This is a genomic window from Methylobacterium sp. BE186 (assembly GCF_031457035.1).
GTDB classification, from domain to species: domain Bacteria; phylum Pseudomonadota; class Alphaproteobacteria; order Rhizobiales; family Beijerinckiaceae; genus Methylobacterium; species Methylobacterium segetis.
Window position 1 is genome coordinate 112006 of the sequence record NZ_JAVDVV010000002.1, and the last position, 112590, is coordinate 224595.

The following is a 112590-nucleotide window of genomic DNA, read 5'->3' on the forward strand; positions in this document are numbered from 1 at the left end:
GCGCGGCCGGCAGATGTCGGGACGAGCGACCCCGGAGGTCCGGTGGGATCAGAAGAACGCGACCTGCCCGTGCGGGTTGTCGCCCGTGACGTGGATGTCGTGCACGCCGCCGTCGCCGCTGTTGTAGCTCACGTGCCAGTCGGTGCCGCTGCCCGAGATGCCGTACTCGCCGACCTTGAGGTGATCGGCGTCGGCCCCGTACTTGTAGTTCCCCTCCAGGTAAATCTTGTCGGTCGCCCCGAAATCGTGGATCTGGTCGACGCCGGCGGTCTTGGCGTAGCCGGTGTCGCCCTTGCCGCCGTAGATCATGTCGCTGCCGGATCCGCCGTCGAGCCAGTCGTTGCCGGCCCCGCCCTCGATCCGGTCGTCGCCCGCCTCGCCGTAGATCCTGTCGTTGCCGGCGTCGCCGTAGAGCTTGTCGTTGCCGGCGTCGCCGCCCATGGCGTGAACGGTGTCGTTCCCGCCCTTGGCGTCGATCGTGTCCGCGTAGTCGGTGCCGTGGAGGTTCTCGCCGTTGTTGGTTCCGGTGATCGTAGCCATGGTCACCCCTTTCCGAGATCGCGTGTCGCGTCGTGCCGCCGACGAGAGCTGCCGCCGTCCGCGACAGCTCCGTTCTCCGCGGCTGAAGAGAGGGGCAACCGTTTCAGGGGCCGCCAACTCTGAAGCAGGTCACGGACGCGCTTCCGCCCGGTCCGGGCCTTCGCGGAGGCCCCCGGCGGCCTCCGCCCGCTTCAGGCGCGCGGCCCGGCCGCGATGCGCGCGGTGAGCGGCAGGTCGATCCGGCAGCGCACGCCCGGGGGCTCGAATTCGAGGGCGCATTCCGCCCTGAGCTCGTAGGGCAGCACGCGCTCGAACAGGGTCCGCCCGAAGCCCAGGCGCGCCGGGGCCGAGACCGGCGGCCCGCCGCGCTCCGTCCAGTCGATGACGAGACGGGGCTCGGGACCCTCGATCCGGTGCCAGGAGACGGTGATACGGCCTTCCGGGCTCATCAACGCCCCGAACTTCACCGTATTGGTCGCGAGTTCGTTGAAGGCGAGGCCGAGGGTGCCCGCCGCCCGCGCCTGCAACAGGATCTGCGGACCGGAGATCTGCACCTGCTCCCCCTCCTTGGCGTGGAAGGAGAGCAGCTCGTCCGAGACCAGGGAGTGCAGATCGAGGCGCAAGTGCGGATCGACGGCCATGGCGCCGTGGACCCGGCCGAGGGCGCTCAGACGCCCGTCGAGGTGCATCGCGTAATCCTCGACGCTCTCGCTCGTCTCGGCCGAGCGGCGCGCCACCGAGCGCACCACCGCGAGCATGTTGTGCAACTGGTGCTGAAGTTCGGCGCAGCGCCACTCGGCCTCGGCCAGCCGGGTCTCGGCCGCCTCGGCTCTGGCATTCGCCCGGTCCAGGCTCAGGCGCAGATGCGCGTCCTCGGAGTCCAGCGCTGCCTCCCTGACCTGACCCATCCCACGCCTGCGCGGCCGGCTGCGCCTCGTTCCCTTGCCGACGGTCGTCGCGGACATAGCTACGACCTTCCCGAGGCTAATGCACGCTCTCATTGTGAGGTTCGCGTACCGAGGAGTGCCCGATGCCCGTGTCCCCCGGCTCCGGAGATCTGGCGCGCTGCCGCGTGCTCGTGGTCGAGGACGAGTACTTCCTGGCCGACGACGTGGCGCGGGCGCTCTCTGCCCACGGCGCGGAGGTGATCGGTCCCGTGGGGACCCTGTCCGAGGCGGAGAACCTCGCCCGCTCGCGGCCCCTCGACGCGGCGCTTCTCGACATCAACCTGCGGGGTGAGATGAGCTATCCCGTCGCCGACATCCTGCGGGAGCGCAACGTGTCGGTGGTGTTCACGACGGGCTACGGCGAGGCGCTGATCCCGCCCTTCTACGCCGACGCTCCCGTCTGGCAGAAGCCGGCCGCGATCGACCGCTGCCTGCCCGACCTCGTCACGCTCCTGCGCGGGGCGCGGCAGGCCGGGGAGGCCTGATCCCTACCGGACTCGCGGCAGGCTCACGCGGACCGACGTCCGCCCGGCCTCCGCGGATGCGCTCCGCGCAGTCTTGTCCCGCCCCCAGGCCGTCGCGTCGATTCGCACCTCTCCCCAGCCCGTGGCGACGCTGATCGACAGAGGCAGGAGGAGGCCGCCGCCCGGGATCGGCGCGAGGCGCACGCGCATCTCGTCGTTCTCGGCCATGCGGCGGACGGTCGGGCCGTTCGCCCGGTGACCGGCGATCGGCACCCAGCGGATCCGGCACTCGAGCGCGGGTCCGCGATAGGGCCCCTCCGTCACCTCGGCCAGCGCACCCCGCGACAGGACGAGGTCGGCCCGCGTGGCCCCGTCGAAGACCGGGATCCGCCGCTCGCAGAGGGCGGGATCGAGCGGCGCGGAGCCGGCGGGCACGGCGAGCGCGCTCAGCGGATCGACGATCCCCGTCCGGTCCTTCGGCGCGAGCGGGACCCGGTCCGGCCGCGGTGTCGGCTCCGGCTCGAGCGACAGGCTCGTCACCGCGCCGCGCGAGAGGCGCATCGCGACCCGGATCGGCTTGCCGGCATACCGGCTCTCGACCGAGAAATCGGCCGGCACGGCGCCTCCCGGCCCGAGCCGTCCGGAGGCGCGCGCCCGGCCCGTGCCGTCGACGAAGAAGCCGACAAGACCCTGGAGGGAGGCCGTCAGGTCGAGGCCATAGCCTCCGGCTTCGGGACCCTTGTCGAGGGTGAGCGTCGCCTGCCCGACCGGCAGGCCGAGGAAGCGCAGGCCGTAGGTGGCGCTGAAGCGCTCGGGCGCGGGTTCGGACCGGGCTGGGCCCGGCAGCGCCGCGAGCGACAGCGCGGCCACGATCAGGGCGGCCGGGCCGAGGGCTGGCGTCATCGGGGAGCGGCGCTCCCGGTTGCGTACGGCATGGCCTCGTTCGTCCTGCGGTCGGCGCCCCGATGCCGATCCTAGAGCACTTTGCGCCGAAGTGGTGGCGGGTCCCGCCCATCCTGTCAGGCGTTGGCGAGGCGGCTCAGGACGTCGGCAAGGGTGAGCGTGAACAGGATCATGAGCCAGAACAGGCCCGCGGCCGCGGTCAGGCGCACCAGCGGCCCCGCTTCGTCGAGGCGCATGAACAGCACGGCGACGAGCGCGGCCTGCATCGCCGCGAGCCCGAGATTGACCGCAACCGTCCACGTGCCGAGCGGTTCGTAGGCGGCGATCAGGCTGAGCGCGAGGAGCGCGATCAGGCCGGCCCAGACCGGCAGCGCGCTGCGCCAGAGCCGGGCGGTGGAGGGGGGCCGGCCCGCGCTCATCCCGAGCGTCCGGGCAGGTAGAGCAGAGGGAAGAGAACGATCCACACGATGTCGACGAGGCCCCAGTAGAGCAGGCCCACCTCGACCTGCGGGTTTCCCGGCAGGAATTCGGGATCGCGCCACCCCTTCCAGAGCAGCCGCGCCAGAAGCCCGATCCCGATCGAGAGATGGATGCCGTGGAGTCCGGTGGCGAACCAGTAGAGGGCGAAGAAGAGTTGCGCGCCCGGCTCATGCAGCGGGAAGGAGTCGCCGGGGACCAGATGCTTGCCGAGATCCTCCCCGTATTCGAGGCCCTTGACCGCCAGGAAGGCGAGGCCGAGCGCCGCGGTGGCAGCCAGGCACCCGAGCGTCGTGCGCCTCAGATCCCGATGATCGGCGCTCTTCGAGGCGACCGCCGCGCAGAGGGCGCTCGTCAGCAGGATCGCGCTGTTGAGCGTGCCGTAGACGATGTTGGTTTCCCGTCCGGCGGCGGCGAAGGCGGCCGCGTGCTCCAGGCGCATCACGGCGTAGGCGAGGAAGATCGCCCCGAAGAACAGCACCTCGCTCGCGAGGAAGATCCAGATCCCGAAGGTCGCCCCCGCGCGCTGGCGGGCGAGCGCGCGCTCATCGGAGAGGCCCAGCCCGTCCCAGGGCTCGCGCAGGAGCTTCTCGGCGCCGCTCACGTCAGCGAACCCTGCGCCGGGATGCGGGGCTGGTCCTTGATCGGCGGGGCGCCCTCCGGGTGGTAATTGTAGGGCATGGCGAGCACCTCGGGCTTTCCGAGGAAGTTCTCGCGCGGTGGCGGCGAGGTCGTGCGCCACTCGAGGCCCGAGGCGTTCCACGGGTCGTTGCGGGCCCGCTCCCCGAAGAAGACCGACCAGGTCAGGTAGCCGAGCGGCATCAGGTAGGCGGCTGCGAGCACCGCGGCGCCCGAGGAGGAGAGCACGTTCCAGACCTGAAATTCGGGCGGGTAGACGTGGTAGCGCCGCGGCATGCCGAGGTAGCCCGCGATGAATTGCGGGAAGAAGGTCAGGTTGAAGCCGAAGAACATCAGGATCGCGGCGAACTTCGCCCAGGTCTCCGGGTACATCCGCCCCGTCACCTTCGGCCACCAGAAATGCAGGCCGGCGAAATAGGCCGACACCGAGGCGCCGACCATGATGTAGTGGAAATGCGCGACGACGAAGTAGGTGTCCTGCACATGGACGTCGATCGGGATCGAGGCGAGGAACAGGCCCGTCAGCCCGCCGACCGTGAACAGGCCGACGAAGCCGAGGGCGTAGAGCATCGGTGATTCGAAGCCGATCTGGCCGCGGTAGAGCGTGGCGGTCCAGTTGAAGACCTTGATGGCGGACGGCACCGCCACGATGAAGGACAGGAACGAGAAGACGAGCGCCGCGAAGGGCGACATGCCCGAGGTGAACATGTGGTGGCCCCAGGTGAAGAAGCCGATCACCGCGATCGCCACCAGCGCGTAGACCATGAAGGTGTAGCCGAAGATCCGCCGCCGCGCGAAGCAGGTGATCACCTCCGAGATCACGCCCATCGCGGGCAGGATCATGATGTAGACCGCCGGGTGCGAGTAGAACCAGAACAGGTGCTGGAACAGGATCGGGTCGCCGCCGCGCGCCGGATCGAAGATCGGCAGGCCGAACAGGCGCTCGGCGAGGACGAGAAGCAGCGTCACCGCCAGGACCGGGGTCGCGAGCACGAAGATCAGGCTCGTCGTGTACATCGCCCACACGAAGAGCGGCAGCTTGAACCAGGTCATGCCGGGCGCCCGCAGGGTGTGGGTCGTGGCGATGAAGTTGACGCCCGTGGCGATCGTCGAGAAGCCCGAGACGAACACGCCGAGCACGCCCAGCGAGACGGCCGTGTTCGAGAACACGGTCGAGTAGGGCACGTAGAAGGTCCAGCCCGTGTCGATGCCGCCCGCCAGCATGGCCGATGCGGTGAGGATCCCGCCGGCGATGTTGAGGTACCAGCTCGCGAGGTTGAGCTTGGGGAAGGCCATGTCCCGCGCGCCGATCATCAGCGGCAGCAGGAAGTTGCCGAGCGTGGTCGGGATCGACGGGATCAGGAAGAACCACACCATGACCACGCCGTGCAGCGTGAAGAGCTTGTTGTAGGTGTCAGCCCCGACGACGTCGGCCTTCGGCGTGAACAGCTCCAGGCGCACGATCGTCGCGGCCGCACCCCCGATGAAGAAGAACAGCGTGATCGAGATCGCGTAGAGGATCGCGATCCGCTTGTGGTCGGTGGAGGTGAGCCAGGATCTGAGCGTGTAGCCGGCCGCGAGGTAGCTCTCCGGCAGGCCGAGGGCGAGCTCTCCCCGGTCGGCCAGGGCGGTGGGACTCTCGGCGACGTCCGCTGTCATGGGGTCACGTCCTGGCTCTCGTCCTGTCTCGGGTGGCTCAACGCCGGGTCGGGGGGCCGGCCGGCGTCGGCGTGTCGGCGACGGGCGCGCCCGGCACCATGGCCGGGCTGCGCTCCTTGGGGCCTCCGGGGACCCGGGAGGAGAGGGGCGGTTCGCCCAGCCTGCGGCTCGCTCGCGGCCCCGACCCGAGGGCGCGGATATAGGCCGTCAGCTCCTGGATCTCTCCGTCGGAGAGGAGGCCGGCGTAGCTCGGCATGATCGGCTCGTAGCCGGCCACCACGTCCCGCTTCGGCTGCAGGATCGAGTCGCGGATGTAGGCGCCGTCGGCGGTCACGGTGCGCCCGCCGGCGAGCTGCACTTCGCGGCCCCAGATGCCCGCGAGGTCGGGCGCGTGCACGGCCGAGCCCGGCGCGTGGCAGCCGGCGCAGCCGCGCGCCGTGAAGAGCCGCTCGCCCTGGTGCGCGAGGTCGTCCCCCTCGGGCTGCGCCGAGAGCCAGCGGGCGTAATCCTCCGGTTCCAGGACGATGATGCGGCCGAGCATGCGGGCGTGGTCGGTGCCGCAATATTCGGTGCAGAGCAGGTGGAAGGTGCCGGTCTTGGTGGCCTTGAACCACGTCTCCGTCTGCTGGTCGGGCAGGGCGTCGCGCTTCAGCCGGAAGGCGGGCACGTAGAAGGAGTGGATCACGTCCTGCGAGGTCAGGATGAGGCGCACCGGCGCGCCGACCGGCACGTGCAGCTCGTTGATCTCGCGGGCGCCGTTCGAACTCTGGGTCTTCCACATCCACTGCTTGGCGACGACGTGGACCTCGATCGCGTCCTTCGGCGCGACGAAGGCTCCGATCTCGGCCGAGGCCGCCCACCAGAAGATGAAGACGAACACGAACAGCGTCGCGACCGTCCAGCCGATCTCGAACTCGCGCGAGACGAGGCTCGGCAATTCGTCCCGGTTCGCCTTCGAGCCGCGGCGGAAGCGGATCGAGAAGGTGACGAGGAGGCCCACGACGAGGAGCACGATGAAGGCCGAGATCGCGGTCAGCCCGAGGAAGATCGCGTCGACGCGCGGCGCCTGGACCGAGGCCTGCTCCGGCATGAGCCAGGAGAACATCAGCGGTCCCCTCCGCCAGCAGGCGGTTCGGACGCGGCCCGCGCGCCGCCGCGGCTGCCGGGCACGGGCGTCACCTCGGGCTGCACGGGCGCGGCGTAGGCGGCCTCGCCCTTCTCCGCCAGGATCCGCATCGCCTCGCTGACCGGGATGCGGGCGATGCCCCGCCCCCGATCGACCCAGCCGTAGCCTTCGAGGCGCGCTCGCTCCTCCGCCAGCATCCGCGCGAGATCGCGCGCCGGGCTCGACTGGAGGCGCGGCTCGGGGAAGTCGCGCGGGGCCTGCTGGAGCGGACCCTTGATCTCGGTCCGGTAGTAGAGATGGAGGCCGCCGAGCGTCGCCGCCGTGAAGGCCACGATGCAGGCGCCGGTGATCAGGATCGGGCGGATGGCGATGGTGCCCGGCGCCGCGGTGCCGGGCGGGGCGTGCCCGACCACGTCGTCGTGGACCCCGGTGTGGAGCTGTCCCCGCGCCGCCTCAGGCATGGCGCGCCCTCCCCGCTTCGCGGCGCCGGAGCATCCGCAGGAAGGCGGCGGAGGCGATGGCCAGGAGGGCGAGGCACGCCAGGCCCATGGCCGCCGCGAGGCCCGCGCCGGCGCCGTAGGCCGGCAGGACGTACCAGGCGAGGTGCAGCGCGAGCCCCACGAGGACGAGGAGGCCGACGACGCGCAACGTCGCCGCGCTCCGCCGCACGGCCGAGAACAGCAGCATCCCGAAGGGGATCAGCCCGCCGATGAGGAGCGCCGCGGCGAGCACCGCGCCCCAGGCGCCCTCCCCCCGCTTCAGGTACCACGCGGCCTTCGGCGGCAGGTCGCCGTACCACGCCACGATGTAGGACATCAGGGCCATGTAGAGGACGCCGAGGAGGCTCGCGAGGATGAGGCCGGCGAGATCCGAGGCGCCCCGCTCGCCGAGGCCCGGCGGGCTGAGGATCGCCGCCCAGGCGAGCGCCGCGAGAATCTGGTGCAGCGCGATCTCCGACGCGAAGGCGGAGGAATTGAAGCCCGGCTCGACGGAGAGGATCCAGTCGACGGCCACCAGGCTGATCGTCAGCCCGTAGAAGGCGAGGCCGAGGCCGGCCGCGAGCTTGCCGCAGCGGCCGGTCAGCCAGAGGAGGGCCAGCAGCGACCATCCCGCGAGGGCCACGCCCGCCCGCAGGAGGAACAGGGCCGGGTCGAGGTAGAGCCGCATCACGTCGGCCTTCGCCGCCCCCTCCCCCGTCGCCCAGGGGTAGTCCGCGGGCAGGCCCGAGGCCACGCCGAGGAAGGCGAGGGCCGCGAGCGGCACCACAGCGGTCGCGGGCCGCAGGGCGGGGGCCAGGATCTCGCCCCAGCGCCCGCCCGTCACGACGTGGATCAGGACGAGCACGAGGCTGCCGACGGGAATCGCGCTCCAGGCGATCCAGGCGACGAGCCAGCCGCGGGCGAGGGCCTCCGTCACGGCAGCGTCTCCGCGAGGCCCGGGATCTCGGCGACGCGGGCGCCCTGTGCGAGCTGGAGCGCACGGATATAGGCGGCGATGGCCCAGCGGTCGCGCGGCGCGACGCGGGCGGCGTAGGGATACATCGCGCCGTAGCCCCTGGTGATGACGTCGACGACGTAGCGGGCAGGCGCGGCGCGCAGGCGCTCCTCGTGGAAGGAGGGGGGCGCCGGGAAGCCCCGCCGCACGATCATGCCGTCGCCGTGGCCCGTCAGCCCGTGGCAGGGCGTGCAGATCGCCTCGTAGCGCTGCCGGCCCCGCTGCAGCAGGGCGGCATCGACGGCGGGTGGATCGCGAAGCGCCGCCTCCCGGTCGAGCGCGCCGATCGCGACCGCGCCGTCGGGGGGTGTGCGAGCCTCGGCGCCGTCGGGGAAGAGCGCGGCCCGGCCGTAGACCTCGTAGCGCTTCTGCTGGCGCATCGAGAGGTCGTCGCAGGCGGCGAGGCCGAGGGCGAGGCCGGCCGCGAGGGCGAGGCGTATCGGGGGAGCGGGCGCCCTCATGCGTGCACCTCCGACACGAGGCGCGCGCCCGCCTCCTCCAGGGTCCGGCGCAGCGGGTCCGGTTCGCCGTGCGGGGCGACGAGGAGGAAGAAGCGGTCCTGGCTGGCGCGCTCGAAGCGGGGCATGGCGAAGAGCGGGTGATGGAGGCGCGGCAGGCCGCAGGCCCGGAGCATCGCGGCCAATCCCGCGATCGCGGCGCAGAGCACGCCCACCTCGAAGGGCACAAGCAGGAAGACCGGCCAGGAATGGAGCGGGCGCCCGCCCGAGTTCAGCGGGTAGGCGTGGACCGCGCTGTACCATTGCAGGGCGTACATCGCGGCCGCCGACCCGAAACCGGCGAGGGCCATGATCGGCCGCACCGGCAGGCGGGGCGGGTCGAAGGCGGCCGAGAGTTCCTCGATCGCGAAGGGCGTGAAGGCGTCGAGGGCCCGGTGCCCGTCGGCGCGGGCAAGCCGCAGGGCGCGGACCAGCGCCTCCGGCGTCTCGAATTCGGCGAGCAGGGGCCGGCTCATGCGGCGCCCTCCGCATGGCTGACCTGACGGACCTCGTGCATCGAGACGATGGGCAGGAGGCGCACCAGCACCAGGAAGCCGAGCCCGAACAGGCCGAGCGGCCCGAACAGGATGACGAGGTCGTAGAGGCTGACGTGGTAGGTCCGCCACAGGCTGATCGCGTAGCCGTGCGAGAGCGTGTTCCAGACGATCAGGATGCGCTCCAGCCACATCCCGACATTGATCAGGATCGCGATGGCCGCGAGCAGCCACAGGTTACCCCGCACCGACCGGAACCAGAGCGCCTGCGGCACGAGGCAGTTGCAGGCCAGAAGAGCCGCGTAGAGCCAGCGGTAATCGCCCGTGAAGAAATAGCCGACGACCGTACGATCGGCGTGCTCGCCGCCGTACCAAGCCATGAACCACTCGGTGGCGTAGGAGAAGGTCATCACGGTGCTGGCAAAGAGCATCACCTTCGCCATCGCGTCGAAATGCGCGGGCGTGATCATCGCCCGAAGGTCGAGGCCCCAGCGGATGATGATCGCGAGCACCACCACCATGGCGAAGCCCGAATACATGGCGCCCACGACGAAATAGGGCGGGAACAGGCTCTCCTGCCAGCCGGGCATCAGGCTCGCTGCGAAGTCGAGGCCGACGATCGAGTGGACCGAGCAGACGAGCGGCACGGCGAGCGCCGCCATGGTCTTGTGGAAGGTCTCGAAGACCTGCCAGTGCCGGGCGGAGTTGCGCCAGCCGAGCGCCAGCGCCCCGTAGACCATCCGGCCGGCCTGCGTCTCGGCCCGGTCGCGCAGGGTGGCGAGGTCGGGCAGGAGGCCGGTGAACCAGAAGATCCCCGAGAACAGGAGGTAGCTGAGGATCGCCCAGAAATCCCAGACGAGGGCCGAGCGCCATTGCGGCCAGAGGTCCATCGTGTTCGGGTAGGGGGCGAGCCAGTAGGCGTAGAGCGGCCGGCCGAGATGGATGATCGGGAACAGGCCGGCGATCGCGGCCGCGAGCAGGGTCATCGCCTCGGCGAAGCGGTTGATCGAGGCGCGCCAGCGCTGGCGGGTCAGGAGCAGCATCGAGGAGATCAGCGTGCCGGCGTTGCCGATGCCGATCCACCAGACGTAGTTGGCGATCGAGACGCCCCAGACGACGGTGGTGTTGACCCCCGACAGGCCGATCCCGACCGTGAGCACCGCGCCGATCGCGATCAAGGTGATCACCGCCAGAGGCAGGGCGACGATGATCGCGATCATCCAGGCCCGGCCGAGACCGCGCTTCTGGATCGGGTCGGCGACCGCCGCCGTGATCGCGCCGTAGCCGAGGCTGTCGGCGTCGATCCAGGCATGGGCCTGCGCGTGCGGCCGGGCGCTCACGAGCGGTCCTCCGCGAGGTCCGGGTTCGGCGCGCGCAGGTCGGCGAGGTAGGTGGTGCGGGGCCGCGTGTTGAGGTCCTCCAGGAGCGCGTAGTGGCGCGGATCCCGGCGGAGCGCGGCGACCCCGTCGTCGGCCCGGTTGAGGTCGCCGAAGCGGATCGCCCGCGTCGGGCAGGCGGATTGGCAGGCGGTCGAGACCGCGCCCATCGGCCGGCCGTCGCGCTCGGCCGCCTGCCGCTCCGTCGCGATCCGCTGCACGCAGTAGGTGCATTTCTCCATGACGCCGCGGGCGCGCACCGTGACGTTGGGGTTGCGCTGCGCCCGCACCGGCTCAGCGCCGAGATGGGCGTATTCCTGGCCGTCGGCGTAGCCGAAGAAGTTGAAGCGGCGGACCTTGTAGGGACAATTCGCCTGGCAGAAGCGGGTCCCGACGCACCGGTTGTAGACTTGGAGATTCAGACCCTCGCCGTCATGCACCGAGGCGGCGACGGGGCAGACGGGCTCGCAGGGGGCGTGCTCGCAATGCATGCAGGGCACGGGCTGGAAGCCCGCCCTCGGCGCCTCCGGGGTGCCGGAATCGTAGAGGTCGACCCGCAGCCAGTGCATCATGCGGCCGCGGGCGATCTCCTCGGGACCCACCACCGGCACGTTGTTCTCGGACTGGCAGGCCACCACGCAGGCATTGCAGCCGATGCAGGCCGCCGTGTCGATCACCATGCCCCAGGCATGCCCGTCCGCGTCCCCCTGCCAGGGGGCGAGCAGGCTCGGCTGGTCGGCGCCGATCCCCTTCGGCTCGGCCCGCGCCAGCTCGGCGAGGTCGATCTGCCGGAAGAGCTTGCGCGTCTCGCCCTCGATCCGGACGTCGTTCTGGGTGCGCAGCACCTCCGCCCGCCGCCCGGCCGGGACCATCTCGACGCCTGTCGCGAGCCAGGGCGAGGCCGCCGTGACGAGGGGGTAGGCGTTCGCGCCGATCCCGTCGCCGATGGCGCCCGCGCGCTCCCGTCCGTAGCCGAGGGTGAGGGCGCCGACACCCTCCGCGACGCCGGACTCGATCGCGACCGTCACCTCGACCGCGCGGCCGCCCGCGGAGAGGCGGACCACGTCGCCGGCGCTCACGCCGCGCCGGGCCGCCTCCCCCCGCGAGAGCGCCAGCGCGTTGCCCCAGACCTGCTTCGAGACCGGCTTCGGGCATTCCTGAAGCCACGCATTGTTGGCGGGGCGCCCGTCCCAGAGACACGGGTCCGGACGGATCTCGACCGCGAAGCCCGCGGCCGGTGCCGCCGGCAGGTCGGGAAGGCGCGGCTCGGGCGCCGCAGCCGGGATAGCCGCGGTGCCGGCCACGATCCCGTCGTGCAGGCAGCGGCGCCAGCGGGTCTCGAAATCCCCGCCCTCCCCCGAGGCCGCCTGCCAGGCCGCTCGCCAGGTTTGTCGCACGAGGTCGTGGCCCGAGGCGGCCTCCTCGCCGCCGAGGAGCGCCAGCACCTCGTGCACGGAGCGCCCGCCGTAGAGCGGCCGGACCAGCGGCTGGACGAGGCTCGCCGTGCCGTCGGTGGCGCGCAGATCCGACCAGCTCTCGAGGGCGTGGGTGAGAGGCAGGTGCCAGTGCGTGGCCCCCGCCGTCTCGTCGCCGTGCAGGCCCGCATGGACGCTGAAGCGCGCCCGTTCGAGCCGCCGCCCGATCTCCAGATCGGCCGGCGCGGTGAGCACCGGGTTGGCGTCGAGGATGACGAGGGCCTCGACCGTGCCGGCATCCAGGGCCGCACAGAGGCCCGCGAGGTCCGAGGGCGGCGCGTCGGCCCCGTCCGGCGGGGCGATGAGATCGACCGGCGCCCTCAGGCGCCCGTTGATCCAGTGCGCGAGGGCGTGAAGCTCGGGCGGCAGGGCGGGACCCGCCAGCACCAGGGCGCGGCCCGGATGGGCCTTGAGGTCCGCGGCGGCCGCCTCGGCGAAGCGGAGCGCCTCCGCGCCGAGACCCGGCGCGGGCAGGCCAGCGCCGAGGCCGTTCGCCGCCTGGACGAGGAGGCCCGCCCAGTCGCGCGGGTGGAGGGCCCGGCGATGGTCGGCCTTGATGCCGGTGAGCGTCGGGGCGGCCTCCGCGACGTAGAGCCGGCCGAACCGGGCGGGGTCGCGGCGGCGCTCGGCAAAGGCCGCGGCGAACCGGATCTGGTCGGGTCCCGGCCCGAGCGGGTCGGCGCCGACGCAGAGGATGGCCTCGGCGCGGTCGAGATGCGGCAGCGCCCGGAGCGGGCGCCCGAAGGCGAGGTCCGCGCCGCGGGCGGCGGACGCCTCGTCGACCGGCTCGTGGACGTGCCAGACCGCCTCCGGCAGCGCGGCGCGCAGGCCAGCGATCTGGCGCGCCAGGGTCGGCGAGGTGACGCGGCCGGTCAGCAGATGGAGGCCGCGCCCGCCCTGCCCCCGGACCTTCGCGAGCGGGGCGCGCCAGGCCCGCACGAACATCTCCCAGGAGGCGATGCCGTTCACCCGCTCGGTGACGGTTCGGGAGCGGTCCGGATCGTAGAGGTCCAGGATCGCGGCCTCGGCGAACACGTCCGTCGCGCCGCGGCTTGCCGGATGGAGCGGGTTGCCCTCGATCTTGATCGGCCGCCCGTCGACGGCGATGGCCTGCACGCCCCGGCCCCAGCCGCTCAGGGGCAGCGTCGTCGCGTAGCGCAGGGGCACGCCCGGCAGGAGCTCCTCCGGCGCGCGGACGTAGGGAACGATCTCCTCGGAGGGCTTGGCGCAGGCGCCGAGGGCCAGCGTCAGGCCGGAGCCGAGAAGGCGGAGCGCCTCGCGGCGGGAGGGGGAGCTCAGCGGTGGCATATCGAGCACTCGCTGAGCCGCTCGGGCGAGCGGATGTGGCGTTCCTCCGCGAGGCGCCGGCCCACCCTCTCTTGGTCTGCGGGCGCCTGCCAGCCGACGTCGAACACCGCCTCGTGCGGGCGCAGGTGCGGAGCCGGGTCGCGGTGGCAATCGAGGCACCAGCCCATGGTGAGCGGCGCGGCCTGATAGACGAGCTTCATCGTCTGGATCGGCCCGTGGCAGGTGGTGCAGCCGACGCCCTTGGCCACGTGGACGGAGTGGTTGAAGTAGACATAGGCCGGCAGGGTGTGCACCCGGCGCCAGACGAGGGGCCGTTCCTCCGCGAGGCTGGTGCGGACCGGGGCGAGCATCGGCGCGTTGGTCCAGATCTGCGAGTGGCAGCTCATGCAGGTCTCGGTCGGGGGAATTCCGGCGAAGGCCGCGGTCTCGACCGAGGTGTGGCAGTAGCGGCAATCGATCCCGAGGCCGCCGACATGGTGCTCGTGGCTGAAGGGCACGGGCTGCTCGCGGGTGACGTTCTGGGCGGTCGCGTAGGGTGAGCGCCACAGGGTATAGGCGAGCCCGACGGCCAAGACCGGCACGACCGCCATCGAGGCGAGCACGACGCGGGCGACCGAGTCGGCGCCCGGACGAAAAATCTGCACCATGCCCCGCGGGCACCCTCTACGCCGGCCCTGACTATCTCAGCTTAAGCGTGCAGAGCCGGCAGCAGTTCAATCACAGATCAGAAATCCTCGGCCCGAACGGGCCCGCCTCGCCTCACAGGAAGGGCCGCCCGCCGGTCACCGGGATCGTCGCGCCGGTGACGTAGCTCGACTCGTCGGAGGCGAGCATCACGTAGGCAGGAGCCAGTTCCCGCGGCTGGGCGGCGCGGCCGAGCGGGGTGTTGCCGCCGAAGCTCTTCACCTTCTCGGGGGGCATGGTCGAGGGGATCAGCGGCGTCCAGACCGGCCCCGGCGCGACGCAATTCACCCGGATGCCCTGCCCGGCCACCATCTGGGCGAGCCCCGCCGTGTAATTGTGGATCGCGCCTTTGGTGGTGGCGTAGGCGAGGAGCTGCGGGCTCGGGGAATCGGCGTTGATGGAGGTCGTGTTGATGATCGCCGCGCCCGGCTTGAGGTGCGGCAGCGCCGCCTTGGTGAGGTAGAACATCGCGTGGATGTTGGTGGCGAAGGTCACCTCCCATTCCTCGTCGCTGATCTCCTCCGGATCGCTGAAGGTCGCTTGGTGGGCGGCGTTGTTCACGAGGATGTCGAGACGCCCGAACGCCTCAACCGCCTTCGCGACGATCGCCCGGCAATGGGCGGCGGCCTTGATGTCGCCCGGCACCAGCACCGCCTTGCGGCCCGCCTCCTCGATCAGGCGGCGCGTCTCCTGCGCGTCCTCCTCCTCGTCGAGGTAGGAGATCAGGACGTCGGCGCCTTCCCGCGCGAAGGCGAGCGCGACCGCGCGACCGATCCCGCTGTCGCCGCCGGTGATGATCGCCGCCTTGCCCTCGAGCCGTCCCGAGCCGCGGTAGCTCGTCTCGCCGTGGTCCGGCCGCGGGTTCATGGCGGCGGTCGAGCCCGGCATCGCCTGCTGCTGTTCCGGATAGGGGGGCTTCGGGAACTGATCCACGGGCATCTCCTGATCGGTGGGGGTCACCGTCCGGGAAACCGCGCAGGCGGGCGAAAGATCAGCGCCGACCGGGACGGGATCGCCCGCCGCCCCTTTCGCCGGGCTTCGCGCTCTCACGCGCCCGCGCACGGCTCCGCGCAGAGGGTCACGGATCCGCGCAGAGGGTGGCGACGCGCTCGGCCAGCGCATCGACGCCGAGGCAGGCGTCCGGATGGTCGGCGGCGATGGCGGAGAGGGGCATTCCGGGGACCTTGGCCTCGTCGGGATGCTCCACGAAGGTTGTGCCGCCATGCGCCTTGATGGCGCGCAATCCCTCGGACCCGTCGCTGTCCCATCCGCTCAAGACGATTCCGACGACCCGCTCGCCGTAGGCTTCGGCCGCCGAGGTGAACAGGGGGTCGGCCGCCGGGCGGCAATGCTTCACCTTCGGCCCCTGGTCGAGCCGGACGCGGCCGCGCTCCAGGCGCATGTGATGGTCCGGGGGGCGACGTAGACGCGCCCGGGCTCCGGTTCCTCCCCGTCCCGCCCGAAGGCGGCGGCCAGCCGGCCCGAACGGCTCAGGATCTCGGGGAGGATGCTGGGGTGGGCGCCGATGTGCTGGACGACGAAGATGGAGGCGCGGCAGCCGGCAGGCAGGGCCCCGATGATGCGCAGGAGCGGGGCGAGCCCGCCGGCGGAGGCGGCGATCGTGACGATCGGGGTCACGGCGCGGCCGCGCGAACGGCCGGGCTCTGGGCGCGCGCAGGAGAGGTCCGGCCATCGCCGGTCGCGCCCGCCGCGATCCTCCCGCGGGCGACAGCGTCGAAGGCGGCGCGATGCATGGGGCTCTCCGCTGGATCCAGGCGGGAGCGCGCAGGTCTCTCAGTCGCCGGCGCCTCGGATCGCGGCCAGCGATCCCACGATCGTGCACCGGAGCGCGGCGTCCCGCCATAACCTGCGTGAACGGGCCGGGCGCGAGGGATCCTCGCGCGGGAGGGAGGCTCGCGCGGGAGGGAGGCTCGCGCGGGAGGGAGGCTCGCGCAGGGCGTCCCTCAGGGCCGCGAGGTTCTCGCCAGCGCGTCCAGAATGATCTGCCGGTGCCGGCGGCCCTCCGCCAGCGTGCGCTGCATCGTCTCCAGGAGGGCCTCGGCGAGCCCGGTATCGTAGCCCCTCGCCCGCATGTCCTCGACGACGATCCGCTGGTCGGCGACCCGCCGGGTCCAGTCGGCCAGATGGCGCGTAGCCTGGACGAGGTGCTCGTGCTCTCGCTGCAGCCAGGCGAGGCGGCGGCGCTCGCGGTTCGGATCGGGCTGCGGCTCGGGCATGGCTCGCCCTCCCTCGGGTCGTCAGGTCGGCGGCTGCACGGACCCGTTGGCGTCGAGGTGGCGGCCCTCGTGGTCGAGATGCAGGTAGTTCGCGCTGAACAGGGACACGCGCTGCAGCGCCTCGAGATCGGGAATCGTCAGCTGCCGGCCCTTGAGGACGATGAGCCCGTTGCCGCGCAATTCCTGCAGCACGCGGTTGACGTGCACGTTCGTCAGGCCCGTCGCCTCGCCGAGATCGACCTGGGTGATCGGCAGGAGGCAACTGTCCCCCTCGGTCAGCCCGACCGAGCGCAGGCGGATGAACAGCTCGCACAAGAGGTGCCCGACCCGCTCAAGCCCGGCGCGCTGGCCGATGTTGACCGTCCATTCCCGCTGCACGGCAGCCGTGACCAGCATCTCCCACCAGAGCGCCCGGGTGATCCGGGGATGCCGCTCGGTGAGGTTGAGGATGGAGTCCCGGGAGATCTCTGCGAGGCGGACCTGGGTGATGGTCCCGATCGAGTGGTCCATCTCGCGCAGGACGAAGATGTGCGGGTCGCAGAGATCGCCGGGCAGGAAGAACGAGATGATCTGCCGGCGCCCGTCCTCCAGCGTCTTGTAGCGGCAGGCCCAGCCGTCAAGGATCAGGTTGACGTGCTCTGGCCGGTCGCCTTCGCGGACGATGTCCTGGTGGGCCGCGAAGTGCCGAACCTTGCGGCTCGCGGCCTCGTTGAGCGCCCCCTTGTCCTCGTAGGACAGGCGCGTGAACCGCTCCAGCTTGCGGATGAGGTGCTGCGGCATGCCTGCCTCCCTGACGCGCCGAGGCCAGACTAGGCGGCCCGAAGCTCCGGGAACTTCACTTGTGTGAATGCGGGCCGGCGGAGCCGTGGCGGATGTTCGTGCCGCCGGGCGCGGGGTGTCGCCGCCGGTCCGAACGCGATCGACCGCCTCGTCGGCGGTGGCAAGCCGAGGTCGCCGCATGCCCTGCTACCACTTCCATCTGCGGACGCCCGAGGGTCTGGAATGGGACGCGGAGGGCGTGCCGTTCGACACTCTGGAGGAGGCCTATCTCGACGTCTGGCGGGGGATCGAGACGATCGCCGCCGACCTGCTGCGGGGCGGGACGAGCCGGGCCGCCCTCCTGCGCCACGCCTTCGAGATCGCGGATACGCGCGGGCGCTTCCTGATGGAGGTCCCGTTCGCGGAGGTCCTCGGCCTCGGCGGCCCCGCGCGCCGGCCCCCGCCCCTCTCGGTCCGGAAGGCCAACACCGAAGTGGCTCGGACGCGGCGCCTCATCGTCTCGGTGTGCCAGGAACGGGACGCCCTGTACGCCACCCTGTCCGAGACCCACGCCCTCCTGGCCCGCCTGCGCGCCCTCGACATCGGCAGCCACGGCCCGCGGCGGGCGTGAGGGAGAGGGCGCCGCCGGACGCGATCACGGGCGATCCGCCGCCCGCATCGCGCTCGGCGCCCTCAGATCGCGCCCTCCTTCAGCGCGTCCCGGCGCAGGGGCAGTTCGCGCAGGCGCACGCCGACCGCATCCGCGACCGCATCCGCGATCGCTGCACGCAGGGGCTGCGCCCCGAATCCCGTGAACGCGCAGCCGACATCGTCTCGGTCTGCGCGACCGACGATTTTCCGCCGATGGCCGATCCGCGGGGCCGCGAGCGCAAGGTCGCCGCGGGGTGGAGACCTGCACGTGCAAACCGATCCTCAACGTGCGGCCCTGTACCAATGGCCCGGTCATACCGATCTGAGAGCAAACCGGATGTCGTTCACTGGCCAAGAGAGACGTCGTTCCGTCCGCACGACAGCCAACGTGGCCGGGACGGTCACGTTCGCGAACGGCCGGCAGGTTGCCTGCACTGTCGTCGACCAGTCGGAGACCGGAGCGAAATTGGCCTTCGGCGCGATCGGGTTGCTGCCGGATCGCTTCCAACTCGCGTTCGGAGTACGCAAGGCGCGGGTCGTGACCGTCGTCTGGCGGCGCGGATCAGAGGTCGGTGTCGCGTTCGTTTAGCGGCTCGATGCGAGCATGGCGGGAGCGCAGAGCGGCGATGACGCATGAGGAGTACCGCGAGCGCGGCATTGCCGACGGCCATGCCTGCGTGGCCGACATCGAGGCGCGAGGCATGACCGAGATGCTGCTCGCCGGACGAAGCGACGTGGCATTCTCCGAGACCCTCGTGCAGACCTTGGCCCGATCGGTGGAGGCGCTCGGCCAGCGCGCAACGAGCGAGGCTGCCGAACGCTATGCCGAGGGCTTCCTGCAGGGCGCCGACGAGGCCGTGACGGCGCTGCGCGCGAGCATCGGCGGGTTGAGCGAGGCGCAGCCGTGAAGGCAGAGCCGATTCCGGGATGGCACAGCCCACGTCCGGAGAGGGGAGCCGACTGGATCTCGCCGAGCCGGTGCGAGCGCACGAGCGGGCGCACGTCGCCCGTCCGCATCCGACGGTCACCGATCCGTTGAAGCGGCAGAGGATGCGCCGGGCGATCCTGCCGGCGCGGGCGGAGACGCGATGAAGGACCTTCGCTCGGACCGGCACGTCCGCGGAATGCTGATCGGCGGGCTCGTGCTCGCGTCGCTCATCATCGTCGCCATGATGATCATCTGGCTCTCCGCCTGACCGAACGCCGGCACGTTCCGCTCCCGGCGCACCGATCTGTGGACCCGAGCCGGGCTCGGCGTGCCGCGGCACGCAGGGTCGCGAACGCCAGACGGATCTAGGCCGCCCCGCTCGAGCGCGTTGCGACGGCCCGCAAGTCCTCGATGGCGTCGCAAGCGGTGCGCACCCCGTTCTCGGCCCGCATGCGCGCCCGCGCCATCGCGCAAGCGCGCGTCACGTCGGGATTGCCCAACAGCCGTTCGATCTTCTCGACGGCGCGCGACGGGGTGAAGCGGTGCCTGCTCAGGACCGAGCCGACGCCGAGGCGCCGGAGGCGCTGACCTTCGTCGAAATGGTCGAAGGCCACCGGGACCACCAATTGCGGAATCCCGGCCGCGAGCGCCTGCGCCACCGTGCCGATCCCGCCGTGATGGACGAGGGCGACACAGTGCGGCAGCAACTGGCTGAGTGGAGCGTAGGCGGCGTGCAGGATCTGGGGCGGCAGGTCCGCCGGGACCTGCCCGTCCTGTGGGGTCAGCAGGATGCCGCGTCGGCCCATCCGTCGGCAGATCCGGACGGCCGCGTCAAAGAAGGACTGTCCCTGCCGCATGGCCGAGCCGTAGGTGAACGCGACCGGTGGATCGCCCGCCTTCAGGAACGCGGCGAGCGTCGGGGTGAGCTCATCCACGTCGCCGCAGCGATCGGCGAGCGGAAAGCCGACCTGCACGGCCTGCCGAGGCCAATCGGGCTGCGGCTCGGCATACCATTCCGGGAAGCCGAGGAGCACCCGAAGGGGGCTGTTCCACCAATGGCGCAGACGGCGCACCGGCGGCAGCTCCAGTTTCGCGCGGAAGGCGTTGAGACCCGGCAGGGCGGCAGGACCGATCACGTAGGTGTCGGCGCCGCGGCCGATCCAGTGCCGCAACCGGGCGGACAGAAAGGAAGGCAAGGGAAGGCCGGGCAGGATGGGTGGGGCATGGCGGCTTTCCACCAGCACCGGCATGACGTGGACGGTGACGAGGGGAAGCCCGAGCTTGTCCTGAGCGACTCGCGCACCCAGGCTCAGCGTCGACGCGGCCACGATCCCTTCGCCGGGCCGCCACTTCGCGGCAATCCAGCGGTAGACGGGCTCCGTCAGTGCGGAGACGAAGCCGAACGTGACCCTGACGCCGCGGCGGGGATGCCAGAGGTTCGGTTCAGCGACGAAGCCATCGTACTCGGCCTGCGTTCCGAGACCGTGGAAGGCGAGCTGCGCCCGATCCGCCATGTCCGCGAACGGTGCCGGTGCAGCCAGCAAGACGGCGTGGCCCCGGCGCTTCAGTTCGGTTCCCAGCGCGATGAACGGCAGGACGTCGCCATGACTGCCAATTGCGACAAGGAGAACCTGCATGGCGAGGCTCTAGCATCCGATAAATTCGTCTGGTGCATAGCGCATCGACGAGTTGATTGTGCAAGCTTGAGCGGCGAAAGCCTCGCAAAATGCCTTGGCACGAGCGCTTTCGTGCATCTCGCACTTCACTTTTGCTAAGGTTGTTGGCTGTCGCGAGGTCGAGACTCTCTGAGTCCGGTCTCAGGCCCGACACGGCATCGTCGGCTCTCGGTCACCCCGATCGGCGCCGGCGGGGGCCATCGCACCATGGAACGTCCGCTTGGCCCCGCAGCTCACGGCGCGCGGGGCTTCTTGCTTCTGGTGCTTGGTATGCCATCATACCAATGAGGGACCTTCGCAGGTTGCCCTCATCTGAGCCCGCCCGGCGATCCCCTCACGTCGTGGCGGGCTCAGGCGTGTCTCGGGCCGCGACCGCCGGCCGTCGCATTGCCCGGCAGCGGCATTGACTCGGCCGCTCTGGCGACATCGGTCTTGCTGCGAGAGCCTGCGCGGCCCTTCGGGCTGCCGGATGCAACGGGTGTCGGCGCTGGATCGGGCAAGTGAGCATGCCGGCCGAGGCCCGTCGCCTTGGCCAGGACGGAGCGCTTCTCCGAATAGGAGGCCGCCACCATCGGGTAGTCCGCGGGCAAGCCGTAGCGCTCACGGTAGCCCTCCGGATCGAGCCCGTGCTTCGTGAGGTGCCGTTTCAGCGACTTGTAGGGCTTTTGGTCGATGAAGCTGATCAGCGCGTCCCGTGTGATCGACTTGCGGATCTGAGCGGGGGTCGACCGTCCGGCCTGCTCCTCGGCCGCGCCCGGGGATCGGCCCAGGCTGCTGAGCGTCCGGTGTAGCGTGACAATCAACTCGGGCAGGTCCGCGGCTCGAATCGAGTTGTTCGACACGTAAGCGGATACGAGAGCGCCGAGGAGCTGAATGTGGTTCGTCTCCGCTGTCGAGGTACTCTCTTCCACGGCTTCCTCCCCCGCTGGAAACTTGGACACTCAAATCAGCCAGAGGAAAATACAAGTGCATTTGTAGACAGTTCGTGGAGTTTTTCTTGTCGCTCGTCCTTGTCGATGAATCGGCTGCTCCAGATCGTGCCCGAGCCTTGAGGCCGTTCTGACACTTGCGACCCTCCTGCTTGCTCGCCGCTGTGAGGTGCCGGTGCGAATCCGGGACATCCCGTGAGGAAAAGGGGAATCCGGCGGCGATGCCTCTTCCCGCACGCCCCCACTGAGGAACGCCCGCTTCCGGCGCCCTCCCTCAGCCTTGGAGAAGCGCGTCACGGCCGGAATCCGTGATCTCGTACTCGAACGATCGCCCGTCATGGTGAAGGCGACCGGTCCGGCGGATCAGCCCCCGCTTCTCGAGATAGCGGTTCGTATTCTGCGGTGCATAGAAGCGTGCCCCCGCTTCCAGCAACCGAAGTCTGTAGAGATACGTCGGCTTGATCTTGTCCATCGGACGGCGATCTAGCGCCGCCTTTACCGAAGACAAGCACAGTACCGAGGTTGGGCGCAGATATTTAAACTATAGACTGGAACGATAATAACTACAATGATTCCGATGCCGACGACGTTCACTCTGGCGCTGAGCATTGCGCCCTCGAGCGGTCAATGCTTCCTCGCGGCAGGTCACTGTGTGCGGAGGTGCAGGCGCCCCGAACCTCGCCCCGGCCAGGGGGCCTTCTCGTGCTCCGATTTACCCTCTGCCGCCAAGGCGACAGGTGTCGACTGCCGAGGCGACAGCGGGGTCGCAGCCGGACCGGAACGAGGACTCGGCCCGCCTCTCACCATGCCCGCCCACCCATGGCGCACGTCCTCGATGTCGATGTCGATGGGATGGCGGGGCCATCCGCGCATCCGGTGCTCTGCAGGCGGCCGCGCAGCCTCACGGCTCGCCCAATTGCGCCTTCGCTATATCCGTCAGGGGCTCGATGAACCCTTCCCGGCTGATATTCGGGCGTAGGTGCAGGTAATCCGGCGCGAAACCCGCAAAATCCTTGAGAGCGCGGATATCGGGGATGTGAAGTTTTCGCCATTTCTGGTCGATCAGGCCTGCATGTCGCAGATTCTGCAGCACCCGGTTGACATGGACATGCGAAATCCCGGCCGTATCGGCCAGTTCCGATTGCGTGATGGGCAGATTGTAGCTGTTGCCCTGGATGATGCCGACAACTTCGAGGCGCACCATCATCTCACAGAGGAAGTGCGCCACCTGCTTGTCCGCGGAACGCCTTCCGACGCCGACAAGCCATTCCTGCAGGATCGCTTCGTCCACGAGCACCGACCACCAGAGCGCTTGGTAGATATTCGGATGATAGGCGGCCAACGCCTTGATGGTCCGATACGGGATTGCTGCCACGCGGCACGGAGTCAGGGTGCCGATCGAGTGGACCATCTGGTTCAGGATGGAGGCATGCAGATCGCAGCCGTCGCCGGGGATCAGATAGGCGACGATCGAGCGTCCACCGTCCGGCAACAGCTTGTAGCGGCAGGCGAAACCATCGAGAACGATGAATGCGTGCTCGGGTGCGTCCCCTTGAGAGATCAGGTCGCGATGGGCATCGACCTGCACGACCTTCGCCGTCGCTTGCTCAAGGGCTCGGCGATCGCGGTCGGAAAGCTGGGCGCGCAACTCGAGCTTCTTGATGAAAAGGTTGGTCATTTTCGGGGCAAGGGCGCCAGTCAAGCGGCCTCTGAAACTAACTATGTTAAGCTCGGAGTGGCCGATACGGGACGTATCAGAGACAAACGCTTGTGCGGCCGGTCTAATTCCGTAGGTGCGATCGCAACTCAGGCGCGATGAGCCGTCTCTTTCCGCATAAAATCAGGAAATGATGTTTTTGCACGGTTTCGCACGATCGTAGTCTGGCGGCGACGAGACTTGACGCGCTGATGCGCATCGGAGGTACGCAATGTCGCTGGCGGACATCGGACCACAGCAGATTTTGCTGCACGATGCCGAGCCCCTCCTGAGCGCTAGGTCTCCATCCGAGGGGGACCGGAGCGCGGCCATCCGCGCGCATGTGCGTCGGATCCTGCGGAAGCTCTCGCCTCGCGTCACGAAATCCGGGTGAGGTCGATTAGCCGAACGGGGGCCCGCGCTCGTCCGCAATCCGAGACGCCCTTCACGGGAGCTATCCGGTGGGGCGCTTTCGAGGCTGTTGTGAACCTGTGGCGCGTTGGGCGGCCTGTCCGATCATGACGGCGACGAGGTGCAGGTCCGGCACGGTGCTCGGCATGGGGCCCGCCGTGCCCGACCAGTCGGCGGAACCGGGGGCGCGAGGGAGCGCTCACCCACCCACCGGCGCGGCCGCAGCATGAAATCGCGCCTGGCTCAGAGCGGCTGGCCACCGCGTTCGATGTCGCCCGCACCGAGAGGAGGCGGAACGCTCACAAAATCGGACGGTCCTAGCGAAACGAAGTGTGGCAGGGCCTCAGGATCGGCGCCTCACACCACGGTTCGGATGGTATTCCAATCCAGGAACGTCGTGCCGGCATCGTTGCGCGCCTTCGCGTGCGAGACGATCGCGAGCGCTGCCGCCAATGAGATGGCCACGGCAGCGAGGATGACGGTCGCGCGCTGCGGTCGGGATTGCGTTGGACGTCGCATGAGTGTCTCCGTCGTTAGGAGGCTCATGCGGCGAATGCGGGGCAGCTTCCGTGACGAACGTCACAGGCGCAGTGAGGGGACCCAGGTCGCCCGCAACCGATCGCGGGCCAAGTGCCAGAGACTGACGCGGCCGTCATCGGCCGATCAGTGGGACGATCCCGTGTACATCGACCAAGCGTTCGGCGCGTAGGGGCCGGGAACCTCTTCCCGAGACAGGCCGGACGGCGCTGGCTTTTCGCGCTCGACGTCCTCGATGATGTGGTCGACGAGCGTCCAAGGATCGGCCCCCTCGGAGATGATGGTCCGGAGCGCTTCGACGAGTTGCTGGTGAGCGTCCGACATGATGGTCACCCTCCACGGTGAATGACGATGATGAAAGCGCAATGCGGTGCTCGAGGCTGTGCGCGGATTCACATCACGGCTTTCGGGGCGGGCAGCGGGTCTGCAGGCTCCGGCACCGGAGGCCAGATCGGACGATCAGGGCCAATGTCCTTCGGCATTTCACGCTCTCCGTTGACGCTCACTCTATTCCGCTGAAACTAAACGCGCGCTGAATGGTGAGATATAAGTCGAATGGTGTAATTATGCGCGAATAAGACTGAATAAACGTTCAGGCGCCCGTCATGAGGCATGGCCGCTTCGCCTCGCCCGACGCGGCCTGCCGCTGCACCGAGCCTCGGTGGCCGACCTCGCGCTGCGTCGGGGTGTGGTCCCGAAACGGCGTGGGTCCTCGTGGACCGGCGTCTGCGAACGACACACTTGCGAGCGCCCCGCGCGCCGGAGAAACCCAGATCATCCACGCGCCGCCTTTCCCGGGTGCGGAGCCGGCCGCAAATGGCGGTCGATCATCGCGGCGCAGCCGCCCGACTTATTGGCGTCCTATATCCGCATCGGCCGAGCCAGCAGGATGGCAGTGCCAACCGTCGACCTCTTTACTTCGGGCGAGACGAGTGAACTTGCCAATATGGCTGCAGCCAGCGGGTAGGCTTGGACGGCCGCCGCGACATCCAGCACAAGACCCAGCTGGAGAGTATGCGTCCGGAGTCCGGGAGCGGCCAGATAGTTGTGGGCCAAGTTTGCCACAGCCTCAGGCTGAAGAATGCCTCGGTCCAGCAACTCAAGAACAGTCGGGTTCGAGGCGGGGGCTGGGGGCATTACGGGTTCTGGTGGAGGCCCTGCAGAGCTACGGCATCAGACGAGCGCCTCCAACATCAATGCGTGAGCCGATCGCCCTCGCCGGCGCTCTGTACCCTGAATACAACAGAGTGATGGCTCTCGGTCGGTGAAGCGACGGGTTCGCACAGGTGTTCCATTGCGTAAGACAGCCCAGGTCCCATTTCCCGCAGACTGCCACGCTTTCGATTGTGTCAGGCGCGCAACACCTCAGCCGCCGCATATCGTAGCGCGCGGCATCTTCAGATTTACGATTTGACGCAATCCAACCCTTAGTTGAAACACTATTAACGGCTGAAAAACATGCGTGGGAAACTCGTTCCCGCCAGAGCCGTGAGGGAAGTTGCGCTCGTGGATCAGCTCAAGGCGTTCTCCTGGGACGGCATTGTCGATCGAAGAGTGGAGCCGAAACCAATTGAGAAGCCTGCGCCCGGAGAAGAGCGGCTCACCAGCGTCCTGCGGCTGATGAATTCCTCTGGAGATCCGTCGAACTCCGCGCCGCCGACCCGCCGGTCATCACCTGAAGACTGGACCCAACTCATCGAGCGGGTCCGTACGGCAGCCTCCCGTGTGCGGGAGGTGGAAACGCAGGCGCAGGAGCAGGAACTGCGCGTGCAGGACCTGCTGGAGCGGGTGCGCGAGGACATGGCGAGCGCGAACGAGCGGGTGAAGGCAGCAGAGGCGCACGCACGGGATATCCAAATGCGGGCCGATGCGCTGCTGAAGGCGGCTGACGAGCGTGTCAAGGCCGCCGAGGAGCGGGCTCGCCTTGCGGAGGAGTGGCTGGCGCGCATCTACGACACGATCGCCAGCGAGTTCGCGTTCGCTCAGCCCGAGAAGCGCTCCGCATGATTGCGCAGACCGTCGATCCCCTGCTCTTCGACAATCCCGCTCCGGGAGAGGCGGGCAGATCCGCGGCCGGCCCGTCATTGGCCGAGACTTCTGCGGCAACGCAGCAGCAGAAGGTGGTTCCCCTCTTTGCGGAGCAAGACGCTCCGGGAAGCGGCTCGCGCAACTCGGATGAGGCCGACTGGCCGGGGGCGATCCAGCTCGTCCGCGATGTGGGTGCGCGGGTTCGGCGCGCGCGCGACCTCGCGCACGATCTCACCAAGCAGTCGCAGGTTCTGATCCAGCGCAGCATCACGGATGCCGAAGCTGCGGAAGAACGTGCCCGCGTTGCGGAGGCGGCAGCGCAGAGCGCCATGCGGCGTGCGGCCAGGGCGGAGAAGGCCGCGCGTCTGGCGCACGAGCGTGCTCGCAGCGCCGAGGAGCAGATGGAAGCGGCCAGAGCCAAGGAAGCGGAAGCGAGGCTCTGGTTGGGGCGGCTGTATAGCTGCCTCAGAAGCGAGTTCGACAGCCTCACGTTCGAGTGACGGGAGAGGCTCCGAGACGCGGTGCTCGCGAGCGCCGCATCGGGGTGGCGGCTCAGACCAGATGCCCGTCGCTGTTCGGCTCAAATCTGTTGAACGCGTCCACAATGACGCCGCCGACCTGCTCGCCCATGAACAGGCCACGCTCGGTCGAAACGCGGTAATGGACGCCCGCGTAGATGCGGCTCGCCGCCTCATCCACGGCCGCCGCCTCGAAGTCCGGGAAGGTCAGGTACACGCCCGGCAGCGTCTCGGTGGTGCCGGTAAACGGTATCGCCCCGAAGAAATCGGTCAGCACCTGGTTCGCCGTGGAGCCCAGGATCGAATGACCGGATGTGTATTCGGGATGGTCCGGCGTGGTGACCAGCAGCGGCAGCCAGTCCGGATCCGGTCGGGTGGCCCAGTTGCCGTCCCGCCCGGCCTCGCGGATCGCCGTGACCGGCCTCCAGAAATCGTAGGTGAACTTCGCGTCCCAGCAGGCGATGATCGAATCGGCGAGGCCGACATTCAACTCGGTCAGCAGGTAGGCGCTCTCCAGGGGCGAGCGATCCTGCGCGTCGAGGATGCGATCCGCGATGTCGCTCCACTGGCCGACCCGCGTGTAGGTGTCTTCGTCATTCGACCACCAGAGCGCACTCAGGGTTTGCGCGGGTGATCGCACGTCCGAGTACAAGTCTCCGAACGCCTTCACCTCCTTGAGATCGTCCGTGTATTGCCGACTGGTCAGGGCCGGGGGCGGCGGCGGCCGGAACTGGTCTCCGCTCTCCAGAACGAACGGCCGCACCTGCCCCCAATGGGGCTGGATGGCCTCGGTGAAATCCGGGGGGGTCGGGCGATACGCGCCCGGATCGTCTCCCGCCACCCGTTCGAGATAGCCATAAGGGTCCGAGCCGTCATCCGAGCGGGACTCGATCACCGCCTCCGCGATTCGGTTGCCGAACGCGACGCCCTGATCCTCCGCCCGTCCATCCTTGATCTGGTCGAGATGCGCTTCGTAGGCCCGGTCGAGCGCCTTCTCGTATCGCGGAAATAGCTCGACCAGGATCCTGTGCGCGGCCGCGGTCACGGCGGCGTCGGCGTCGATGCCGTTCGGCGCCTCCCGGGTGACGAGAAAGCCGGGCTGATCCTCGATCGCCCGGAGCGTATCGAACATGGCGATGCTCTGCATCGCCAGGGCGCGGGAGACGTAGCCCGCATCTTCCGGCGGGTCGGTGATCGAGTAATATCGGATCGCATCGAGAGCGACCTGATTCCAGTCGAGAACGACGTTATCGAAATGAGGATTGGGATCGACACTATTCACCGGAGGCGTATGCGGTTGTTCCTCATACCACTCGATCACATTATCGATGATGGGTTGAAGAACGGGCGGCGGGAAAGACCCGCTGTCACGAGTCCAATGAACCTGATCCATCCCTCCCTCCTTTTCGCGGTGAGAGCACGCAACGGCAGCGCAGAGCGGCCTCGAAGACTATTGGCAAAACAAAGTTGGAAAGATCAGTTTATTAGTTTTTAGGCTAACATGAGTTATTGTCAGCCGAACTAACAAACGTTGACGTGAGCGAGGGATGGTCTGGAAACAGCCCCTGCTGTACGGAACCTGCGGGTTTCGTACAGCATCCGCCCTTCCGCAGCCCGGGTCGCCGAGCAGGAGGGGCGCCTGCACCCGAGCGTAACAGACGAAGGCGCGGAGCGAGGCCGAGGGGAGGCTGTTTGGACTCGGCGCTGAGCCCCTGCCGATCTCCGGTGCCGCCCCGTCGGCGGGTGGCGGAAGACGGCAGAGCGCTGGCAGCCTCCGCATTCCTCAAAGGCGCGGCCGGCACTCCTACCAACGCGCGCGTCTAGCGACCGAGCCGGTCCCCCGGCGCAATGTCAGGAGTGAACGCGGGATTGCCCTCTCGGCATCGTTCGCGAGGATGAATCACCCGGCTCGCCGCTGATGCGGCCGGATTTATCCGTGTCTGTCCTGGGTCAGCGCGCGTGGCGCGCGTCTGGTTTCCGGATCCGGCGGCAAGGGGCGTTGGTCGGGCTCATGAGGTGCCCGCCGGCGGGCGCTCGGGCGTCATCCCCGGGAAGGCTCGTTCACGTCAGATGGCCTCGGTCTCCGGCCGGACGAAACAGGCCGCGAAGTCGCTGGGTCCATAGTCACGACCCGTGATGTCAGTGATCACGACCTGTGCCAATCCATCATTCTGGAGCTGGAGCGCCTTCTCCAGGGCGCCGCCGGGAGAACATCGCTGAAAGGACACGGTCCGTCCATCTCTCTGGGCGGTCACGATCAACTGCATGTTACGCTCCTGGAATGGCCTGGTTCACCGTCAAATCATCTGCTGGCGATCCCGATACTTTGCCCAGCATGAGATCTGATCCCAATTCACGCGGAGAACGAGATCACGCAACCGCTGGATCTCGTCTCGGCTCGGCGGCCGGGGCTGGACCTTCAGACGAGCGATAAAGGCAGCATCCGTCTGCATCATGAGAGCACCGTTGGCGGAAGGGCAGCCCCGTGCAGTGTTCAACGAAGATGGGGAGGCTTGGTTGCGGCTTGGCTTCGGGGTCGGCTGAAGAACGGCCTTCCCGAAGACAGCTCAAGGTCAGGGGTTTCGCATCGCCGGAATCACGGGGCGAGCTGCCGCCCGAGCCTTCCGGAGCCTAGAACCGGCCAGCCAGGGTCAGCCGGACGGCCGTCGGCTCGACCGGATGGAAATGCCGGTCGGCGACGCCATCCGCCGCCTCGCCCGGCAGGCGGGACGTGTAGAAATAGGTGATCTGGTCGGCCTTGGCGTTCGTCAGGTTCAGCACGTCGAGCGAGAGGCTCACGCCGTTCTCGAACGCGTAGCCGATCCGGCCATTCAGGAGTGCGGTCGGACGGGAGCGGACCGAGTTGTCCTCGATCAAGGGGCGCGGGCCGAAATAGCGCATGCGCAGGCTGCCGAACCAGCCCGGGCCCTCCCCGAAGGTGAGGCCCGCCGAGGCGATGGTGGTCGGCGCCTCGGGCACGCGACTGCCGGCCGGATCCCGGTCCGAGAAGCGGGCGTTCGTGACCGTCAGGTCGCCTTCCAGCCTCAGCCAGGGTGTCAGCGCGTAGCGGTTCGTCCACTCGATGCCGAAGCGCCGCGTCGGGCGGCTCGGCTCGGTGGTGCCGGTGTCGCCCTGGAACAGGTTCTCGGAGGCGAAGTCGAGCTGGAATAGGGCGAGCGACGTCTCCAGCCCCGCGACGCTGCGATTGCGGATGCCGATCTCCGATCCCGTCGATGGCACCAGGAACGGCGAACGCGCGATGTTGAAGAGCGGGCTCGCCGGATCGACGGTCGCGACCACGCCGCGCACGTCGTTCGAGTGGAAGCCCCCGCCGGAATTCACGTAGATCTCGGTGTCGAACCAGGGGCCGAGCACGAGGCCGAGCTTCGGGTTGACGATGCCGTCCCGCGCCCGGCCCGAATTCGCGGGCGTGTCGGAGACCACGTCGGCGTAGTATCCGTCCGCGCGGAAGCCGACGCTGGTGCGCAGCCAGTCCGTCCAGCGCACCCGGTTCTCGACGTAGAAGGCCGCGCTCGCCTCCAGCACCCGGTCATCGAGCACCGTCGAGCGCGTGAGCCGGTTCGTCGTGTTGAAGAGACCGACCCGGATCGAATCCGTGCGGGTCTGGAGGCCGATCTCGTTCTCCATGGGCAGGCCGAAGAGCGCACCCTGGAAGATGTGCGAGACCTCGCCGCCCCCGAGGACGCGGCTGTCGCGCTGGCGGAACTGGTCGCCGTTGACCGGATCGTTGAGGACATAGGTGAAGTTGTTCCAGAGATTCATCCCGTAGCGGATCACATAGGCGTTCGCCCGGGAGAATCCGGTCTCGTCCGTCCGGCTCCAGCGACCGGAGAGCGAGAACCGGCCCGTGTCGCCGCCATCCGACGGGTCGAGCGTGCCGAAGCGGCCGATCAGCCCCTCGCTGACGGCGCGCTCGGGGATCTGGTTGGTCGCGTTCCACTTGGCCCAGTAGGCCATGCCGGTGACCGCGAAGCCGTCCGTGGCCGTGCCTTGGCTGTAGCGAAGCACGCCGTTGAGCTTGCGCAGCCGGTCCGGCTCGACCCAGGGGCCATCGTAGACCTGCGCCTCGCCGGCCACGAGGAGGTGGCCCTCGCCGATCGGGGCGGAGCCGATCGTGAGGGCCCGCTTGTAGCCGAAGCTGCCGATCGAGGTGAGCGCGAGGTTCTTCTCGACCGTGTCGAGATAGTCGATGCGCACGGATCCGGCGGAGGCGAAGTCGCCGTCCCGCACGAAGTACGGCCCCTTGTGGAACTCGACCGCGCCGACGAGTTCGGGGATCAGGAAGTTGATGTCGGCATAGCCCTGGGCATGGGCGTTCGTGCGCATGTTCACCGGCATCCCGTCAACGTGGATCGCGATGTCGCTGCCGTGGTCGAGGTTGAAGCCGCGCAGGAAGAACTGGTTGGCTTTGCCCTCGCCGGAATGCTGCGTGACGATCAGGCCCGGCACGGCTTCCAGCACCTCGCCGGGGCGGGTCGCGGGGCGGTTGTTGACTTGCGCGCCCGTGATCACGCCGGCGCTGGCGGCATCGACGGCTCGGAGGCTGCCGCCGATGCCGGTCACGCCGCCGACGTAGCCGGCGCTGGCGACGGGTCCGGAGGTGGCAGGTGTCGGAGCGTCGGCCGCGACGGAGATCTCGCTGAGCGTCGCTTCAGAAGCGACGGTCTGCGCGTGGAGAAGGGCGGGCGCGAGGAGCGAGGCGGGGCCGGCCAGGGCGGCCAGGCAACCCGACGTGAATGACGATCGGACGGGGGACACGAAAGGACGGACCTCGGGCGACGGCAGTGGCACGTCACCGCGAACGAGGCCTCGGCGGCCATCTCCGCACGGGATGGACGGCGCTTCGACACCCGTCAGGACACCCCGCCCGACGCGTTTCGCGTGTGACCACGGCTGACGGCAGGTCTCCTGGCTCACGGGTCGCCGCCCTCGCACCGTCTTCCCGGGCACGACCCAGTGACATGGTGGTGAAGGGCTCGCCGCTGACAGTTGCGGGGGCAGCCGCGGCCTCGGAGCAGGCTCCTCACCGCGTTCCCTTTTGATCCCCGAGGGGAACCGTCAGCACCCACGCTAGGCGCTGGCAAGCCCGCCCGTCAACGCCGGCCTCGATGGAATTCCGAAGGCATCGACGGGCGGCTCGGCGATCACCTCGTGCCTGGGGCGATCCTGCGTTCTTTCGCACAATTCAGGGTCTGCGGATCACGATTCGTGAAGCTTCCCTTGGGACTTCAGGTCCATCCGCTCCGGCGCGTAAGGTGAACGGTCAAGCTCATCCCGACGGGTGCAATGGTTCGGCGTTCGCAACGCAGGACGGGCTCGCTCTGTACGGCCTGATCGTTGGCGTACGCTCGCGAACAGCAGAGCGGCAGGACATGCAGGCACGCCCGTGCTTGCAATCGGCTCGGGCGTTCGGCGATCATTACTCAAAGCACCGGGAAAGCTTCTGCCCTTTCGCCGAGTCCGATTTCATTGCGATGAATTCGTCGAATTGAATGTAGATGGACGAATTTTCGATCGAAAATTCTTAGTATCTACTGAATATGGTTCGTGTATCTCTTCGCTTTAATACGAATACTTACATGGATCCGTAAATCAGCTCCCCTGATTTAACATATGCTGAGGAGCCTTCGGCGAATCATCTCGTACTCTGCTGCTCGACGCCGCCACGCCGCTCATCGCTGCGTGGTCAACCTTCCGGGTCCGTTCGCATCCGGGCGGCTCCTGCCCATCGGGCATGCGAGAAGGGCCTTCCATGACCGTACAGCAGAGGCGCCGCGGCAGCGCGCGGATGCGCCGTGACGGGCATCGCCGCTGGCGACGATGACGCCGCCCTGAACCTCCCTGTTTCGTGACGCGCATCGGGCTCCCGCCATTCCGGCTTGATTGCCGGAACCCGGCCGGCTGCGCGGCTCCTTGCGGAAACGCCTTGAAAGGATGCTCCGATATGGAAGCTTATTCCGTCGACGGTTCGGGCAACAACCTGTCTCAACCCGGTCTCAACGCGGCCGGCACGACGTTCGCGCGGCTCGGCGCGGCGCATTTCGCGGACGGAATCTCGACTCTCGTCGATGGGCCCAACCCGCGCACGATCAGCAACCTCGTCGTCGGTGAGGGCGACCCGACGATCCCGAACCCCCAGGGGCTGTCGGGCATGCTCTACGCCTGGGGCCAGTTCATCGACCACGATCTCGACCTCAGCCTGACGGATCACGTCACGCCGATCGCCGTCGTCATCCCGGCGGGCGACGCGTACTTCGCGGCCGGCAGCTTCCTCCCGATGACGCGTGCCGTGATCGATCCGGCGACGGGGCCGGGCACGGGCAAGCCGGCGGCTGCCGTCAACGCGATCAGCGGCTGGCTCGACGCATCCATGGTCTACGGTTCGGACGCGGCGAATGCCGCGAGCCTGCGGCAGCCCGACGGGCATCTGGCGACCTCCGCCGGCGGCAATCTGCCGATCGTGGACGGCGCCTTCGTCGCGGGCGATGTCCGCGCCACCGAGAACCCGTCCCTGACCGCCCTCCAGACGCTGTTCCTGCGCGAGCACAATTTTCAGGTCGACCGGCTCCATGCGGCCGATCCGGGGCTCGACGGGGACGCCCTCTACCTGCAGGCGCGGGCCATCGTGACCGCGGAGATCCAGCGGATCACCTACGACGAGTTTCTGCCCCATCTCCTCGGACACGGCGCAATCGGCCCCTATGCGGGCTACGATCCGGGGATCGATCCGCGGATCAGCGTCGAATTCGCGGGCGCGGCCTACCGGTTCGGCCATTCGATCGTCTCGGCCGAGACCGAGCGCATCGACGAGGACGGCAACCTCGTCGGGCCGGGGCTCGAACTTCGGGACACTTTCGGGATGACGCCGGCGGCCTTCGCGGCTGCGTCGGGGGCGGACGGCTTCCTGCGTCACCTCGCCGACGATGCCTCGCAGACGATGGATGTGCGCATCGTCGAGGATCTGCGCAACTTCCTCATCGACCCACCGGTCGGTCAGGATCTGGCGAGCATCAACATCCAACGCGGCCGGGATCTCGGGCTCGGCACGCTCAACGAGACCCGCGAGGATCTGGGCCTCGCGCCGTACCGCGATTTCTCCGAGATCACGCACGATCAGGCCACGGTCGCGGCGATGCGCGAGGCGTTCGGCCGGGTGGATGCCGTCGATCTCTGGACCGGCGGCCTGGCGGAAGGTCACGCGCCGGGCTCGATGATCGGGCCGACCTTCTCGGCCATCATCGGCTCTCAGTTCGAGCGGCTGCGCGACGGCGATCGCCTCTGGTACCAGAACGGTCAATTCGATCAGCGGACGCTGAACGAGATCCAGCACACGACGCTGTCGGACATCATCGCGCGCAACACCGACACCCGCTCCATCCAGGACGACGTCTTCACCTTCTACGACCGTCACGGCAGCAACGTCGTTTCCGAGCATCCGGATGCGCCGCAACTCGTGATCGGCACCCCTGGCGAAGCGGAGCTGTTGGGAGGGCCGGAGGGCGACATGCTGGTCGCCGGCACCGGCCATCAGACATTGACCGGCGGGGGTGGGAGCGACCGGTTCGTCTTCGCGGCGGATACGCGTGCCCTGATCACCGATTTTCGCCCTGGGCGAGACCATCTGGTCTTCGAGGAGGCGGCCGGGGTTCGGGCCGAGGCCTTTGGCGGGCCGGGCGCGTCGCGTTCCGATCACGGGCACCACGGGCGCCACGCTCTCACAGGGGAGCCCGTGGTCGTCGACGAGAACGGACTTGCCGTCGTGATCTACGGGAGCGTTCAGGTTGCCCTGGCGGGGATCTCGGCCGCCCAACTCAGCCCGGACGATTACAGCTTCGCTTGAATCTGGAGGGTGGGCTGCGTCCGCGTGAGACGCGCACCGGTCCAGCCTCGCAAGACCGATCAGGCAGTCGTGGAGCCGTGAGCGGCGGAACCGGCGCGCGACCTGCCGATGGGCATGAAGCCGATGTTCCAACAGGGCCCGGTCCAATGCACCGGTCCAAACGGGCCGGGCCGGCTCTGTACGGTCTCACCGCTTGCATGCATCGGCAACGCAATTCGATGACCCGGTCGGACCGCAGCCGGAATCAGTCAGGGCTGATCGAAGCGCCCCGTCACCCGCCTCGCCTCAGTCCCAATCGATGTCCAAGGTCCGCTCGAAGGCGGCGGCCCCGTACACCCGGCCGGACGGGTTGACGACCATGACGTCCCGGAAGCCGCGCCGCTGCAATTCCCAGGTCTTCTCCATCGCCTGCTCATCTGTCCCGCAGGCGAAGCTCATGGCCCTGCCCGATGGATCGACACCCTTCACTGTGAACACGACACGCTCTCCATTCTCGGCAGGAGATATGGGGTTGGGCGGCGATCGACCAGACCGTCGTCGAGGACATCGGGGGATGACATGGGCAGTTGTCCCGCGTCGGCTCCTGACATCCGGGATCACCTCGCCGGGATGCGGGACGGCCCATCCGGGTGACAACCGAGATCAGGCTCCTTCCTGCTCGACCGCCTCATGGCCCGGTCGGACGAGGGCTCGAGCGGCCTCAGCTTCGCCGCGCCGGAACACGTTCAACTCCTTTCCGGCGAGCTGGTTGTATGGCCCGAAGAAGGCCTCGACCTCGTCGAGCATGCCGGGAATCAGGTCGGAGAGCGCCACGGACACAAGCTTGAGCCCCGAGGCGGGAAGGCAGCCATCGGCCAAACCCAAATTGTGAGTGTGGAGCGCACGTCGAGCGTGTCGTTCTCGCGAGCCGAGCCGAGGTTGCCTCCCTGCAAGGCAATCCGCCGGAACGTGGCGTAGGTGGGCTGCTGGCTCGATGGATCGAAGCCGGCCGCTGCCCTGCCGAAGGCCCGGGCGATCAATCCCCAGTGCCGGTGTCCCAACTCCTTCCAGAGCCAGTTCTCGGAGAGGCCGTTCGGGCAGAGGTGCGGCATGCCGAGCGTGTAGCGGCTCGTCTCCGACAGGGGGAATCCCTTCCCCCAGGCAGCCTCATGTGCAAGCCCATCGGCTTTCTCCACATGAGGAGGAGGCGGGACCGGGCGGTGTGAGCTGTTGAGACTTGGCCACCCGGCCCCTGTCGAAGCGGTGTCCTTGGGAAGGAGACTCACTTCGATCCCTGTGCCGGAGGCGGTTGCCACGTGGCGGTCCACCTTCGGGAAGAGGCGTGCATCAGTACTTGCGCACCAGCGGCGAGGGAGCAGGCTCGGCCACGGCCGCGACGGTGTAGAGCGGCGCGATCACGCGGACCCATCCTTCCGTCGAGTAGGCATCGCGGCCGCGGGTATCGAGCGCGCGGGTGGCGACGTCGCGCGCCACCCAGGCCTGCGCCGTGAACGCCCCGAAATCGTAGCCGACGAGCCCGCCGAGCGCGAAGCGCCCGCTCTTCACGTAGCCCGAGTTGGCGCGTGCCTGAGCAGAACCGCGGCCCGGAAGATCGGTGGTGCCGTAGCCGATCGCACCGAACTCGAACTTGCCGAACTTCTTCGTCGCGGTCAGGTCGAGGGTGAGCGCATCCGCGATGAAGTAGCGGCCGCGCACGAAGCCGGGCGGCCCGCCCTCGAAGCGGCCGGGCGAGTCGTAGAAATTGTGGGTCAGGTTCGCCGTGAGGTTCCAGCCGTCGCCCGTGTAGCTCAGCGCGAAGCCCTGGCGATAAGTGTTCGAGGAGAAGATCGGCAGGCCGCGGCCGGCATTCAGGTCGTTGAGGTGGACGGCCGCGAGATAGCTGAAGCCGACATTGTTGCCGAGGTCCCAGGCGAAGATCGAGCCGACGAGCGTCCCGACGTTGATCGTGAAGTCGCGCGCGCCTCGCGCCCGCGGGAACACCGCGACCGTGGGCTGGGCGACCACCGCCTCGATGCGGGCACCGAAGACCTTCCAGGGCGTCGACCAGACCAGCACCGGCACGTTCACCGAGGTGTCGACGGCGGTGCCGTTCGGCCCGTCCGGGCTGCGATAGGTGAAGGTGTCGATGGCGTAGAGACCTTCGGGCAGGGGCGCACCGACGGCGAGGCCCACCTGCTCGCCGGGCACGGTCGTCGTCTGCGCGTAGGTCGCCGTCGCGCTCAGAGTTATCGCAGCGAGCGCGCCTGCTGCGGCCGCGAATGGCTTCAACATCATGGATCCCCTTGTCAGTTCGTGCGCCGGCAAGCCCTCCCCGTTCGCCGACATGCATCGGCGTCGAGGGCGTGCTAGCAAGGCTTCTTGATCTATCGGTATTGATTGAATGGAAATGCAGACAAATTGTATGTCTTTCCATCAATTCCTATATTCTGCGCTGTTATAACTCAGAGTCTACTTTAAATATCAATCCGAATGCTTGGGGCGGGCCTCTGTTGCACATGCGGCACAGGATGGGTGCGGTGCCGGCAGTCGCCGGCCTCGAAGGCCCGATCAGACCGCGAACTTCAGGGCGAAGCGTTCCGCGCCGAGGCGCTTCTGGATCACCTGCACGACGTGCTCGGCGTCCCGGCCGACCGCCCCGAAGCGTCCGGAGCCCCAGGTGTTCAGCCAGGGCAGCCCGATGAAGTAGACGCCCTCCTCGCTCGTCACACCGCGCCTATGCTTGGGACTGCCCGCGCCGTTGAAGACGGAGGCGTCGAGCCAGCGGAAGTCCGGCGTGAACCCGATGCACCAGACGATGCTGGCGATGCCGGAGCCTTCGAGAGCGAGGTCGGTGACCGGTTCGCCCGGCTCCCAGACCGGCGTGTAGTGCTCCTGCGCCGGGGCCTCGATCCCCTTGTCGGCGATGTACTTGTCGATCGCCGCGTTGATGCCGTTGTAGGTCCGGTCGGCCTGGTCGAGCGAGCGTTTGAGGTTGTCGCGAAAGCGCAGGCTGCCGTCCCGGTAATCCTCCATCAGGCCGTAGAGCTTCATCCCCTCCAGGGCGAAGCGGCGCAGGTCGATGTCGCGGCCCCCGTCGCGGCCCGTCACGTAGTGGTTGGTGTTGTCGCGGACGCCGTCGCGCAGCGGATGGTTGTCGACGGTCATCTCGTAGTAGCCCATGTCGGCGAGCCAGGTGACGACGTCGCGACCGCGATAGAACCGGGCGCAGCGGGGCGCGTCGCCGACCGCCAAGTGCACCTTGCGACCGGCGAGGTGGAGATCCTCGGCGATCTGCGCGCCGGACTGACCGGAGCCGACGACCAGGACCGCGCCCTCGGGCAGCTGGCCCGGGTTGCGGTACTGGTTCGAGTGGATCTGCGTGATTGCGCCTGGCAGCTTCTCGGCCATGCGGGGAATGATCGGTGTGTGGTAGCCCCCCGAGGCGACGACGACCTCGTTCGCGGTGTAGTCGCCCTCCGAGGTCTGCACTGAGAAGATGCCGTCCTCGCGCCGCTCGACGCGGGTGACCGCGACGCCCTCCCGGATGGGCGGGTTCACCTTGGCGACGAAGGCCTGCAGGTAGGCGACGATCTCGTCCTTCTTCATGAACCCGTCCGGGTCCGGCCCGTCGTAGCGGTGGCCCGGCAGGTCGCACTGCCAGTTCGGCGTGACGAGGCAGAAGGTGTCCCAGCGCTGCGTCGCCCAGGTGTGCGCGGCGGTCTTCTTCTCGAAGACGAGATGGTCGATGCCGCGCTGCTTGAGGTGGTAACTGACCGAGAGGCCAGCCTGGCCGCCGCCGACGATGGCGACGGGAACGTGACGGGGCTTGGACGACATGGCTCTCACTCCGCGATGCTTGGGAAGACGTACGGCTTCAGGGCTCAAAGGCCTCGACGGTGACCCGGCCGCCGGCAGCCTGTCGCTTCGCGGCGGCCTCGATCCGGGCGAGCTGATCCAGGGCGGACGAGCACGCGAACCCGTACTTCTCGCGCACCCGCTCGCTCGCGATGTTCAGGGCCGTGCGGGCCTTCGCGACGAAGTCGTCGAGGGCGTAGCTCTCGCCCGGTGTGAGGAAGTCCTTCACGACGAGAGAGGGCGAGTAGCAGGCCTCGCGCCGGCCGTCGGGCCAGCGGACGTGGAAGCGCATCTCAGGCATGGATCGGCTCCTGTTGGACGCGGGCACAGGCCGCGTAGGCGTCGCGGTGGCGCTCCGCGCAGGCGCGCCAGGAATGGAGGGCCGCCCGCGCGAGGCCGGCCGTTCGCAGGCCGGTACGAGTGTCCGGCTTCAGAGCCTCGGCCATGGCTTGGGCGAGGTCGTCCGGGTCGGCGGGATCGACGAACAGGGCGTCCTTTGCCGTCAGGTGCTCGGTGAAGGGCGGCCGGCAGGACACCATGGTGGGGGTGCCGCAGGCCATCGCCTCGAGGACGCAGAGGCCGAAGCCCTCTGTCCAAGAGGGGAAGGCCAGGACATCCGCGATCCGGTAGAGCGCCGGCATGTCGGCCTGCGGCACAGGCCCCGTCTCGACCACGGCCTCGCCGAGGCCGACGGCGAGACCGTGCGCCGCCAGGGCCGCCCGACACCGGGCGCGGTAGGGCGCGTGGTCGAGCAGCGAGGCACCCCCGGCGACCACGAGCTGAGCTCGCGGCTGGCGCTCACGCAGACGCGCGAAAGCCGCGATGGTCCCGGCCGTGTTCTTGCGCTCCTCGAAGCCCCCGACGCAGAGGACGACCGGCCCCGGGCCGAGACCCCAGCGCTCCCGCACGGCCGTGTCCGCTTCGGTCGGCTCGCTGCGATAGACCGACAGGTCGACCCCGTTCCCGACGACCTGCGCCCCCCGGCCGAAATCGTCCCTGATCCGGTCGGCCCAGGTTCGGCTGACGCTGAGCAGGCCGGTGGCCTCGCGGATCGAGCGGTCCTGCCACTCCGCGAGCAGCGGGTCGGAGAAGCTGTCGATATGGTGGACGGTGCGCACGAAGCCCGGGATCAGCCGCCGGTGCTTCAGGGTCGCGAGCGCGTTGCCCCCGATCCCGTCATGGGCGTGGAACACGTCGAAATCGCAGGCGGAAGGTGTCGCGAAGTGGCGAAGGTAGTCGTCGATGCGAGCGCGCACGAGGTCGACCGTCCTGCCCGCGACCGCATTGGCGGCCACCGGCACGGTGGGGCAGCCCGCGTTCCGGAAGAAGCCGCGGCCGGCCGGATCGGGGGCGTGGACCACCGCCTCGTGGCCCAGAGCGCACAGAGCCTCGGCGAGTGCGAGGCAGTGCGCGACCCCGCCGCGCGGATTGGTGGAGTGGGTCAGGATGGCGATGCGCAGGAGCTTCATGCGGCATTCCCCGCATCCCGGCTGCAGCCGATGAGCGGACTGGCCACGAAGTCCCAAACCACGGCCTCCGCTTCGCCGGAACTCCGGACCCGGGCGACCCGGCTCGCGTCGAGCTGGCCGAGGGCGGCACTTGCGATGCCGCGCTCCGCGAAGCGCGCGAGCACGGCCGGAGTGCGGTCGGGGCGGACGCTCAGGAGATAGCCGAAGCTCGGGAAGGCGGAGAGCCAGCGGGCGAGCGGGACGTGTTCGGGCTTCGGAATCGCGTCGAGGTCGATGACGCCGCCGACGTTCGAGCATTCGAGCAGCATCAAGGCAGTGCCGACGACGCCGGCCATGCTGATGTCCTTGGCGGCGCAGGCAAGTCCGTCCTCGGCAAGTCCCGGCAGCAACGCGAGGTCGCCGCGCAGGCGCTCGCCCGGAGCGCCGGTCGAGGCATCCCAGTACGGATGCGGATCGCGGAAGCGCCCGCGCAGGTCGATGGCCGCGACGAGGTCGTCGCCCGGCGCCGCGTCGAAGCTCGTCAGGAGACGTGGGCCCGCCCGGCCGAGGACCGCGACCGCGAGGTTGTCGGCAGCCGCGCGGGTGTTGGTATGTCCGCCGACGATCGGCACGCCATAGAGCGCGGCGGCGTCTGAGAGGCCGGCGAGGATCGGGTCGGCTTCCGCCGCATCCCGGCTCCACAAGGCATCGACCACGGCAAGCGGGCGCCCGCCCATGGCGGCCACGTCGCTGAGGTTGACCATGATCCCGCAGTAGCCGGCGAAATACGGGTCGGCGGCGACGAAGCTGTCGAGGAAGCCCTCGATGGCGAGGAGCAGGTGGCCGTCGCCGTCGCGGATGGCGGCGCAGTCGTCCCCGACCGGCACCGCGGCGTGCCGGCCGCCGAGCCCGAGCCGCGCCACCACCGCGTCGATGTCGCGCTTGTGCGCGACGCCGCGCGCGTCGCGGATCTGGCGGGCCAGTCCCTGCAGGTCGAAGGCCGCCGTCATCATGCGGCCCTGCGGAAGGTGACGAGCCCGTGCTCGGGGTCGTGCATCGGCGGGTAGGCCACGAGATCCGCCTGCATCAGGTGATGCGGCCGTCCATGGAGCTCCACCGTGTCGAGGCTCACCCAGTGAAGGGCCTGGAACAGAGGCACGTTTCGCTCCTGCACGTGGGCCAGGAAGCGCGTACAGCCTCGGGCATGGGCCGAGGAGACCGCGACCTCGATGAGCCCGGCGCCCAGCGCCGCCGTACCGCGGAAGGCGCTGGCGACGGCAAGGCGTGAGCCCCACCACTCGCCGGGCCGCTCCGCGACTTCGTGGATGCGCACCGTGCCGACCACGGCGTCAGCGTCGCCGGCGAGCGTCGACAGGGCGCAGATCGGAATGGCATGCGCGTCGATGGCGTCGCGGTCGTCGCCCGCGAAGATGCCCTGCTCCGCGCAGAAGACTTGGCGGCGAAGGGCCGCGCAGGAGCTTCGCTCCCATGCGCTCGTGGCGAACTTCACCCGGAAGTGGCTGGGCCGGTATGGCGGGACGGGTTCGAACATCATGCCGCCACCCCCGCGCGCTCGTAGGTGGACAGCGCCGAGCAGGCACCGCAGCGCCCGCAGCCCGCCCTGATGTCGGTCGAGCGCAGATTCGCGGCGGCCAGCATGTCCGCGAGCGGCTTCAGGATGGCGTGCATGAAGTCCGGACCCGGGGCCGGATGGCTCTCCAGCGGCGTGCCGGAGATCGGTACGAAGGGCACCACGAAGGGGTAGACGCCCATACCGATCAGGCGCTCGGCCATCGCCAGGATGGCTTCCGGCGTGTCGCCGAGCCCGGCGAGAATGTAGGTCGAGACCTGCCCCCGCCCGAAAACCGGGACGGCGGCCGCGAAGGCATCGTAGTAGCGCGCGAGCGGTACGCTCGCCTTCCCCGGCATGATCCGCGCACGCACCTCCGGGGTCACGGCCTCCAGATGCAGGCCGAGGGCGTCCACGCCCGAGACCTTCATCCGCTCGAACCAGCGGTCGTCATCGGGCGGCTCGCACTGGGCCTGGATCGGTAGGTCCACGGCCGCCTTCACCGCAAAGGCGCTCTCGCACAGCACGGCCGCCCCCCGGTCGTTGGCGTTCGGCGTGCCCGTGGTCATCACCATGTGCTTGACGCCGTCGAGCAGCACCGCGGCGCGGGCGACCTCGGCGAGCTGCTCCGGGCTCTTGTGCGCGACGGTGCGGCCGGCGGCCAGTGACTGACCGATCGAGCAGAACTGGCAGGTCTTGGCGCGGCTCGCGTAGCGGATGCAGGTCTGCAGGATCGTGGTGGCGAGCACGTCGCGGCCGTGCAGCACCGCGATCTTGGAATAGGGCACCCCGTCGAAGGTCGAGAGCGCGTAGAAGCGAGGCTTGCCCGGGAAGGTGGCCCGCCCGATCACCACGCCGTCGTGCTCGATCACCGAGACCCCGTCGCCATCGGGGCGGCGCACTAGGAAGGGCGAGCCGAAGGCGGTCTCGGTGTGGACCGGCACCATCACGGTGCGGCCCGCGATGGTCATGGCCTTGTGGTCCGAGGGCCCGGCTCCGCCGCGCCGGCTCGGCGCCCCGGCGCGGCTGTCGGCGAGCCTAACGCCGTAGGACTGCAACGCGTTGATCAGGCGTTCCGTCGGCATCCCGACCAAGCCCGCCACGACCGGCGGAAACGAGGGAAGGCTCGTCGGAAGCGGGCTGCTGCTCATGGTCGAGGCTCCGGAGGTCGGTCTGGGAACGGGTCGGCTGGTGCACGAACGAGGCCGGACGGTCGTCGTGGAGGAGGCTGAGGAGCTCGGGCCGGGCGTAGTGGCCGACGGAATCCATCATCCGCTTGCGCTTGGTCACCAGCGCGAGGTCCATGTCGGCGATCAGGATGCCCTCGCCGGGTCCGAGCGGGTCGGCGAGGTGCTTGCCCTCGGGCGAAACGATGGCGGTGCAATTGCCGCCGCGACAGGCGCCGCGCAGGCGCTCGTCGGGGCAGACCTGGGCCACCTGCTCGTCTGTGAGCCAGCCCGTCGCGTTGACCACGAAGCAGGCCGCCTCCAGCGCGTGGTGGCGGATCGCCACCTCCATCTGGTCGGCGAAGATCTGGCCCACCAGCGAGCCCGGGAACTGGGCGGCGTGGATCTCCTCGTGGCGGGCCATCAGGGCGTAGCGGGCGAGCGGGTTGTAGTGCTCCCAGCAGGCGAGTGCCCCCACGCGGCCCACGGCCGTATACACGACGTCGAGGCCAGCGCCGTCGCCCTGCCCCCAGATCATGCGCTCGTGGTAGGTCGGCGTGATCTTGCGCCGCTTCAGCTTCAGCGCACCGTCCGCGTCGAAGATCAGCTGCGTGTTGTAGAGCGAGCCGTGGTCGCGCTCGTTGACGCCGAGCACGACGACGGTGCCGTGGCGGCGGGCGGCGGCCGCGACTGCCTGCGTCACCGGGCCCGGGACCGTGGGTGCCCGCTCGTAGAGCTTCAGGTGCTCCGCGCCCTGCATCGCCGGCGGCAGCACGAACGAGAAGTAGGGGTAGTAGGGCACGAAGGTCTCGGGGAAGACCATGAAGCGCGCGCCCTTGGCCGCGGCTTCGTCGATGGCGTTGAGCACGCGCTCCAGGGTGCCCTCCGGACGGTCGAGGTCCGGTGCGATCTGGACGGCGGCGGCGCGCACGATCCGGTTCTCTGACATGGATGATCCTCGGGCTGTGACGGCGGCCGCGTCGTGCGGCCGCCGGATGCGACGTCCCGGTCGGCGGGCGCGAAGCCCGGTCAGACGGTCCAGGTGTCGATGATCACCGCATTGTCGCGCTTGTGCAGGAGGATGCAGTCGAGCACGTCGAGGGGATTGATCATGCGGATGCCCTCGATGAAGGCCGCCTCCCCGTGGCCGTAGAGGGCCTGGGTCGAGAACCGGCAGGCATAGACCTTGCCGCCCTCGGCCATGAACTTCTCCAGCTGGTTGTTGAAGTTCAGGTGGCCCGGGAAGGCTTCGTCGCCGAGACGCGGGAAGCCGCGCTGGACACCCAGCGTGATGCCGGGGCCGTAGAGCAGGATGGAGGTGTCGAAGCCCTTGCGTTGCAGGCGGGTGGCCTGGAGCAGGTTTACGAGGCCGATCGAGCCCTCGAAGGCCACCGTATGGAAGGTCACCAGCGCCTTCTGGCCCGGTTCGGCCTTCACGTCCTCGAAGACCTTCTCCTCGTAATCGACCAGGAAGTCGCCCTTCTTGTGGGCTTCGCGATTTACGGCCGGCATGGTCTCGCTCCTTGATGCACAGGACCGGCCATCCCTTTGCGTCAACCGGTCTCGCCACCGGCATGGCAAGCGGCATGCCAAAATGGTTGGATAAGGACTGCCATCAATGACTCCTCTTGAATGCATACAATAATACGATCAAATAATCGGGGTGCGCTGAAGGAAGTTGGCCGATTGCACATGATCCCGTAGCGGCAGTCGCGTAATATTTCGGCACCATCTGCATTCCCGGCAGCCACTGCTTGATCGCCTTGTCTGGAAAACCTGAAGCGTCAGCACGGCGCAGAGCGGTACGGCTATTGCTAGCCATACAATCTGATATTGATCGGATGATGGTAGGATGGGTGGCGCGCGGATGAACGGGACCGGACGCGGAGCGGGATCAGAGGGCTTGCACGGGGGGGCTGGAGCGTGGGCGCCGGACCTGAAGCGCTGGGGCAAGCCGCACTACCTCGCGATCGTCGAGGCGCTGGCGGACGACATCCGCAACGGCCGCCTCCTGCCCGGCACGCGTCTGCCGACGCAGCGGGCCCTGGCCGAGGTCCTGGACCTCAACTTCACCACCGTGTCGCGGGGCTACGTCGAGGCGCACAAGCGCGGTCTGATCGAGGGCCGCGTCGGCCAAGGGACCTTCGTGGTCGATCCAGCCCGCACCATGCGCCCTGCCGAGGCGGCCCGGCCGGGGCCGGTCGACTTCACCATGAACCTGCCCCCGGAACCCGATGCGCCGACGCTGAAAGCCCGCATGCAGGCCTCCTTCGCCGAGTTGTCGGGCGACCTCGTCAACCTCCTTCGCTACCAGGGCTTCGGCGGGACCGAGGAGGATCGGGACGCGGCGACGCGGTGGCTCGCGGGCCGCGGCGTCCAAGCTCCGCGAGAGCGCCTGTTGATCTGTCCCGGCGCGCACAGCTCCCTGTTCGCCATCCTCGGGCAGGTCGCACGCCCTGGCGACGTCATCTGCGCCGAGCGGATCACATACCCGGGCATCCGGGCGATGGCCGCGCATCTCGGCCTGCGCCTCGTCGACCTGCCGATGGACCGCCATGGGGTGGATCCGGACGCGTTCGCGGCCGCGTGCACCAAGGTCACGCCCAAGGCGCTGTACCTCAATCCGCTGCTGCAGAACCCAACAACGGCGACGATCCCTTGGGGCCGCCGCGAGGCGATCATAGCGGTGGCACGCCGCTACGCCGTGACCATCATCGAGGACGACGCCTACGCCCGGATCTGCCCGACGCCGCCGCCGAGCTTCGCGACGCTCGCTCCCGAGATCACCTACTACGTCGCCGGCTTGTCCAAGTGCCTCGGCGCCGGCCTGCGGCTCGCCTTCCTGGTGGCGCCGAGCGCCCGCGCCGCGCTTCCGCTTGGCGGCGCGTTGCGCGCAGCCACCGTCATGGCCTCGCCGATCGCGACGGCCCTGGCCACGCGCTGGATCACGGACGGCACGGCCGAGGCGATCGTGCAGTTCGTCCGCGCCGAATCGGCCGCGCGCCAGCGCATCGCCGCCACCCTTCTCCCGGCCGGCACCTTCAAAGCCGACCCGCACGGGTTCCATGTCTGGATCACGCTGCCGGAAGGGTGGACCCGCTCGGCCTTCGCCAGCCAGGGCCGCGCGGCCGGGCTCGGCGTGGTCGGCAGCGACCCGTTCTGCGTGGGCGGCACGCCGCCCGAGGCCGTACGCCTGTGCCTCGGCGGCCCCATCACCCGGGCGCAGATCTCGCAGGGGCTCGAAGTGCTGGCCCACGCCCTCGACGGTTCGCCGGCCCTGGCCTCGACCTACATCTGAGCCCCGTCCGCCTCGCGGCGGGCACTCGCCGTCGGCTGACTGCCGTTCCTTGCTGACCCTCCGAGCCCCGCGACCGGCGATCGCAACCGGAGCGGCACCGCCGCGGCCGTTCCCCGGGACCTCGGCCGGTAACGGAAGGACCGCTCCTGAGCGATCGGCTCATGGTGGCGGACGCTGCTGGTCGGCCGGGGTCGCCGCTCGCCGGCCCTGACGATCATCGGGTCGCTCCGACTGCGCCTGCAGGTAGGCGATGACATCCCCCCGGTCGAGCGGATCCGCAATCCCGGTAAAGGTCATGCTCGTGCCGGGCGCGAACTTGGCTGGAGCTGCAAGCCAAGCGTCCATCTGGTCCGGCGACCAGACCTTACCCAGCGATCGTAGTGCGCCGGTGTAGCTGAAGCGCTTGCTGTTGCTGGCGAGGGGTTTGCCCATCACGTCGAAGAGGTTGGGGCCATTCCGGTCGCCCGACCCCCTCCCGATCGTGTGGCAGGCTGCGCATCGGGCAAACAAGCGGCCTCCCCTCTCGGGGTCCGCGACCCGCAGGACGTCGGTCAAGCTCGGGTCGGGGCCCAGCGCTCGGCGCCGTTCCCGCTCGTCATCGGAGCACCCTGCGGCAAGGGGGGCGAGCAGGAGCAGTGCGGTGCACCGTGCGAGCCATGGGCGATGCATGCCTCGGCATGATCGTTCAAACATCCGCGGACGCGCCCGTGCCACCGGTCGTTCCTTCCACGCGGCCGGATGATCAGGGCCGCGGGACGCGCCCGCCCTGTCAGCCATGTCAGACGACCGTCGAGATCGCACCGGGCGGATGCGAGAGCAGGTTCGCGAGCAGGCTGAGGCCATACTGCAGCGTCGCGCCATCGGGTGCGGCGCCCAAGGAGACGCGGATCGCCTCGGGAGCCGGCCCGACCGCGAAGGCGTCGCTCTGGATGACGGACAACCCGAGCTGCCGCGCGTGCGCGCCGAACTCGCCCCGCCGCCAATGTGACGGCATCTGCAGCCAGAGGTGATGGCCGCAGGGATGCGAGCGAAAGTCGAGGCCCGCGAGCGTCTCCGCCGCTATCGTCTGGCGGAGCCCGTTCTCCCGCCTGATGGCGGCAACGATCGCGTCGAGCTCCCCTTCGGCGATCCACTCGGACGCCAGGGCCGCCGCAAGCGGCGAGGCCATCATGTTGATGGCCCGGAGCTCGGCCGCGAGCCAGACCGCCGCGTTCGTCCCGGGGACCGCGACGTAGGCGATGCGGAGGCCCGGGCTGACGCACTTCGATAAGGTCGCGATGTGCCACGTGATGTCGCTCGCCAGGGCCGCGAACGGGGCCGGGGCATCGGGCGGCAGCGCGCCGTAGGCGTCGTCCTCGATGATCGCGACACCGTTCGCGCGCGCGATCTCGGCGATCCGCTCGCGTCGGGCCGCCGGCAGCGTCGCGGTCGTCGGGTTGTCCAGGGTAGGCACCAGGTACAGGGCCCGCGGCCGCCGCGCCCTGCAGCATTCGAGGAAGGCTTCCGGGATCAAGCCCTCCTCGTCACACTCCACGGGCACGAGGCGCGCGCCGAGACGCTCGGCGGCCATGCGCAGGCCGGGATAGGTCAGGGCCGGGACGCACAGGTCATTGCCAGGTTTGAGGACGACGGCGAGGACGGCGGACAAGGCCGCCTGGGCGCCGCCGGCCACGAGGACGCGCTGAACCGCCACGGGGCCCAGGCGGCGGCAGAGCCACTCGGCTGCTGCCGCACGATCAGCCAAATTCCCCGCACTGTCCTGGTACTGCATGCGATCGAGGAAGCCCGGCGTGGCGGCGAGCCTCGACAGGCCCCCCTCCAGGCGCTCAGCCAGCCTCGCCTCCGCCGGCTGCGGGGGCATGTTCATGCTGAAATCGACACTGCCGGACGGGCTGAGCACGGGCAGGCTGGAGCCTCTTGACGGCCGTGAGGAGCCACGAACAAAACTGCCCCTGCCGACTGCGGCATCGATCAGGCCCGTCCGCCGCGCCTCGTTGAAGGCCCGGGTCACCGTGGTGAGATCGACGTTGAGGTGCTTGGCCAAGGCGCGCTGCGGGGGCAGGCGCGAACCGGGCGCCAGGCGCCCGCTGCGGATGTCCTCGGCCAGCGCCTTGACGATGGCCAGGTACTTCGGCCCAGCGCCTGCGACAATTGTAGGGCTCCAGGCTTCCATCATTGACCCCTGATCTCAGCTCAGTGTATGCCTACGCGCACCCCGCTAATAGGCTGAATGCCCTACTGTCTAGCTGGCAGTGATAGCCCATCGTTCGGCCCAGAATGTATGGTTATTAGTCCATACATTCGCGGTGTGCAAGCGGCGCTCCTGCCGAGATGCAGGACGAGCAGCGAAGTCAGGAACGTTGGACGATGCAGAGATCGACGGATCAATCGCTGATGTCGGTGGGACTCCGCTGCCGGTGTCCTCGCTGCGGAGAGGGCCACCTGTTCGACGGCTTCATCACCCTGAAGCCCCGCTGCGAGGCGTGCGGACTCGACTACGGCTTCGCCGATCCGGCCGACGGGCCCGCCTTCTTCATCATGATGACCATGGCCTTCCCCGTGACCGCCTTCGGGATCTGGCTGGAATTGGCCTACGACCCGCCGCTCTGGATCCATGCCGTGATCACGCTGCCGCTGCTCCTGCTCGCCTGCGTGCCGATCATTCGGCCGTTGAAGGGCCTTTTCATCGCGAGCCAGTACATCAACAAGGCCGAGGAGGGACGCTTCGCCGTTCCGAAAGCCTCCGGCGCCGGCCCGACGCGCCAGGAGTGATCAAGCCGCTTGCCCCACGCAGCCTCTGATCAACACGCGTCGGCGCCATGGCGCACATTCGGCGGGGCTCAGATGAAGGCGTCAGATCGACCTTGAGCGGACAGCGGTTCGCACGCCGGGGCGGCGCTGGCACGGGACAACCTCATCAGGGCCAAGCGCGGATCAACGCTCGCGAGAACAGCCACGCGATCAGGGGCAGCGCGATCAGCAGGAGCGCCCTCGCCGCTGACAGGCGCACGGCAGCGGCATCGCTCCGGGCGCGCGCGATATGTCTCGCGCGCGGCGAGCAGGGCGGCCCTTCCAAAAGGATCGTCAGCGGCGCGATGAAGAAGGCGATCGCGATCCCGAACAGGAAGCCGATCATCGCGCCTGGAAATGGCGGAGCCGACAACAGAACCAGCACCACAAGCAGGGCCAGGACGATCTTGAAGTGCGCGCTCAGGCGCCGATCGAACACATCGGGTAGTGAATATATCGGCGAGCAAGGATGACTGCTCCGCACCCCATCCGAGCCTTCGGCGGCAGCGCTTCAGATGCCCGCTTGGTGTCACGTCGAGAATCGAATACCGGCGATAATCCTGAGTGTGGCAAGTTCAACGCGCGCGTAGAACGCATCCACGTCCGGCCGGCCGGTTGTGATCCGCCGGCCGGAGCGATGCGCTCACCCTTCCTTGAAGCCGTATTCGGGCACGCCCTCCTCGTTGCCGTAGTACTTGTAGGGCAGGAACTTGCCCGAGAGGTTCATCTTGACCCGGTCGCCCTTGTTGTTGGGCTCGCGCTCCATCGTCATGTTGAAGTCGATCGCCGACATGATGCCGTCGCCGAATTCCTCCTGGATCAGCTCCTTCCACGTCGTGCCGTAGACCATGACGAGCTCGTAGAAGCGGTAGATCAAGGGGTCGGTCGGCGGCATCTGGGGGATCGAGCCGCGATAGGGCGCCTCGTTCAGCATCCGCTCCTCGGCCTTCGAGAGGCCGAACAGCTCCGCCGCCCTGGCGGCCTGGGCCTTCGGCAGCTTCATCTGGCCCATGCAGGCCGCCGTGATCAGGATCGGCGAGATCCCGCCGATCTCCTCCTGGATGTACTTCCAGGTCCAGCCCTTCTCGCGCTTGATGTCGAGCAGCTTCTCGGTGAGGTCGTCGCGCTTCATGCTCTGCTCCTTTGGATCGAGAGTTTTCAGGGTTGCCGTCGGCCGTCCGGGCGCGGGGGCGTGGCGCCTGGACGGCGATCCCGTCTTCGGCCCCTCGCTCAGGGACGGGCCGTGACGGAACGGGGTGGGGCGTCAGGCGCGGCGCGGGGCCGGCTCGGTCGAGGCCGCGATCGCCTCCGCGTCGGCCTCGCTGAGGGAGGGGCGGACGACGGGCGGGTGACGCGGATCGTAATCGGCCGGCATCGCGTCCCGCATCGTTCTGGAGCGCGACACCAGGAAGTCGATCAGGTGATTGCGCAGGGCGTAATAGCCCGGCGCGTGGTGGAGCTGCGTGCGGTCGCGATCCTTGGGCAGCGGATTCTCGACGATCTCGGCGACCTTCGCCTCCGGCCCGTTGGTCATCAGCACGATCCGGTCGGCGAGGTAGATCGCCTCGTCGACGTCGTGGGTGATCATGAACACGGTCTGCCCGGTCTCGACGCAGATCCGGCGCACCTCGTCCTGCAACGTGCCGCGGGTGAGCGCGTCGAGCGCCGAGAACGGCTCGTCCATCAGCAGGATCTTGGGCTCGATCGACAGCGCCCGGGCGATGCCCACGCGCTGCTTCATGCCGCCCGACAATTCGGAGGGCCGCTTGTGCTCGGAGCCGGCGAGCCCCACCGTGGCGATCGCCTTCCGGGCCCGCGCCTCGATCTCGGCTTTCGGCGCCTTCCGCCAGCGCGACGAGACCGCGTAGGCGACGTTGCCGAGCACGCTGCGCCAGGGCAGCAGGGCGTGGCCCTGGAAGATCACCGCGCGGTCGAGGCTGGTGCCGGCGATGGCCTGCCCATCGACGATCACCGCGCCCTCGGAAGGCGCCTCGAGCCCGGCCAAGATGTTGAGCACGGTGGTCTTGCCGCAACCCGAATGGCCGATCATGCAGACGAACTCGCCGCGGCGCATCGGCAGCCACAGGTTCTCGAAGATCGTGGTCGTCTTGCCCCCCGGTGCCGGGTAGCGCCGGGCAATGCCCTCGATCGAGATGAACTTTTCGGACGTCGACATGCGGCGGGTCCCGGCCTGATCGGTGTCGGGAGCGGTGCGACCGGCGCGCCGCACGAAGGGGAGAAGCTTGCTCATCGGGCGCCTCACTCGGGGAAGGTGACGAGGCGTTGCGCCCGGGCGAGCACTTGGTCGAGGACCATGCCGACGAGGCCGATCACCAGGATCGAGGTGATCACGTTGGTGATCGAGAGGTTGTTCCACTCGTTCCAGACGAAGTACCCGATGCCGGTGCCGCCGACCAACATCTCGGCTGCCACGATGACGAGCCAGGCGATGCCGATGGAGATGCGCATCCCGGTGAGGATGGTGGGGGCGGCGGCCGGCAGGATCACCGTGAAGGCCCGGCGGATCGGCCCGACTTCCAGCGTGCGGGCGACGTTGAGCCACTCCTTCCGGGTCGAGGCGACGCCGAACACCGTGTTGATCAGCATCGGCCAGACCGAGCAGATGAAGATCACGAAGATCGCCGACAGGCTCGAATCCTTGATCGTGTAGAGGGCGAGCGGCATCCAGGCGAGCGGCGAGACCGGCTTGAGGATCTGGATGTAGGGGTCGAGCGCGCGGCTCATCAGAGGCGACATGCCGATGAGGAAGCCGACCGGGATCGCCACCAGCACCGCGAGGCCGTAGCCGAGCGCGACGCGCCCGACCGAGTAGGCGAGCTGGATGCCGATGCCCTTGTCGTTGGGGCCCCGGTCGTAGAACGGGTCCTTCAGGTGCTTCCCAATGGTCTCGGCGACATCGAGCGGCCCCGGCATCGCGGACTTGCCGGTGGTGGCGGTGGCTCCCATCAGGGCGGCGTATTCCGGGTTCATCGCCTCGGTCTTGGCGGTGCCGCTCACCGCGACCTGCCAGACGAGCAGGATCGCGGCGAGCAGCGCCAGCGAGAGCACGCCGGCGCGGAGGTTGAGTGTGCGCGTCATGGCTCAGCTCGCCCGCTTGATCTTGAACGAGTCGAGGTATTCCTTCGGCCTCGATGGGTCGAAGGTCTTGCCCATCACCGCAAAGGTCTTGCTGGTCGCCTCGGGCGGGGAGAAGCCGTCCTGCTTCATCAGCTTGGCGGCGTCGGTCGCCAGATAGACCTGGCGGGCGACCGCGGCGTAATCGACGTCGCCCTTGAGCTGGCCCCAGCGCTTCATCTGGGTCAGGATCCAGACCGCGAAGGATTGCCAGGGGAAGGCGTCGAAATCGACGCGGTCGGGCACCTTGCGCACCTGTCCCAGCCCGTCGGCGAAGGTGCCGGTGAGCACCTGCTCGACGACCGTGAGCGGCTGGTTGAGGTAGTTCGCCGGCGCGATCGCGGCGGCGATCTCCTTCCGGTTCTCCGCCTTCGAGGCGTAGGCGGTCGCCTGGATGATCGAGCGCAGGAGCGCCGCGTAGGTGTTCGGCGTCTCCTTGATGAAGGATTCCGAGGCCGCAAAGGCGCAGCACGGGTGCCGGTCCCAGATCTCCTTCGACAGGATGTGGATGAAGCCGACGCCGTCGTAGACCGCGCGCTGGTTTACCGGATCGGGGGCGAGGAAGCCGTCGATGTTGTCGGCGCGCAGGTTCGCGACCATCTCGGGTGGCGGCACGGCGCGGATCTGCACGTCGGTGTCGGGATCGATGCCGGCTTCCGCCAAGTAGTAGCGCAGCAGGTAGTTGTGCATCGAGTAGTCGAACGGCACGGCGAGCTTGAAGCCTTTCCAGTCCTTCGGGTCGCGCCTGTCCTTGTGCTTCATCGCCAGTGTGATGGCTTGGCCGTTGACGTTCTCCACCGCCGGCATCGTGTAGGCTTGCGGGTTCGAGCCGAGGCCAAGCGAGATCGCGATCGGCATCGGCGCCAGCATGTGGGCGGCGTCGTATTCCCTGTTCAGCGTCTTGTCGCGGATCACCGCCCAGCCGGCGGTCTTCACCACCTCGACGTTCAGGCCCTGTTTCTCGTAGAAGCCCATGGGCTTGGCCATGATGATCGGCGTGGCGCAGGTGATCGGGATGAAGCCGACCTTCAGGTCGGCCTTCTCGGGCTTGCCTGCTTGCGCAAACGCCTCGGCGGCGAACTTCACGGGTAGGAACTGGCTCACCGCCGCGAGCGCGGTTGCGGCGCCGACGCTCCTCAGGAAGGCGCGCCGCTCGGCGTCGTGGGGGAAGAGCGCGCGCATCACCGCGCCCTCGACCGCCCTCTCCAGCGCGGCCTCACCTGTCGGCGCGCCGTGATCCGCGTCGTGCGCGGCCTGGCTCGCATGGGCACCGCAGGAGCAGCCGCCGCGGGCGAGGCGGCGTTTGGCATCGAAGGGGTTGTCGAACAGGGCCATTTGCGCCTCGCGCGGTTCGGGACGTCAAGGAATTGGCAAGGGGTGTGCCAAGCGCGCGGATCAGCCGAACCTGTTTCTCGTCAATGACTTGGAGCGACACTGCAAAACTACGAGATTTCGTGTAAAACGAAGTCTCGTAGTTCAACGACGAGATCTCGTAATGCCGGAGGCAGGTCTCTCCTCAGCCGCATATGCCGGTTTCGGGCTCGTCTTCGAGGCAGGCGCCGAGGCCATGCTGGTGCTCGATCCGGCCGGGGACCGGATCGTCGATGCCAACGACGCCGCGGCGCGCCTGCTCGGCCACCCGCGAGCGGCGCTGCGGGCCATGGCGGCGAGCGCCCTGCATCCGGGTCAGGTGCCGGCGCTGATCGTGTTCACGCAGGGCGTCCAGGCCAAGGGGCGCTGGTGGACCCACACGCTCACGCCCCGGCACGGGGCGGGCCGCGCCCTCAACGTCGAGTCCGTCGGCGCGGTGCTGCCCAATGGGCTCGTCCTCGTCACGCTGTTCGATCTCGACGAGCGCCGCCAGCGGCAGGTCGACCGAGAGGCCGACCGCCACATGCGCGCCGGCCTCTCGGAGTGGCAGCGCATGGAGCGGATTTTTCGCGATATCGAGCGGGAGAACCAGTTGATCCTGCGCGCCGCGGGCGAGGGCATCTACGGGGTCAATGCCGAGGGGGTGACGACCTTCGTCAACCCGGCCGCCGAGCGCATGCTGGGCTGGGCCGCCGCCGACCTCGTCGGCCGGGACATGCACGCCTCCGTGCACCACACCCACCCGGACGGCTGCCCCTATCCGCACCGGGATTGCCCGATCTACGCGGCCTTCCGCGACGGGGCCGTGCATCAGGTCGACGACGAGGTGTTCTGGCGCCGCGACGGCACCTCCTTTCCGGTCGAGTACACCTCGACGCCGATCCGCGACCGGGGCGCGCTCGTCGGGGCCGTCATCGTGTTCCGCGACATCAGCCAGCGCCGCGAGGCGGACGAGCGCCTGCGGCAGGCGCTCGCCGAGGTCGTCTCCCTGCGCGAGCGCCTCGAACTGGAGAACGCCTACCTGAAGGAGGAGATTCGGGCCGGCAGCCACCATCAGGGCATCATCGGCCGGAGCCCGGCCATCGAGGTGATCCGGCGCCAGATCGATCTCGTGGCCGGCACCGACGCCACGGTGCTGGTCACGGGCGAGTCCGGCACCGGCAAGGAGCTGATCGCCCGCGCGATCCACGAGGCCAGCCGCCGCCGGGATCGACCCCTGATCCGGGTGAACTGCGCGGCGGTGCCGCGCGAATTGTTCGAGAGCGAGTTCTTCGGCCATGCCCGCGGCGCCTTCACGGGCGCGCTGCGCGACCGGGTCGGGCGCTTCGAACTGGCCGACGGCGGGACGCTGTTCCTCGACGAAGTCGGCGAGATCCCCCTCGACCTTCAGGGCAAGCTCCTGCGCGTGCTGCAGGAACGCTCGTTCGAGCGCGTCGGCGAGGAGCGCACCCGCGCGGTCGACGTCCGCCTCGTGGCGGCGACGAACCGCGACCTGAAGGAGGAGGTGCGCCGCGGTCGCTTTCGTGGCGACCTCTACTTCCGCCTCAACGTCTTCCCGATCGGCGCGACCCCTCTGCGCGATCGGCCCGAGGACATTCCCCTCATCGCCCAGCACATGCTCAGCGGCGCCGCGCACCGCCTCGGCGTGCCCGAGCCCCGCCTGACGGAGGGCGATGTCCGCCGCCTCATCCGCTACGGCTGGCCGGGCAACGTGCGGGAACTGGAGAACGTGATCGAGCGCGGCGTCATCCTGGCCCAGCGCGGACGCCTCCGCCTCGACCTGCCGGATCTGGAGGAGGCCGGCCCGAGCGGGGCCGCCGCCGGCGACGCCCTGGCGAGCGCCGCTCCCGAACACCGTCCGCGCAATGAGACGGAGCGCCGCGCCCGCGACCGGGCCGAGATCGTCGAGGCATTGACTTTGTGCGGCGGCAAGGTGTTCGGACCGGGCGGCGCCGCCGAACTGCTCGGCGTGCGTCCGACGACGCTTGCTTCCCGCATCAAAGCCCACGGCATCAGGATTTGATTTTTTGTTTCTTCGTATTTTAAAAGTTAAATTGGAAGGTAAATTATGTTTATCAGATCATCGTCTAAAGACGAAAGGCTGTTATTTCTAAAAAAGGTGAAGGCGTTTGATGGTGGGCAGTGGTTCGGCAGATAGGCGCTGAACGGCAGGTTCATCTGCCTCAAGAGCTTCGATCTCACACAGTGGACGGCCCGGGTGTGATGCCGAATTCCTTGCCGTGATCGTTCAGTTGCGCCTCCGGCCGGAGCCGATCAACGGGCTTACCGTCATCGGCACCTGCCGCCGCGACGAGCTACGCCGCAACGCCGACGCGCTGATCCTGACCAAGCCTCTCGGCGTCGGGGTCTGTTCCGAGGCGATCCGGCGCGAATCCCTGCCCGCGGGCGGCTAGGATGAATCCATCGCCACGACGACGCGGCTCAACCGCATCGGCACCGATCTCGCTCGCGACCGGACCTGCATGCGCTGGCCGACGTGACCGGCTTCGGGCTGTCAGGCCACCGGCCTCGGCGCTCGTCCCAGCGCTACCGCACGCGCTCGGATCCGCAGATCGCGCTGCGCATGCGGCTGAAGGAGTTGGCGGCTGCACATCCTGCTAATGGGCTTCAGCATCGCTCCGCGCTCTCCTGCGCGCGACGGCTTCATGGTTGCGTTACAGGATCGTGAAGCGGGGATTGCTTGATGTGCCAGATCGCCTGATTTCCACCTGCCGCGTCGGTCGCTTCCAATCAGAGGGTTAAATTCGACCGCGAGGCAGAACGCTGGCCGAATGGCAGGTTATTAATGCACACCGCTTAGGTTCGGCCGGGGTCAGGCAAGGTTCCCGCGATGAGGGACTGACCCGGTGAGGTCCGCTGCATGTATCCGTTGCACCCGAACGAGGTGGAACGCCTGAAGGCGCTGCACGATCTTGAGGTGTTCGGCTCCCCTCCTGAGCCGCATTACGACGCGATCTGCCGGACCGCTCAGGCGCTCTTCGGTGTACCTATCGCGCTCGCGTCGTTGGTTGGCGAGACCGAGCAGTGCTTCAAGGGCCGGTGCGGTCTGAACATGAGCGGGACCTCGCGTGAGGTCTCCTTCTGCACCCACACCATCCTCTCGGACGAGGTGCTCGTCGTCGAGGACGCCACAAAGGATGAGCGGTTTTCTGCCAATCCGCTCGTCACAGGTGAGCCGCACATCCGCTTCTATGCCGGTGCACCGCTCATCCTCGGTCCTGGCCTCCATCTCGGCTCCCTGTGCATCATCGACCGCACGCCGCACGCCTTCTCAGCCGAGCAGCAGGAGCAGCTTCGCGATCTCGCTCAGACCGTCGTCGCTCAGCTTCGCCTCATCAAGGCGGAGCATGTGGCACGTGCGGGCGAAGCCCGCCTGCGCGAGAGTGAGGCCAACTACCGCCTCCTAGCCGACAACAGCACCGACCTCATCGTGCGGTGCACTCCCAACGGAACGCGCCTCTACGTCTCGCCGGCTGCCAAGCGCCTGCTCGGCTACGAACCGGAGGAGCTCGTCGGCACCACATCCCTCGACTTCGTGCATCCAGAGGATGTGGCCGACTTCAGGCGGGTGCTGGGCGCAGTGGGTCGAGGCTGTTCCGAGCGAGCCGTCAGCCAGCAGCGTTACCGGCACAAGAACGGCTCTTGGCTGTGGGTCGAGGCGTCCTTCAGCGTCACACGTGATGCGGCCGGCGCTGCGTCCGGCTTCGTTGCCGTGGTGCGCGACATCTCCGAACGGAAGAACGTTGAGCACGCGATGGCGCATATGGCGCGCCACGACCCCCTCACCGGCCTGCCAAACCGCCTGCACCTTCGCGAACAGCTTGAGCAAGAGATTGCGCGCACGAAGCGCAACGGCAGTGGCTTTGCCCTGTTCTACCTGGATCTCGACCGCTTCAAGCTCGTCAACGACACGCTCGGGCATCAAGCCGGGGACACCTTGCTGAAGGTCGTTGCGCAGCGGATCAGGGCTGTTCTGCGCACCGAGGACACGGTTGCACGGCTCGGTGGCGACGAGTTCGTGATCATCCAGACTGGGTGCGCTGGACCTGCGGACGCAACACGGCTGGCCGAGCGTCTGATCGCGGCGATGGACCCGCCCATCGATCTCGGCGGCTACCCAGCCGGGGTGGGACTCAGTATCGGCCTCGCCCTCTGCCCGGGTGATGCAGCCGAGGCTGATAGGCTGATCGGTCAGGCGGATCAGGCGCTCTACCGAGCGAAGACCGGCGGGCGGAACACCTTCCGCTTCCACGCAGGAGGTGAAGCCCCATCGGGCAGGAATGATCCTGAGCCGTCCGGTGTCCTCCGGAGCCGCGGCATCGATCCCATCGCCTCGCACCCCAAGCTCTTTGACGAAGTAATGTCCGGCTTGTTGGAGGGCAGCACGGATTGCGTGAAGCTCCTCGATGAGCACGGCCGGCTGCTCTTCATGAGTTCGGGTGGTCAGAGGGTGATGGAGGTCGAGAACGCTGGGTCGATCCTCGGTCGGTGCTGGCTCGACTTCTGGGAAGGCGAGCACCGCGAGGTGGCGCAGCAGGCGTTTCAGACAGCCAAGGCCGGTGAGCCCGCCCGCTTCCGAGGCTTCTGCCCCACGGCCAAAGGGCAGCCACGGTGGTGGGATGTGAGCCTGAGCCCCATGCAGGGGCTGAGCGGCTCGCCGCACCGCATCCTCTCCGTTTCCCGTGATGTGACCGCACAGATCGAGCTTGAGGCGACGCTCAGCACGACAGCCCAGCGCTACGAGGCGCTGATCGAGGCGACTGCGACCATGGTCTGGCGAGCGAAGCCGGACGGCTCTCTCATCGAGAGCAGCGGGTGGGAAGCCTACACGGGTCAGCCGCAGAGCGCCTATGCCGGTTTCGGCTGGATGAGCACCGTCCACCCCGATGACCGGCAGCGCGTGAGATCCACGTGGCACGAGATCTTCGCCTCGCAAGCGGCAGGCTCCTTAGAGTTCCGTGCCTTGTGCCGAGACGGAACATACCGGTGGACGCTCACCAGGGCCGTGCCGCTCAAGGACGGCTCCGGTCAGGTCCTTGAGTGGGTCGGAACCGACAGCGACATCCACGAGAGCAAACAGGCTAGTGAGGCAATCCGCCTCCAGGAGGAACGCTACCGGCTGGCCATGCTCGCGACCCAGGATGCGATCTGGGATCACGACCTCAAATCGGACGCCATCGCGTGGAGCGAGGGAACGTTCCGGCTGTTTGGCTACTCCGACGCCGAGATCGCCAACACGGGCGCTTGGTGGAAGAGCAAGATCCACCCCGATGATCGAGCGCGCGTTACGGCTTCCCTTCGGTGCGTCATCGATGGCCATGAGCACCGCTGGAGCGAGGAGTACCGCTTCGAGCAGGGCGACGGCACCTATGCTGACGTGCTCGACCGAGGTTTCGTGATCCGGGACTCGCGGGGGCGAGCCGTGCGCGTGGTCGGTGCGATGCACGATGTCACCGAGGAGCGGCGAGCGGATGCAGCATTGCGGGCCAGCGAAGAGCGCCTGCGGCTTGCCTTGCGAGCGGGCCGGATGGTCGCCTGGGAACACAACCTCGAGACCGGCCAGAGCAAACAATCTGGGAATGCGTTGGACCTTCTTGGCATCGGCTCCGGCGCGGCGTCACAGTTCTACGACCGCGTTCATCCGGATGACCGCGCAGGGATGGACCGCTTCATTCAAGGGGCAGAGAGCCACGAGGGCCGAGAATTCCGTTACGTCCACCCGACCGGCGGCACGATATGGCTGAGCGCGTGGGCTGAGCGGGCCGAGGGGAACCGCCTCGTCGGCATCACCTTCGACATCACCGAGCGCAAGCGCGCTGAAGAACGCGCATGGCGCGCAGCCAATCACGACGCGCTCACGGGTTTGCCGAACCGCCGGCTGTTCCACCAGCGGCTGGAGCAGGCACTGACGGCCGCCGAGCGGGGCGGTACGAGTGTGAGCCTGCTTCTCTTAGACCTCGACAACCTGCGGGACGTGAACGACACGCTCGGGCACGATGCGGGCGACAGCGTTCTCATGGAGGTCGCTCGGCGTTTGCAGGACGGCCTGCGTGAGACCGACACGGTGGCGCGCCTCGGTGGCGACGAGTTTGCCTTACTGCTCGTCGAGCCGCTGCGCCTGGGGCACGCACTGAGCCATGCACGAGGGCTCACAGAGCGGCTGAGCCAGCCGTTCTGCCATCGTGGCCACACGCTCTCGTGCAAGGCGAGCATCGGTGTTGCGGCCTATCCCGATCACCACCACAGCCCGCACGACTTGCTGAAAGACGCTGACATCGCGCTCTACCGCGCCAAGGTGCAGGGCCGGAACCGCGCTGTTGTGTTCGCGCCTGAGATGCGGGCTGAGACCGAGAGGCGCGTCAGCATCGCGAGCGAGGTTCGGGCGGCTCTCGCAGCGGCCCAGATCGTGCCCTTCTACCAGCCGAAGATGTGTTTCTCGACCGGTGCGATCGTCGGCTTCGAGGCTCTGGCGCGCTGGCAGCATCCCGAGAAGGGGCTGCTCACCCCCGGCTACTTCGGCTCGGCGTTTGACGATCCGGAGCTTGCCACAGCCATCGGCGACAGAATCCTCCGGCAGGTCGCGGCGGATCTGCGGGAGTGGCGGGAACATGGCCTTGCCCTCGGCCGGGTGGCCGTGAACTTTGCCTCGGCGGAGTTCCGCAAGCCGGATCTGGCCGGCAGCGTTCTGGCGGTGCTGACCGAGTACGGCCTTCCAGCGAGCCTGTTCGAGGTCGAGGTGACCGAGACCGTCTTCCTCGGCCACGGCAGCGAGAACGTGCCAGCGACCCTTCACCGGCTACGCGATGCCGGCATTCTGATCACGCTCGATGACTTCGGCACCGGCTTCGCCTCGCTGACGCACCTGAAGCAATTCCCGGTCGGCCACCTGAAGGTGGACCAGAGTTTCGTGCGCAACATGGAGCAGGACAGCGACGACGCGGCCATCGTCGCGGCGGTGGTCGGCCTCGGCCGCAGCATGGGCGTGAAGGTCACGGCTGAAGGTGTCGAGACCGAGGGTCAGGCACAGCGGCTCAGCGCGATGGGCTGCGACTACGCCCAGGGCTACCGCTACGCCAAGCCGATGGCCGGCTCACGTGTGCCCTGGTTCCTGACGCATTGGAGTGCGGCTGCGGCGGTCGAGGAGAGCCAGATGCTGCGCCTTGGATGACCCGCGGTGGTTCAGCGAGGCTCCGGCTTTGCCGGCGTCCACGACCTCAGCGGCAGGCGCGTGCCGGTGCAGCCCGTTCGTGCCGAACGTGGCTGAGCTGGAGCACGCAGCGTGACCTTCGTTGCTGAATCGTTGACCCACCGAGCGAGGGAAGGAGCGGAACCGCAGCCGGCCCGCAGCGGACGCCGGTCCCTGCGCGATCCGTTGCTGCAGGTTCTGAACCGATGCCGGCCGGCGGCCGATCTCGACCGCTGCGGTTTCGAGCGGCCTTGCCGACGGGCGTCAAGGCGCGGGCTTAAGGCTTTCGGGCGACGAGCAGCCGCCAGGCGTTTCCGCGAAGGTTCGCGGCCGAATAGCGTGGGGAGAAACGATCCGAAGACATGGGGAGACTCCGGGGTGAAAACCCGGGGAGTCGACCTGTAAATCGTTGCCACCACTCACTTTTCCAGAAGTGAAAAGAAGTGGTGGAGCTGAGGGGATTCGAACCCCTGACCTCCGCAGTGCGATTGCGGCGCTCTCCCATCTGAGCTACAGCCCCGTCGAGGCGCCGGCCTTGTAGGCTTGGGCCCCTCAGCCTGTCAATTCCCGAATCTCGCTGCCCTCCCGCCGCGCGCGGTTCGGGTGCGGGCCGACGAGGACATCAGATCCCCGCATGAACGCCTTCATCTGGCTCTTCGACACCGTCGTGCAGCTCTTCATCTACGTCCTCATCGCCAGTGCCGTGCTGAGCTGGCTCGTGGCCTTCAACGTGGTGAACGTGCGCAACCCGATCGTCGCCCAGATCGGCGAGGTGCTCTACCGCATCACGGAGCCCGTGCTGCGGCCGATCCGCAACCTCCTGCCGAACCTCGGCGGCATCGACATCTCGCCGATCATCCTGATCCTGCTGCTGCTCTTCGCGAGCCGGCTGCTGCACGAGTTCGTGCCGACGCAGACCACCGTCTACACCCGCTGAGCCGGCATCCCCGAAGGACGAGACGACCCGCCCCATGAAGACCAACCCCGGCCGCTTCTTCGAGGATTTCCGCCTCGGCGAGACCATCCGCCACGCGACGCCCCGCACCGTCACCACGGGCGACGTCGCGCTCTACACCGCGCTCTACGGGCCGCGCTTCGCCGTGCAATCGTCGGACGCCTTCGCCCGCGCCGTCGGCTACCCGCAGAGCCCGCTGGACGACCTCCTGACCTTCCACGTCGTGTTCGGCAAGACCGTACCCGACATCTCCTTGAACGCGCTCGCCAATCTCGGCTACGCCGAGGGCGGGTTCCGGCGCCCGGTCTACCCGGGCGAGACGCTCTCGACCGTCTCCGAGGTGATCGGCCTGAAGGAGAGCTCGAACCGGCAGACGGGTGTCGTCTACGTGCGCTCGGTGGGCTCGGACGCCCGGGGCGAGACGGTGCTGAGCTATTGCCGCTGGGTCCTGGTGCGCAAGCGCGATCCCGAGGCGAAGGTCGCCGAGGAGCACGTGCCGAGCCTCGCCAAGGTGGTGGATCCGACCGACCTCGCGGGGGCGCTGCCGCCGATCGACCGCGCGGCCTACGATGTCGATCTCGCCGGCAGCCCCTACCGCTTCGGCGACTACACGGCGGGCGAGCGGATCGACCATGTCGACGGCATGACCGTCGAGGAGGCCGAGCACCAGATCGCGACGCGGCTGTTCCAGAACACGGCCAAGGTGCATTTCGACGCGTTTGCCACCAAGGAGACCCGGTTCGGCCGGCGCCTGATCTATGGCGGCCACGTCATCTCGCTGGCGCGCGCCTTGAGTTTCAACGGGTTAGCCAACGCGTTCGCGATGGCCGGGATCAATGCGGGCCGCCACGTCGCGCCGCTGTTTGCCGGCGACACGGTCTATGCCTGGAGCGAGGTGGTGGAGACGGCGGACCTGCCGGGCCGCGACGATGTCGGCCTGCTGCGGCTGCGGACGGTCGCCACCAAGAACCAGCCCTGCGGCGCCTTCCCCGACAGGCAGGGCGAGGGCTACGACCCGGCCGTGATCCTCGACCTCGATTACTGGGCCTTCATGCCCAAATAATCGCGCCGACGCGATGATGCCCGGATGATCGCGCTCGCGACGCGATCGCGTTTCGCGGCCCCCGCGCGTAGATCGCGATCATCCCCTCAGCCCGGCGCGAGCAGGCCGAGCACGGCCTGCCGCAGGGGGTTTGCCGGGTCCGAGAGGAGCCGCAGCGCCATCGCGCAGGCGATGGTGACGAGGAGCGGGCGGATCAGCCGGGCGCCGAGGCGTACCGCCAGCATCGAGCCGACCTGCGCGCCGAGGAAGGCGCCCGCCGCCATGGCGAGGCCGATGGACCAGACCACGTGGCCGGAGGCGGCGAACAGGGCGAGGCTGCCGAGGTTGCTCGCGGCGTTGGCGAGCTTGGTGTGGGCGGTGGCGCGCACCACGCCGAGGCCGAGGAGCGTGACGAAGCCGACCATGTAGAAGGCCCCCGCCCCCGGCCCGAACACGCCGTCGTAGAAGCCGACCGCGGGCGCGAGGCTGAGCGCGAAGGCCGCGGGCGTCAGCCGGGCGGTGGCGTCCTCGCTCGACATGCGCTTGGCGGTGGCGAAGTAGAGGGCCATCCCGATCAGCAGCACGGGCACCGCGGCATCGAGCACGGCGCGGGGCAGGAGGCTGACGCAGAGGGCGCCGAGGATCGAGGCCCCGCCCGCCATCACGGCGATCGGCCACGCCCGCGGCCAGTCGATCAGGCCGCGCCGGGCGAAGGCGAGGGTCGCCGAGCCGGAGCCGGCGCTGCTCTGCAGCTTGTTCGTCGCGATGGCGCTGACCGGATCGAGCCCCGACAGGATCAGCGCCGGCATGGTGATGAGCCCGCCCCCGCCCGCGATCGCGTCGACGCAGCCCGCCGCGACCGCGACCGCGAAGAGGCCGGCGATCAAGTCCCACTCGACGCCCCCGATCACGACGCCCCCTCCCCCCGCCCGGCCCGCACGCTCAGGCGCCCCCGGCGCGCGCCGCCGGGGGGCGGCCCGCCGGGGCGGTGCGGCCGCGGGTCCGGGCGGTGCGGTCGTGGGTCAGGACGGTGCGGGAGCGCCAAGGGCCGGGGATCGGCGTCTCGATGAGGGGCCAGGACTGCATCACGAACCGGATCATGCGGAGGCTGAGGAGGGCGAGGTGCGGGAGCGGAGCGCGGGCGCGAGACCCGGCCTCGTCCGGTGCGGCGGGCGGCCGTGGAGGGAGATGCCGTAGGAGCAATCGCCCGGCTTGAAAAGAGGCGGCCCTATGGGTCCCTGCCGTCGAGGCCGGCGCGCCCCGGCACGGGGCCGCCGAAAGCCTCCGGCTTCAGCTTGGCCGCCGCACGCCGCCGGGACAGGTGAGGCCGCCCCGGCTCGGGGCCGGGCCTCGTCGGCTCATCCAAGTAGAAATCCACTCCCTGCGGCCGAGTGCCGCGTGCGAATGCAGAATTGCCTCAGCACAGGTGTAGTCCCGGGCTTCAAGCTTGGCGATCGGCTTCAGAAAAGTTCACGGTTTAATCCTTGTTAAGGATACGTTCCCCTGCGCGCCCGGTTGGCACATCGGCTGAATGCGAGATGCGCAGCTTAGGGAGACGCTCACATGGCGACGATCTCGGGCACGGACGGTCCCAACACGCTCACCGGCACCAACGACGACGACATCATCCTCGGTCTTCTGGGCAACGACACGATCACGGATCCGGGCGGCTTCAACCGGATCGACGGTCAGGGTGGAAACGACACGATCACCGGCGGGAACGACCTCGATTACATCGCGGGCGGGCCAGGCGACGATACGATCTATGGTCGGGACGGCAACGATCAGATCATCGGCGAGACCGGCAACGACACGATCTACGGCCAGACGGGCGACGACTACGCCGCGGGCAATCCCGGTGACGACATCCTCTACGGCGGGACCGGCCGTGACTTCCTCGTCGGCGAAGCGGGTCGCGATCAGGTCTTCGGCGAGGACGGGAACGACTTCGTGGCGGGCGGCGACGACGACGACCTCGTCGATGGCGGTGCCGGCAACGACCTCGTCGACGGCGACCTCGGGAACGACACGCTCCTGGGCCGCGCCGGCAATGACACGCTGTTCGGCGATTTCGGCGACGATCGGATGACCGGCGGCGCCGGGGACGACCTCCTCGATGGCGGTCCCGGACGCGACACCGCCGTGTTCGACTTCACCCTCGCCAGCGCAACGATCGATGCGCGGGGCACCCTCGCCGTCGTCGGCGGGTCGAGCGGCACGGACACCGTGAAGACCGTTGAGGTGTTCGAGTTCGCCGATCGCACCGTCGTGCAAGGCGACGGCAACGCGCTCGTGGACGACCTGTTCTATCTCAGCCACAACCCGGACGTGGCGGCGTCGGGTCTCGATGCGGAGGCGCATTTCGCCACGTTCGGCTGGAAGGAAGGGCGCGATCCGAACGCGTTCTTCGACACGGAAGGGTATCTCAACGCCTATGCCGACGTGAGGGCGGCCGGCATCAATCCGCTGGAGCACTACCTGACCTATGGCTGGAAGGAGGGCCGCGATCCCTCGGCCGAGTTCGACACCCGCGGCTACCTCGCGGCGAACCAGGATGTGGCCGCAGCCGGCATCAACCAGCTCGGGCATTACCTGGAATACGGGGCCGTCGAGGGTCGCACCCCGGTGAGCGACGGCACCTTCTTCCACTAGGATCGGGCGAGCAGCCGTCCCGGCTGAACCTCCGCAAAGACGGGAAGCTCCCGCGAAGCCCCGCAGCCTCCCGGCTGCGGGGCTGACACGGCTGAGGCGGCAACCCGACCGGGTTGCCGCGCGGCCGGCAGCGGCAGGGTAGGCCAGGCACTCGGCCGGGGCGCCCCCCCCCGCCGACAACCCCCCATCCCGGCGCCCGGCCTCAGGCGCCCTGGTGGCTCGGGTGGACCACCATCGAGCGGTAGCTCTCGATGATGTCCATGAACTCGTTGAACTCGCGGTCGGGGACGTTCAGCTGGTAGAGCGAGGTCCGGATCTCGGTCGCGACGATGTCGAACTCGCGGGGGCTCACGGTCAGGTGGGCGTGGCTCTCGCGCATGTCCCGGCCGGGGTAGCATTTCGGCCCGCCGGTCTGCTCCACGCTCCAGGCCGTGACCAGGAACTTGAAGCCGGCATGCCCGTTCTGGGCGTGGAACTCGGCCACCTTCGGGTTGGCATTGGCCGCGCCGTTCACGTAGAGCCGGTCGACGAGGTTGTCGACGGCGGCGGCGATGCCGTAGACCCCGCCGAGCCGCTCGTAGAGGCTGGCCTCCCGGGGCACGCCGCCCGTCAGCTGCTCCGGGATGTCGGTGATCACCTCGGTCATGGTCGTCTCCTCCTGTTCGGTCCGTTGGCGGACCTGTCGCGCGGGCCGTCGTTGCGGGCCGCGACGAGCCGTCAGGGCGGCTCGTTCCGGGGCACCGCGCCCGAGGCGGCGATGCGGTCGGTGAGATCCTTCAGCTCCTGCCGCAGGGCGGCGAGGTCCCCCTCGGCGAGGCCGGTGCGGCAGACCACGGCCCCCTGCACGGTGGCGGCCCTGTCCTCCAGCGCGCGCCCGGCCTCCGTCAGCGCGACGAGGACGAGGCGCCGGTCCGCGGCGCGGGCCCGGGTGACGAGGCCGGCCGCCTCGAGCCGGTCGACCAGCGGCGTGATCGCGCTCGGCCCGAGCTGAAGCCGCGCGGCGAGCTCGTGGACCGGGGTCACGCCGTCCTGCCAGAGGGCCAGCATCACGAGATATTGCGGGTAGGTGAGCCCGACTTCGGCGAGCAGCGGCCGGTAGGCGCGCACCACCGCGTTCGTCGCGGCGTAGAGGGCGAAGCAGAGCTGGTCGTCCAGCCTCAATATCCCGTGCTTGATCGACGTCGCCATTGACCGGCATTCCCTTCAGACATTAACGATCCACGCGTGAACGACGCTGTCAACCGGCCGGGTCATCCGCTCACGGCATGATGATCCACCGGCCCGGCCTCGTGCGCAGCGAGCGAGACCTGACGCAAGGGTCCGCCAGAGGAGAGGAAACACGATGACGAGGAAGTTCCTGCTCGCGACGGTTGCCGTCGCGGCCCTGTCCGCCACGCCGGCCCTGGCGCTCGACGTGACCAAGACCGCGACCGTCGCCGCGCCGCCCGCCACCGTCTGGAAGACGATCGGCCAGTTCTGCGGCATCGGCGACTGGCATCCGGCGGTGGAGAAATGCGCCCTCTCCGAGACGGGCGGCAAGAAGGTGCGCACCCTCAGCCTGAAGGGCGGCGGCACCATCGTCGAGGAGGAGCAGTCCCGCGACGACACGGGCATGGCCTACACCTACACCATCGTGGAGAGCCCCCTGCCCGTCTCCGGCTACCGGTCGACCCTCAGCGTCGCCCCGGAGGGCTCGGGCTCGAAGCTGACTTGGACGGGCTCGTTCCAGGCCAAGGGCGCCCCGGACGCCAAGGCCCAGGAGATCATCGGCGGCATCTACGAGGCCGGCTTCAAGGGCATCTCCGAGAAGGCGAAGTAGGCCCTCCCGTCCCGCGGGGGGCCTGCGCCCTCCGCGGGGCATTCCTGGCGTCTCTTGGGCGGCCCCCTCAGGCCCCCTCCAGCAGGCCCTGCCCGAGCCAGCCGCCGGGTTCCGGCACGCCGGGCAGCGCGAAGAAGTAGCCGCCGCCGATCGGGCGGATGTACTCCTCCAGCTGCTCGCCGCTGAGGCGGGTCTGGATCGCGAGGAAGCCCGCGGTCAGGTCCGCCTGATAGCAGGCGAAGAGGAGGCCCATGTCGAGCTGGCCCGCCGGGGTGAGGCCGCGGGAATAATTGTAGCTGCGCCGCAGGATCAGGCTCGCCCGGGTCTCGGCGCTGCGGGGGTTCGCCCGGCGGATATGGGCGGCGAGCGCGATGCGGGCGCCGTCGGGGTCCGCCTCGTAATCGGGCGCGGCCCGCTCGTCGGTGCGGCCCAGTGGGGCGCCGCTCGCCTTGTGGCGGCCGATGATCGCCTCCTGCTCGCGCAGGGGCGTGCGGTCCCAGCGCTCGACGAGGGTGCGGATCACCCGTACCACCTGGTAGCTGCCGCCCGCCGCCCAGGCCGGCTCCGGCCCCCCTGCCCGCACCCAGACGTAGCGGTCCATCAACTCGGAATTGCGGGCGTCGAGGTTGGCCGTGCCGTCCTTGAAGCCGAGCAGGTTGCGCACCGTGTCGGCGCCCATCGACTTGACCACGTGCGGGGGCAGGAAGCCCTCGATCTTCCAGCGCACCGTGGCGAGGCCCGGCAGGTGCTTGAGCACGTCGCGCAGGGCGTGGATGTTGGTCTCGGCGGTGTTGGCGCAGAGCTGCAGCATCAGGTCGCCGTGGCACTGGCTGGCGTCGAGGGCGTCGTTGGGGAAGCGCTCCATCTGGCCGAGGCGGCGGGGCCGGAGCCGCGCGAGGCCGAAGCGGTAATCGAACAGGCTGGCGCCGACCGAGAGCGTGGCCGTCAGGTTGTCGGGGAAGACGACGGGGCCGAGCAGGCCCGAATCCGGGGCCGGCAGGCGCGGGTCGATCTCGGGGACCGGGCCGCCCTTGGTCAGGAAGGCGAGGCGCTCGGTGAGGATCTGGAGGAGGCGGGCGAGCTCGCCCCGGTTCTCGGCCAGCACGTCGAAGGCGGCGTAGAGCACGCTCGCGGGCTGGGGCGTGACGATGCCGGCCTGATGGGAGCCGTAGAAGGCCTGCGCGTCGCGGGTGCCGTCGCTGCGCGCGTCCGGCATCGTCTCGCCGCGGGGGGCTTGCGGCGGCAGGCCCTCGCTCGCCCGCGCCGGCAGCGCCAGCGCGCCCGCCGCGCCGAGCGCCCCGATGAGCCCGCGCCGCGACGGGCCGGACCCGCCCCTTCCCTGCCCGCTCATGTCTCGTCTCCGGTTCGCGCGGTCCTGGTTCGACCTCTCCCGGACGGGAGAGGTGGCGCCTCTCCGCCTGCCGCGATGCGGACGGGTGCGGGGATGGGCAGGCCCGCCATCAATCGAGCCCCAGGCGCCCGCGCAGGGTCGCCAATTCCTCGGCCAGCACCGTCACCGGACCCTTGAGCGCGTTCCGGTCCCGGTCGGTCAGGCGGTCGAAGCTGACGAAGCCGCCCTCCGGCGTCCGGTGGCGGGCGAGCTGGCCCGCGATCCGGCTGAAGGCGCGCTCGGCCCGGTCGACGAAGGCGGGGTCGCGCCCGGCGAGGTGCGGGCGCAGCAGGGCGAAGATGGCCTGCGCGCCCTCCAGGTTCCCGGCGAGATCGAACAGGTCGGTGCGGCTGTAGCGCTCCTCCTCGCCGCTGATCTTGGTGGCGGCGATCTCCTCGATCAGCGTCGCCGCCCCGCCGACCATGCGCACGGGCGGGATCGCGAGGTCGGCGACGCGCTCGCGCAGCTCCGCGGCATCGGCCACGAGGCGCTCGGCGACCGGGTTCAGGCCGGCGGTGCTGCGGTCGAGGAAGAGCCCGCGCTCCAGCCGGTGGAAGCCGATGAAGGCGGGGTCGCGGTCCTTCAGCTCGAAGGCGTCGGCGCGCATGTCCAGGCTGCGGGCGAGCTCGGGCACCATCAGGGCGACGGGCTCGATCCGCTCGTAGGGCTGGCGGGCCGGCGCGTAGAGGCCCTGCGCCTCGGCCAGCCGCCCTGCCTTGACCGCGTCCGCGAGGCGCACCGTGCGGGCGAGGAACTCGTCGGCCTGGGCGAGCACGTAGCGCCGATAGGCCGAGACCGCGCCCGAGAGGTCGGCGGGCGCGGGCGATGCGTCGGCCCGGGCGCCCGCGAGGGCCAGGAGGACGGCCAGGATCGTGCCGGCGCGCAGGGCGCGGGCCCGCCCTCGGGGCGGCGCCCGCTCTTGGAGAAATGTCCGCTGTTGGGGACACGCCCGCCCGGGGGCAAACGAGCCCGGTCGGGGCTGATCCTCTGGCCTGTCGCCGGGCATGGGCACTGGGCGGCTCGTGTCGAAGGGCAGGTTGCCGGGACGCGCCTCGCGCGGCCGCCCGGGGTCAGGCCGGCCTGGAGGGGCGCGGGCCGGCTTCTGGCGCGGGAGGCGGACCGGCGTCCGTGCTCGCGAGCACGCGCGGCGCGGGCAAGGAGGGTGTGGGCAAGCGGGGTGAGAGCAACCGGGGTGAGAACAAGCGGGGCGAGAACATGGCGGGCCGACCGTCCGGGCCCGGAATCGGGAGGGCGGGCCGGCTCCGCCCATACAATCGGAGCGGGAATCTCTCAACGCGCCCGCGGCGATCCGCGCGCCTTCGCACGGGATTCGGGCGCGGCGGGCCTCAGGCGACGCGGGTCTGCGGGCGGAGGGCGCCGGGCCGGGCGAGGCGGCGGGCGATCTCCTCGGCCCCGACCGCCCGGCCGTAGAGGTAGCCCTGCCCGCAGGTGCAGCCCATGCCGACGAGGGCGGCCTCCTGCTCCGGGGTCTCGATCCCCTCGGCGACGACGGCGAGGTCGAGGCCGCGGCCGATCTCCAGCACCGCCCGCACGATCGCCGCGTCGTGCGGGTCGGCCAGGATGTCGCGCACGAAGCCGCGGTCGATCTTGAGCTTGGTGAGGGGGAAGAGCTTGAGGGTCGAGAGCGAGGCGTAGCCCGTGCCGAAATCGTCGAGGGCGATGCCGACCCCGTGCGCGTGCAGGCGGCTCAGGGCCGCGCGGGTGCCCGCGTCGTCGAGGAGCGCGATCACCTCCGTCAGCTCGATCTCGAGGGCCGCGGGGGGCAGGCCGTGCCGGGCCAGGGCCTCGAGCACCACGTCGGCCAGGGTTCCGGCCCGGACCTGCTCCGAGAACAGGTTCACGGCCACCGTGACGTCCGGCAGGCCGGCCGCGCGCCACGCGGCCGCCTGCCGGCAGGCCTCGTCGATGGTCCACCAGCCGAAGCGCAGGGCGAGTGCGCTCGACTCGATCGCCGGCAGGAAATCGGCGGGCGGCAGCAGGCCCCGCTCCGGGTGCTGCCAGCGGATCAGCGCCTCGACGCCGCGGATCGCGCCCGTGGCGAGGTCGATCTGCGGCTGGTAGGCGAGCACGATCTCCCCGGCGAGGAGCGCGCCGCGCAGGGCGTCCTGGAGGGCGCGCCGCTCGGCGGCCCGCTCGCGCATCGCCGGTTCGTAGGCGCGGACGCGGCCGGCCGGCTCCCGCCGCGCCCCGTCGAGGGCGAGGTCGAGGCTCGCCATCAGCTCCTCCGCGTCGGTGCCGTGGGCGGGGGCGTGGGCGAGGGCGACGCGGGCGCCGACATGCAGCACGTGCTCGCCGAGGCTGAGCGGGTCCGTGACGGCGGGGATCAGGCCCTCGGCGAGCGCGCGCGCGGCGGCCGCGTCGTCCTGCCCGGGCAGCAGCACGGCGAGCTCGTCCTCGCCGGTCCGGGCGAGCAGCGCCTCGGCCGGGAGCCGGCCGGTGAGGCGCACCACCAGGGCCTCGACCAGCGCGTCGCCGACCGCTTGGCCGAACCCGTCGCCGATGCCGCGCAGGCCCTCGACGGCGATGGCGAGCAGGGTGGCCGGGCGGCCCTCGGCGAGGTGGGCGGCGAGGTCGTCGGTGAGGCGGGCCCGGTTCGGCAGGCCGGTGCGCGGGTCCTGGTGGGCGAGGCGCAGGAGGCGGGCGTCGCGGCGGCGGCGCTCGGAGATGTCGCGCAGCACGGCGCCGACGCCGAGCGTCTCGCCCGAGCCCCAGAGGGTCAGCGACAGCTCGACCGGGATCTCGCTCCCGTCCCGGCAGAGGGCCGTCACCTCGACGGTCTTGCCGTCGAGCCGCGGGGCGCGCCCGGAGGCGACGCCCTTGAGCCCCGCCGCATGGTGGCCGCGCAGGCGCACCGGCACGATGATCCCGACATCCCGCCCGAGGAGTTCGCCCGGGCCGTAGCCGAGAAGCCGCTCGCAGGCGGCGTTGGCGAAGGTGATCGTCCCGGCCCCGTCCGTGGTGATGAGCGCCCAGGCCGTGGCGGCGACGAAGCCGTTCGCGTCCCGCCGCGCCATCGTCCGGCCACGCTGGGCCACCGCCTCCATGACGAGGCTGCCGATCCGGGCGAGGCGGGCGCGGGCCTTCGCGCTCGGCGCGCGGCGCGGCACCCGGTCGGCGACGCAGAGCACGCCGAGGCGGTGGCCGCGGCGCGTCACCAGGGGGACGCCGGCGTAGAAGCGGATGCCGAGGGGGCCGCGCACCGCCGGAAGGTCGCGGAAGCGCGGGTCGGCAGCGGCGTCGGGCACGACGAGCACGCCCTCGCCCGCGAGCGCGGTGGCGCAGAGCCCGTCCGCCCTGGGAAAGTCGGCGAGCCCGCCGAAGCCGATGCCGGCCTTCACCCATTGGTGCTCGGCGTCGAGGAACGAGATCGCGCAGAGCGGCGTCCCGAACAGGTCGGCGGCGAGATCGGCGAGGCGGTCGAAGGCGGCCTCCGGAGGCGTGCCGGCGATCCGGCAGCGCGCCAGCGAGGCGAGGCGGGCACGCTCCGCCTCGAATGCGGGGTGCTCCGCCGTTTCGATCGATGTTCCCTGCATCTCAAACGTCTTCCCGGCCGCGGACCCGCGAGCGGCCGTGATCTTCCGCGGGGAGGAACTAGGGAACCGTTAATGCTGCCAGTTGATCGACCGTCTCAGGCATCCAAATGCTTGCGTCCGACTGCACCCGGCGGCCGGATCTGATCGGAATACGCAGGATCGGCCGCGGCGATGCGCTGCCGGCCCGTTCGAAATGCTGTCCAGGGTGCCCGGCCGGCGGGCCGAACCGGGGCCGAGGCCGGGGATCGGCGATCCGCGGTCCCGCTCAGGGCCGGCCGCACAGCGCGGCCCGGAGGGAGGCCGCGTCGCGCGCGCCGCGCAGGGCGGCGGCGATGCCGGGCTCGCGCAGCCGGCGCGCGATGCAGGCCAGCGCGTTCGGGTGCTCGCCGCCCGCATCCGCCGGCAGCAGCAGCAGGCAGACGAGGTCGACCGGAGCCTCGTCGATCGCGTCGAAGGCGATCGGCTCGCGCAGGCGCGCCAGGATGGCAAAGGGCCGCGCGAGCGCCTCCAGGCGCGCATGGGGCAGCGCCACCCCGTCGCCGACGCCCGTCGAGCCGAGATCCTCGCGCCGCAGGAGGGCGGCGAGGAGTTCGGCCCCGTCGATCGGGAGGGCCCGCGCGGCGCGCCGCGCGAGGTCGCCGAGGAGGGCGGCCTTGCCCGCCGCGCGCAGCCCGTGCAGCACGCCGTCCGGCGCGAGGATGCGGCCGAGACTCGTCGCGTCGGACGGCACCGGTGGCTCGCCCGCCATCAGGCGCCGCTCTCCGCGGGCGGCGGCGCGGCCTCGCCGGGCGCGCGCGGCCCGTGCGCCGGCTCGTCGTCGGGCGCCCGCAGGCGGTAGCCGATCCCGGTCTCGGTGAGCAGGATGCGCGGGCGCTCCGGGTCGGCCTCCAGCTTCTGCCGGAGCTGGCGCATGTAGACGCGCAGGTATTGCGGGTCGGAGGAGGTCGAGACCGCGTGCATCAGCTGCGCGTGGGTCATCACCTTGCCGGCGTTCAGGACGAGCACCCGCAGGAAGTCGTACTCGCGCGGCGTCAGCTTCACCTCGGCGCCGTCGACCCGCACGATGCGCCGGACGAGGTCGACGCTGAGGCGGTCGACCCCGAAGACCGGGCGCTCCCCCTGCGCGGCGAGCTGGTGGCGCAGGGCCGCGCGCAGGCGCGCCAGCAATTCGGCCATGCCGAAGGGCTTGGTGACGTAATCGTCCGCGCCGTGGTCGAGCGCCTCGACCTTGCCGGGCTCGTCGTCGCGGCTCGACAGGACCACCACCGGAAGTCCCGGATGGCTCGCCCGGATCGCGCGGAGGAGGTCGTGCCCGCGCATGTCCGGCAGGCCGAGATCGAGGATGACGAGTTCCACGCTCTCCCGCGCCAGGAGGTCGAGGGCGCTCCGGCCGTCCGGCGCCTCCAGGATGGCGTAGCCCTGCGTGGCGAGCCCCATCCGCAGGAGCTTGCGGATCGGCGGATCGTCCTCGATGACGAGGATGGACGGTCTCATGCGGCGATGTCCCTCGGCGCGGTCCGGCCCGGCACCGGCAGGCTCACGGCGAAGACGGCGCCGCTCCGGTCGCGGCGGTTGGCGGCGGTCAGGGCCCCGCCCATCGCCTCCACGAAGCCGCGGGCGATGGCGAGTCCGAGCCCCGTCCCGGCCCGGACGCGGTCGCCCTTGCGGGCGCGGTAGAACTTGTCGAAGACCCGCTCGACATCCTCGTCCGGCAGGCCCTCGCCCTCGTCCAGGATCTCGATGCGCACGCGGCCTCCCTCGGCCTGGGCGCGCACCGTCACGGTCGAGCCCTCCGGCGCGTATTTGGCGGCGTTGTCGAGGAGGTTGACGAGGACCTGCTCGACCAGGACGGGATCGAGCCGGAGCGTCGGCAGGCCGGGTGCGACCTCGACGGCGAGGCGGTGGCCGGCCAGCACTCTTTCCACGCGGCGCAGCGCCGTGTCGACCGTCTCGGCCACGTCCTGGAGCGCGAGGTTCGGCGCCACTGCCCCGGCCTCCAGGCGGGTCATGTCGAGGAGGTTGGCGATGAAGCGGTTCAGCCGCTCCGATTCCGCGATGATGGTCGCCAGAAGCTCGGCCTGGGCGTCCGGCGGCAGCGCCGCGTCGAGGTCGCGCAGGGTGGTGGCCGCGCCGAGCACCGAGGCCAGCGGCGTGCGCAGGTCGTGGCTGATCGAGGTGAGGAGGGCACGGGCCAGGCGGTCGGTCTCGGCGGCGCGCTCGGCCCGGTCGAGATCCTCCACGAGGCGGACCCGCTCGATCGCGAGGGCGCCCTGGTCGGAGAGCGCGTCGAGCAGGCGCCGCCCCTCGGGCGTGAGGATCGGGCCGGTCCCGTCCGCGTCGAGGCCGATCACGCCGAGCGTGCCGCGGCCCGTGCGCAGGGGGAGGAACAGGCGCCGGGCGCCGGGCAGCGTGTCGGCGCCGCGCCCGGCCGGGCGGTCGTTGTCGAAGGCCCATTGGGCCGCGGCGAGGTCGGCCGCGTCGAGCCGGTCCTCGGGCGGGTAGCCGGCCCGCACCGTGACGGCCGGTCCCTCCGGCAGCAGGAGCACGACCCGGACCTTCAGCATGGCGGCGACCTGGGCGGAGGTCGCCCAGAGCACGTCGTCGAGGGAGCCGCAGCCGGACAGCTTGCGGGAGAAGCCGTAGAGCCGCTCGGTGGAGCGCGCGCGGGACTGGCTGATCAGAGCCGTCCGCCGCGAGCGGGCGGCGAGGTTCGAGACCAGCACGGCCACGAGGGTGAAGAGCAGGAAGGCGGCGATGTTGGTCGGGTCGGCGATCGTGAAGGTGTAGACGGGCGGCAGGAAGAAGAAGTTGTAGGAGAGCGAGGCGGCCACGACGGCGGCGAGCGAGGGCCCGAGGCCCCAGCGGACCGCGACCGCCACGACGGCGGTGAGCAGGAACAGGTCGGCATTCTCGATGCCGGCATAGGGGGCCGCCAGGAGGGCCGCCCCGAGCCCCGTCGCGGTCGCGATGAGCGCGAGGCCGTAGGGTCCCGCGTCGAACGGGGCGGGGCTCGCCGTGGCGACCGCGCGGCGCGGGAGGCTCTCGGCCGGGGCCGCCTCGCCCGCCACCACGTGGACGCTGATGCTCCCGCTCCGGCGCACGAGGTCGTGCACCACCGAGCCGTTGACGAGCTCGAACGCCCAGGAGCGCGTCGCCTTGCCGACCACGATGTGGTTGACGTTGGCCGAGCGGGCATAGGCCAGGATGTCGTCGGCGATGCGCCGGCCGCCCGGCAGGGTGACGGCGTCGCCCCCGAGCCGGTCGGCGAGCCGCAGCGCCTCGGCGAGGCGGTCGCGCTCCGCCTCGCTGAAGGAGGCGGCGCGCGCGCCCTCGATCGAGAGCGCCGTCCAGGGGGCGTGCAGGCGGTCGGCCAGCCGCTTGGCGTAGCGCACGAGGCCGCCCGCGCGCGGGTCCTCGCTGACGCAGACGAGCACCCGCTCGCCGGCCGCCCAGGGGCCGGCGATCGCGTTCGCCCGCATGTGGCTGAGGAGTTCGTCGTCGACCCGGTCGGCGGTGCGGCGCAGGGCGAGTTCGCGCAGCGCCGTCAGGTTGCCGCGGGAGAAGTAGTGCTCGAGCGCCCGCTCCGCGTTCTCGGGCACGTAGACCTTGCCGTCCTTCAGGCGCTGGATCAGGTCGTCGGGGTTGAGGTCCACCACCTCGATGTCGTCGGCCCGGTCGAGGACCCCGTCCGGCACCGTCTCGCGCACCCGGATCCGGGTGATCGAGGCGACGACGTCGTTGAGGCTCTCGACGTGCTGGATGTTGAGCGTGGTCAGCACGTCGATGCCGGCGTCGAGCAGTTCCTCCACGTCCTGGTAGCGCTTGGGGTGGCGCGAGCCCGGGGCATTGGTGTGGGCGAGCTCGTCGACGAGGGCGAGCCGCGGCCGGCGGGCCAGCAGGGCGTCGAGGTCCATCTCCTCCAGCACCGCGCCGTGATAGGGCACGCAGGCCCTCGGGATCACCGTAAAGCCCTCGAGCAGCGCCTCGGTCTCGGCCCGGCCGTGCGTCTCGACCACGCCGACGACGACGTCGGTGCCGGCCTTCAGCCTGGCGCGGCCGACCGTCAGCATCTCGTAGGTCTTGCCCACGCCCGGCGCCGCGCCGAGGAAGACCTTGAGCCGGCCGCGCCGCCGCTCCTCCCGGCGCGCCGCTTCGAGCAGCGCGTCGGGCGAGGGGCGGGTCGGGTCGCGGCCGGGCTCGGGCATGCCGGATCCTAACCGAAGCGGTCAGCGGCCGGCGAGATCGTCGAGGGCGAGGTTGAGCGCGAGCACGTTGACGCGCGGCTCGCCGAGGAGGCCGAGGGTGCGGCCCTCGACCTGACCGGCCACCAGCGCGCGGAGCCTGTCCTCGGGCAGGTTGCGGGCCCGCGCGACGCGGGGGACCTGGAACAGGGCGGCGTCCGGCGAGATGTCGGGGTCGAGCCCCGAGCCGCTCGTGGTCACGAGGTCGACAGGGATCGGCCGGCCCGGATTCTCGGCTCCCAGCGCCGCGAGGTCCGCCTTCACCCGCTCGGCGAGGGACGCGCTCGTCGGACCGAGATTCGAGCCCGCGGAATTCGCCGCGTTGTAGGGGGACGGGACGGTCCGGCCCGCATCGGCCGGGTCGGGCGCCGTCGTGGCGGAGGGGCGGCCGTGGAAATAGCCGGCGCCCGTGAAGGCCTGCCCGATCAGGCGCGAGCCGACGATCCTGCCGTCGCGCTCGATCAGGCTGCCGGCGGCTCGGGCCGGAAAGATCGCCCCGGCGAGGCCGGTCATGGCGAGGGGGTAGGCGAGGCCCGTGAGCGCCGTCAGGGCGACGAGCAGGACGAGGGCGGGGCGGAACTGGCTCGGCATGGCGGGTCTCCTCATGACGGGAATGCTCGGGACGGGGATGCTCGGGCGGGTCTCAGGCGAGGTGCAGGGCGGTGAGGGCCATGTCGATGAGCTTGATGCCGGCGAAGGGCGCGAGGACGCCGCCGAGGCCGTAGATCAGGAGGTTGCGCCGCAGGAGCGCGGCCGCGCCCACCGCGCGGTAGGCCACGCCCCGGAGCGCCAGCGGGATCAGCGCCACGATGATCAGCGCGTTGAAGATGACGGCCGACAGGATCGCGCTCTGGGGCGAGGCGAGCCCCATGACGTTGAGCGCCTGGAGCTGCGGGTAGAGCGTCAGGAACATCGCCGGAAGGACCGCGAAGTACTTCGCCACGTCGTTGGCGATCGAGAAGGTCGTCAGCGCCCCGCGGGTCATCAGGAGCTGCTTGCCGATGCCGACGATCTCGATGAGCTTCGTCGGGTCGGAATCGAGGTCGACCATGTTGCCGGCCTCGCGCGCGGCCACGGTGCCCGTGTTCATGGCGACGCCCACATCGGCCTGGGCGAGCGCCGGCGCGTCGTTGGTGCCGTCGCCGCACATGGCGACGAGCTTGCCCTGGGCCTGCTCGCCGCGGATCAGGGCGAGCTTGTCCTCCGGGGTAGCCTGGGCGAGGAAGTCGTCGACGCCCGCCTCCGCCGCGATGGCCGCGGCCGTGACGGGATTGTCGCCCGTGATCATGACGGTGCGGATGCCCATGAGGCGCAATTCCGCGAAGCGCTCCCGGATGCCGCCCTTCACGATGTCCTTGAGATGGACCACGCCGAGCAGGCGGCCGTCCCGGGCCACCGCCAGCGGCGTGCCGCCGGCCCTGGCGATCGCCTCCGCGATGGCCCGGATCTCGCCCGACGCCTCGGGCTCGGCGGCCGGGCGGTAGGCGAGCGCCGCGCCCGAGCCGCGCGTGGCGGCGGGCCAGCCCGTCACGGAGGCGATGACGGCCTCGACCGCGCCCTTGCGGATCGAGGACCCGTCGAGGTCGACGCCCGACATCCGCGACTGGGCGCTGAAGGGCACGAAGGTGGCGTTCAGCCCGGCCATGTCGCGGGCGCGCAGGCCGTAGGCCTCCTTGGCGAGCACGACGATGGAGCGGCCCTCCGGCGTCTCGTCGGCGAGCGAGGCGAGCTGCGCGGCATCGGCCAGCTCCTGCTCCGGGACGCCGCGCACGGGGCGGAACTCGGTCGCCTGCCGGTTGCCGAGCGTGATCGTGCCCGTCTTGTCGAGGAGCAGCGTGTCGACGTCGCCCGCCGCCTCGACCGCGCGGCCCGACATCGCGAGCACGTTGAAGCGCACGAGGCGGTCCATGCCGGCGATGCCGATGGCCGAGAGCAGCGCGCCGATCGTGGTGGGGATGAGCGTCACGAACAGCGCGACGAGGAGGATGACCGGGATCGCCCCGCCGGCGTAGCTCGCGAAGCTCGGGATCGAGGCCACCGCGAAGACGAACACCAGGGTGAGCCCGGCGAGCAGGATGTTGAGCGCGATCTCGTTCGGGGTCTTCTGGCGGGAGGCGCCCTCGACGAGCGCGATCATGCGGTCGACGAAGGTCGAGCCGGGGGCGGCCGTGATCCGCACCCGGATCTCGTCCGAGAGCACCTGCGTGCCGCCGGTCACGGCCGAGCGGTCGCCGCCCGATTCCCGGATGACGGGGGCGGATTCGCCGGTGATGGCCGCCTCGTTGACGGAGGCGACGCCCGCGATCACCTCGCCGTCGGAGGGGATCAGGTCGCCGGCCTCGACCAGCACCACGTCGCCGACCCGCAGGCTCGTGCCCGGGACGGTCTCGTAGGCGCGGCCGGAAGGGCCCGGATCCCGGCCCGTGAGGCGCTTGGCCGTCATCTCGGTCCGCGTGCGGCGCAGCGCCTCCGCCTGGGCCTTGCCGCGGCCCTCCGCCAGCGCCTCGGCGAAATTGGCGAAGAGCAGGGTGAACCAGAGCCAGAGGATGATCTGGCCGGAGAACGCGAGGTCGGCCCCGCCCGCGATCAGGTCGCGGGCGAACAGGACGGTGGTCAGCGCCGCCACGACCTCGACGACGAACAGGACCGGGTTGCGGATCAGGCTGCGCGGATCGAGCTTCCGGACGGAGCCGAGGAGGGCCGGCCCGAGAAGGGCGGCGCTGAACAGGGATCGGGTCTGACGCGACATGGTTCGATGTCCGGTGGGGTGGGAGACCCGGGGCCGGGGCCGGGCCGTCGGGTGTCAGGGCGTCGGCGCGCGGCTTGTCAGGGCGGCGGCCGCGGCCATCAGGGCGAAGGCCAGGATCAGGTCGGAGAGGCGCGCGGGCGGCGCCCGGCGCAGGCGCGGGCGCTGCGGCAGCCCGGGACGGCGGGGATGAACGGCGTGGCGCATGCTCAGCCGCCCGCCGCGAAGGTCTGGCCCGCCGCGCCCGCGAAATGCTCGACGAGGGGGCCGAGCGCCAGCGACGGGAAGAAGGTCAGCCCCCCGATGATGAGGACCACGCCGACGAGGAGGCCCACGAACAGGCCGTCATGGGTCGGGAAGGTGCCGGCGGAGGCGGGCAGCGTCGGCTTCCGCGCGAGCGAGCCGGCGATGGCGAGCACCGGGATCTTCACGAAGAAGCGCCCGACCAGCATCGCGACGGCGAGCGTGGCGTTGTAGAACGGCGTGTTCGCGGTGAGGCCGCCGAAGGCCGAGCCGTTGTTGGCGGCGGCCGAGCTGTAGGCGTAGAGGATCTCCGAGAAGCCGTGCGGGCCGGCATTCGCGGGCCCGGCGAGGCCCGCCGGCAGCACGGTGGCGAGCGCGGTGAAGCCCAGCATCATCAGCGGCAGGCAGAGGATGCCGAGCATGGCCATCTTCACCTCGCGCGCCTCGATCTTCTTGCCGAGATATTCCGGGGTGCGCCCGACCATCAGGCCGGCGACGAAGATCGCGACCACGACGAAGACCAGCATGCCGTAGAGGCCGGCTCCGACGCCGCCGACGATGACCTCGCCGAGCTGCATGTTGAGGAGCGGCACGAGGCCGCCGAGCGCCGTGAAGGAATCGTGCATGGCGTTCACCGCGCCGCAGGAGGCGGCCGTGGTGATCACCGCAAAGAGCGCGGAGGCGGCGATGCCGAAGCGGACCTCCTTGCCCTCCATGTTGCCCCCGGTCAGGCCGAGCTGCGCGAGGACGCCGTGGGCATTCGCCTCGGCCCAGTAGGTGACGGCGACGCCGGCGACGAACAGCACGCCCATGGCGGCGAGGATCGCCCAGCCCTGGCGCTCGTCCCCGACCATGCGGCCGAACACGTTGGTGAGCGCGGCGCCGATGGCGAAGATCGCGACCATCTGCAGGAGGTTCGAGAGCGCCGTCGGGTTCTCGAACGGGTGCGCGGCGTTGGCGTTGAAGAAGCCGCCGCCGTTGGTGCCGAGCATCTTGATCGCGACCTGGCTCGCCACGGGGCCGACCGCGATGGTCTGCCGGGCGCCTTCCAGCGTGATCGCCTCGACGGACGGCTGAAGCGTCTGCGGCATCCCCTGCGAGACCAGGACCAGGGTGAGGACCATGCAGGCCGGCAGCAGGACGTAGAGGGTCGCGCGGGTCAGATCGACCCAGAACGAGCCGAGCGTGCGCGACGAGGCGCGCGAGAAGCCGCGGATCAGCGCCACCGCGACCGCGATGCCCGACGCCGCCGAGACGAAGTTCTGGTGGGTCAGCCCCAGCATCTGCGACAGGTACGAGAGCGTGGTCTCGCCGCCGTAGGATTGCCAGTTGGTGTTGGTGACGAAGCTCGTGGCGGTGTTGAAGGCGAGGTCCGGCGCCACCGCCGCCTGATCGGCCGGGTTGAGCGGCAGCACCGCCTGCAGGCGCAGGAGGGCGTAGAGCAGCCCGAAGCCGAGGAGGTTGAAGACGATCATCGCGCCCGCGTAGCCGAGCCAGGTCTGCTCCTGGGCGGAGTCGATGCCCGAGGCGCGGTAGAGCCCGCGCTCGACGGGGGCGAGCAGGGGCGAGAGCAAGGTGCGCTCGCCGCTGAAGACGCGGGTCATGTACAGACCGAGCGGCTTCACGAGCGCCAGCACGACCGCGCCGTAGAGCGCGATCTGCATCCAGCCATTGAGGGTCATGGGGGAGATCCGTCCGGCCGCTCAGAACCGCTCGGGGCGGACGAGGGCGTAGGTGAGGTAGACGAGGAGCCCGGCCGTCACGAGGGCGCCGAGGGCGAGATCGAGGGTCATGGAGGGGGCCTCAGAGGCGCTCGCAGAGCGAGGCGTAGCCGGCGGCGAGGGCGAAGAAGGCGAGGCCGCCGGCGATGAAGACGATGTCGAGCATGGTGCGTCCCGTGTCCGGTCCGCCGGGTCGACCGGGCCACGCGCCGGCGGCCTCGGCCTGCCGGGATAGTGGAGGCGAACCGCGTTAGGGTTCGAGAGGGAGAGGGGGGCGTTCTTATAAGGATCGCATGAGGATCGGCCGGATCGCGGCCTCCCGCGCGGCGCCGCCTTATGTCCCGGCCCCGATTCGGGAAGCCCGCCGCCGCGCGGCAACGCAACCGGCGGGGTGCGGGCGGGCGGGCGCGTACGGCACCGGACCGATCCGGGCGGGCTTTTGTGCAACAGGCTCAAGCCTTTGCCGGGCGCGGGCCGGTTATCGACATGCCGGTTTCCGCCCTCGCGTTGACGGGCCGGAGGCCGGCTCCCTAAGAACGGGACATGCGTGGGAACCTGCCTCTGACGGCTCGGGGTCGCGCGATCATCGGGGTGATCGCGCTCTACGCGCTGCTGCTGCAGGCCTTCCTGGGCGGGCTCGCCCCCCTCCCCCCCGCCGCGCTCACCGATGCGATCTGCGCGCATGACGGCTCGGGCTCGCCCGAGGGCGGGGCCGCGCTCTGCCACCCGCACGCCTGCTGCACCCTCGCCCAGGCAGCGGAGCTTCTGCCGCCGGCGGCCTCCGCCTTCGCGGCGGTGCTATGGTCGCCCGGCATTGCGGCCCCGGCCCCCTGGCGCGCCGACGACCTGATCCGCGCGCGCGCGCCGCCCGACCCGTCCGTCAGCCCGCGAGGTCCGCCCACCCTCTGACCGATCAGCCCTCCCGATCGCTCAGACCCGGACCCCTCCCATGTCACGCTCCCTCGACGGCGACGCTCTCGCGTTCCAGGCCGTCTCCGCCGCGCGCCCGTCGGGCGACGCGGTCTACCGCGCCGTCTGGCGCTGGCACTTCTACGCTGGGCTGCTCTGCCTGCCGTTCCTGATCCTGCTCTCGGTCACCGGCTCGCTCTACCTGTTCAAGGACGAGTTCAACGCCACCCTGTTCGCCCACCGGACGATCGTGGCGCCGCGGGCGACCGCGCCCCTCAGCCCGGACCGGCTGCTCTTCAACGCCTCCGAGGCCGTGCCGGGCGCGACGCCGGTCACCCTGACCGACCCCGCCGATGCGGCGGGCGCGGCGGTGGTGACGATGGCCGAGGGCGCCAGCAAGACCCTCGTCTATCTCGATCCCTACACGGGCCACGTGCTGGACCGCGTCCCGCGCGACGACGAGGCCCTGACGGTTGTGCGCCGGCTGCACAGCCTCGCCTATTTCGGGCCGGTCGCGAACGGCCTGATCGAGGTCGCGGCGGGCTTCGCCATCATCCTCGTCGTGACCGGCACCTACCTGTGGTGGCCGCGCCGGCAGAGCGGGGGGGTCGTCACGCTCCGGCAGACGCCGCGCCGGCGGGTCTGGTGGCGCGATCTCCACGCGGTCACGGGCTTCGTCGCCGGGGCCGGCCTCCTGTTCCTCGCCGCCACCGGCCTGCCCTGGTCGATCTGGTGGGGGCAGCAGCTGCGCACGTGGTCGAACGAGGCGGGCCTCGGCCAGCCCCGCGCCCTCTGGGCGCACAAGGCCGTCTCGGACCTGCCGATGCGGGAGATGCTGACGACGGCCGGATGGGCGATGCAGGACGCGCCCGTCCCGGCCTCGGAGCCCTCGGCGGCCCCCGCCATCGGCCTCGGCCGGGCCGTGGCGATCCTCAGGGAGCTCGGGATGCAGCGCGGCTTCGAGGTGTCGCTGCCGGTGGGCGACCGGGGCGTGTTCGCGGCGGCCGCCTACCCGCACGACGTCACCCGCCAGCGGATGATCTCCCTCGACCAGTATACCGGCCGGCCGCTCGTCGACGTGCGGTTCGGCGATCTCGGCGGCGTCGCGCGGGCGATCCAGTACGGGATCGGCATCCACAAGGGCGAGCATTGGGGCCGCGCCAACCAGTTCGCGATGCTGGCCTTCTGCCTCGCCACGCTGCTCCTCGCCGTCACGGCCGCGGTGATGTGGTGGAAGCGCCGCCCGGCCGGGCGCCTCGGCGTGCCGCCCTGGCCGCGCGACCGGCGCGTCGCGGCGACCGTGACGGGGCTCGTCCTCGGCCTCGGCGCGCTGTTCCCGCTCACGGGGCTCGTCATCCTCGCCATGCTCCTCGCCGACCTCGGCGTGCAGGCCCTGCGCGCCCGCCTTGCCGGTTGACGCGCGGGCCGCGTCCCGCGCGCCCGCGATCGCCGATCCCCGACAGCCCTGGCCGCTGCAGCCCCGCGCGGCCGCACTCCCTCGATGAGCCCTCCCGATGCCCTCGCTTCGTCGCCGGATCCTCGCCACCCCCCCGCTGGCCCTCCTCGCCGCCGGCCCCCTCGCCCTCTCCGCGGCCCAGGCCCAGAATGCCGGCGAGACCGTCACCCTGGAGGAGCTGTCCGTCGCCGGCGACGGCCGCGGCCCGGGCCCGGCCGCCGGCACGCCCCTTCGCGCCGCGGCCCCGACGCCCCTCGACAGGCCCGTGGGCGAGGTCGTCACCAGCATCGGGCGCGAGGGCGTGATCGACAACCGCGCGGCGACGACCGTGGCCGACATCCTGCGCAACAGCCCCGGCGTGACCGTGCGCCAGGGCAACGGCCCCCGCGACGTCGTCGTCTCGATCCGCGGCAACAACGCCCGCGCGACCGGCGTCTCCCGCAACATGGTGGTGCTGGAGGACGGCTTCCCCGTCACGCAGGCGGACGGCTCCTCGCGCTTCGACCTGACCGACCCGCGCGCCTACAACCGCATCGACGTGTTCCGCGGGCCGCAATCGCCCTTCTTCGGCAATTTCGCGACCGGCGGCGCCCTGAACTTCGTCACGCGGCGGGGCGCCGAGATCAACGGCATCGAGGCCGGCGTCGATGCCGGCAGCTTCGGCTACCTCAACACCTACACCACGATCGGCGGGGTGAGCGGCCCGTTCGAGTACAGCCTGTTCGCCAGCGACACGCGCGGCAACGGCTTCATCAGCCACAATTCCTTCGACACGCAGACCGTCAACTTCCTCGGCACCTACACGCCGACGCCCGACAACCGCTTCACCCTGAAGATCATCAACAACACGCTCTTCACGCTGCTGCCGGGCCGGACCTCGCTCAACCAGTTCGCCGTCAACCCCTTCCAGCGCGGCTGCCTCACGGCGGCCAATGCGGCACCGGGCTGCACCACCTTCAACCTGCTGGCGAATGGCCGCTTCGGCGCCACGGTGCCGGTGACGGCCGACCAGGGCGCCTTCCTGCGCGATGATCGCCGCACCCTCGTCGGCGCGCGCTGGGAGCACGACCTCGACGCCTTCACGACCTGGCGCACGCAGCTCGTCTTCGACGACCGCAACATCAACCAGCCCTTCTACACCACGTCCACGCGCGGCGACTTCCCGGGGTTCAACTTCCTCACCGACGTGACCCGCCGGGGCGACCTGTTCGGCCTGCCCGCCACCGGCTACGTGGCGCTCGCCTACAACACGCTCGACAGTCTCAGCCGGACCTACAACCGGGTGCTCGGGGCAGGGCCGGCGCTCGGCGCCCTGATCGCCGACCAAGACACGGTGCAGGCCAATCTCGGCGGCCGCGCCCGAGCCGAGGTGCAGCTGAGCGACCGCGTCATCGCCGTGGCCGGGATCAGCGCCGAGACCACGACCATCACGGGACGCAACACGACCTTCACCTACAGCGCGGCCGGCTCGACGCGGGCGATCGCCGACGTGGACCGGAGCTTCCTCAACGTCGCGCCGGAACTCGCCCTGCTCTACCGGCCGAGCGAGGCGTGGCAGATCCGGGGAAGGGTTGCGACGGGCTACAGCACACCGTCCGCGGCCAACCTGTTCGTCACGCCGGCGGGCGTGCCGGGCAGCAACCTGCAATTGAGGACGCAGGAGAATCTCGGCTTCGACCTCGGCGTCGACTGGACGCCGACCGAGACCCTCCGCCTCAGCGTGACGGGGTTCTACGAGTTCTTCCGCAACGAGCTGATCACCCAGTCGCCCGGTGCGGGCCTTCTCAACTTCACCTTCAACGCGCCGGCCTCCGAGCACCGCGGCGTCGAGGTCGGGGCGACCTGGGCCTTCGCGCCGGGCTGGAGCGCGACCGCCGCCTACACCTACGACGACCAGCTCTACACGCGCTACGTCGAGCAATTGAGCGCGGGCGCCCGCACCGCCCGCTTCGACCGGGCCGGCAACCGCATCCCCGGCGTGCCGGCCAACCAGCTCCTCGCCCGGGTCGGCTACGAGCACACGACCGGCCCGCTCGCCGGGCTCGGCGCCTATGTTGAGACGGTGTTCCAGGACGATTTCTTCATCGACAACGCCAACCTGCTGCGGGCGCCGGGCTACAGCCTCGTCAACCTGAACCTGCACTACGCCACGGATCTCGTCGGCTACGCGAAGCGGCTGAACCTGTTCGTCGAGGTGCGCAACCTCTTCGACCGGACCTACGTGGCCTCGGCGCAGAACCTCGCGAACTCGATCAGCGCCGCGACCGGCCTGCAGAACGGCGCCGCCGTGCTCGCCAACACCAACGGGTCCGTGTTCGCGGGCGCGCCGCGCAACGTCGTCGGCGGGATGAGGCTGTCGTTCTGACCGCCCGCCATGCGAGGTTTACCGTGGCACGCCGCCGGCCCGAGCGCGGCGGGAGCCGATCCGATCGGCAGGGGGACGGGCAGCGATGGGGTTCGATCTCGCCTTCGTGACCAAGGTCTTCGCCGCGCTCTTCGCGATCATGAACCCAATCGCGAACGTGCCCGTGTTCCTGTCGCTCACCGAGGGGGCGTCGGCGCAGGCCCAGCGGCGGGTGGCGGTCCTGGCCGCCATCGGGACCGCGACGGGCTGCCTGATCGCGGTCCTGGCCGGCCGGCCGATCCTCGACCTGTTCGGGATCGACGTCGATCATTTCCGGTTGGCGGGCGGCCTGCTCGTCCTCCTCATCGCGCTCTCGATGCTGCAGGGCACGGCGAGCCACGCCCACGCCGCCACGCCGCACGAGACGGCGGAGGACCTCGATCCGGCGAGCGTCGCCCTCTATCCCCTCACGGTGCCGCTCCTCGTCGGCCCGGGCACGATCGCGACCCTGATCGTGTTCGCGCAGACGGCGCGCGCGCAGGGCCGGATCGCCGAACTCGCGGCGGGCCTCGGGGCGTTCCTCGCGCTGCTGACCGCGGCGCTGCTCTCGGCGCCCTTCGTCGGGCGCCACCTGACCCCGAACGCCACCGCCATCACCCGCCGGCTCATGGGGATGATCCTCGCCGCGGTCGCGATGGAGATGATGGTGGCGAGCCTGCAGGCGCTGTTCCCGGGGCTCGCCCGCTAGGACAGGCTCCGCCACCCCCGCGCAACGCGCCCGCTTCCCGATCCGGCGCGGCGCCCTCGCGCGGACCGGAGATCCGTGTCGCTCCGTCGATGGCGGGCGCCCGGTTCCTTCCGCCCGGTTCCTTCCGCCCCTGAGAAAATGCTTCCCGGCCGATGCGTCACATTCGAGCGATCCCGGCAGGAAACGGGTTACCGCCGGCTCGCCAGTCTCACGCAACCCCAGGTAAACGAGCCGAGCGACATGCCGACCGAATTGCCGAGCGACATGCCGACCGAATTGCCGACCAACTGGCCGACCGAATTGCCTTCCGCCCCGACGTCATCGACGGACGAGATCGTGCGGATGCCGCCGATCGAGGCGCGGATCAATCTCAAGTTCTGGCCGCGCCCGCTCGGGTGCAAGGCCGTCCTCACCAACCGGGACCGCGCCTTCATCTCGATCGCGCTCGCCAGAAGCCTCCCCGACCGGTTCAGCCTCGGCCTGGGGCCCGAATTCACCCCGCGCCCCTGCACGGTGGTCTGGCGCGGCGAGCGCGCCCTGGAGGTGGTGCTAACCGAACGGTGAGGGCGGCCCGGACGGGGACGCCCTCGCCGGGCCGGGGATTCGTCAGCGCACGATCACCTTCGTGCCGACCTTGACGCGATCGTAGAGGTCGACGACGTCCTTGTTCGTCATCCGGATGCAGCCGGAGGAGACCGCCGCGCCCATCGTCTCGGGCTCGTTCGAGCCGTGGATGCGGTAGAGGGACGAGCCGAGATACATGGCGCGGGCGCCGAGCGGGTTGTCCTGGCCGCCGGCCATGTAGCGGGGCAGGTCCGGCCGGCGGGCGAGCATCTGGGCCGGGGGGCGCCAATCCGGCCATTCCTTCTTCATGGTCACGGTCTTGGTGCCCGACCACGAGAAGCCCTGGCGGCCGACGCCGACGCCGTAGCGGATCGCCGCGCCGCGCCCGAGCACGTAGTAGAGCCGGCGCTGGCTCGTGGAGACCACGACCGTGCCGGCCTTCTCAGGCCCCGACCACGCCACCGTCTCGCGCGGGATGGCCTGCGTCCGGAAGATGTTCATGAAGTCGGCGAGCGGCCCGCTGTCGAACGGTCCGGCCTGGGCGCCCCGGGGCGCGAGCGTCACGGCGCCGGCCGCGAGGGCGCTGGCGATGAGGAAAGCGGCGGCGCGGCGCCTCGTCATGGGTCGTGTCCTTCTGCGACGACGGCCGGCGCGGGGTGACCGGCGGGAGCACGGCTCGGTCCGGTTGCGCGCAGTCCGACTCTGCACGCGAGGCTTGGCCGGGGCGGCGGGGCCGGTCAAGCGGTGCCGGGTGGACCGACCGGAAGCTGTGGGAATTGGGCAACGCCGGTCTTGACAGGGCGCGCGGAGGAGAAAGTCCACGCCGAATCGATTGGGCCGGGAGCAGGGTTAAGATTCCGGCGGGCCTGGGAAAAGAACGGATTTTCCGGGCTCGAACGGTTCCCCGGCTAAGCCTGACAGGTTGTCGCAGGTGATTGCGGCGCAACCTCATCTGCCCCTATGTCCGCCCCGTGATGTCTCAAACCGCGAACGACAGGCAGCGCCGGAAGGCGGCCCGCACCCGCGCGACCGGCACCCCCCGGTCGGGGCGGATGGGCCTGCTCGCGGCCCTCCTCGCGGTGCTCATCGTCGTCCTGGCCGGCCTGCCCGACGATCGCTACGCCGGCCTGATGCCCCGCACCGAGGCGGTCGCCGCGCTCAGCACGGCGCCGGCAGCCCCCGGCGCCAAGCGCCATGTCGGGACGCCCGACCGGCACGTCCTCACGATCCTCTCCTCCGCAGATGCCGACGACCCGCCGAGCGACGACCGCCGGCTCGTTCCGGACGCGGTCGTGGTGGAGCGCCTGTCGCCCGCCGCATCCTACCCGCCGCGGACCTCCCCGGCCCTGCCCCCGGCGGCGGCCTCGCTTCTCGATCGGCCTCCGAAATCCGCCTGATCGGGGCCGGGCTCCCACGGGGTCTCACGGGGACGTGAGATCGGACGGGGCGGCCCGCGAGCGCCCGCCGTTGGATCGCCCGGAGCGACCGGCGTACACTCGCCTCCGGCGCGAGTCGGACCGCCCTCAGCGCGGCCGCGCGCCCGATGCGGCACCATCCTGCATCCTCACCGCCGGGTCCCATCCTGCCGCTGGCCCGGCGCTTGCCACGCCGCACGCAGCCCGTCGCCACGGGCGGTCCGGGCGTGGCCCGTTCGAGCCGTGCCGGCCGTCAGAGCGCGAACGCGCCGTCGCGGCCGAGACCGCGCACCGTGTCTCAGGAGCGAGTTGATCGTGACGTCTTCCCCCCGACCCGTCCGCCGCGCGCGGACCGTGCCGAGCTTGCCGGCCTCGCTCGTCGCCGGCGCCGTGCTGGTCGCCCTCTCCGCCTGCAACCAGAAGCAGCAGGCGGCCGCTCCCGTCCCCCTCCCCCCGCCGGAGGTCAGCGTCGTCACCGTGGCGCCGCAGCCGATCCCCTACGTCCGGGACCTGCCCGGCCGCGTCGCCCCGGTGCGGGTGGCCGAGGTGCGCTCCCGCGTCTCCGGCCTCGTGGTGAAGCGGCTGTTCGAGCAGGGCAGCCAGGTCAAGGAGGGCGACATCCTCTACAAGATCGACCCGGCGCCCTACGAGGTCGAGCTCGCCAGCGCCGAGGCGGCTCTGGCCCGGCAGGAGGCGGCGCTCACGCTCACCATCCAGCAGGCCGAGCGCCTCGAGACCCTGCTCACCAAGCAGACGGCGAGCCAGGCCCAGTACGACACCGCCTTCGCCGCCCGGAAGCAGGCCGAGGCCGAGGTGGCGGGCGCCAAGGCGACGCGGGACCGGGCGCGGCTCAACCTCAGCTGGACAGACGTGCGCGCGCCGATCTCGGGACGGATCGGCCGGGCGCTGCTGACCGAGGGCACGCTGATCGAGCAGGGCACCACGGGGGTGCTCGCCACGATCCAGCAGCTCGACCCGATCTACGTCGACATCACCCAGTCGGTGGGCGAATTGAACAAGCTGCGCCGGGATCTCGCCAGCGGCGAGCTCTCGCGGCTGGAGAAGGACGCGGCCAACGTCCATCTCATCATGGACGACGGCGCCCTCTATCCGCTCGCCGGCCGGCTCCTGTTCTCGGACGTGACCGCCGACCCGAGCACCGGCCAGGTGACGCTGCGCGTGCAGTTCCCGAACCCGCACGACGAGCTCTTCCCCGGCATGTATGTCCGCGCCCGCATCAAGCAGGGCATCGACTCGGACGCGATCGCGGTCCCGCAGCAGGCGATCCAGCGCACCAACGACGGCAAGGCCGAGGTCTGGGTGGTGAAGGCCGAGGACAAGGTCATGCTCCAGCCCGTCGAGGTCGGCCCCGTGGTCGGCCAGAACTGGCTGATCCGCGACGGGCTGAAGCCCGGCGAGCGGGTCGTGACCGCTGGCTTCCAGAAGATCAATGCCGGCATGCAGGTGAAGCCGGTCGACGTCAGCCCGCCCGCCGACCAAGCCGAGCTGAAGCCCCGCGACGCCGACGAGGCGGACGTCGCCGCCCCCGCGCAGCCCGCCGCGCAGGTCCGCTGACCGCGCAGCCCGACACCATCCCGCCGCGCGGCCGCATGGCCCGCGCGGCGGCGTGTCCTCTCAGGGTCCAGAATTCCGTATGGCTCGCTTCTTCATCGACCGGCCGATCTTCGCCTGGGTCGTCGCCCTGTTCATCTGCCTGGGTGGCGCCCTCGCCATCCCGCAATTGCCGGTGGCGCAGTACCCGATCATCGCGCCGCCCTCGATCGCGCTCTCGACCGCCTATCCGGGCGCGTCCGTCGAGAATCTCTACACGGGCACGACGCGCCTCATCGAGGACGAGCTGAACGGCGCGGCCAACATCCAGAGCTTCGAATCGGCCTCCGATTCCTTCGGCGTCGTCGAGATCACGGCGAATTTCGAGCCGGGCACGGATCCGGGCTATGCCGGCGTCGAGGTGCAGAATCGCCTGAAGCGCGTCGAGGCGCGGCTTCCCGCCGAGGTGCGCCAGCAGGGCATCCTGGTCGAGGAGGCTTCGGCCGCGACGCTGAACATCATCACGCTCGTCTCCACCGACGGCTCGATGGACGAGGTCGGCCTCGGCGACTTCCTGATCCGCAACGTCATCAACGAGATCCGCCGCATCCCCGGCGTCGGCCGGGCCACCCTCTACTCGACCGAGCGCAGCCTTCGCGTCTGGATCGACCCCGACAAGCTGCGCGGCCTCTCCCTCAACCCGTCCGACGTGACGAAGGCGATCCAGAACCAGAACGTGCAGATCGCCTCCGGCGCGGTCGGCGCGCAGCCGAGCCCGTCCACGAGCGCGATGAACTTCCCGATCGTCGTGAAGGGCCAGATGACCGAGCCCGAGGCGTTCGGCGCGATCGTGCTGCGGGCCAACCCCGACGGCTCGAACGTGCGGCTGCGCGACATCGCCCGGATCGAGCTCGGCGGCGAGGATTACAAGTTCACGACGCGGCTCAACGGCGGCGAGGCGGCCGGCATCTCGGTGACGCTCGCGCCCGACGGCAACGCGCTCCAGACGGCCAAGGCGATCCGCGCCAAGATGGAGGAATTGTCCCAGTTCTTCCCCGACAACCTGAAGTGGGACATCCCCTACGACATCACCCCGGCCGTCGAGGCCTCGATCGAGAAGGTGCTGCACACCCTGATCGAGGCCGTGGTGCTCGTCTTCGTGGTGATGTTCCTGTTCCTCCAGAACATCCGCTACACGCTGATCCCGACGATCGTGGTGCCGATCGCGCTGCTCGGCACCTGCACGGTGATGCTGCTCGCGGGCTTCTCCGTGAACGTGCTCACCATGTTCGGCATGGTGCTCGCCATCGGCATCCTCGTCGACGACGCGATCGTCGTCGTCGAGAACGTCGAGCGCATCATGAACGAGGAGGGGCTGCCCCCGAAGGAGGCGACCCGGAAGGCGATGGGCCAGATCACGGGCGCCATCATCGGCATCACGCTGGTGCTGATCGCCGTGTTCATCCCGATGGCGTTCTTCCCCGGCTCGGTCGGCATCATCTACCGCCAGTTCTCGATCGCGATGGTGACCTCGATCGCCTTCTCGGCCTTCCTCGCGCTCTCGCTGACGCCGGCGCTCTGCGCCACGCTCCTGAAGCCGATCGAGAAGGGCCACGGCCATTCCAAGGGCGGCGTGTTCGGCTGGTTCAACCGGATGGTGGACCGCGAGACGGCGCGCTACGGCCGCGGCGTCTCCGCCCTCATCGCCAAGTCCGGCCGGGTGATGCTCGTCTACCTCGCGCTCGTGATGGGCGTGGCCTACGCCTTCGTGCGCCTGCCCGAGGGCTTCCTGCCGGTGGAGGACCAGGGCTTCTTCACGGTCGACATCCAGACGCCGCCGGGCTCCTCCTTCAACCGCACGCTCGCCGCCGTGAAGGCGGTCGAGGAGCACCTGATGGCGCAGCCCGGCGTCGCCACGGTGACGATCGTCAACGGCTTCTCCTTCTCCGGCCAGGGCCAGATGACGAGCCAGGCCTTCGTGACCCTGAAGCCCTGGGCCGAGCGCAATGCGGAGAGCTCGGCGGCCAAGCTCGTCGAGGGCACCAACAAGGCGCTGGGCTCCTACAAGGACGCGGTGATCCAGGCGCTGGAGCCGCCGCCGATCGACAATCTCGGCAACGCGTCGGGCTTCTCCTTCCGCCTGCAGGACCGCGCCCAGAAGGGCTACTCGGCCCTGATGGCGGCGCAGGAGCAACTCCTCTCGCTCGCGAAGAAGAGCCCCATCCTGCAGAAGGTCTACGTCGAGGGCCTGCCGCCCGCGCCGCAGGCCGAGCTCGTGATCGACCGCGAGAAGGCGGCGGCCCTCGGCGTCGGCTTCGACGCCATCAACGACACGATCCAGGTCAATCTCGGCTCGGTCTACGTCAACGACTTCCCGAACCGGGGCAAGATGCAGCGCGTGATCGTGCAGTCGGAGGACCTGCAGCGCCTCAACGCCGCCGACCTCCTGAATTACGGGGTGAAGAACAGCCAGGGCACCATGGTGCCGATGTCCTCCTTCGCCGACCTCAAGTGGAGCGTCGGGCCGGCGCAGATCATCGGCTTCAACGGCTACCAGTCGGTGCGCATCACGGGCGAGCCGGCGGCGGGCTACACCTCGGGCGAGGCGATCGCCGAGATGGAGCGGCTGGCGACGCAATTGCCGAAGGGGTTCGGCTTCACCTGGACCGGACAGTCGCTGCAGGAGAAGCAGGCGGGGAGCCAGGCCTCGCTGCTCCTGGCCCTCTCGGTCCTGATCGTGTTCCTGTGCCTCGCGGCGCTCTACGAGAGCTGGTCGATCCCGTTCTCGGTGCTGCTCGTGATCCCGCTCGGGGTGATCGGCGCGGTGGCGGCGGTGTACCTGCGCGGCATGCCGAACGACGTCTACTTCAAGATCGGGCTGATCACGATCATCGGCCTGTCCGCCAAGAACGCGATCCTGATCGTGGAATTCGCCAAGGATCTCTGGAAGCCCGGCACGAGCCTCGTCGACGCGACGATCGAGGCCGCGACCCTGCGCTTCCGGCCGATCGTGATGACCTCGCTCGCCTTCATCTTCGGCGTGGTGCCGCTCGCCATCGCGACGGGCGCCGCCTCGAAGAGCCAGCAGGCGATCGGCACCGGCGTGATGGGCGGCATGATCTCGGCGACCGTGCTCGCGGTGTTCTTCGTGCCCGTCTTCTTCGTGGTCGTGATGCGGCTGTTCAAGCGCAAGGCGGCCGATGCGGAGACGCGGCCCGAGGCCGAGGCCGCCCACGGGCCGGAGCCGCACCGCGTCCCGGCGGAGTGACGAGCGCCCTCACCTCTCCCGTCCGGGAGAGGTCGAGAGCGCGTCAGCGCACCGGGCGAGGGGTGCGCCCGATCCGGAGCGGTCGCACCCCTCACCGAGACCCTCTCCCGAACGGGAGAGGGGGCGCCCCTCCCCTCAGGCGATCCCGTCGATCGCCAGCCGGAGGTGCTCCGGGCCGCGCAGCGCCGAGCCCGGCCGGTAGGGCGGCGGGTCCTCGATCAGGCGGGGGTTCTTCAGGCGCCGGGCGAGCGCGGTCAGCGCGGCCGCCGTCTCGAAGCGGGCGAGCGGGGCGCCGAGGCAGTAATGCAGGCTGCCGCCGAAGCCGAGATGGCGGGTGCCGGTGCGGTCCGGGTCAAACCGGTCCGGATCCGCGAAGACGGCCTCGTCCCGGTTGCCGGAGGCGAGCAGCAGGACGACGTCGGCGCCCTCCGGGATCGTGGTGCCGGCGACCGCGATGTCGGCGAGCGCCTTCCGCGTCCGGAACTGCACGGGCGGGTCGTAGCGCAGCATCTCCTCGACGACGTGGGGCGCCCAGGCCGGCTCGGCTCCGAGCCGCGCCAGCGCCTCGGGGTGGCGCAGGAGCGCCAGCGTGCCGTTGGTGATGAGGTTCACCGTCGTCTCGTGGCCCGCCACCAGCATCAGGATCGAGGTGGCGATGAGGTCGTAATCGTTCATCCGCCCCGCGCCCGGCGCCTCCTCGTTGGCGAGGCCGGAGAGCATGTCGTCCCCCGGGTGGCGGCGCTTCTCCTTGATCAGGTCCGCCATGTAGGCGGAGATCTCGTCGAAGCAGCGGCTGTTCTTCGCCCGGATCTCGTCGTCCTCCAGGCTGTCGGGTTCGAGCGCGGTGGCGAGCTGCGTCGCCCAGCCGTGGAATCTCGGCTCGTCCTCGCGCGGGATGCCGAACAGCTCGCAGATCACCGTGACGGGGAGCGGGTAGGCGAGGTCGTCGACGATATCGATCTCCCGCGCCCCGCATGTCTTGTCGAGAAGATCCGCGACCAGCCTGTCCGAGCGGGCGCGCATCCGCTGCACGCGCTCATAGCTGAACTGGTGCATGACGCAGCCGCGCAGGCGGTCGTGGTCCGGCGGGTCGCGGAAGATGAAGGGCCGGTGGGCATCCGTCACGCGGTCGCGGATCGGCTTCACCAGCCAGTCGGTGAACGGGTTGCCGGTCAGCGGCCGGTCGGCGGGCGGCAGGGTCTCGGAGCTGATGCGCGGGTCGCCGAGAAGGCTGGCGATCGCGCCGTGGGTCGCGGCCACGTAGGTGCCGTCGTGCTGGCGCGAGACGGGGCTCTCGCGCAGGCGCGCGAAGAGCGGATAGGGGTCCGCCCGGTTCTTTTGATCCTTCACCTGGTCGAGGAGCGTCGGGTCGGCCATGCCTGTCTCGAGACCCTGTCTGGAAAGTCGGGGAGCGGGCGTCAACCGGCGAGCCGCCTCAAACGATCCCGGTGGCGTAGTAGACGCCGATCACGAAGAACACCGCAGCGGTCTTGATCAGCGTGATCGCGAAGATGTCGCCGTAGGATTGCCGGTGCGTCAGCCCGGTGACGGCGAGCAGCGTGATCACGGCGCCGTTGTGGGGCAGCGTGTCCATGCCCCCGCTCGCCATCGAGGCGACCCGGTGCAGCACCTCGAGCGGGATGCCGGCGCCTTGAGCGGCCTGAACGAAGCGGTCGGCGAGCGCTCCGAGCGCGATCGAGAGGCCGCCGGAGGCCGAGCCCGTGACGCCGGCCAGCACCGTCACCGTGACCGCCTCGTTGACGAGTGGGTTCGGGATCGCCGAGAGCGCGTCCGAGATCGCCTTGAAGCCTGGCAGCGCCGCGATGACGGCGCCGAAGCCGTACTCGGTCGCGGTGTTCATGCCCGCGAGAAGCGAGCCCGCCACGGCCGCCTTGCTGCCCTCCGAGAAGCGGGCGCGGACGTTGCGGAAGCCGAGGATGACGGTGGCCAGGATGCCGAGGATCAGCGCGCCCTCGACCGCCCAGATCGCCGCGACCGTCTTCACCTGCACGGTGACCGGATTGGCCGCCATCTCGGGCGAGAGCGCGACCTTGGCCTCCGCGCCGTAGAAGGCGTTGATCGCCGAGAGCAGCAGCCGGTTGCCGATCCCGACGATGAGGAGCGGCAGGAGCGCGATCAGCGGATGGACGGGCGCCGTGTCGTCGCGCGCCTCCGGCTCGTTGGCGTGGCCCTCGCCGTAATCCTCGCCGGCCGCAGCGGCCGCGCGGCGGCGCCACTCGAGATAGGCGACGCCGAGCACGAAGATGAAGATCGCGCCGATCACCCCGAGCCAGGGGGCGGCGTAGGCGTCCGTCTTGAAGAAGGAGGCGGGGATGATGTTCTGGATCTGCGGCGTGCCGGGCAGCGTGTCCATCGTGAAGGTGAAGGCGCCGAGCGCGATGGTGCCGGGGATGAGGCGCTTCGGGATGCGGCTCTGGCGGAAGAGCTCGGCGGCGAAGGGGTAGACCGCGAAGACCGCGACGAACAGCGAGACGCCGCCATAGGTGAGGATCGCGCCCACGAGGACGATCGCGATGATCGAGCGGCCCTTGCCGAGCACCCCCGTCACCGCGCCGACGATGGAGCGGGCAAAGCCCGAGATCTCCACGAGCTTGCCGAACACGGCGCCGAGCAGGAAGACGGGGAAGTACAGCTTCAGGAAGCCGACCATCTTCTCCATGAAGAGGCCGCTGAAGATCGGCAGCACCGCGGCCGGATCGGTGACGAGCACCGCGCCCATCGCCGCCACGGGGGCGAACAGGATGACGCTGAAGCCCCGGTAGGCGATGGCCATCAGGAAGACGAGGGCCGCGAGGCAGATCACGAGGTTCATCGGACAGGATTCCCCGCTCGGGCCCGGTCCGCGCCGCGCCCGAACCTGAACATGGCGCAGCTTGCGCCCGAGGCGAGGACGCGCGGCCCCCTCACGAGCACGTCAGGCGCCGGCGCGGGAACGCGGTGCGGGTGGAGCCGGTTGGCGTGCGGGCCGCTCGGCCCGTCTCCCGCACCGCCTTCCCGGAGCCCGACGTGATCTTCCCGGCCATCACCGCCTTCTACGCCGCCCTGCTCGCCCTCCTCTTCGTCGGGCTGTCCGGCTGGGTCGTCGCGGGACGCCTCGGCTCGGACGTGCTGCACGGCGACGGGGGCAACAACGCGCTGCAGAAGCGCATCCGCTCGCAGGGCAATTTCTCCGAGTACGTGCCTTTCGCGCTTCTGCTGATCGCGCTCCTCGAAGCCTCGGGAGGGAGCCTCGCGCTGGTGCGCGGCCTCCTCATCGTGCTCCTCGTCGCGCGCCTGCTGCACCCGTTCGGCATGCTGGCGCCGAAGAACTCGCCCCGCCAGTTCGCCTGCCGCGGCGGCGGCATCATCGCGACCTTCGGGGTGACGGCGGTGGCGGCGATCGCCCTGCTCCTGCGGACGGCCTGACGCGCCTAGCGCCGCGGCTTCTCCGGAAAGCCCGGCGGCAGGACGGGCAGGTGACCGGGCTGGTCCGTCCCCTGCCGGATCGGCGGGAAGGGCGCGCGGGCCACGATCATCGCGGCGTAGGCCGGGAGCCAGCGGGCGCAATCGACGCTGACGGCCGCGATGCAGCGGCCCTCGCGCCCGTAGAGCGCGAGGAAGCGGCCCTCGGCGGGGGAGCCCTGCACGATCGCGAGGCCGTCCGCGCCCTGCGTCAGCCCGACCGACTTGATGTTGATGCCCCCTTGCGTCGACCAGAAGGTGGGCAGCGCGGCGTAGGGCGCCGCCGCCTCGTGCCCGGCGAGCAGGCGGCCGGCATGCTCGGCCTGCTCGACCGCGTGGCCCCAATGCTCCAGGGAGACGCGGCGCCCGTCGTAGAGCGGGTGCGGGAAGCGCGCGACGTCGCCCGCGGCGGCGATGCGCGTGTCCGGGCGCCCCGCCTCGTCGAGGGCGTAGCCCCGCTCGTCGCAATCGAGGCCGCCCGGATCGGCGCTGAGGCCGGAGCCGGCGAGCCAGTCGGTGTTGCGGACGGCGCCGAGGGCTACGACCACGATGTCCGCCTCGACGCTGCCGCCGCCCGCGAGATGCGCCCGCGCGACGCGGCCCGCGCCGTCATCCTCCAGCCACTCGACCTCGGCGCCGCTGCGCAGGTCGACGCCGCGGGATTCGTGCAGCGCGCCCACCACGCTGCCGAGATGGGTGCCGAGCACCCGGGCGAGCGGCGTCGGCGAGGGCTCGACCAGGGTGACGGGCAGGTCGAGGCTGCGGCAGGCCGAGGCCACCTCGCAGCCGATGAATCCGCCGCCGATGATGAGGACCCGCCGCGGCCGGGCCGCGAGGGCGGCGCGGAGCGAAGCCGCGTCGTCCCGGTCGCGGATGGTGTGGACGCCGCCGAGCCGCCCCTCGTGCGGGTTCGGCCAGGGCCGCGCCCGGGTTCCGGTGGCGACGAGGAGCCGGTCGTAGGAAAGCTCGGTCCCGTCCGCGAGGCGCAGCGTGCGGCTTGCCCGGTCGAGCCCGCTCGCGGCGCAGCCGAGGCGCCACTCGGCGTCGAGGGCGAGGAGACCCGGCAGGCGGGTCGCCTCGGCCGGCACCTCGCCGGTGAGCACGTGCTTCGAGAGCGGAGGCCGGTCGTAGGGCGGGTGCGGCTCGGCGCCGACGATGGTGAGCCGGCCGGCGAAGCCCGCCCGGCGCAGGGCCTCGGCCCCGCGCAGGCCCGCGAGCGAGGCGCCGACCATGACGGCGTGCGCAGACGAGGCCGCGTCCGTCATGGCGCGCTCCGCTCCGGGTCCTCCACGTGGATCGCCTGGACCGGGCAGGCGATGCGGGCCTGCTCGATCGCGTCCCGGTCCGCGGTGGAGGGGGCGGGGTCGTAGTACAGGGCCTCGCGCCCCTCGATGCGGAAGTGGCGCGGCGCCGCGTAGCAGCACTGGGCGTAGGCTTGGCAGCGGTTGAGGTCGACGCTGACGCGCAGGGCGCTCGCGGTCGGGCCGGGCGCCGGTTCGGGAGTGGTCTCGGGCATGGATGCGGAAAGCTCCGGCCGCGGCCCCGGTTCCCGCGAGGTGCCATTCGGCGCCGCTCGGGGCAAGGCGCGGATCAGGTCCGAGGGCGGCCTCGGGAGGGGCGCCGCAGCGCGCCTCCCGCCCGATTCCCTCGGAGCGAGGGAGGAACCCCGACGGAGGGCCGCTTCGAGACCGCTTCGCGGCACCTCAGGACGAGGGGGTGAAGGGCAGGCCAAGACGCCCCCAGCCCGGCAGCTTCAGGGCCGGGCGGCGCAGATCGAACCCCGCCACCGCGCCGAGCAGGTTGATCTCGACGCCCTCGACCCAGCCCAGGGTGAGGCCGGCATAGCCCCCGAGGCTCAGGCGGATGCCGGTGCCGCTCGGGGTCCGTTTGGCGTAGCGCCCGGGCGGCGTCCAATCCTTCCCGAGCGCGGTCGGCGGCAGGGTGATGCCGCTTTCCGGGATCCGGGCGAGGACGTGGGCCGCGAAGGTGTTCGAGTTCGGCCCCGGCCACGCCTGATAGGAGCCGAGCGAGCGGTGCGGGTAATCGGCGACCGCGGCGCGGATCGCGGGGATCGCCCGCGCGGCCGCCTCGCCGTCGAGGGCCAGCACCGTCTCCGGCGCGTTGCCGAACCAGCGCCCGTCCGGGGCGAAGGCGTCGGTGCGCAGGGGCGTGCCCCAGCCGACGACGTCGTAGCGGGTGTAGCGGCCGGCGCCCGCCTCCTTCACGACGATCCAGGAATGGTGCGCGACGATGCCTCGCCAGCGCCCGACCCGCGCCGCGTAGATCCGCACCATTGCCTCGGGGGAACTCCGCGCGGAGGGAAGGAGCCCGCTGCTCGACCAGTCCGCCGCCCGCCAGTCGGCCGAGCGCCCGCCCCGCGCCGTCCACCAGAGCGCGTAGGACGCGAGCGGGACCAGGAACAGGACGAGGACGCCGAGGACGAGGAGGCGGAAGGCGACGAGGAGGGCGGCGGACATGCCCGCCCGATGTCAGGAGCGGTCCCCCTTCGCGCAAGCGGAAGCGTGGTCGCAGGCACTGCGCCCCCGGTCCGCGTCGGGAGCCGCCTCAGCAGGTCGCGCAGGCGGGCGTGGCCCGCTCCACCCCCTCGGCCGCGGGGCCGAAGCTGAAGGCGCGGCGGTTCTGGGCGATGGCGCCGCAGCACTCGCAGGCCGCCATCTGCAGGCGCGTCCGGTCGAGGAGGTCGACCCGGCCGCGGGTCGAGCGGATCAGGCGCTCGCCCTCGATGATGTGGAGGGCGACCGTGACGCTCGCCCGGCGCACCCCGAGCATCTGGGCGATGTGATCGTGCGTGAAGGGCAGCGTGTCGCTCTCCAGGCGCTGATGGGCCTGGAGCAGCCAGCGGCACAGGCGCTTCTCCAGCGAGTGGCGGCTGTTGCAGGCGGCGAGCTGATAGGCCTCCTCCAGGCTCATCCGCACGTAGCGCAGGAGGAGCGAGCGGATCGCCGGCACCGTCTCGATCAGGCGGCGCACCGAGGCGGCGGAGGCCCGGTAGCCCGGCGCCCCGACCTGGACGACGGCCCGGTGCGCGGAGGGCTCCGCGCCGAGAAGGGCGGCGGCACCGACGAGATCGTGACGGCCGACCATCGCGACCTCGACCTCGGCATTCGCCGCCGGGCCGCTGCGCACCAGGAGCGAGATCAGGCCGCCCATCGGGAAGACGATGTGGGTCGGGCTGGCACCTGCCGGGAACAGCGTCTCGCCGGGCGTCAGGGAGACGAGCTCCAGCTCGTCCGCCCAGCCGACCGGCGCCTCGGCGAGGAGCCCGTCGAGGAGCGGATTGCAACCTGCGGGCACGGACCGGGGCGAGAGCGACTGGGCCTCGAGGGGCGAGACGAGCCCCGAACCGTTGAGGAAAGCGGCGTTGGATTCGGGGATTCGCACCCGGATGGAATTCTCGCTCATCGTCGCGACTCCCCTCGACGCACAGGCACGCATGGAATGCTAGCAAGCATCCTCAGAGCACGCACGGCTACCCAGGATCAGATCCTCGTTGTTCGAGCCCCATCGGCCCCACCCTTTTCGAGAAACCTTGCGATCCTTAACGAGCGGGATTTCGGCGCAGCGGGACCGCTACGCCAATAACATATGATGGTACTAGTGATTCGAGTTTCCGCCTTAGTACTTCTTTCTCTCTCTGTGTTTCGACTTGTACAGTTTCAAAAGATGATAATTTGTGCAGTTGCCGCCTGTCCGCGACGCGGCACAGGTCCTGTTGTCGCTCGGGCGCGCAATCGGCGGTTTCGGTGCGAAACGGGGTAGCAGGGACGCGCGGTTGTGGACGGCTCCCCCGTGCTTGGCTAAGGTTCGCCTTGCGCCGCGGCGGAACCCTGCGTGCGGCGCACCCGATCGCGTCGCGATGCGAGAATCGCGGGAGCCGGGAGGTCGTCATGCCGCGCGGTGCACGTTGCTCACTCGGTGCGGCCCTGCTTCTGGGCCTCGCCGGGATCCTCCCGGTCCGGGCCGAGGAGGCGGCCTCGCCGCCAGCCCGTCCCTGGACAGATCCTCCGGCCCGCGGCAGCGCCGCGACCCCGGCGCCCGCACCCCAGGCCGAGAATCCGATCAAGGCCGCCGAGCCCTCCGCTCCGTCCCGGCCCGCGGGCCGGGCGGCCGTGGCGCAGCGCAAAGCCGGGCCGAGCCGAGCCGCCCTGCGGGTCGGCGCCCCTGCGCACCGCCCCGTCCGGACGGCGCGGCTCCGCGAGCGGACGCCCGTGGTTCGGGTGCTGCACCCGACCCGCGCGCCGGTCCGGGTCGCCCGCGCACCCCGGTTCGCTCCCTACGCAGCGACCCCCGTCCGCTATCCCTACGCAGCCTCGGGGCCGGTCCCGGCCGTCTACGGCTACACCGTCGCGGACGAGCGCCTGCGCCGGATCCGCGAGGCGCAATCGGCGGGCTACATCGTTCTGCGCCAGCGCTCCGTGGTGTTCCCGGACGGCCGCTCGCTGCGCACCTACCGGCCCTACGAGGTCGAGGACGACGAGGAATAGCCCCGCCCGGCGCGTATCCGGACGGGACCGCCCGGCTCAGGTCAGGGTGAAGCGGAGTTCGCCGAGGCCCTCCAGGCTGCTCACCACCTCGTCCCCGGGCTTCAGCCAGGCGCGCTCGGCGCGGGGCGTCTTCTCGCCGAAGATCACGCCCTGCGGCGTGCCCGTGTAGAAGATGTCGCCGGGCTTCAGGGTCATGATCCGCGAGGCGAAGCTGATCAGCTGCCGGCAGTTGAAGATCATGTCGTTGGTGTTCCAGTCCTGGCGCGTCACGCCGTTCACCACGGTCTTCAGCTTGAGGTTGTTCGGGTCCTTCACGAGGTCGGCGCAGACGAGATGGGGGCCGAGCGGGGCGAAGCCGTCCGAGGTCTTGCCGATCATGAACTGCGAGGTCAGGTACTGCAGGTCGCGGGCGCTGAAATCGTTGCCGGTGGCGTAGCCGGCCACGTAGTCGAGGGCCTCCTCCTCCGACACGTCGCGGCAGGTCTTGCCGAACACGATCACGAGCTCGGTCTCGTAGTCGAATTCCCGCGCCACCGCGGTCGGCAGCTTGATGGTGCCGCCGTGGTGGTTGAGGGCGTTGTTGTACTTGTTGAAGAGCGGCGGGTTCTTGGGGATCGGCGTGCCGGTCTCCTCGGCATGCTCCCGGTAGTTGAAGCCCATCATCACGATCTTCTCGGGCCGGGTGACGAGGGGCGCGTAGGCGATCTTCTCCTCGCGCAGCAGGAACACGGCCTCGCGGTCCTTGCCCACGGCCTCGACGAGGGACGCGAGCTCCGCCCCGCGCCCGTTCTGGAGCAGGTCGTCCATGTCGGCGGGGGCCGGCAGCCCGAGGGCCTCGGAGGCCGCGCTCACGTCGAGGACGCCGCGCTCGAGCTTGACGCCGAGGCCGTAGCCCGGGCCGCGGCGCATGTTGAGGAGGGTGAGGCCGCGCGGCATCGTGGGGTTCATGGGTCTGTCCGGCCTGTCCGTCGCTCGTGTCGCGGCGGTGGCCGTACCACCGACCGTGGCGGAGGCCAGCCCCGTCGCCGCCGCTTTCAGGAAATCCCGTCTGCCCTGGCTCATATCGTCCTCCAAAGGGTCTCTCCCCGGCCCTTGCCCCGGCCCTTGCACGGAGAAGTAGAGCCGAACCCGGAGTTTTGGATCGAGACCACCCTCAGAGGTTGTCCGGCTGCATGAAGCGGAAGCTGACGTCGGGGCGCGAGGCGGATTCGGCCCCCGCCTTGAGGATCCCGATGCGGAAGGCCAGCCCGCCGCCGAGAACCGCGAGCGCAGCGAGCGTTCCGAGGCGCGGCGGCGACCTCCCGGCGAGGCGCGAGGCGGCGTAGAGGGCGAGCGGCAACGCCGCCCCGAGGCCGGTGCCCACGACCTTCTCCAGCGTTCCGCCCGGCCCCGACAGGGCCGGGGCGACGCCCGCGCGCCGATACGCGGCGGCCGAGACGGCATCGCCCGCGAGGTCGATCGCGAGCGCTGCCGCCGCCAGGGTCTCGAGACGGCGCGCGAGGCCGCCGTCGCGCTCGCCGAGCCAGAGGCAGGCGGCCCCGCAGGCGATGGCCGAGGCGCCGAAGCGCACGGACAGCGCCCGCGGCGCGGCGGCCCAGAGGGGCGTCGAGGTCGCGGCGAGGAGCGCGGCCGTGTAGGTCGAGAGCCCGGCCCCCAGCAGGGCGGCCGGCAGGCTCGCCGCCCGCGCGGCGGCGCGCGAGGCGCGGGGCGCCACGCCCCGATCTCCCGCGAACTGCGCCGCCGCGGCGAGCGTCGCTGCGCCCGAGAAGCCGATCAGGATCCAGGTGCCGATCGACATCGGCGAGGTCGCCTTGGCGACGCGGAACATGTTGTAGAAGCGCTCGGGCGTGTGCAGGTCGTAGACCAGGAGCGCGGAGCCGAGCGTCGGCGCGAGCAAGGCCGCGTAGCGGCCCCGGCGCACGAGGTCCTCCGCGCCCTCGCCGAGCGTCACGTCGGCGACCGCGGCGATCAGCGCGCTCGCCCCCGACAATCCGGCGAGGAAGACGTAGCCGCCGACGACGTTCGGCTCGAAGGGCGCGGGCTTGAGGGCGGGGCGCCCGTAATAGGTCGGTCCGTCCCAGGCGGAGTCGCGGCCGGGGGGCGGCATGTCCCGGTCCATCGCCGAGCCGGGCCGGGCCGGCGGATCCTCGGGGCCGCGGATCGCGACCGGATAGGGCACGCTCATGGCCGGCGCTCCGCGTCGGAGAACAGGAGGGCGGCCGCGAGGGTCAGGCCCGCCACGGCGGCGAGCCCGGAGAACAGGCTCGGCGCCACCCGACGCGAGGGCCGGGACGGCGCCGAGGGCAGGTTGTAGACCTCCGGCCGGTCGATGAGCAGGAAGAAGGCGTTGAGGTGGCTCATGCCGCCCGTGGCCCCCGGCGCGCCCGGCGTTCCGTAGAGGTAGGCCGAGGGCACGCCGCGGGCGTGCAGCTCCTCCACGCGCAGGGCCGCCCGCTCCTGCAGGTCGGAGAGTTCGCCGAACTGGATCGAGTCTGTCGGGCAGGACTTGGCGCAGGCGGGCTCGAGCCCGCCCTTGAGCCGGTCGTAGCATAGGGTGCACTTGTGCGCCTTGCCGTCGAGGGTGCTCACCTCGACGACGCCGAAGGGGCAGGCCGGCACGCAATAGCCGCAGCCGTTGCAGATGTCCTGCTGCACGACGACCGTGTCGAACTCGGTCTTGAACAGGGCCCCGGTCGGGCAGGCCTCCATGCAGGGCGCGTGGTGGCAATGCTTGCAGACGTCGCTCATCATCAGCCAGCCGCTCTGGAAGGGCTGCTGGACCGTGCCGCGCACGCCCTCCGCGCCGCTCTTCTCGACGAAGCTGACGTGGCGCCAGGTGTTGGCCGAGAGGGCGCCGGTATTGTCGAAGCTCTGGCCGGTCAGGCCGAGATTGTCGGCCGGCAGGGTGTTCCATTCCTTGCAGGCGACCTCGCAGGCCTTGCAGCCGATGCAGACGGTCGTGTCCGTGAAGAAGCCGTAGGACTTGCCCGGCTCGATCCGCACGCCGGCCGTCAGCTCGGATTCGTCCGGGATGACGCGGTCGAGGTCCGATTGGGGGTACTCGGCCGCGCGCGGATGCATGTGGACGATGGTGTCCATCTCAGATCCGCTCGATGCGCTGCGCGAGGTACCCGAGGATGTTGCGCGCGGCCTCGTAGGTGACGCGGATCCTGGCCTGCTCGCGCTGCAGGCCCTCGAGGTCGTCGCCCTCGGCCAGCATGTGCGGCGAGAGCACGAAGAGATGCGAGACGCCCTCCCCGTCGGTGAGCTGGAAGCGGCTCTCCTGGGCGATCGTGACGACGCCGCGAATCGTGGGCATGCGGGCTCCGGGCCTGTCTCTCGAAGGGCGCGAGCGACCCGCGCGCCAGCTTCGAAACGTTCCAGGCGGGGCCATGTTTCCGGGGCGCGGCGTCGCCGGCCCGATCGTGGCGCCTCGCAGACCGGCGGGCGAACGGGGCTGTGCGCAGCCCCCTCACGGCGGGTCATCACGGCGCCTGCCACGAGGCGATATCGCGATCGGGGCCGAGGCCCCGTTGGAGCGCCCAGGACGCGGAGACGCGGAACCCGCCCCGCTTCCCACGGTTGCCGCTCAGAGCACGGCGTTTCAGCGTGAGGGATTTCGGGATCATGGCGCGGGACGGACGGAACGGGGGAGGTCACCCCTGGGGCAAGCGCTCCCGCACGGTCGGCAAGGGGCTCGGCGCGCGCGTCGCCGGGTTCCTGCAGGATTGGTCCCTGCCGCGCCAGTTCGCGGGGCAGGACGTGCAGTCGACGGCCGCGCGCTCCTCGGCCTCCGAGCGGCTGCGCCCGCGCCTTGAGCAGGCCGACCGGGTCGGCACCAGCGTCTGCCCGTTCTGCGCGGTGGGCTGCGGCCAGCTCATCTACGCGAAGAACGGGCGGCCCATCCACGTGGAGGGCGATCCGCGCTCGCCCGTCAACGCCGGAACCCTCTGCCCCAAGGGCGCGGGCACGCTCGGCATGCTGCTCTCGCCGGAACGGATCACGAAGGTGCTCTACCGGGCCCCGCGCTCGCGGGACTGGGAGGTGCGCCCCCTCGACTGGGCGATGGAGCGGATCGCGCAGCTCACCCGCCAAGCCCGCGACGAGACCTTCGCGGAGACGCTGCCCGACGGGCGCATCGTCAACCACACGGTCGGGATCGGGTCGCTCGGGGGGGCGACCATGGACAACGAGGAGAACTACCTCATCAAGAAGCTGTTCGGCGGCGGCCTCGGCATGCTGAACATCGAGAATCAGGCCAGGATCTGACACTCCTCCTCGGTGCCCAGTCTGGGTACCTCCTTCGGACGCGGCGCCGCCACCATGGCGCTGTGGGACCTCGCCAATTCCGACTGCATCATCGAGATGGGCTCCAACATCGCGGAGAACCATCCGATCGCCTTCCGCTTCGTCACGGAGGCGCAGCGGCGCGGCGCGACCATCATCCACATCGACCCGCGCTACACGCGGACCAGCGCGCTGGCCGACATCTACGCGCCGATCCGCTCGGGCACCGACATCGCCTTCCTCGGCGGGATGATCCGCCACATCCTGGCGAACGACCTCTGGTTCCGGGATTTCGCGCTCGAATACACGAACCTCGCCCACATCATCGAGGACGGCTACGAGGATCCGGAGGCCCATGATGGGCTGTTCTCGGGCTTCGACCCGGACACGGGCGCCTACAGCCAGGACACCTGGCAGTACAAGGGCAAGACGGTGCCCTCCTCGATCGCCGAGCACCGCGAGCAGACGAAGGAGCAGGACGGCGGCGATTACGAGAGCATGACGGAGAGCCCGCCGCCGCAGGACCGCACGCTGCAGCACCCGAACTGCGTCTACCAGATCATGCGCCGCCACTACGCGCGCTACACGCCCGAGATGGTGGAGCGGGTCACCGGCTGCCCGAAGGAGACCTTCCTGACGATCGTCGAGACGCTGGCGAGGAATTCAGGCCGCGAGCGCACCGGTGCCTTCACCTACGCGGTCGGCTGGACGCACCACTCGACGGGCGTGCAGATCATCCGGGCCTGCACCATCGTCCAGGCCCTGCTCGGCAATGTCGGCCGGCCCGGCGGCGGCATCATGGCCCTGCGCGGCCATGTCAGCATCCAGGGCTCGACCGACATCCCGACCCTCTACAACATGCTGCCCACCTACCTGCCGCAGCCGAACGTCTTCCACGACCACGCCACCCTCGAGCGCTACCTGAAATCGGAGACGCCGACGACGGGCTGGTGGTCGAACATGCCGAAATATGTCGTGAGCCTTCTGAAGGCCTGGTACGGCGAGGCGGCGACGAAGGCCAACGACTGGGGCTACCCGTTCCTGCCGAAGCTCACGGGCGACTGCTCGCAGGAGCCGATGACCATGGCGATGGTCGACGGCGTGATGCGCGGCCAGTTCATGCTCGGCCAGAACCCCCTCGTGGGCGCGGTCAACGCCGATTTCGTGGAGCGGGGCCTCGCCCGCCTCGACTGGCTCGTGGTGCGCGATTTCGCCATGACCGAGACGGCGAATTTCTGGCAGAAGGGCCGCCTGATCGAGCGCGGCGAGACGCGGCCCGAGGATATCGAGACGGAGGTGTTCTTCCTGCCCGCGGCGATGCCCGGGGAGAAGGAGGGCACCGTCACCAACACGAGCCGCCTCGTGCAATGGCACGACAAGGTCTGCGAGGCGCCCGGCGACAGCCGCTCAGACCTCTGGTTCATCTACCATCTCGGGCGTCGCCTGAAGGAGCTCTACGCCGACAGCCGGGAGCTTCGCGACGGCGCGATCCAGGCGCTGACCTGGGACTACCCGACGAAAGGAGAATTGGCCGAGCCCGACGCGGAGGCGGTGCTCGCCGAGATCAACGGCTACACCGTCTCCGACGGCGAGCCGGTCGCCACCTACAAGGACCTGAAGGACGACGGCACCACCGCCTGCGGCGGCTGGATGTATTGCGGCATCATGCCGAAGAAGGGCCACAACGTCGCCCGCTCGCGAAAGCCCGACGGGCCGGACGGGCCGGGCTCGCATCTCGGCTGGGCCTTCGCCTGGCCCTCGAACCGGCGCACCCTCTACAACCGCGCCTCCGCCGATCCCGAGGGCAGGCCCTGGTCGGAGGCCAAGAAGCTCGTCTGGTGGGACGAGGCGAAGGAGACCTGGACCGGCCTCGACGTGCCGGATTTCGTGGAGACGAAGCGCCCCGATTACCGGCCCGACTGGTCGAAGCGCCCGCACGGCATGGACGCGCTCGGCGGCAACGACCCCTTCATCATGGAGGCGGACGGCAAGAGCCAGCTCTTCGTGCCGACGGGCCTGCGCGACGGGCCGCTGCCGACCCATTACGAGCCGATCGAGAGCCCGGTGCGGAACCCGCTCTACGGGCAGCAGATCAACCCGACGGCGAAGCTCTGGAACCGGCCCGGCAACACGCTGCACGAACCGGGGGACCCGCGCTTCCCCTACGTCTTCACCACGTTCCGCCTCACCGAGATCCATTGCGGCGGCGTGCCGACCCGGGTGATGCCGCACACGGCGGAGCTTCAGCCGGAGGCCTTCGTCGAGGTCTCGCCGGAACTCGCCGACGAACTCGGCATCCGGCATCTCGACTGGACGGTGCTGTCGAGCCTTCGCGGCGAGATCGAGGTGCGGGCGATGGTGACGGAGCGGGTGCGGCCCTTCATGATCGACGGGCGACAGGTTCACCAGATCGGCATGCCGTGGGTCTACGGGCGCGAGGGCTACGCGCGCGGCGCCATCGCCAACGTGCTGCTCGCGATCACGGGGGATGCGAATACCAGCATCCACACCACGAAGGCGCTCACCGTGAACCTGCGGCGGGGACGGCTGACGCATCTGAAGCGGGAGGCGCGCCGTGGCCGGTGAGGCGCGGCCGGGGCGCGCGGCGCTGGCCGCGCTCGACCAAGTCCTGGCTCACCGCCCGAAGAAGGACGACCCCGCCTTCGCCCGAGCGACGGCCTGCCTCACGGCATTCCGCGACGAGCTGATCGCGGGGCACAGGCGCCAGACCTGCACGCGGGAGCGGCTGACCCACCTCAACGGGGTGATCAGCGTCGTGCTCGCCGGCCATTTCCCGCTCGGGGACGTGCCCTGGGACGAGCTCGACAAGGCGCGCGGCTGGCTGAGCGACCTCGTGGACGTGATCGAGCCGGCGTGATCCTCAGCGGATCCGGCCGGGGCGGGCCGGTTCGAACACGATGCGGCGGTGGAAGGCGCACCAGCTCTTGCCGTCGGCGACGGGCGCGCCGCAGCAGACGGCCGCGTCGTTCGGCTCGCCGATGATGAACTTGCAGACGAACGCTCCCGACTGCGCGAAGGGTACGCGCAGCTCGGCGGATGGCTCGGCGATCTGCTCGGCGTCGCCGATCTGGGACATGCGGACGAGTTGATTCATGAAACGGGGACTCGTGGAGCGAACATGGATGCGCGGGTTCGAGGCCCGGCGGATTGTGATTGCGCGCGACGCGCCCGGCGAGCCGCCCCCTGCCCGCACGTCGTCGTGTGCCGAAATCAGGATGCAGACCCGTGCGATCCCATGAGGGAGGCGCATCAACGTCATGCTGCTGTTATAACTGGTGTTCTGGGCGCCCGAAACAAGTCCCGCATGCGCATGGCGCAACCGCGCACAGACATTTCGCGGGAGCAAAACGAGGGATTCTCAAGCGTCGCCGCGCCGATCGGAGTGGAGACGCGCCCGTGAACAGAGGATGGCGGCGGTCGCGACAGTCGTTATGCCTGCCGGGATCGGTGAAGGCCGGGATCGTCGCTGCCGGGATGCGTTTCGTCTCGGGCTCCGGTCTATCCCGGACTGACCGGATGCGGAGCCTCCGCGATGGTGGATGAGGAAACATGCGCGTCTTCGTGACCGGCTCGGCCGGCTTCATCGGCTTCCACCTGAGCCGGCTGCTGCTCGCCGAGGGGCACGCGGTGATCGGGCTCGACGGCTTCTCCGACTATTACGATGTCGGGCTCAAGCGCGCCCGGCACGCGGAGCTCGCGCGCGACGCGGCGTTCGAGCCCGTGGAGGGCCGGCTCGAGACGCCGGGCCTGCTGCGCGACCTCATGGCGCGGGCGCGGCCCGACATCGTCGTCCACCTCGCCGCCCAGGCCGGCGTCCGCTACAGCCTGGAGAACCCGCAGGCCTATGCCGACGCCAACCTGATGGGCAGCTTCCAGCTGCTCGAGGCGGTGCGCGCCCACCCCGTGCGCCACCTGCTGCTCGCCTCGACCAGCTCGGCCTATGGCGGCAATACGGAGCTGCCCTTCCGCGAGACCGACCGGGCGGTGAGCCCGCTCACCCTCTACGCGGCCTCGAAGCTCGCGATGGAGGCGATGGCCCATTCCTACAGCCATCTCTTCGCGATCCCGACCACCGCCTTCCGCTTCTTCACGGTCTACGGACCCTGGGGCCGGCCGGACATGGCGCTGTTCCTGTTCACGCGGAAGATCCTGGCGGGCGAGCCGATCGAGGTCTTCTCCGGCGGCTCGGCCGAGCGCGACTTCACCTACGTGTCCGACCTCGTCGACGCGATCCGCCGGCTCGTCGACGTGCCGCCGCCCCTGCCCGGCGCGGCCGCTCCCGCCGGCCCCTTCGACACGCTGAGCGCCAGCGCGCCCTATCGCCTCGTCAATCTCGGCGGCGGCCGCCCGGTGCGGCTCGACGCGATGATCGACGCCCTGGAGGCGGCCCTCGGGCGGAGGGCCGAGCGGATCCTGAAACCGCTGCCGCCCGGCGACGTGGCGCGGACCCACGCGAGCACCGAGCTCCTGCAGGCCCTGATCGGCCGCGTGCCCGAGACGCCGATCGAGACCGGCATCCCCGCCTTCGTCGCGTGGTACCGCGGCTATTACGGGATGTGAGGCGCACCCGTGCAACCGCGCTCAGGATATGGTTGAGTGCGCTCCCTCGATGCCCGCAGGATGACTGGATTCATGGCGACAACGTCCCTCGTCAGCCCGGAATGGCTCCATGAGCGCCTCGCCGCGCCGGACCTCGTCGTCCTCGACGGGTCCTGGTACCTGCCGGCGGCGGGCCGCGACCCGGAGGCGGAGTATCGCGCCGCGCACATCCCGGGCGCGATCCGCTTCGACATCGACGCGGTGAGCGACGAGGGATCCGGGCTGCCGCACATGCTGCCGCGGCCCGAGGTCTTCGCCTCCCGGATGCGGGCGCTCGGCATCGGCGACGGCGCGCAGATCGTGGTCTACGACGGGATGGGCCTGTTCTCCGCCCCCCGGGTCTGGTGGATGCTGCGCACCTTCGGGGTGCGCGACGTCGCGGTGCTCGACGGGGGGCTCCCCGCCTGGGTCGCGGCCGGCTACCCGACCGAGGAGGGCGAGCCGCGCCCCCGCGACCGGCGCCACTTCACGGCCCGGCTCGACAACGGCGCCGTGGCCGATGCGGGCGACATTGCCCGCGCCCTCGACACGGGGAGCGCCCAGGTGGTCGATGCCCGCTCCGGCACGCGCTTCCGCGGCGAGGAGGCGGAGCCCCGCCCCGGCGTCCGTCCCGGCCACATGCCGGGCGCGCTCAACGTCCACTATGCCGCGCTGCAGACGGACGGCCGCATGAAGGATCCGGATTCGCTCCGCGCGGTCTTCGCCGAGAACGGGGTCGATCCCGACCGACCGGTCGTGACGACCTGCGGCTCGGGCGTCACCGCCGCGATCGTCTCCCTGGCCCTCGAATCGATCGGCCGCCCGGCCCGCGCCCTCTACGACGGCTCCTGGTCCGAATGGGGCGCGGACACGAGCCGCCCCGTCGAGACGGGGCCGGCGAAGGGCCGCACCTGAGCGGGGCGCGGATCGAGCCGGCCTGATCCGCCCCTCTCCGCCCCATCATCCCGCCCCCTGTCATCCGCCCGTCATCGATGGCGGGCTGGTTCATTTTTGCAACGCGTCCGGGGCGGCGGCGGGGTGGCCGGCCCGCGCGATTGCCGCCCCGGCCGCTTTTGCTATGCGTCGGAGCGGGGCGGAGGGGAGCGGAGTGCGGCGCGACCGGGCGAGGATGGGGGATCGGTGCCGGCTGGCCGCGGCTCTCGCGGTCGGCTTCCTGCCGGGATTCGCCCGGGCGGCGGATGTGGCGCGGCCCGCGCCCCCGGCCTTCATCGACTGGTCGGGGCCCTATCTCGGGCTCGAGGGCAGCGCGGGCGCCTCCTTCGGCGCGCTCAACTTCGATGCGACGACGGTCGGCGGCCGCCCGGTCCCGCCCTTCACATCGGGCGACGCCACCGGCCGCTTCGACATCGGCCGCGACGCGACGAGCGTGGTCGGCGGGGCCTTCGCCGGCTACAATTGGCAGTCCGGGCCCTGGCTCTACGGAATCGAGGCCGACCTTGCCGGCGCGAACCTCAAGCGGCCCATCGCCTCGACCGTGCCGGGCTTCGGCTACGAGGCCGTCGCCCCCCCCTTCGGCCTGATCCGCGGCAAGACCGACCTCTACGGGACGCTGCGCGCCCGCCTCGGGATCGGGTTCGAGCGCGCCCTCGTCTACGCGACGTTCGGGCTGGCCGGCGCCGAGACCCGCATCCTGGCCGAGTATCCGGACCTCGCGGGAGGCCCCGGCGCGCGGGCCCGATACGACCTGACGCGGCTCGGCTTCACGCTCGGCGCAGGCGTGCAATACGCCATCGGCGATCACCTCGCGCTCGGCCTCGATTACCGCTACCTCGATCTCGGCCGCAGCGGGCGGTTCGACCTCGGCACCGTGCCCGGCCCGAACGGCGGACCCGTCTCGACCCGGGTCGGGGCCGTCTCGAACCAGATGCTGGCGCGCCTGTCCTGGTATCCGCAGGGCCTCGCGCTTCCCCCCGAGGCGGACGAGGGCGGTCCCGACGCCGCCGCGCTCGCCGAGCGGTTCTCGCTCCACGGGCAGACCACCTTCTTCAACCAGGCGGTGCCGGGCTTCCGCTCCCCCTACCGCGGCCCCAACAGCCTCGTGCCCCATCAGGCGCAGGCCACGACGACGGCGACCCTCTTCCTGGGCCTCAAGCTCTGGGAGGGGACCGAGCTCTATTACAACCCGGAGTTCAGCCAGGGCTTCGGCCTCTCGCGCACGCTCGGGGTCGCCGGCTTCGTCAACGGCGAGGCCCAGAAGGCCGGCGCGCCCTTCCCCAAGCTGCGCTCGAACCGCTACTTCCTGCGCCAGACCTTCGGCCTCGGCGGCGAGACGGAAGACGTGGCGGACGGGCCGAACCAAGTCGCCACCCGCCGGGATGTCGAGCGCGTCACGGTGGTGGCCGGCAAGTTCGCGCTGGGCGACTTCTTCGACGGCAACGCCTATGCCCACGACCCGCGGGTCGATTTCATGAACTGGTCGCTCTGGGCCTCGACCGCCTGGGACTTCCCCGCCAACCTGCCGGGTTTCACGCAGGGCGTGATGGTCGAGTACAACCGGAAGGAATTTGCGATCCGGGCGGCCTACACGCAGGTGCCGAAGGAGCCCTCGAACGACGTGCTGGACCCGCGCGTCTTCCGCCGGGGCGGCGCCACGATCGAGTTCGAGGAGCGCCACGTCCTGCCCGGCCTCGACCAGCCGGGCAAGCTGCGGATCGGCCTGTTCTCGAACGTCGGCAACTCGGCGAATTACCGCGAGACCGTGGCCCTGACGCAGGCGGGCCTCTTCGCCGATGCCAGCGAGGCCGCCGACGCGACGCGCCGCCCGCGCCGCAAGAGCGGCCTCTACCTCAACCTGGAGCAGGCCGTGACCGCCGATCTCGGCGTGTTCGCCCGGGCGAGCGCCGCCGACGGCCGCAACGAGAACCTGTCCTTCACGGATGTCGACCGCTCGCTCTCGGGCGGAATCTCGCTGAAGGGGACGGCCTGGGACCGGCCGGCCGACACGGTCGGCCTCGGCGCCACGGCG

The 112590-nt window shown here is 70.2% G+C and carries 102 protein-coding genes, 1 tRNA gene, 1 pseudogene and 1 riboswitch (1 of these 105 only partly in view); of the genes and pseudogenes, 31 read left to right on the plus strand and 73 right to left on the minus strand.

Translation table 11 applies throughout. The features are described 5' to 3' along the window. Positions 1-48: 48 nt before the first annotated feature. Positions 49-540: a hypothetical protein gene (locus tag J2X36_RS02630; RefSeq protein WP_310345828.1), complete on the minus strand. Its 492-nt coding sequence runs from the start codon at positions 538-540 to the stop codon at positions 49-51. A gap of 191 nt (positions 541-731) precedes the next feature. Beyond that, positions 732-1448: a sensor histidine kinase gene (locus J2X36_RS02635; protein ID WP_310345830.1), complete on the minus strand. Its 717-nt coding sequence runs from the start codon at positions 1446-1448 to the stop codon at positions 732-734. Positions 1449-1570: 122 nt separating this feature from the next. On the opposite strand from J2X36_RS02635, the gene J2X36_RS02640 reads away from it, so the two are divergent. Then, entirely contained in the window at positions 1571-1972 is a 402-nt protein-coding gene (locus J2X36_RS02640; RefSeq protein ID WP_310345833.1) for a response regulator, read from the plus strand. 3 nt (positions 1973-1975) lie between these two features. On the opposite strand, the gene J2X36_RS02645 is transcribed toward J2X36_RS02640, so the two are convergent. From J2X36_RS02645 to J2X36_RS02725, 16 genes and pseudogenes are all read right to left on the minus strand, one after another. Beyond that, positions 1976-2854: a DUF3108 domain-containing protein gene (locus J2X36_RS02645; protein WP_310345835.1), complete on the minus strand. Its 879-nt coding sequence runs from the start codon at positions 2852-2854 to the stop codon at positions 1976-1978. 116 nt (positions 2855-2970) lie between these two features. Then, positions 2971-3273: a cytochrome C oxidase subunit IV family protein gene (locus J2X36_RS02650; protein WP_310345837.1), complete on the minus strand. Its 303-nt coding sequence runs from the start codon at positions 3271-3273 to the stop codon at positions 2971-2973. After that, the gene (locus J2X36_RS02655; RefSeq protein ID WP_310345840.1) at positions 3270-3935 is read right to left on the minus strand and encodes a cytochrome c oxidase subunit 3; all 666 of its coding nucleotides are present in this window, start codon (positions 3933-3935) and stop codon (positions 3270-3272) included. Before J2X36_RS02655 ends, J2X36_RS02650 begins: the two co-directional genes overlap by 4 nt. Beyond that, on the minus strand, positions 3932-5629 hold the full coding sequence (ctaD, locus tag J2X36_RS02660; protein WP_310345843.1) for a cytochrome c oxidase subunit I: 1698 nt from the start codon (positions 5627-5629) through the stop codon (positions 3932-3934). Before ctaD ends, J2X36_RS02655 begins: the two co-directional genes overlap by 4 nt. Before the next feature lie 37 nt (positions 5630-5666). Next, complete coding sequence (gene coxB, locus J2X36_RS02665) at positions 5667-6734, minus strand: cytochrome c oxidase subunit II (RefSeq protein ID WP_310345846.1); 1068 nt, start codon at positions 6732-6734, stop codon at positions 5667-5669. After that, positions 6734-7216 (minus strand): hypothetical protein, encoded by a 483-nt coding sequence (locus J2X36_RS02670; RefSeq protein WP_310345849.1) that lies wholly within the window; start codon positions 7214-7216, stop codon positions 6734-6736. The genes coxB and J2X36_RS02670 overlap by 1 nt, the downstream gene beginning before the upstream one ends. Next, positions 7209-8171, minus strand: a complete 963-nt coding sequence (locus J2X36_RS02675) for a hypothetical protein (protein ID WP_310345852.1) — start codon at positions 8169-8171, stop codon at positions 7209-7211. Before J2X36_RS02675 ends, J2X36_RS02670 begins: the two co-directional genes overlap by 8 nt. Continuing rightward, complete coding sequence (locus J2X36_RS02680) at positions 8168-8710, minus strand: cytochrome c (RefSeq protein ID WP_310345855.1); 543 nt, start codon at positions 8708-8710, stop codon at positions 8168-8170. Before J2X36_RS02680 ends, J2X36_RS02675 begins: the two co-directional genes overlap by 4 nt. Next, complete coding sequence (locus J2X36_RS02685; protein ID WP_310345858.1) at positions 8707-9222, minus strand: DUF3341 domain-containing protein; 516 nt, start codon at positions 9220-9222, stop codon at positions 8707-8709. Before J2X36_RS02685 ends, J2X36_RS02680 begins: the two co-directional genes overlap by 4 nt. After that, positions 9219-10580, minus strand: coding sequence for an NrfD/PsrC family molybdoenzyme membrane anchor subunit (gene nrfD, locus J2X36_RS02690; protein ID WP_310345862.1), 1362 nt, complete (start codon positions 10578-10580; stop codon positions 9219-9221). The genes J2X36_RS02685 and nrfD (J2X36_RS02690) overlap by 4 nt, the downstream gene beginning before the upstream one ends. Continuing rightward, positions 10577-13399, minus strand: coding sequence for a 4Fe-4S dicluster domain-containing protein (locus tag J2X36_RS02695; RefSeq protein WP_310345864.1), 2823 nt, complete (start codon positions 13397-13399; stop codon positions 10577-10579). The genes nrfD (J2X36_RS02690) and J2X36_RS02695 overlap by 4 nt, the downstream gene beginning before the upstream one ends. After that, the gene (locus tag J2X36_RS02700) at positions 13387-14046 is read right to left on the minus strand and encodes a cytochrome c3 family protein (RefSeq protein WP_310345867.1); all 660 of its coding nucleotides are present in this window, start codon (positions 14044-14046) and stop codon (positions 13387-13389) included. Before J2X36_RS02700 ends, J2X36_RS02695 begins: the two co-directional genes overlap by 13 nt. A gap of 112 nt (positions 14047-14158) precedes the next feature. Then, a complete protein-coding gene (locus J2X36_RS02705) occupies positions 14159-15016 on the minus strand; it encodes a glucose 1-dehydrogenase (protein WP_310345869.1) in 858 nt (285 codons plus the stop codon). 145 nt (positions 15017-15161) lie between these two features. Further along, a pseudogene (locus tag J2X36_RS26810) lies at positions 15162-15721 on the minus strand (chemotaxis protein CheB). Between the two features lie 326 nt (positions 15722-16047). Then, the gene (locus J2X36_RS02720; RefSeq protein ID WP_132254875.1) at positions 16048-16320 is read right to left on the minus strand and encodes a hypothetical protein; all 273 of its coding nucleotides are present in this window, start codon (positions 16318-16320) and stop codon (positions 16048-16050) included. Between the two features lie 21 nt (positions 16321-16341). Further along, positions 16342-17100 carry a Crp/Fnr family transcriptional regulator gene (locus tag J2X36_RS02725; RefSeq protein ID WP_310345881.1) on the minus strand — a complete coding sequence of 253 codons (759 nt, stop codon included), beginning with the start codon at positions 17098-17100 and terminating at the stop codon, positions 16342-16344. Positions 17101-17278: 178 nt separating this feature from the next. On the opposite strand from J2X36_RS02725, the gene J2X36_RS02730 reads away from it, so the two are divergent. From J2X36_RS02730 to J2X36_RS02740, 3 genes are all read left to right on the plus strand, one after another. Then, entirely contained in the window at positions 17279-17710 is a 432-nt protein-coding gene (locus tag J2X36_RS02730; protein ID WP_132254877.1) for a DUF6894 family protein, read from the plus strand. Positions 17711-18067: 357 nt separating this feature from the next. Next, positions 18068-18319 (plus strand): PilZ domain-containing protein, encoded by a 252-nt coding sequence (locus J2X36_RS02735; RefSeq protein WP_310346545.1) that lies wholly within the window; start codon positions 18068-18070, stop codon positions 18317-18319. A 37-nt stretch (positions 18320-18356) separates the two neighbouring features. After that, a complete protein-coding gene (locus tag J2X36_RS02740) occupies positions 18357-18638 on the plus strand; it encodes a hypothetical protein (RefSeq protein ID WP_310345883.1) in 282 nt (93 codons plus the stop codon). Positions 18639-19023: 385 nt separating this feature from the next. Here the strand turns inward: J2X36_RS02740 and J2X36_RS02745 are convergent, their stop codons facing one another. From J2X36_RS02745 to J2X36_RS02770, 6 genes are all read right to left on the minus strand, one after another. Continuing rightward, complete coding sequence (locus tag J2X36_RS02745) at positions 19024-20295, minus strand: nucleotide disphospho-sugar-binding domain-containing protein (RefSeq protein WP_310345886.1); 1272 nt, start codon at positions 20293-20295, stop codon at positions 19024-19026. A gap of 389 nt (positions 20296-20684) precedes the next feature. Next, on the minus strand, positions 20685-21245 hold the full coding sequence (locus tag J2X36_RS02750; protein ID WP_310345888.1) for a MucR family transcriptional regulator: 561 nt from the start codon (positions 21243-21245) through the stop codon (positions 20685-20687). Positions 21246-21537: 292 nt separating this feature from the next. Continuing rightward, positions 21538-21735 (minus strand): hypothetical protein, encoded by a 198-nt coding sequence (locus tag J2X36_RS02755; RefSeq protein ID WP_132254882.1) that lies wholly within the window; start codon positions 21733-21735, stop codon positions 21538-21540. A gap of 429 nt (positions 21736-22164) precedes the next feature. Continuing rightward, a complete protein-coding gene (locus tag J2X36_RS02760; protein ID WP_132254883.1) occupies positions 22165-22941 on the minus strand; it encodes a Crp/Fnr family transcriptional regulator in 777 nt (258 codons plus the stop codon). 786 nt (positions 22942-23727) lie between these two features. Beyond that, entirely contained in the window at positions 23728-23889 is a 162-nt protein-coding gene (locus J2X36_RS02765; protein ID WP_165937880.1) for a hypothetical protein, read from the minus strand. 144 nt (positions 23890-24033) lie between these two features. Next, a complete protein-coding gene (locus J2X36_RS02770; RefSeq protein WP_132254884.1) occupies positions 24034-24231 on the minus strand; it encodes a hypothetical protein in 198 nt (65 codons plus the stop codon). A gap of 1182 nt (positions 24232-25413) precedes the next feature. Here J2X36_RS02770 and J2X36_RS02775 point away from each other — a divergent pair. Next, complete coding sequence (locus tag J2X36_RS02775) at positions 25414-25914, plus strand: hypothetical protein (RefSeq protein WP_245516603.1); 501 nt, start codon at positions 25414-25416, stop codon at positions 25912-25914. Continuing rightward, on the plus strand, positions 25911-26435 hold the full coding sequence (locus J2X36_RS02780) for a hypothetical protein (protein WP_310345892.1): 525 nt from the start codon (positions 25911-25913) through the stop codon (positions 26433-26435). The genes J2X36_RS02775 and J2X36_RS02780 overlap by 4 nt, the downstream gene beginning before the upstream one ends. Before the next feature lie 52 nt (positions 26436-26487). Here J2X36_RS02780 and J2X36_RS02785 read toward each other — a convergent pair whose 3' ends face one another. From J2X36_RS02785 to J2X36_RS02795, 3 genes are all read right to left on the minus strand, one after another. Beyond that, complete coding sequence (locus J2X36_RS02785; RefSeq protein ID WP_310345894.1) at positions 26488-27846, minus strand: vanadium-dependent haloperoxidase; 1359 nt, start codon at positions 27844-27846, stop codon at positions 26488-26490. Positions 27847-28519: 673 nt separating this feature from the next. Next, positions 28520-28720: a hypothetical protein gene (locus J2X36_RS02790; RefSeq protein WP_132254887.1), complete on the minus strand. Its 201-nt coding sequence runs from the start codon at positions 28718-28720 to the stop codon at positions 28520-28522. A 364-nt stretch (positions 28721-29084) separates the two neighbouring features. After that, positions 29085-31109, minus strand: coding sequence for a TonB-dependent receptor domain-containing protein (locus J2X36_RS02795; RefSeq protein WP_310346548.1), 2025 nt, complete (start codon positions 31107-31109; stop codon positions 29085-29087). A 245-nt stretch (positions 31110-31354) separates the two neighbouring features. Continuing rightward, positions 31355-31549, minus strand: a riboswitch (cobalamin riboswitch). Positions 31550-32418: 869 nt separating this feature from the next. Between J2X36_RS02795 and J2X36_RS02800 the strand changes: the two genes are divergently transcribed. Further along, positions 32419-34314 (plus strand): peroxidase family protein, encoded by a 1896-nt coding sequence (locus J2X36_RS02800; RefSeq protein ID WP_310345897.1) that lies wholly within the window; start codon positions 32419-32421, stop codon positions 34312-34314. A gap of 285 nt (positions 34315-34599) precedes the next feature. Here the strand turns inward: J2X36_RS02800 and J2X36_RS02805 are convergent, their stop codons facing one another. From J2X36_RS02805 to J2X36_RS02855, 11 genes are all read right to left on the minus strand, one after another. Next, complete coding sequence (locus tag J2X36_RS02805; protein WP_132255655.1) at positions 34600-34791, minus strand: hypothetical protein; 192 nt, start codon at positions 34789-34791, stop codon at positions 34600-34602. A gap of 165 nt (positions 34792-34956) precedes the next feature. Beyond that, positions 34957-35127 (minus strand): hypothetical protein, encoded by a 171-nt coding sequence (locus J2X36_RS02810; RefSeq protein ID WP_310345901.1) that lies wholly within the window; start codon positions 35125-35127, stop codon positions 34957-34959. A 513-nt stretch (positions 35128-35640) separates the two neighbouring features. Beyond that, positions 35641-36585, minus strand: coding sequence for a transporter (locus J2X36_RS02815; protein WP_310346552.1), 945 nt, complete (start codon positions 36583-36585; stop codon positions 35641-35643). Between the two features lie 276 nt (positions 36586-36861). Beyond that, the gene (locus J2X36_RS02820; protein WP_310345902.1) at positions 36862-38130 is read right to left on the minus strand and encodes an MSMEG_0569 family flavin-dependent oxidoreductase; all 1269 of its coding nucleotides are present in this window, start codon (positions 38128-38130) and stop codon (positions 36862-36864) included. Positions 38131-38167: 37 nt separating this feature from the next. Further along, positions 38168-38449, minus strand: a complete 282-nt coding sequence (locus J2X36_RS02825; protein ID WP_310345905.1) for an MSMEG_0570 family nitrogen starvation response protein — start codon at positions 38447-38449, stop codon at positions 38168-38170. Further along, entirely contained in the window at positions 38442-39617 is a 1176-nt protein-coding gene (locus J2X36_RS02830) for an MSMEG_0565 family glycosyltransferase (protein WP_310345908.1), read from the minus strand. Before J2X36_RS02830 ends, J2X36_RS02825 begins: the two co-directional genes overlap by 8 nt. Beyond that, positions 39614-40606, minus strand: coding sequence for a sll0787 family AIR synthase-like protein (locus J2X36_RS02835; RefSeq protein ID WP_310346555.1), 993 nt, complete (start codon positions 40604-40606; stop codon positions 39614-39616). Before J2X36_RS02835 ends, J2X36_RS02830 begins: the two co-directional genes overlap by 4 nt. After that, a complete protein-coding gene (locus tag J2X36_RS02840; RefSeq protein WP_310345911.1) occupies positions 40606-41151 on the minus strand; it encodes an MSMEG_0567/Sll0786 family nitrogen starvation N-acetyltransferase in 546 nt (181 codons plus the stop codon). The genes J2X36_RS02835 and J2X36_RS02840 overlap by 1 nt, the downstream gene beginning before the upstream one ends. Further along, on the minus strand, positions 41148-42251 hold the full coding sequence (locus tag J2X36_RS02845) for an MSMEG_0568 family radical SAM protein (RefSeq protein WP_310345914.1): 1104 nt from the start codon (positions 42249-42251) through the stop codon (positions 41148-41150). Before J2X36_RS02845 ends, J2X36_RS02840 begins: the two co-directional genes overlap by 4 nt. Continuing rightward, positions 42205-43281 carry a Nit6803 family nitrilase gene (locus tag J2X36_RS02850; protein ID WP_310345917.1) on the minus strand — a complete coding sequence of 359 codons (1077 nt, stop codon included), beginning with the start codon at positions 43279-43281 and terminating at the stop codon, positions 42205-42207. Before J2X36_RS02850 ends, J2X36_RS02845 begins: the two co-directional genes overlap by 47 nt. A gap of 80 nt (positions 43282-43361) precedes the next feature. Continuing rightward, on the minus strand, positions 43362-43844 hold the full coding sequence (locus tag J2X36_RS02855) for an MSMEG_0572/Sll0783 family nitrogen starvation response protein (RefSeq protein WP_010685777.1): 483 nt from the start codon (positions 43842-43844) through the stop codon (positions 43362-43364). A 355-nt stretch (positions 43845-44199) separates the two neighbouring features. On the opposite strand from J2X36_RS02855, the gene J2X36_RS02860 reads away from it, so the two are divergent. After that, the gene (locus J2X36_RS02860; protein ID WP_310345927.1) at positions 44200-45630 is read left to right on the plus strand and encodes a PLP-dependent aminotransferase family protein; all 1431 of its coding nucleotides are present in this window, start codon (positions 44200-44202) and stop codon (positions 45628-45630) included. Positions 45631-45789: 159 nt separating this feature from the next. Here J2X36_RS02860 and J2X36_RS02865 read toward each other — a convergent pair whose 3' ends face one another. Next, complete coding sequence (locus J2X36_RS02865) at positions 45790-46185, minus strand: c-type cytochrome (protein ID WP_310345930.1); 396 nt, start codon at positions 46183-46185, stop codon at positions 45790-45792. A gap of 223 nt (positions 46186-46408) precedes the next feature. Further along, entirely contained in the window at positions 46409-47806 is a 1398-nt protein-coding gene (locus J2X36_RS02870; RefSeq protein ID WP_310345932.1) for a PLP-dependent aminotransferase family protein, read from the minus strand. A 191-nt stretch (positions 47807-47997) separates the two neighbouring features. Here J2X36_RS02870 and J2X36_RS02875 point away from each other — a divergent pair, with 191 nt between their 5' ends. Then, positions 47998-48402: a DUF983 domain-containing protein gene (locus J2X36_RS02875; RefSeq protein ID WP_310345934.1), complete on the plus strand. Its 405-nt coding sequence runs from the start codon at positions 47998-48000 to the stop codon at positions 48400-48402. A gap of 145 nt (positions 48403-48547) precedes the next feature. On the opposite strand, the gene J2X36_RS02880 is transcribed toward J2X36_RS02875, so the two are convergent. The 5 genes from J2X36_RS02880 to J2X36_RS02900 form a co-directional block, all read right to left on the minus strand. After that, positions 48548-48859 (minus strand): hypothetical protein, encoded by a 312-nt coding sequence (locus tag J2X36_RS02880; RefSeq protein ID WP_310345936.1) that lies wholly within the window; start codon positions 48857-48859, stop codon positions 48548-48550. 204 nt (positions 48860-49063) lie between these two features. Continuing rightward, the gene (cynS, locus tag J2X36_RS02885; protein WP_310345938.1) at positions 49064-49552 is read right to left on the minus strand and encodes a cyanase; all 489 of its coding nucleotides are present in this window, start codon (positions 49550-49552) and stop codon (positions 49064-49066) included. A gap of 132 nt (positions 49553-49684) precedes the next feature. Further along, a complete protein-coding gene (locus J2X36_RS02890) occupies positions 49685-50671 on the minus strand; it encodes an ABC transporter ATP-binding protein (RefSeq protein WP_132255643.1) in 987 nt (328 codons plus the stop codon). A gap of 8 nt (positions 50672-50679) precedes the next feature. Continuing rightward, positions 50680-51519, minus strand: coding sequence for a nitrate ABC transporter permease (gene ntrB, locus J2X36_RS02895; RefSeq protein WP_310345946.1), 840 nt, complete (start codon positions 51517-51519; stop codon positions 50680-50682). A gap of 3 nt (positions 51520-51522) precedes the next feature. After that, on the minus strand, positions 51523-52890 hold the full coding sequence (locus J2X36_RS02900) for a CmpA/NrtA family ABC transporter substrate-binding protein (RefSeq protein ID WP_310345948.1): 1368 nt from the start codon (positions 52888-52890) through the stop codon (positions 51523-51525). A 232-nt stretch (positions 52891-53122) separates the two neighbouring features. On the opposite strand from J2X36_RS02900, the gene J2X36_RS02905 reads away from it, so the two are divergent. The 3 genes from J2X36_RS02905 (at position 53123) to J2X36_RS02915 (ending at position 60115) form a co-directional block, all read left to right on the plus strand. Beyond that, complete coding sequence (locus J2X36_RS02905) at positions 53123-54949, plus strand: sigma-54 interaction domain-containing protein (RefSeq protein WP_405029719.1); 1827 nt, start codon at positions 53123-53125, stop codon at positions 54947-54949. Positions 54950-55166: 217 nt separating this feature from the next. After that, positions 55167-55340: a hypothetical protein gene (locus tag J2X36_RS26815; protein WP_405029715.1), complete on the plus strand. Its 174-nt coding sequence runs from the start codon at positions 55167-55169 to the stop codon at positions 55338-55340. A gap of 467 nt (positions 55341-55807) precedes the next feature. Then, entirely contained in the window at positions 55808-60115 is a 4308-nt protein-coding gene (locus J2X36_RS02915; protein WP_310345953.1) for a diguanylate cyclase domain-containing protein, read from the plus strand. A 462-nt stretch (positions 60116-60577) separates the two neighbouring features. Here J2X36_RS02915 and J2X36_RS02920 read toward each other — a convergent pair. Continuing rightward, positions 60578-60653: transfer RNA gene (locus J2X36_RS02920), tRNA-Ala, on the minus strand. Between the two features lie 114 nt (positions 60654-60767). On the opposite strand from J2X36_RS02920, the gene J2X36_RS02925 reads away from it, so the two are divergent. Together J2X36_RS02925 and J2X36_RS02930 are read left to right on the plus strand one after the other, a co-directional pair. Next, positions 60768-61070 carry a YggT family protein gene (locus J2X36_RS02925; protein WP_132251313.1) on the plus strand — a complete coding sequence of 101 codons (303 nt, stop codon included), beginning with the start codon at positions 60768-60770 and terminating at the stop codon, positions 61068-61070. 34 nt (positions 61071-61104) lie between these two features. Then, positions 61105-62151: a MaoC family dehydratase gene (locus J2X36_RS02930; protein ID WP_310345961.1), complete on the plus strand. Its 1047-nt coding sequence runs from the start codon at positions 61105-61107 to the stop codon at positions 62149-62151. 86 nt (positions 62152-62237) lie between these two features. On the opposite strand, the gene J2X36_RS02935 is transcribed toward J2X36_RS02930, so the two are convergent. Together J2X36_RS02935 and J2X36_RS02940 are read right to left on the minus strand one after the other, a co-directional pair. Beyond that, on the minus strand, positions 62238-63041 hold the full coding sequence (locus tag J2X36_RS02935; protein WP_310345964.1) for a TSUP family transporter: 804 nt from the start codon (positions 63039-63041) through the stop codon (positions 62238-62240). A gap of 31 nt (positions 63042-63072) precedes the next feature. Then, positions 63073-63216, minus strand: coding sequence for a hypothetical protein (locus J2X36_RS02940; protein ID WP_310345967.1), 144 nt, complete (start codon positions 63214-63216; stop codon positions 63073-63075). Between the two features lie 477 nt (positions 63217-63693). Here J2X36_RS02940 and J2X36_RS02945 point away from each other — a divergent pair, with 477 nt between their 5' ends. Then, positions 63694-64782, plus strand: a complete 1089-nt coding sequence (locus J2X36_RS02945) for a calcium-binding protein (RefSeq protein WP_310345971.1) — start codon at positions 63694-63696, stop codon at positions 64780-64782. A gap of 202 nt (positions 64783-64984) precedes the next feature. Here the strand turns inward: J2X36_RS02945 and J2X36_RS02950 are convergent, their stop codons facing one another. Then, positions 64985-65428, minus strand: coding sequence for a group 1 truncated hemoglobin (locus J2X36_RS02950; RefSeq protein WP_132251305.1), 444 nt, complete (start codon positions 65426-65428; stop codon positions 64985-64987). Positions 65429-65499: 71 nt separating this feature from the next. Next, positions 65500-65970 (minus strand): MarR family transcriptional regulator, encoded by a 471-nt coding sequence (locus J2X36_RS02955; protein ID WP_310345976.1) that lies wholly within the window; start codon positions 65968-65970, stop codon positions 65500-65502. Between the two features lie 154 nt (positions 65971-66124). Here J2X36_RS02955 and J2X36_RS02960 point away from each other — a divergent pair, with 154 nt between their 5' ends. Further along, on the plus strand, positions 66125-66601 hold the full coding sequence (locus J2X36_RS02960; protein ID WP_132251301.1) for an SRPBCC family protein: 477 nt from the start codon (positions 66125-66127) through the stop codon (positions 66599-66601). A gap of 67 nt (positions 66602-66668) precedes the next feature. Here J2X36_RS02960 and efeB read toward each other — a convergent pair whose 3' ends face one another. The 11 genes from efeB to J2X36_RS03015 all read right to left on the minus strand — a co-directional run bounded on the left by efeB (position 66669) and on the right by J2X36_RS03015 (position 80568). Further along, positions 66669-67952 (minus strand): iron uptake transporter deferrochelatase/peroxidase subunit, encoded by a 1284-nt coding sequence (gene efeB / locus J2X36_RS02965; RefSeq protein WP_310345980.1) that lies wholly within the window; start codon positions 67950-67952, stop codon positions 66669-66671. A gap of 109 nt (positions 67953-68061) precedes the next feature. Then, positions 68062-68997, minus strand: coding sequence for an iron uptake system protein EfeO (gene efeO / locus J2X36_RS02970; RefSeq protein WP_310345981.1), 936 nt, complete (start codon positions 68995-68997; stop codon positions 68062-68064). A 340-nt stretch (positions 68998-69337) separates the two neighbouring features. Beyond that, positions 69338-71545 carry an EAL domain-containing protein gene (locus tag J2X36_RS02975; protein ID WP_310345983.1) on the minus strand — a complete coding sequence of 736 codons (2208 nt, stop codon included), beginning with the start codon at positions 71543-71545 and terminating at the stop codon, positions 69338-69340. A gap of 265 nt (positions 71546-71810) precedes the next feature. Next, a complete protein-coding gene (locus J2X36_RS02980; protein ID WP_310345985.1) occupies positions 71811-72293 on the minus strand; it encodes a PTS sugar transporter subunit IIA in 483 nt (160 codons plus the stop codon). Then, positions 72293-73039, minus strand: coding sequence for a response regulator transcription factor (locus J2X36_RS02985; protein WP_310345987.1), 747 nt, complete (start codon positions 73037-73039; stop codon positions 72293-72295). Before J2X36_RS02985 ends, J2X36_RS02980 begins: the two co-directional genes overlap by 1 nt. Then, on the minus strand, positions 73036-75750 hold the full coding sequence (locus J2X36_RS02990; RefSeq protein WP_310345990.1) for a sensor histidine kinase KdpD: 2715 nt from the start codon (positions 75748-75750) through the stop codon (positions 73036-73038). The genes J2X36_RS02985 and J2X36_RS02990 overlap by 4 nt, the downstream gene beginning before the upstream one ends. A gap of 21 nt (positions 75751-75771) precedes the next feature. Beyond that, a complete protein-coding gene (locus J2X36_RS02995; RefSeq protein WP_310345993.1) occupies positions 75772-76377 on the minus strand; it encodes a K(+)-transporting ATPase subunit C in 606 nt (201 codons plus the stop codon). Positions 76378-76429: 52 nt separating this feature from the next. Continuing rightward, positions 76430-78535, minus strand: coding sequence for a potassium-transporting ATPase subunit KdpB (kdpB, locus tag J2X36_RS03000; protein WP_310345996.1), 2106 nt, complete (start codon positions 78533-78535; stop codon positions 76430-76432). A gap of 54 nt (positions 78536-78589) precedes the next feature. Further along, positions 78590-78739: a hypothetical protein gene (locus J2X36_RS03005; RefSeq protein ID WP_310345998.1), complete on the minus strand. Its 150-nt coding sequence runs from the start codon at positions 78737-78739 to the stop codon at positions 78590-78592. 2 nt (positions 78740-78741) lie between these two features. Next, positions 78742-80457 carry a potassium-transporting ATPase subunit KdpA gene (kdpA, locus tag J2X36_RS03010; RefSeq protein WP_310346001.1) on the minus strand — a complete coding sequence of 572 codons (1716 nt, stop codon included), beginning with the start codon at positions 80455-80457 and terminating at the stop codon, positions 78742-78744. 21 nt (positions 80458-80478) lie between these two features. Then, positions 80479-80568 (minus strand): K(+)-transporting ATPase subunit F, encoded by a 90-nt coding sequence (locus tag J2X36_RS03015; protein ID WP_017484418.1) that lies wholly within the window; start codon positions 80566-80568, stop codon positions 80479-80481. A 471-nt stretch (positions 80569-81039) separates the two neighbouring features. Here J2X36_RS03015 and J2X36_RS03020 point away from each other — a divergent pair, with 471 nt between their 5' ends. The 5 genes from J2X36_RS03020 (at position 81040) to J2X36_RS03040 (ending at position 86517) form a co-directional block, all read left to right on the plus strand. Then, positions 81040-81405: a hypothetical protein gene (locus J2X36_RS03020; protein WP_310346014.1), complete on the plus strand. Its 366-nt coding sequence runs from the start codon at positions 81040-81042 to the stop codon at positions 81403-81405. Positions 81406-81445: 40 nt separating this feature from the next. Further along, positions 81446-82822, plus strand: coding sequence for a PepSY domain-containing protein (locus J2X36_RS03025; protein WP_310346018.1), 1377 nt, complete (start codon positions 81446-81448; stop codon positions 82820-82822). Positions 82823-82919: 97 nt separating this feature from the next. After that, complete coding sequence (locus J2X36_RS03030; protein ID WP_310346022.1) at positions 82920-85226, plus strand: TonB-dependent receptor; 2307 nt, start codon at positions 82920-82922, stop codon at positions 85224-85226. 85 nt (positions 85227-85311) lie between these two features. Next, entirely contained in the window at positions 85312-85953 is a 642-nt protein-coding gene (locus J2X36_RS03035; protein ID WP_310346024.1) for a MarC family protein, read from the plus strand. Between the two features lie 240 nt (positions 85954-86193). Beyond that, complete coding sequence (locus J2X36_RS03040) at positions 86194-86517, plus strand: hypothetical protein (protein ID WP_310346027.1); 324 nt, start codon at positions 86194-86196, stop codon at positions 86515-86517. A gap of 42 nt (positions 86518-86559) precedes the next feature. Here the strand turns inward: J2X36_RS03040 and J2X36_RS03045 are convergent, their stop codons facing one another. Further along, positions 86560-87138, minus strand: coding sequence for a L,D-transpeptidase (locus J2X36_RS03045; RefSeq protein WP_132251272.1), 579 nt, complete (start codon positions 87136-87138; stop codon positions 86560-86562). Positions 87139-87452: 314 nt separating this feature from the next. Here J2X36_RS03045 and J2X36_RS03050 point away from each other — a divergent pair, with 314 nt between their 5' ends. The 3 genes from J2X36_RS03050 (at position 87453) to J2X36_RS03060 (ending at position 92751) form a co-directional block, all read left to right on the plus strand. Beyond that, positions 87453-87914 carry a hypothetical protein gene (locus tag J2X36_RS03050; protein WP_310346035.1) on the plus strand — a complete coding sequence of 154 codons (462 nt, stop codon included), beginning with the start codon at positions 87453-87455 and terminating at the stop codon, positions 87912-87914. A gap of 333 nt (positions 87915-88247) precedes the next feature. Further along, a complete protein-coding gene (locus J2X36_RS03055; RefSeq protein ID WP_245516446.1) occupies positions 88248-89507 on the plus strand; it encodes an efflux RND transporter periplasmic adaptor subunit in 1260 nt (419 codons plus the stop codon). Positions 89508-89586: 79 nt separating this feature from the next. Beyond that, positions 89587-92751 (plus strand): efflux RND transporter permease subunit, encoded by a 3165-nt coding sequence (locus J2X36_RS03060; RefSeq protein ID WP_132251266.1) that lies wholly within the window; start codon positions 89587-89589, stop codon positions 92749-92751. A gap of 135 nt (positions 92752-92886) precedes the next feature. Here J2X36_RS03060 and J2X36_RS03065 read toward each other — a convergent pair whose 3' ends face one another. Then, positions 92887-94128 carry a cytochrome P450 gene (locus J2X36_RS03065; RefSeq protein WP_310346040.1) on the minus strand — a complete coding sequence of 414 codons (1242 nt, stop codon included), beginning with the start codon at positions 94126-94128 and terminating at the stop codon, positions 92887-92889. Positions 94129-94186: 58 nt separating this feature from the next. Beyond that, positions 94187-95584 (minus strand): GntP family permease, encoded by a 1398-nt coding sequence (locus tag J2X36_RS03070; protein WP_310346043.1) that lies wholly within the window; start codon positions 95582-95584, stop codon positions 94187-94189. Between the two features lie 194 nt (positions 95585-95778). Here J2X36_RS03070 and J2X36_RS03075 point away from each other — a divergent pair, with 194 nt between their 5' ends. After that, positions 95779-96177 (plus strand): MAPEG family protein, encoded by a 399-nt coding sequence (locus J2X36_RS03075; RefSeq protein WP_132251353.1) that lies wholly within the window; start codon positions 95779-95781, stop codon positions 96175-96177. A 5-nt stretch (positions 96178-96182) separates the two neighbouring features. Here the strand turns inward: J2X36_RS03075 and J2X36_RS03080 are convergent, their stop codons facing one another. The 4 genes from J2X36_RS03080 to J2X36_RS03095 form a co-directional block, all read right to left on the minus strand. Further along, positions 96183-97478, minus strand: a complete 1296-nt coding sequence (locus tag J2X36_RS03080; RefSeq protein WP_310346044.1) for an FAD/NAD(P)-binding oxidoreductase — start codon at positions 97476-97478, stop codon at positions 96183-96185. Beyond that, positions 97475-97729, minus strand: coding sequence for a ferredoxin (locus J2X36_RS03085; RefSeq protein ID WP_310346045.1), 255 nt, complete (start codon positions 97727-97729; stop codon positions 97475-97477). The genes J2X36_RS03080 and J2X36_RS03085 overlap by 4 nt, the downstream gene beginning before the upstream one ends. A gap of 187 nt (positions 97730-97916) precedes the next feature. Then, positions 97917-98690 (minus strand): DUF3750 domain-containing protein, encoded by a 774-nt coding sequence (locus J2X36_RS03090; protein WP_310346046.1) that lies wholly within the window; start codon positions 98688-98690, stop codon positions 97917-97919. 88 nt (positions 98691-98778) lie between these two features. Further along, a complete protein-coding gene (locus J2X36_RS03095) occupies positions 98779-99636 on the minus strand; it encodes a Crp/Fnr family transcriptional regulator (protein ID WP_132251254.1) in 858 nt (285 codons plus the stop codon). A 485-nt stretch (positions 99637-100121) separates the two neighbouring features. Here J2X36_RS03095 and J2X36_RS03100 point away from each other — a divergent pair, with 485 nt between their 5' ends. Further along, the gene (locus tag J2X36_RS03100) at positions 100122-100718 is read left to right on the plus strand and encodes a hypothetical protein (RefSeq protein WP_310346048.1); all 597 of its coding nucleotides are present in this window, start codon (positions 100122-100124) and stop codon (positions 100716-100718) included. Positions 100719-100754: 36 nt separating this feature from the next. On the opposite strand, the gene J2X36_RS03105 is transcribed toward J2X36_RS03100, so the two are convergent. The 4 genes from J2X36_RS03105 to J2X36_RS03120 form a co-directional block, all read right to left on the minus strand. Continuing rightward, positions 100755-101780, minus strand: coding sequence for a fumarylacetoacetate hydrolase family protein (locus tag J2X36_RS03105; protein ID WP_310346051.1), 1026 nt, complete (start codon positions 101778-101780; stop codon positions 100755-100757). A 91-nt stretch (positions 101781-101871) separates the two neighbouring features. After that, a complete protein-coding gene (gene nrfD / locus J2X36_RS03110) occupies positions 101872-102903 on the minus strand; it encodes an NrfD/PsrC family molybdoenzyme membrane anchor subunit (protein ID WP_310346054.1) in 1032 nt (343 codons plus the stop codon). Beyond that, positions 102900-103817: a 4Fe-4S dicluster domain-containing protein gene (locus J2X36_RS03115; RefSeq protein ID WP_310346058.1), complete on the minus strand. Its 918-nt coding sequence runs from the start codon at positions 103815-103817 to the stop codon at positions 102900-102902. Before J2X36_RS03115 ends, nrfD (J2X36_RS03110) begins: the two co-directional genes overlap by 4 nt. 1 nt (position 103818) lies before the next feature. Further along, entirely contained in the window at positions 103819-104037 is a 219-nt protein-coding gene (locus J2X36_RS03120) for a hypothetical protein (protein WP_132255793.1), read from the minus strand. Between the two features lie 308 nt (positions 104038-104345). On the opposite strand from J2X36_RS03120, the gene fdh reads away from it, so the two are divergent. Continuing rightward, positions 104346-107591 (plus strand): formate dehydrogenase, encoded by a 3246-nt coding sequence (gene fdh, locus J2X36_RS03125; RefSeq protein ID WP_310346061.1) that lies wholly within the window; start codon positions 104346-104348, stop codon positions 107589-107591. After that, entirely contained in the window at positions 107581-107883 is a 303-nt protein-coding gene (locus tag J2X36_RS03130; protein WP_132255795.1) for a hypothetical protein, read from the plus strand. The genes fdh and J2X36_RS03130 overlap by 11 nt, the downstream gene beginning before the upstream one ends. 3 nt (positions 107884-107886) lie before the next feature. Here the strand turns inward: J2X36_RS03130 and J2X36_RS03135 are convergent, their stop codons facing one another. Next, complete coding sequence (locus tag J2X36_RS03135) at positions 107887-108120, minus strand: hypothetical protein (protein ID WP_132255796.1); 234 nt, start codon at positions 108118-108120, stop codon at positions 107887-107889. A gap of 455 nt (positions 108121-108575) precedes the next feature. Between J2X36_RS03135 and J2X36_RS03140 the strand changes: the two genes are divergently transcribed. The 3 genes from J2X36_RS03140 to J2X36_RS03150 all read left to right on the plus strand — a co-directional run. Then, the gene (locus J2X36_RS03140; RefSeq protein WP_132255797.1) at positions 108576-109586 is read left to right on the plus strand and encodes an NAD-dependent epimerase/dehydratase family protein; all 1011 of its coding nucleotides are present in this window, start codon (positions 108576-108578) and stop codon (positions 109584-109586) included. 72 nt (positions 109587-109658) lie between these two features. Beyond that, a complete protein-coding gene (gene sseA / locus J2X36_RS03145; protein ID WP_132255798.1) occupies positions 109659-110519 on the plus strand; it encodes a 3-mercaptopyruvate sulfurtransferase in 861 nt (286 codons plus the stop codon). A gap of 214 nt (positions 110520-110733) precedes the next feature. Beyond that, positions 110734-112590, plus strand: the 5' portion of a protein-coding gene (locus tag J2X36_RS03150; protein ID WP_310346069.1) for a carbohydrate porin. The gene runs 234 nt beyond the window's last position; only the first 1857 of its 2091 coding nucleotides appear in the window; its start codon is at positions 110734-110736; its stop codon lies off the right edge, out of view.

Excerpts from the sequence above, each read along its gene's own strand:
- J2X36_RS02630 (WP_310345828.1), bottom strand. The coding sequence starts at position 540 with ATGGCTACGATCACCGGAACCAACAACGGCGAGAACCTCCACGGCACC.
- J2X36_RS02635 (WP_310345830.1), bottom strand. The coding sequence starts at position 1,448 with ATGGGTCAGGTCAGGGAGGCAGCGCTGGACTCCGAGGACGCGCATCTG.
- J2X36_RS02640 (WP_310345833.1), top strand. The coding sequence starts at position 1,571 with ATGCCCGTGTCCCCCGGCTCCGGAGATCTGGCGCGCTGCCGCGTGCTC.
- J2X36_RS02645 (WP_310345835.1), bottom strand. The coding sequence starts at position 2,854 with ATGACGCCAGCCCTCGGCCCGGCCGCCCTGATCGTGGCCGCGCTGTCG.
- J2X36_RS02650 (WP_310345837.1), bottom strand. The coding sequence starts at position 3,273 with ATGAGCGCGGGCCGGCCCCCCTCCACCGCCCGGCTCTGGCGCAGCGCG.
- ctaD (WP_310345843.1), bottom strand. The coding sequence starts at position 5,629 with ATGACAGCGGACGTCGCCGAGAGTCCCACCGCCCTGGCCGACCGGGGA.
- coxB (WP_310345846.1), bottom strand. The coding sequence starts at position 6,734 with ATGTTCTCCTGGCTCATGCCGGAGCAGGCCTCGGTCCAGGCGCCGCGC.
- J2X36_RS02670 (WP_310345849.1), bottom strand. The coding sequence starts at position 7,216 with ATGCCTGAGGCGGCGCGGGGACAGCTCCACACCGGGGTCCACGACGAC.
- J2X36_RS02680 (WP_310345855.1), bottom strand. The coding sequence starts at position 8,710 with ATGAGGGCGCCCGCTCCCCCGATACGCCTCGCCCTCGCGGCCGGCCTC.
- J2X36_RS02685 (WP_310345858.1), bottom strand. The coding sequence starts at position 9,222 with ATGAGCCGGCCCCTGCTCGCCGAATTCGAGACGCCGGAGGCGCTGGTC.
- J2X36_RS02695 (WP_310345864.1), bottom strand. The coding sequence starts at position 13,399 with ATGCCACCGCTGAGCTCCCCCTCCCGCCGCGAGGCGCTCCGCCTTCTC.
- J2X36_RS02700 (WP_310345867.1), bottom strand. The coding sequence starts at position 14,046 with ATGGTGCAGATTTTTCGTCCGGGCGCCGACTCGGTCGCCCGCGTCGTG.
- J2X36_RS02720 (WP_132254875.1), bottom strand. The coding sequence starts at position 16,320 with ATGCCCGAGCCGCAGCCCGATCCGAACCGCGAGCGCCGCCGCCTCGCC.
- J2X36_RS02725 (WP_310345881.1), bottom strand. The coding sequence starts at position 17,100 with ATGCCGCAGCACCTCATCCGCAAGCTGGAGCGGTTCACGCGCCTGTCC.
- J2X36_RS02730 (WP_132254877.1), top strand. The coding sequence starts at position 17,279 with ATGCCCTGCTACCACTTCCATCTGCGGACGCCCGAGGGTCTGGAATGG.
- J2X36_RS02735 (WP_310346545.1), top strand. The coding sequence starts at position 18,068 with ATGTCGTTCACTGGCCAAGAGAGACGTCGTTCCGTCCGCACGACAGCC.
- J2X36_RS02740 (WP_310345883.1), top strand. The coding sequence starts at position 18,357 with ATGACGCATGAGGAGTACCGCGAGCGCGGCATTGCCGACGGCCATGCC.
- J2X36_RS02745 (WP_310345886.1), bottom strand. The coding sequence starts at position 20,295 with ATGCAGGTTCTCCTTGTCGCAATTGGCAGTCATGGCGACGTCCTGCCG.
- J2X36_RS02755 (WP_132254882.1), bottom strand. The coding sequence starts at position 21,735 with ATGGACAAGATCAAGCCGACGTATCTCTACAGACTTCGGTTGCTGGAA.
- J2X36_RS02760 (WP_132254883.1), bottom strand. The coding sequence starts at position 22,941 with ATGACCAACCTTTTCATCAAGAAGCTCGAGTTGCGCGCCCAGCTTTCC.
- J2X36_RS02765 (WP_165937880.1), bottom strand. The coding sequence starts at position 23,889 with ATGCGACGTCCAACGCAATCCCGACCGCAGCGCGCGACCGTCATCCTC.
- J2X36_RS02770 (WP_132254884.1), bottom strand. The coding sequence starts at position 24,231 with ATGTCGGACGCTCACCAGCAACTCGTCGAAGCGCTCCGGACCATCATC.
- J2X36_RS02780 (WP_310345892.1), top strand. The coding sequence starts at position 25,911 with ATGATTGCGCAGACCGTCGATCCCCTGCTCTTCGACAATCCCGCTCCG.
- J2X36_RS02785 (WP_310345894.1), bottom strand. The coding sequence starts at position 27,846 with ATGGATCAGGTTCATTGGACTCGTGACAGCGGGTCTTTCCCGCCGCCC.
- J2X36_RS02790 (WP_132254887.1), bottom strand. The coding sequence starts at position 28,720 with ATGCAGTTGATCGTGACCGCCCAGAGAGATGGACGGACCGTGTCCTTT.
- J2X36_RS02800 (WP_310345897.1), top strand. The coding sequence starts at position 32,419 with ATGGAAGCTTATTCCGTCGACGGTTCGGGCAACAACCTGTCTCAACCC.
- J2X36_RS02815 (WP_310346552.1), bottom strand. The coding sequence starts at position 36,585 with ATGTTGAAGCCATTCGCGGCCGCAGCAGGCGCGCTCGCTGCGATAACT.
- J2X36_RS02820 (WP_310345902.1), bottom strand. The coding sequence starts at position 38,130 with ATGTCGTCCAAGCCCCGTCACGTTCCCGTCGCCATCGTCGGCGGCGGC.
- J2X36_RS02825 (WP_310345905.1), bottom strand. The coding sequence starts at position 38,449 with ATGCCTGAGATGCGCTTCCACGTCCGCTGGCCCGACGGCCGGCGCGAG.
- J2X36_RS02830 (WP_310345908.1), bottom strand. The coding sequence starts at position 39,617 with ATGAAGCTCCTGCGCATCGCCATCCTGACCCACTCCACCAATCCGCGC.
- J2X36_RS02835 (WP_310346555.1), bottom strand. The coding sequence starts at position 40,606 with ATGACGGCGGCCTTCGACCTGCAGGGACTGGCCCGCCAGATCCGCGAC.
- J2X36_RS02840 (WP_310345911.1), bottom strand. The coding sequence starts at position 41,151 with ATGATGTTCGAACCCGTCCCGCCATACCGGCCCAGCCACTTCCGGGTG.
- J2X36_RS02845 (WP_310345914.1), bottom strand. The coding sequence starts at position 42,251 with ATGCCGACGGAACGCCTGATCAACGCGTTGCAGTCCTACGGCGTTAGG.
- J2X36_RS02850 (WP_310345917.1), bottom strand. The coding sequence starts at position 43,281 with ATGTCAGAGAACCGGATCGTGCGCGCCGCCGCCGTCCAGATCGCACCG.
- J2X36_RS02855 (WP_010685777.1), bottom strand. The coding sequence starts at position 43,844 with ATGCCGGCCGTAAATCGCGAAGCCCACAAGAAGGGCGACTTCCTGGTC.
- J2X36_RS02860 (WP_310345927.1), top strand. The coding sequence starts at position 44,200 with ATGAACGGGACCGGACGCGGAGCGGGATCAGAGGGCTTGCACGGGGGG.
- J2X36_RS02870 (WP_310345932.1), bottom strand. The coding sequence starts at position 47,806 with ATGATGGAAGCCTGGAGCCCTACAATTGTCGCAGGCGCTGGGCCGAAG.
- J2X36_RS02875 (WP_310345934.1), top strand. The coding sequence starts at position 47,998 with ATGCAGAGATCGACGGATCAATCGCTGATGTCGGTGGGACTCCGCTGC.
- cynS (WP_310345938.1), bottom strand. The coding sequence starts at position 49,552 with ATGAAGCGCGACGACCTCACCGAGAAGCTGCTCGACATCAAGCGCGAG.
- J2X36_RS02890 (WP_132255643.1), bottom strand. The coding sequence starts at position 50,671 with ATGAGCAAGCTTCTCCCCTTCGTGCGGCGCGCCGGTCGCACCGCTCCC.
- ntrB (WP_310345946.1), bottom strand. The coding sequence starts at position 51,519 with ATGACGCGCACACTCAACCTCCGCGCCGGCGTGCTCTCGCTGGCGCTG.
- J2X36_RS02900 (WP_310345948.1), bottom strand. The coding sequence starts at position 52,890 with ATGGCCCTGTTCGACAACCCCTTCGATGCCAAACGCCGCCTCGCCCGC.
- J2X36_RS02905 (WP_405029719.1), top strand. The coding sequence starts at position 53,123 with ATGCTGGTGCTCGATCCGGCCGGGGACCGGATCGTCGATGCCAACGAC.
- J2X36_RS02915 (WP_310345953.1), top strand. The coding sequence starts at position 55,808 with ATGTATCCGTTGCACCCGAACGAGGTGGAACGCCTGAAGGCGCTGCAC.
- J2X36_RS02925 (WP_132251313.1), top strand. The coding sequence starts at position 60,768 with ATGAACGCCTTCATCTGGCTCTTCGACACCGTCGTGCAGCTCTTCATC.
- J2X36_RS02930 (WP_310345961.1), top strand. The coding sequence starts at position 61,105 with ATGAAGACCAACCCCGGCCGCTTCTTCGAGGATTTCCGCCTCGGCGAG.
- J2X36_RS02940 (WP_310345967.1), bottom strand. The coding sequence starts at position 63,216 with ATGCAGTCCTGGCCCCTCATCGAGACGCCGATCCCCGGCCCTTGGCGC.
- J2X36_RS02945 (WP_310345971.1), top strand. The coding sequence starts at position 63,694 with ATGGCGACGATCTCGGGCACGGACGGTCCCAACACGCTCACCGGCACC.
- J2X36_RS02950 (WP_132251305.1), bottom strand. The coding sequence starts at position 65,428 with ATGACCGAGGTGATCACCGACATCCCGGAGCAGCTGACGGGCGGCGTG.
- J2X36_RS02955 (WP_310345976.1), bottom strand. The coding sequence starts at position 65,970 with ATGGCGACGTCGATCAAGCACGGGATATTGAGGCTGGACGACCAGCTC.
- J2X36_RS02960 (WP_132251301.1), top strand. The coding sequence starts at position 66,125 with ATGACGAGGAAGTTCCTGCTCGCGACGGTTGCCGTCGCGGCCCTGTCC.
- efeB (WP_310345980.1), bottom strand. The coding sequence starts at position 67,952 with ATGAGCGGGCAGGGAAGGGGCGGGTCCGGCCCGTCGCGGCGCGGGCTC.
- efeO (WP_310345981.1), bottom strand. The coding sequence starts at position 68,997 with ATGCCCGGCGACAGGCCAGAGGATCAGCCCCGACCGGGCTCGTTTGCC.
- J2X36_RS02975 (WP_310345983.1), bottom strand. The coding sequence starts at position 71,545 with ATGCAGGGAACATCGATCGAAACGGCGGAGCACCCCGCATTCGAGGCG.
- J2X36_RS02980 (WP_310345985.1), bottom strand. The coding sequence starts at position 72,293 with ATGGCGGGCGAGCCACCGGTGCCGTCCGACGCGACGAGTCTCGGCCGC.
- J2X36_RS02985 (WP_310345987.1), bottom strand. The coding sequence starts at position 73,039 with ATGAGACCGTCCATCCTCGTCATCGAGGACGATCCGCCGATCCGCAAG.
- J2X36_RS02990 (WP_310345990.1), bottom strand. The coding sequence starts at position 75,750 with ATGCCCGAGCCCGGCCGCGACCCGACCCGCCCCTCGCCCGACGCGCTG.
- J2X36_RS02995 (WP_310345993.1), bottom strand. The coding sequence starts at position 76,377 with ATGCCGAGCCAGTTCCGCCCCGCCCTCGTCCTGCTCGTCGCCCTGACG.
- kdpB (WP_310345996.1), bottom strand. The coding sequence starts at position 78,535 with ATGTCGCGTCAGACCCGATCCCTGTTCAGCGCCGCCCTTCTCGGGCCG.
- J2X36_RS03005 (WP_310345998.1), bottom strand. The coding sequence starts at position 78,739 with ATGCGCCACGCCGTTCATCCCCGCCGTCCCGGGCTGCCGCAGCGCCCG.
- kdpA (WP_310346001.1), bottom strand. The coding sequence starts at position 80,457 with ATGACCCTCAATGGCTGGATGCAGATCGCGCTCTACGGCGCGGTCGTG.
- J2X36_RS03015 (WP_017484418.1), bottom strand. The coding sequence starts at position 80,568 with ATGACCCTCGATCTCGCCCTCGGCGCCCTCGTGACGGCCGGGCTCCTC.
- J2X36_RS03020 (WP_310346014.1), top strand. The coding sequence starts at position 81,040 with ATGCGTGGGAACCTGCCTCTGACGGCTCGGGGTCGCGCGATCATCGGG.
- J2X36_RS03025 (WP_310346018.1), top strand. The coding sequence starts at position 81,446 with ATGTCACGCTCCCTCGACGGCGACGCTCTCGCGTTCCAGGCCGTCTCC.
- J2X36_RS03030 (WP_310346022.1), top strand. The coding sequence starts at position 82,920 with ATGCCCTCGCTTCGTCGCCGGATCCTCGCCACCCCCCCGCTGGCCCTC.
- J2X36_RS03035 (WP_310346024.1), top strand. The coding sequence starts at position 85,312 with ATGGGGTTCGATCTCGCCTTCGTGACCAAGGTCTTCGCCGCGCTCTTC.
- J2X36_RS03040 (WP_310346027.1), top strand. The coding sequence starts at position 86,194 with ATGCCGACCGAATTGCCGAGCGACATGCCGACCGAATTGCCGACCAAC.
- J2X36_RS03045 (WP_132251272.1), bottom strand. The coding sequence starts at position 87,138 with ATGACGAGGCGCCGCGCCGCCGCTTTCCTCATCGCCAGCGCCCTCGCG.
- J2X36_RS03060 (WP_132251266.1), top strand. The coding sequence starts at position 89,587 with ATGGCTCGCTTCTTCATCGACCGGCCGATCTTCGCCTGGGTCGTCGCC.
- J2X36_RS03065 (WP_310346040.1), bottom strand. The coding sequence starts at position 94,128 with ATGGCCGACCCGACGCTCCTCGACCAGGTGAAGGATCAAAAGAACCGG.
- J2X36_RS03070 (WP_310346043.1), bottom strand. The coding sequence starts at position 95,584 with ATGAACCTCGTGATCTGCCTCGCGGCCCTCGTCTTCCTGATGGCCATC.
- J2X36_RS03080 (WP_310346044.1), bottom strand. The coding sequence starts at position 97,478 with ATGACGGACGCGGCCTCGTCTGCGCACGCCGTCATGGTCGGCGCCTCG.
- J2X36_RS03085 (WP_310346045.1), bottom strand. The coding sequence starts at position 97,729 with ATGCCCGAGACCACTCCCGAACCGGCGCCCGGCCCGACCGCGAGCGCC.
- J2X36_RS03090 (WP_310346046.1), bottom strand. The coding sequence starts at position 98,690 with ATGTCCGCCGCCCTCCTCGTCGCCTTCCGCCTCCTCGTCCTCGGCGTC.
- J2X36_RS03095 (WP_132251254.1), bottom strand. The coding sequence starts at position 99,636 with ATGAGCGAGAATTCCATCCGGGTGCGAATCCCCGAATCCAACGCCGCT.
- J2X36_RS03100 (WP_310346048.1), top strand. The coding sequence starts at position 100,122 with ATGCCGCGCGGTGCACGTTGCTCACTCGGTGCGGCCCTGCTTCTGGGC.
- J2X36_RS03105 (WP_310346051.1), bottom strand. The coding sequence starts at position 101,780 with ATGAGCCAGGGCAGACGGGATTTCCTGAAAGCGGCGGCGACGGGGCTG.
- nrfD (WP_310346054.1), bottom strand. The coding sequence starts at position 102,903 with ATGAGCGTGCCCTATCCGGTCGCGATCCGCGGCCCCGAGGATCCGCCG.
- J2X36_RS03115 (WP_310346058.1), bottom strand. The coding sequence starts at position 103,817 with ATGGACACCATCGTCCACATGCATCCGCGCGCGGCCGAGTACCCCCAA.
- J2X36_RS03120 (WP_132255793.1), bottom strand. The coding sequence starts at position 104,037 with ATGCCCACGATTCGCGGCGTCGTCACGATCGCCCAGGAGAGCCGCTTC.
- J2X36_RS03135 (WP_132255796.1), bottom strand. The coding sequence starts at position 108,120 with ATGAATCAACTCGTCCGCATGTCCCAGATCGGCGACGCCGAGCAGATC.
- J2X36_RS03140 (WP_132255797.1), top strand. The coding sequence starts at position 108,576 with ATGCGCGTCTTCGTGACCGGCTCGGCCGGCTTCATCGGCTTCCACCTG.
- sseA (WP_132255798.1), top strand. The coding sequence starts at position 109,659 with ATGGCGACAACGTCCCTCGTCAGCCCGGAATGGCTCCATGAGCGCCTC.